We start from the raw sequence: 115,343 nt of genomic DNA on the forward strand, positions 1-115,343 counted from the left end.
AACAGAATGAAGTAGTAGAGAAAGAGAAGAGGGCTTTGTAAATGCTTCCCGTTCATCTAGGACCCGCAGGTAAACCTTTATCTATGAAAAACCAAAAAATAGAAGTTGCTCCACGATTTCTAAAGGAGATAGGCTTAAACGCTATGGAGTATGAAGCTGTAAGAGGAGTAAGAATCACTAGGGAAAAAGCATATAAACTCGGAGAAGAAGCGCGGAAAAATGATATTTTATTGAGCATTCATGCACCCTATTTTATAAATCTTGCTAGCTCTAAGAATAAAGTCATAGAAGCCAGTATATCTAGGCTGATTAAAAGTATTGAAGCAGCTTCATGGATGAATGCATACATTGTTGTTTTTCATCTAGGATATTATGGAGAATATAATAGGAATGAAGCACTAAGAAAAGTTATTAATAGTTTAAAACAAGTCATTGAATACAGGAATACTATGGGTTATAAAAGAATCATTCTAGGCCCTGAAACTGCTGGGAAAAAATCGCAGATAGGCGGTCTCGAGGAAATAATTAATATTTCGTCTCTACTTGATAATGTCCGGCCAGTTATAGATTGGGCTCATTTACATGCAAGAAGTAATGGTAAGTTAATTAATAGTATTGATAATGTTATAGAAGTTATTGAGATAATAGAGAAAAACCTTGGAGGAGAAGCAGTAAATCCTCTACACTCGCATTTCTCTAAGATAGAATATAGTAGTAAAGGAGAGATAAGACATCATTCCCTAAAGGAGAAGGAATATGGTCCCTGCTTCGAGACTGTATGTAAGGGTTTATGTGAGACCGGCATTAATTCTGTAGTAATATCTGAGAGCCCCCTACTTGAAATTGATGCATTAGAAATGAAGAAAATATGTAATAGAATATGTGGTTGAATAGTTATGCTGACAAAGTTAAGGAGCTATGTTAAAGTATACCTGGAAAAGATCGGTTTCAAGATTGCTCGTACCGGTATTAAGCCAAATCATATTACAAGTTTATCTCTAATGTTTGCTTTTCTAGCATTTGTTTCAATAGCTTATTTCTCTAGGGTTTCATGGTTTATATTATTTATTATTTTGTCAGGGCTTATGGATGTATTAGATGGTGCTGTAGCTAGAGCGTCTGGAAATGTAACACGTTTTGGAGGATTTCTCGATTCAACTCTTGATAGGTTTTCAGACGCTCTATTTATTATTTCATTACTATACATGGGTTTCGGCATCTTAGATGTTTTTTCTCTTCTAATATTTTCTTTTATGATAAGCTATTCGAGAGCTAAAGCTGAATCTTTGAATATTAAAATGGAAGGTGTGGGGATTATTGAGAGAGGAGAGAGATTGTTATTTATCTTTTTAATTGCATTTTTTGTTTATCTAGGATTCTTTAATGTAAGTTTGTTTTTATTCTATACATTATTAGCATTATCTATTCTAACAGTATTACAGAGAATAATACATGTATATAAAGAAACAAGACAAACTTAATAGGCTATACCGTGTAGTATTAGATATTAATTGCTGATAAATCATAATGTCCTGCCAGCGGTAATGGTGTTCGAAACGATATATAGCTCATTCTCAATATGTGGCTCTTAACAATTCCTACTCTATCACTAGCTCTAATAACTAGCTCTCTATATTCACTTGGTATATCGAGGCTGGATAATTGGCTTTTATCCATTCTTAAAACTATTTTAGTATTTGCTAATTGGAGAATTATATCATGAACATCTTTTGGTGAATGAGTTGAGAACACTAGTCCTAGTCTACGAGCTCTTCCAAGCCTAGCTATTCTATCAATCATACTCGATACGTGCTCAATATATTCTTCTCGCCCCCCTCCCTTGCTTGGAAAGAATCTATGGGCTTCATCAATTAGTATTATTACTGGTTGAGTATAGATTCTTTGTCTTGTTCGTAATATCTTCCATGAGAATACTCTGTTTAGGATTCTGAATGCAACTATGCTAATTATTTTCTCTGGATCAGCTATGCTGTTTTCCTGGAGATATTCTAGATCAATTATTATCGGGTATCCTTCAAATATTTCATAGTGTTTTTCAAGCATTGTCTCAATTGGTGGTTCATGTAAGTATTTATCCTCGCCTTTTCCTTGTTTAACTTCAATATCAAATAAACCTGTATCAATTAGTGAGCCTATTTGTCTAATCATGTTTTCTAGTGTTGATTTATGAATAGCTAGTTCTTTTATTAATTCGACAATGTATTCACGGTTTGGATCAATTATTATTCCATGTTTAGTTCCAGGTTTCTCATGATATCTTATCCTTGCTTCTCTGAGAGATTCGTAGAAATCATAAATGGTTTCAACAACTGCGTTTTTGGCTTTTAAGTAATTCATTAATCTAAATAAACCATCTTTTGCTTGGCGAGTAAAATAGGGGTTTAGAGATATGAATTCTTTTGATGATATATCTTTAAACCTGAAACCATAGGGTATTATGAACAATGTGAATTCATCTATGTCATCTCCATAATTCACCTTGATTATTAACTTGACAAATCTGAGTGGTGGATTTCCGGGTTCTTCTATAACGCTTAACTTATCAATAGAAAGACTCCACCCCATTCTTAACGCAATAGATTCATATGTTGATCTAACATAGTCTTCTGCAATGAACTTAAGTGTTTTCGCCCAATTATACTCCCCGCCTATACGTTCAATTACGTAACGAGTTATTGGGAGAATAATCACTAATCCTTTAGGTCTTTTTACTTTATCCTTTGTTTTTTCCAGTATTTTCTGTTCTAACTCCTTATCTACGCCTTCGCTGAACTCCCACCTAGGTTTTAGTGGGAGTGTTACATAATCTCTGTTCGGATCCATTATTATCATTGTTGTATCTATTTCATTTCTTATATTGTATCTAGAATATAATGAGGTAACCATGTTTTTGAGTAATGTTGTTTTTCCTGAACCTGTCGTTCCCAGTACAAGTACGTGTTGATAAAATGTTTTTAGGGGAAGATAGAGTGGTGCACCAATATCAAATACTGGTTTATCACCTATTGTTACATATCCAATGAAAACTCCTTCAGTGGGTAATCCCAATATTTTCTGTATCACTACTGGATTTCTCAGCTTTATTACAGGGGATTGTGGCTCAATAACGTAATTGGCTATGCTGACACTGCCTGTTTCCGGATCATATTCTAATAGAGGTTTTGCTTTGACCCGTGTCCTAGTTAGTAGTCCTGAGACTTCTCTTCCAGGCAGGGAAATGTACATATCTGGTAGATCAAGTTCTGCAAGAATATCGCGTCTCTCGACACCTAAGACTTTCATACTTATTATATGCTCTGTCTTAATATCTACTACTGCTAAATAACTACCAGCGGAAGCAATATCTATGAAATTGCTAAAGTAAGTAGCGGGGTCCACGTCGAAAATAACTATTCCTCCTTCCTCGGTTATGCTTGAAGGACTTGTTCGCGATACCCATCCAATTATATCTCCGTACTTCTCAGCTATTTCAACGGCTTTTCTAAACTTTTTCTCGAGCTTAGCTATTATATCATCCATAACCTGCACCACTACATGATTAATTCTATAATGAAATATACCTTAATGTTGTTTCGCCGCTCTGCGAAATTTCACGTATTAAATTATTGGCTATTGCTGAAGTGATCTTTTTAACTCTTTGATCAACGATCAATATACTTAGAGGCAATATACTCCCTGCAACAACACTATCGTAAAGAACAGGATCTAGAGAGGATATATTTTTATTATCCAGGAATCTCTCAGAGCTACTTAGGATCTCAAACCTATAAAAAGCGTATTCTCTGAATCCACTATATCCATAAATTGTTCTTTTAGGTATTCCGAGATAATATATTTTCTTGACAGGAAAAACAGTGTTTAAACGAGTATTGTAGAAAGAATATTCAATTGGTCCAAGAACAAATATTTTAACATTGTTTTTTACAACATTATTAACTGCCAGCGATAGATATGCTTCATCATTTATTCGGGCATTCCCAGCTATTCCTAAAGGATCAATTCTTGATAATAGATTTGTTTTATATAATCTTTTGACAATTCCTATAACCACATTGTTTCTGCTAATTATTTTTTCGACAAGCTTTACTCTTTCCTTCATAAGGATTTTCCAGGCTTGAAGATACTGATACTCCATACTGTTTTTATCGATGTCTTTTATAATTGGTGGAACATAATATATTGGTCCATCAAGAAACAATATCGAGTCTTCTATGTTTCTAGAACATAATTGTTTCAACATATAGTTTTCCAGCCTAATTCTAAGTTCATCTAGTATTGCGAATTTATTATAGCTTGGAGTATAGGGTGCTCCAGCAGGGTTATGTGTATAAGCTATCTCTTCTATATCACTACGTATATCATCTATAATAGATATGATTTCTGGAACAATTGCTAAAAACTTACCAGTACTTGTTGGAGAACTTCTTATTAGTTGAGAAGGTTCTGGGTGATCTATTATGAATCCGTTGAATCTATTAATAACTGATACAGAACCAATTGCTATAAATAAATATGGAGTATCAACAACTCTTGAGCTGCTGTCAACAGCATATATGTTTGTGAATCGTTTACTCGGATAAATTTTACCTAAATCAATAAAGGTCATTTCCGGTTTTCTAGTTGTTTTAACATTTTCAGATACATATTCAATGTAATCGTAGAGTCTATGTATTCTACTATCATCATCTCTTGCGTACGTATCTATATTGTTCTCTGCGATCCTTCTTATCTTATCGATTAAATATGTTAATGATCCCATGATTCTCCTCCAATATTTATTTGGGACATATAATATGATTTAAAAATAGTTGGAACTGGATTCTTCTGTAGGTGAATAACATATTGTATAATAAAGCCTTATATTCGGCGCTAATGATTATCGGAATAATATTTTATGTATTGGGAGCTCTGTATGTGTATCAGCTTGCATCTATTGTTTTAAACAATACAGTTCCATTATTAGAAGCTATATCTTCTACCCGAATGGGGTTTCAAGTGGAATATATCAATGTTACTCAAGAAAATAATGAATCGATAAGGGTCTCCGTAAAAGTTTTAGTCAATATTACATGGAACAAGACAGCACCGATAAAGGGTCCTAATTATGAAGTCGTATGGAAAAATAAGACTGTGGGGAAAATAAATATTGAATCGATGAATAAACCTCTCGTTAACAAAGTTTTGACTATAAAATTCTTAGTGAATAAAAATGATCTCAGCGAAAGACTGTATTTGTCGGTTATGATGGATACAGGTATAGGTAAAATAAAAATAACACAACCAGCAGTTAACGTATCTTCCTTACTAAGCCAAACAAAATTGTTAATTGAAAAAATACAAGTAGAAAAATATCAGGGAAAAGATTATCTAGTATTCAATGTTTCTTCGCCACGTGATGTTGTAAAAGCCCCGGTTAAAATAATATTAATGGATCAAGATGGGAGGGTTTTAATGGATAAGGTTTACGAGGACTTCTATGTATCTCCAAATAATAAATACACTGTATCCTTAGATATTACGGGCATTGATCCGGGAAGTATTAGATATATTGAGTTCTCTGTCTACGGGATAAGAATTGCATTGTTCACGTTGGGTGGTTAAAATATGACGTATATCACAAAACCCTTAACATCGAGGGAGATATCAAAAACTATACTGATAGGTGTAGTTAAAGGGTTATTCTACTATATAGTATATTACGTTATCTTGTTCGGACTAATAGTGTACTATGTTATCCCGTATCTTATGGGAGCTAGTGGATTAAAGGATTTCAATATGAATTCAATTATAAGCTTCAAATTAATTGACATAAATATCTTAGCAATATTCATGACATTATCGATTATAGGTACTTTCCTAGTAAGACATATACCCTACGGTAGAGCTATGAATACATTGCTGGGTTTATTAATGTTATACATTGTGTTATTAATGTTTAACTTCGGAGAATTCAGCGGCTATATTGAACAATATAATATTTACTACAATGTAGACTTATCACCACTATTTAAAGTATTTCTATTAATAATAGCAGTATTTACAATTGGACAGATATCCATAGAAGTCGGTAGAGAGTATAAAAGTAGGAAAACAAATATAGATACAAAAAATATAGAATAACGAAATAATTCAGACCATAAACAATAATAGAAGGCGATCACTATTGACAAAGACGAGTAAGAATATTGCTAGAGTATTTGTCGGCGGAGACTGGGATGCCGACGGAGTAGTTGCTGCAGCACTAATAGTTTATTCACAGGAAAAACTTGGTATGTATCCATTGAAGGCGAAAGCTATTGTTGATAAAAAACCTGTTGATCCGGAAAAACTAAAATTTATAATTGGAAACTTCAGAGGAAACTATGATCTAGTAATTCTCTTAGATCTACCATATACGGATACTGTACCGCGTGTCTTAAAAATAATTAAGCAACATTTTGGAGTAAAGAAAATAATGTATATTGATCACCACTTATCTACTCTGACAAACAAAGAGAAGCTTAAAGAAGTGGTTGATGAATTAATCATAGATCGCAGAATGCCTACTGCAGGAATTGTTGAAAAATTATTAGTGGAAAATGGTATATCAATACATTCTAGACTTAAATCATTTGTCGAAGTAGTCAAGTATATGGATAGTGGTAAAAAAGTTCCACAAAAATATCTGAAGTTATTCCAGATAACCTCAATGTTCTCAAAAGCTTTAACAGCGATAAGAGACGAGGATCTCTGGGTTAAAATTGTTGATTGGCTCGCTTCACCATCTCCATTACCAATGCCTTTAAGCGAAGGAGTCATGAAGAAGGTAAAGAAGATAATTGAGATAAGAGATAAGGAAATAAAGGAGAAAGCACTTGATCTAGCGTTGAGCGCTGTAAAGATCGGTGAGCTAAGATTTATAGATGCACGTAGCGTGTGGAAACACCGTGGAGGCACTGCATTAGCGTCCAAGATATCATCTATTCTAAAAGCACCTGTTGCAGTATTAATTGATACAAATAAAAACTATTCATTACTAATAATTAAGGCTCCAAGAGGTAAAGCATACAGAATCGCGAAGTTCCTTATAGGTGAGGGGCTCGCACTAGATATAGCTGGCCATCCAAATCTTGCTATAGTAAAGATTAAGAAAGATCCTGATAAAAAGGTGTTAATCGATAAATTGAGAGAAGCAGAATTTTATATTTGACAATGAGTTTTCTTAGCTATAATATTTGCTATTTAATATAGTTGCTATAAACCAGAATGTTCTAATACTATTAATATATAATAAATTATTTACAATTCTGTATAGTGGTGATTGTTTTTGACAATGCTTAGAATTGTTATTGAAACTGATTCGTTGAGAAAGCATAGTCCTTGGTTTGAGCATCCAGAAAACCCTGGACGGATCAAGTATGTTATTGATGGAATTAAAAGGAATGGGTTAACCGATTATACGAGGTTTGTTAAACACAGTTATGAGGAAAAAGAAGTTCTACAAGTTCTTAATCGAGTTCATTGTAGAAAATATATAGAGTACATTATGAAATGCAGGAATAATGCTCCATGCCAAATCGATCCTGACACCTATTTTAGCGAGACCAGCTACGAATTAGCTCTGGAAACATTTGATCTATCATATAATACAGGATTATCTATTGGGGAACAAGAAAGAATATTCCTAATAATGAGACCTCCCGGTCATCACGCTGGTAAGTGTGGAAAAGCATTTAATGCACCAACTCAAGGGTTCTGCATATTCAATAATGCTGCAGCTACTGTACTTGGATTTAAAGATAGAGGGTTTAAGAGGGTAGCTATACTGGATATAGATGTACATCATGGTAATGGAACACAGGAAATATTTTATAAAAACAACGATGTTCTACATATTGATATTCATAGAAATCCCCACGACTTTTATCCCTTTACTGGTTTTCCAGAGGATATAGGAATGGGTAGAGGAAGAGGGTACTCTGTTAATTTCATAGTTTTACCACATACTGGTGATGATTCATATATTCACATAGTTGATTATGCATTTAAGCTCATACAATTATATGGTCCTGAAGCACTTATTGTATCCGCTGGATTTGATGGTTACAAGAATGATGGATTAGCTGATCTAGATTTGTCGCAGTATTCATATTACTATATAGGTAGGAAGCTTTCGAGAATAGATGTTCCAGTAGTAATTGTTTTAGAAGGCGGATACGGTTTAGGATTAATAAAAGGTATACCAGCGCTTCTCAACGGACTACTTGGTATTGAAAAACAATATAGTACAACAATAACTAATAATAAAATATCATTATATAACTTAATGATTGCGAGAAAAATTTTTGACACAATAACTAAGGTGTGGAGGCAAAGTCGTGAATGAATATGTAGAAGTTGAAGGAAAATATAGAGTAATATGTGATGATATCAATAAGATCAGTTATTTTCTCAAAGAAAAAGATTTTAGAGAGGAATATAGGGTTGTCGAAAAGGATATATACTATAATCATCCCTGCAGAGATTTTTCTCGAACAGATGAAGCATTGAGAATTAGGATTAGAAAATATATAGGACAAGGAATTAGAAAGACAGTCTTAACATATAAGGGTTCGAGGAAAGTTTTAGGTGAAGGTGTAAAGGCAAGAGAAGAAATAGAGGTAGAATTGAACAATTGGAGGAAAATGAATAACATCCTGCTTTGCCTCGGCTTTCAGAGGGTTATATCATTCGTTAAGGAAAGAATTATTTATAGGAAGAGAGACGTGGAGGTCACACTAGATCATGTTTATGGATTGGGAAGATTCATAGAGGTTGAAACACGCAATCGATCTATCATAGAAAATATATATTCGAGTTTATCTGAGTGTTTAGAACCTGTTAACAAAACATATTTGGAGCTTTGTTTAGAGACACAAAAATGTAGAGATGATTTCGATGATTCGTAGAGCAGTAGTTGGTGTGGGAGCTGTTGTTTTAGTAGATGATAAAATATTGCTTGTAAAGAGAGGAAATGAACCATGTAGAGGATGCTGGTCCATACCGGGTGGACACTTAGAGTATGGAGAATCAATCGGGGAAGCTGCTCGTAGAGAATTACTCGAAGAGACAGGTATTGATGCTAGACCCCTTGGAATAATTTATGTAGATGAGATCCTTCCTAAGAAAAATTGTGAGTATCATTTTGTTCTCATAGATGTCCTAATGAATACCAAGTATATAACTGAGCCTAAGGCTTCGTCGGATGCATTACAAGCTCGATTTTATTCATTAGCTGATCTTCCAAAACCACTTACTCCTTCTACTAAGCGTTTTATAAGTTATTTAAAATTATTGATTAAGAAAAACAAATTATATGATAGTTTAATACCTTTAAGCGAGGTTTAAGTCTTGCTTCAACAATACAGGTCTTCACAGGAAATACTTTCAATAATATATAGCGAGTATATGAAGGAAGTATTTGAGAAACTTGAGGAATCAAAGGATCCAAGCATAATATTTGTAACAGATCTCGTTGCATGCACTCATAAATATCATTTACGCCACTTATTTCCAGAACTAACTATTAGATTCGAGCCAGCAGCTATACTGGGAGACTTGGTGCATTCTGGGTTAGAAAGTATATTGGAGAAAAGAGGTTTTAAAACAGAATATCCTGTTGAACGTAAATATAAGATAAAGGGTAAAGAATATGTTCTTAAGGGACGTGTTGATGCTTATAATGAGGAGAAAGGCGTTGTAGTTGAAATAAAAACTAGTAGGTCAACACAGAATCTACCTAGAGAACACCATGTTTACCAACTACAAGTATATCTCAATATTTTAAATGCTAATAGCGGTATACTAATCTATATTACACCAGATAGATTATTAGAGTTCTATATTAGAAAAGAAAAAATCGATGTAGAATCTCTTATTAAAATGATTATAGAGGATAGAGTTCATCCTAAATGGGATTGGGAATGTAAATATTGTTATTTCCACAAGATATGCCCATATAGAGTTAGCGATTAGAAATATTTGATTAAGCATAAAACATACTAATTAGTTCGTGTATGATGAGCTCGGGAAATATGAGGGTTTACCGATGAATTAGGTCTTGAGTACTGATTACGATATTTAAGCTAGTTTTTGCTTTCCAGCTTCTCTCTAGTTATAGATACTTTAGCTCCTTTCTTAACACCGTATTTTTCAGCGGCGTTTCCATGATTAACTCCTATTTCGAAATAGTCCCATGAATTAATATAGCATGCAGGCTCTCCTAATCCGACATAGCTAAAACTTGGAACAAATGGACATACTAGTTCTTTATCGTCTATTTTGATATAGAGTTTTTCACCGTAGGAGAGTTTTATTTTATTAATGTCATCCATAGATATATTAGTCATTATGTTTCCAAAAACATCTATATAGATAACTGAGCCATGTATAGTGTTCTCAATTATTTCTGGTTTTATTAAATCATATTTTACTATATCATCAAAGCTAATCCTTACACCTAGTTCTTCCGGTTTTATTCCCCTAGATAACCATGCGGCAATTGGTGCAAATACGTCTCTTCCATGAAAAGTATACGAGACTCTTCTTAGCCTATACTTTGACTCTGAAACATCATATACTGATTTAACTCCATCATTTTGTGCTAGAAGAGATAAGCATCCATTATCGGGTCCTACGAGATAATAATGACTTGTTTCTATGAGCAAAGCTTTTCTCGAGCTACCAACACCTGGATCAACTACGCAGACGAAAATAGTTTTCTCAGGGAAATACTTTGCTGAAACAAGCAATACTATTGCAGCTTCATAAGTATCTTGCCTTCTAACCATATGAGTTAAATCAATTATTTCAGCTTTTGGATTAATACTTTTTATAACACCCTTCATAACACCTACATATGGATCTTTATAGCCGAAATCAGTCAATAACACGATCAAACCATTCATCAAATTTTATCACCAATATTTAACACTCCCAAATACAGTATATTATTTATTGGTTGCCGGGGATGTCTACGACGGGCGGACTGATAAGTGATGATCCATTGTAGCGTGAAACCCGGCAACCAATAAAATCTCCTTACAAAATAAATGATAATATCAGGGACCCGATGATTAGCAGCGGATAAACAGATATTACTGTATGAAGAACAACATTTATGAGGGTCCCATTAATTCATAAAGCTTTATAATCCGAGAAAATACTCAATAAAAGTAATGAATAAGAGTAAATGGGCCCGTAGCTCAGCCTGGTGGAGCGCCCGGCTGATAACCGGGAGGTCGGGGGTTCGAATCCCCCCGGGCCCACTCAAATTCTATTTCTAAGCTCGTCCAAACTAATAATGATAGGTGATAATCCAAATACTTCTTCAAGAGGTGTATTGGCTGGGTTAAAAATGTTTATGATGTTTACCAAGCTTCTCTCTAGCGGTTTTTCACTATGTATTAATGATTCTATCACATAAAGTGTAACCAAATAATTAATGTTTAATACGATATCGTATCTTCTACTTATTTTCGCTAGATCGATTCTTGCAGGATCGATGTAGTGGATATCTGTGTTAAATCCATTGATACGTAGCCTCTTAACATCATCCCTCGATACATAGTCCTCATAATGGTCTCTAAATAGAATAATTTCTATATGAACACCTCTATCTAATAATAAGTCAATAATGTTTTTGAGAATCCACCATGTATATATTGAACCCATTATAAAACCCACTCTGTTTGAGGAGCTTACATGATCCAATACGCGTGCAGAATCAGCTTGTGGCGGTACTGGAATCGTTAATATATTGCCTAATTTCTTCACATATTTAATAACTAATTCTCTAGTAGTATCCAAACGATTAACACTGGCAGCTAAGAATAATATTCTCGAAAATAAGCTTTCAGCTCCATGTATTTTTAGCAATTTTATTTCTTCTCTCAATGCTTTTAAGAGAGAATAATTTATATCGAGATACTCAGCTTTTCTTAGATCATAAAATTTTATGCCTTCATGTGTCGAGTAGATATACATATTTGATAAAAGAGCGAATTTATACATTGAATACTCGTTCATATTTACTATAAGAGTTATTAGGTTCTTGTAGTGCCTCCATATATCATTGTTTGATGAATAGCTGAGAAAAGGCTTCATTCTATGTTTCAACATGTAATGGATCATTTCAAGAATAATTTTTGTATTCATTAAAGATCACTTTTCAAGGATGAAATCTATTCGAGTCTTTGCTAATACGAGGGATTCTCCATGATCGAAGAATATGTCTCCACTAATGAAAACTTGGCTGGGAACATATCCTCTGAGCACAGATAATGGTATATAGTTTCTTGGAGTAACTAGGTAGGGTTCACGGAGATCATATATGACTATATCTGGTTTTGCTTGTTTATCAATATAGCCATTATCAATTTTTATTAATTGATAGGGTTTCGTGAAAACATCTAATACGGTGTATATGTTCTTTGATAATTTAAATAGAATATTCATCACATATGATACGTTATATGTATAGTAGTCGCGGAGGTCTAGGAATAAGCAATTATTATTTATTTTCTCAGGTCTACAAATAATATCTCTAATAAGTCCTAGTTTTTCATCATTGTAATATAGATTATCTCCCTGCATGTAAACATAGTATAAACCAGTATATTCCGGAACAGTTCCCTCCTCAGCAATTATTACTGCTTTTAAACTATGTTCTTTAAGAATTTGTATTGTTAAATCAATATATTGATCATATATTACTGGAAAAGTGACACCATTCATTACAAGCTCATATAGTGCAGCATTAATTATCTTCTTGAGTTCATCTCTAGTAAATATTGATAAATCAGTTTTAACACCTAATCCACGATACGGGTATCCCGATAAATTCGTGAGAACAGAGTATCCATGAATTGCTAAAGCTTTGTATTCATAATCTATTACAAGCTCCGACAACTCATATATAGGATCAGCTTCTTTATCAGTGTCAATAATTTTATCGTTATCAAAATAAATAAATCCCTTATCAATCCCCTCTTTCTTTAAAATATATACGTTATTCAATAATGTATGAATACCACCCATACATATAACCTCAACCAGTATCTCACATATTACTTGTATGAGTGACTCATAGTATTAAGGATGATTATCTAGTTACTCGGAAACTATCAGTTAAAGGAATTTTCTTCATATAACCATCTGTCCGGGGAGTAGTCATCATCTATAATGATTTTAATATGTGTTCTACGATAATAATTATTTGCTGGAAAATCTTCTTTGAAGAAACCTGTGGATAAAGGTGCTTGTATATGTATGGTTGGTGGGGTCGGATTCTCAGAATAGATGTGTCTAAGAGGAAATATGTTGTTCAAGAACTCGATCCCAGTATTTATAGTAACTATATAGGTGGCAGGGGTCTTGCAGTTAAGATTCTATGGGATGAGCTGGTGCCTGGAGTAGATCCTTTATCTCCATATAATAAATTAGTAATTGCATCAGGGCCATTATCGGGTTTACCTCTACCTAGTAGTGGTAAACTAGTTGTTGCTTCTAAGAGTCCGTTAACTAATGGTTATGGTGATGGAAACATAGGTACTATGGCTAGTGTTCATCTTAGAAAAGCTGGTTATGACGCAATAGTATTAGAGGGTGCTTCAGATAAGCCTATCTACTTATATATTGAGAATGATAATGTCGAGTTCATGGATGCAGATGATCTATGGGGTAGGGATACTTTTGATGCAGAAGATAAACTTGTCCGAGAACATGGTAGAAACATTGGTGTTCTCCTAATAGGTCCTGCAGGCGAGAATCTTGTAAGATATGCTACAATTGTTTCCATGAAAGGTAGGAGCGGTGGAAGACCGGGTATGGGTGCGGTTATGGGTTCCAAGAAGGTTAAGGCAATAGTAATTAAAGGCACAAAGAACCCCCCAATTGCTGACGAGAAAAAACTTAGAGAGCTCAGCGAGGCCTCATATAAGGAAATATTATCTAAGGAAAACTATGATTTCTGGATTAGACAGGGTACAATGGCAACTATTGTTTGGAGCAATGAAAACAGCGTATTACCAACCATGAATTTCAGAGAGGGTGTTTGGGAATACTATGATACAATCAGCGGTGATCTCATGGAGAAACTAAAAGTTGAGAGAAGAGGATGCCCATACTGTAACATGCAGTGTGGAAACGTTATATTAGATGAAAAAGGTGAGAAGAGCGAGCTAGACTATGAAAATGTTGCAATGCTTGGAAGCAACATCTTATTGCCTGATTTGAGAAAAGTCGCTGAACTCAACAAGTTGGCGGATATGTATGGAATAGACACTATTTCTCTAGGAAATAGTTTAGGCTTCATTATGGAGGCCTCTGAAAAGAAGCTTATTAGAGAGAAAGTTGAGTGGGGAGACTATGGAGAAGTCAAGGAACTAGTTAAAGACATAGCTCATAGGCGGGGATTAGGAGCTTTTCTAGCAGAAGGAGTATGGAGAATGTCGTTATCTCTCGGCAGAGAAGCACAAGATTTTGCAATGCATGCAAAGGGATTAGAAGTATCAGCATATAACTGTCATGCAGCCCCAGGCATGGCATTAGCTTTTGCCACATCACCTATAGGAGCACACCACAAAGATGCATGGCTCATTGGTTTAGAAGTTAAAATGGATAGATTCGCCTATAATAGGGAGAAGGTTGAGAAACTAATATTCCTGCAAAGAGTTAGGGGAGGAATGTTTGAATCACTAACAACTTGTAGGCTTCCATGGGTTGAGCTAGGATTAAACCTGGATTATTATCCTAAAATATTATCAGCTACAACAGGCATTGAGTGGAGCATGGATGACATATACAGAGTTGCCGATAGAATATATACATTGATCAGAGCATTCTGGATAAGAGAATATAATGGATGGAGCCGTATAATGGATTATCCGCCGATGAGATGGTTTAAGCACCCATTAACCAAAGGCCCGTTTGCAGGCGTTAAACTAGATATTAGCAAATACGATAAGATGCTAAGTATTTACTATGAAATACGTGGATGGGATGAAAGAGGGGTCCCGAAGAAAGAAACTTTGGAGAAGCTAGACTTAAAAGATGTTATCCCAGTATTAGACAGCATTGTTGGGCTAAGGTAAAATGGTTATGACAAAATGCCAATTAAGCTCAAAGGGAAAATAGTGAGCGGGTTAGGTGTTGGAGCAAAATATGTCCAACTATATCGTGGAGTCTTCAATAAATATTTAGGAATAGATCCTTATCCTGGAACTCTAAATATAGATATAGGCCAAGACTTTTTTATCTATACCAAGAAACTAAAAGCAAAAATAATTCCTCCCCCTAGAAAAGGACTAGGATGCGTACTAGCATATCCAGGCATACTCATGGGGATAAAGATCTATGTTATAAAACCTTGTATAACGAATCATGGACGGAACATTCTAGAAATAATCTCAGATAAAAACCTACGGAAAACACTTAATCTAAAAGATAATGATATCGTTGAAATAATTATTTATGATGAGGAAGACTATTCTTACATTTAAGATTTACTTATACATACTTATTAATATCTTGAGATATATGGTGGATTCTTAATTCTATTTAGAAATAGATAAAATAGATAAAAATAGTATAGCTTAATAGTATGCTTAAAATATATTTTATAATAAGAATAAATGGGCAACAGAAATGTGTTCTAATGTTAAATTGAGTATAACTAATGATCTTCTAGAAGGAATGAATAAGCCAAGTGTAATTGTAATAAGAGGCCCAATAGGCTCTGGTAAAAGTTTATTCATTTCGACTTTGATCAACGAATACATCGAGAGAGGAATGGGTAAAGCGAATGTTTTATTATTCATGGTTGATAGTATGTCATTTTTCAGAACAGCTGAGTTCTACAGAGTTCCTATTAGAAAACATTTAGAAAATGGAGTTCTCGAAGTAAATGAGATCACCTCTCTACCCATGGAGGAACGTAGAATTGATAGCATCATGGAAATAATTACTGGATCATGCATGCGTAATAAAAATGGATTAGTAATAATATACCCTGCTGGTATCGCATTTATGGGGCTTTCAAAAAGTAAGCTCGCAGGCTTAGTTGGAGTAATTAATGAATGCAAGAAAAAATATGGTGTCAAAATGATTTTATCCTTCAATAAAGAAATTAGCAAGGGGATTAGAGAAATATTTGAGTCGATAGCTGATTATGTGTTTTCACTATCTATTGAAATACCTGAAGCTGGGAAGCCGAGGCGATTTATTACCGTTATTAAGCCTCTCAGAGAATTATTAGGAGTTTCTAGAACAGCAGAAATAGACATAGTTCTTGGAAAAGGTATGGAGATAGTAAATTATGGTATATTAAGACAATATGATGCTATACTCGATATATCCGATAGAGTAAAGACTTCTATTGAATGGTTTGATAAGCTTACAAATGGAATAGTTAAGGGGACATCAATATTAATAGCGGGTCCTTCTGGAGCAGGTAAAACAAATCTTTTATTAACCATAGGATATGGAATAGCTAGAAACAATAATAAAGTCTTATTTATTAGTTTTGAAGAGCCCCCCGGACAACTCATAGCTACAATGAAGTCGCTTGGATATAATTATGAAGAAGTCAGGGATAATATGAAAATTGTCGGAATTAATCCTAGAACCATAACCTTAAATTCATTATTTCGTGTAGTTACAGAGCATATGAATACAAGTTATAATATCATAATGCTTGACGGTCTCCACGCAATATGGAAAGAGTTTGGGGAAAGATATCATAGATTTCTACGTGACCTAGTATACTATGTTAAAAGCATTGGTGGAATAATATTTTTATCAAAAGTCCTTATCGAGCGTGAGAAAGAGAAAACATATACATGGCTTAGCACAATCGTAGATGGAATAATTGAGTTAGGGCTTGAAAGAATAAATAATGAATATAAGAGATATATTTGTATTAAGAAATTAAGGTATCATAAAGTAAAATCTCGTTGTTACAAATACCATATAAGTAATGGTGTATTCATAGAAATCTAATAAATCAATGTTCTGTTTATAATGAATATTAATTCTTCAAAGACAATTAACTAAAAACTAAAACTAGCTTCACAAGCTAGGTATATCTATTGCTTTATTATTCGCGGAGATTTCATGTTTTATTCAGATCTGTTACTTTTTAAGTATTAATACAGCAGATACTATTAACGCTATTACTGCTGATATAATTAATGTTAATGTATTGATTGCTTCTGCTCTTTTAGACGTTGTATTTTCTTCTGTTATAGGCGTTGTTGGAGATAGTAATCCATTAGGATTATTATTAAAATGTTGTGTATTTGTCGTTGAAGCATTTTGGTTTTTGTATTGGTGTAGTTGAGTTATCTATTGGTTTTTGTACTATATGTTCTTCTATTAGTGGCTGTATTGGTTGAGTATAATTCAGTGTTTTGTTCACTAGTATTTTTCCATTAACTATTAGTTTAAAGATCATTTTTCCTGTTTCGCTCATATTTAATGGTGAATATAGTTCATAATTGATTTCCTTTATGATCATTATTGCAGGACCTTTTATCTGTATTATATTCATTAATACATCGATTTCATTCTCTCTTGAAATAATTTCTAATCTGGAGAACGCGTATCCACCACTATTAAATGTGACTGATCCATGTATTTTTAGATATTCTGTCTCCAGTAATGGATCGATTCTTAAATATATTTTTCTCGCGTACCCTTCTGAATAATTATCTGGATTGATCTGATTAAATATGAACAATAAGTCTCTCTTAAAGCTTGAGAACATATTTGAGACTAAAACAATACTTGTTCTTGTAGGCTTATTTATGAGCTTAGCATAAACAAGTGTTTCCGTCTGGTTTGGAGCATTTAGTTTAATATTGAGCAATGTATTATTGAATCCTTTTAGGCTGATATTAATTCTAGCAATGCATTGTTTTGAATAAGTATAATAGTATTTACCGGTGCCGAGAGCATATATTGTTTCACCAACTCCATCTCTAATATTAAACTTATAGTTATAGTATACTTCTACAATATATTTCTCCTCACCACTCATAACACGCCACATTATAAGCGGTAAAGGACCCATAACAGTATAGTATTTATGCTTATGTCCTTGGACAAATATGTCCCATGTAAAACCATAACTCATTTCCTCATCATTAACCAATACCCTAACACTTTTACGATCAGTTTCATTTGGAACAGGAAAATACATAGTAATAACATCATAACCAGCATTTCTCATAGTATATTTACCATAAACACTAACATTAACAACCCCATTACTAAGATATGTGAAGTTAAAAGCAATATCTTCATGATCAAGAATAATTGTTGGTGCAGGAATAGGGTTTGCAAATATTAATGGATGAATCATAACTATTAGAAGGAATACTAGGACAGTAATGAGTAAAATCTGCTTAATCAATATCTTCACCTCTAAAACATTATATATTTAGAATTAAATATTTGAAAATGTCTTACTTATTTCTAGGAGAAGGTATTAGTAATGCCACATCCTCTAGATGATTTCGTAGACAAATTCATTGCTGGAGTTTACGTTTGCCGAACAATAGATTGTGTTCTCGTCAATCTTTCCTCAGCCTTTTTTGTGTAAAAGATTATCTATAAGTACTATATTGTGATAAGTTTAGATCCTTTTAAACCCTATAATCCATTATTTTACAAGCAATTTACGGATCTCCTCGTAAATACTGTGATAGAGTCATTAAGAAGTATTCCATACAGGATACAGAGTATTTGGGCTGTTATTATAGGAGATAAACTAATTGTCTATGTGTATAGTTCGCTCATGTAAATAGTTAAAAATATAGTTCAGCAAATAAATCATCTATATAATCATTGAAATTTCTATGCGAGGTTGATGAGATGGTTGTTTTACGGCCTGAAGATATTAAATCCTTAATTGGTTTATCTGATGAATCATTGGATTGTAGTGGAATAAAGCTTACGTTAAAGACTATATATGTTCCTGAGACTGTTGGTGAGCTTAGGGTTGATGGGAGAGTTCTGCCCGAGTATGAGGAGTTAAGATGTGATCCTATGTGTAGGCTTAGTAGTGGGGCATATATTGTTCGGTACAATGAATATGTGAAGATACCTAATGGATACATGGGTCTAGTATTTCCTCGTTCCTCATTGTTGAGAATGGGTGCTACAATATATACGGCAGTATGGGATCCGGGCTATGAAGGCCAGGGGATAGGGTTGTTGGCTGTATTTAATAAACAAGGAATAGTTCTCGAAAAGAATGTTCAGTTAGCTCAACTTGTACTATTCAAGATGAGTGGTGAAACCATGTTTTCATATAAGGGAACATATCTTGGCGAGAAAGAAGCTTAGTATCTTTTATATCTGATACGAGTTATAGAGTATAGCTTTAATAATCTAAGCTTCTTATACATAGCATCTTTTAATCCCTTAATCTCGATATATGGTGTTCTGGTCTTAGCCAAGACTGTCTTAGTTTTTATTATATGGGTCTTAACAGCTCTATAGTATTCGCTCACCATTGTTTTTAATTCTGAACCTAGTTTTTCTAGATCATAGAATACATGGTATCCATCTAAGCTCGGAGGATTCAGTTCGAGCATTGTAGATACAAGTACTATGCCTAAACCAGTATTCATGGCGTGGGTTGTTGTTGCTAATACTTCGAATTCTATTGGATAATGTGCATAGTCTGTAATTAATAATAGTGTTTCTCTATTTCTAAGATTTTTAACGTAGTTCGAGAGTTTGATTAGGTCAATGCTTCCACTAGGATCTACTTTACATATAGTATTTAGTGAAAAATTAATTGCTTCTAAAGGATTTAGCCCATGTTTTATCAAGGGTTTTTCTCCATGTAAAATTATCAAATCAATTATATCTCCCAGACTATGAGCTATGCTTAGAAACCCTGTAAGCACATATATAGCTGATTCTATCTTGTCACCATATAGCATTGATTTAGAATAATCTAAGACAACAATGTTATTTACTAGTCTCTCCAATAAATGTTCTTTAACCATTAATCTATAATCACCGTCAGGCTTAATCATTCTAGCAGATGCTCTCCAATCTATGAACCTAATATCGTCTCCCGGAGAATACTCTCTTAAATCAACATATTCAAAGCCAGGACCCTTAATCCTAGAAGGTATTACACCATACATTAGATTACTAAAATGAGCTCTAGACAGTTTTGATGCTAAACTTGCTCTTCTACATATCCTTGTAGGCATTTCTTCTCAGCTGTCAAGATTTTAAATCATAACCATTTATTTCAGATATACTATTTACCCACTATATATGTAGTATTTATCACGGTGATATGTTTGCAGAAATATTATTCTTATAGAGAAGTTATTGATGCTAAAATATATGATAGTACGGGTCTATATTTTGGAGATTTATGTGGTTTCTCAATAAATGAGAAACCCTTGTTAAAAGCATGTCTTAAATTCAATGTTGGCGATATGGTACCGGATATTAATAGGCTTAAGGGGTTACTGGAAGAAAGGGGTCTAGAGATCCCGCAGGATCTTACGCTGGAAGAGCTAGTATTGACAGCTAGGAATGAGGGTTTAGAGATTCCTATGAAGAAAGTTGTTTCGAAAGTAGAGTTTGTAAAGGCTTTTATCGACTTGGATAATGTGTTGTTGATTGATGTGGTTTATAGAAGGGTTTATAGAGGTAATTCGAGAATAGCTGTTATCCTCCTTAAATCTCCTCGAGAAGCAAAATATAGGGGTCTCCCCCTCCCAATAAATAATCCCTACATTGAATTAATAGATAAGACGATAGGTAAATTAGTGGTTAGCACTAGTAACGGGATAATAGGATATGTTAGTGAAGTAGTTTTTTCGCCTGGAAAAGTTGGGTTGAGAATTGAATCCGAGAATTATAGGAGTGGAGTAATATTGTGGAATAATTTCTTATCCATTCTTGAAACAAGAGGATTTAGTGAATTAGGAAATTTATTAAGAAACAATATTGGAGAACATGAAAGACTTGATCTCCACTTGTATGGATACATATATCATTTACTAGAAACATATAAGGCTCCAAGTCAAGTATTTGAACTGCTTAATTCTAATCTAGAATTTGAAGAATTACTTGTAGAGAAATACCAGGATATTGAATGGGATAATATATTGAAAATTGGTGATATAATCATAGCTAAATAAGAGGTTTAAACAATGGATATAGATGAGATAAGTGAAAAAATAAATATGGTTATAAAGGAGATTCATAAAGCAATAATCGGCTATGATTATGAATTGAAGCTTCTTCTAGCATCACTCCTATCCGATGGACATGTATTATTAGAAGGTGTTCCAGGCATTGCTAAAACAACTATTGCAAGAGCACTGGTTAGAGTATTAGGTCTTGAGGAGAGAAGGAAATACTTCATAGAGAATATACCATTTACAGGATTTTCACGTATACAATTCACACCTGATCTTATGCCAAGCGATATAACGGGTTCTCTAATATTTAACCCTGTAACCAGAGAATTTGAGCCAAGACTTGGCCCTATATTTTCATATATCGTATTAGCTGACGAGATAAACCGTGCAACACCTAGAACACAATCAGCAATGCTTCAAGCAATGCAGGAGAGAGAAGTAACCATAGGTGATAAAACATATAAGCTTGAATACAAGGATAAAGGTAAGTTCTTCTTTGTAATAGCCACCGAGAACCCGATCGAGCAAGAAGGAACATATCCATTACCAGAGGCACAACTTGACCGCTTCATGATGAGAATAATTATGGGTTATCCAAAAAGTTTAGAGGAAGAAAAGAACATCTATAAATTACATGCATATAGAATTGTTGAGCCAGTAGAGGATCTAGAAAAAATAGTTACACCGGACTGGGTGGTTGAAGCACAAAAAACAATAAGTAAGGAAATCATGGTTTCCGACACCATGCTAGACTATATTGCACGGATAATTAGAGCAACTAGGCCCGAGATACTAAAAAGTATTAAGAAATACTTTGAATTAGGAGCAAGCCCCAGAGCAGGTATAATGCTAGTAAAAGTATCCAAAGCACTAGCAGCTATTAGAGGTAGTGATAAAGTAGAATATGTTGACCTTGAAAAAGCTTTATTCCCAGTTCTTAACCACAGAGTTATACCAAACATCGATCTTGTAATAGAGTATGGTGGAGACTTCGAGGCTAGGATGAGAGTGATAAGGGAAGGACTAAAGCATGCGGTCGAAGCTGTTACGTAGTAATGTTTCAGCGGTGTAATAAATGATAATATTTGATAACATAACTATGCAGGATCTTCTAGGTAGATCATATAAGTTATTCTTCCACATACCAACCCCAAGCATCACACTCATTATTACCCCCGCACTTTTCAATAAAACTCTTCTAGCAAACTATATTTTAGGAAATAAGAAACCTTTTATCGGAAATATTGTTTCAAGAATAAAAATACAGGGAGTGAAAGGATTATTCATTCCAGAGCTAGCGCAAGGAAAGTCATTAATTTTAGACGAGATATTAACTATTGATGAAAAAGATGATACATTATATTCTGAACTACTTAACTTACTTAGACAATACGGGTACAAATTAGACAATAATCCTTTGATCATAAAGAATATTCCTAAGCCCCTATTATACTTAATTAGTACAATCTATGTTCTGAGGAAATCCGGGAACTTAACAGTACTTATAGAGCCTTTTAAAGAGTTGGATGAAATGCTTGGGTCAAGACTAGTCATGGAGATCTATGAGAAGAGAAGTAAGGGAAATACAATAGTGATTATTTCTTCCAACAAGAGTCTCATTGATAATATAAACTATGAGCACTTAGTAATTATAAGGAGAGATGGCAAGATCTTCGAGACTAGTACTGGAGCTATCACCCTAAAAAATATTTTAAAAGAAACCATTCCATTAGAAATAATTGCTGAAAAGAATAGCTTATCTGAACTGTTATCATTAAAGTGTTTAAAGGGAATAATTACTCTTAATAAGAACATATTTTATGTTTTTATAGAAAAGTCTTTATATAGAACATGTTTATATCACCTAGTTAATCTACAACGGAAAAGAATAATTAGGAAAATGAGAGTTGTTAAACAGAGTTTTATTGAGGAATGATCATATTTGAGGATTAATGGTGGTCAACTGATTTTATATATATTAGCGTCCCTTATTGGGGGCATGCTAGCTTTTATTCCTTTCACATATATTGTTCCACAAATGTTCTTTGGAGAATTAATTTTTCTCCACATAGTATTCATTCTAGTAATATATATTGAGTTATCTAGGATAATCGAGTGGTTTGAGGGATTAGATAAGCTTGTCTATATTAATTCTGATGAGTCTAGCAGGATGAAAATGTTCAAGAAAGTCATTTCTATAATTACTGATAACTTATTAGTTTTTTCATTAGTTATACTTATCCCATGGATAATTATTCGTGGACAGTATCTTTCAAACTATATTTTCATAGGCTATTTCCTATCAATTTTTATATTAATAAATACTTTATCAACACTTATCATGTTGATTAATATGGCGTTTATAAAAGATAAGTTAATTTCTATTTTACTGATATTTTCCACAGAGATCGTAATTATTTTGTCTATGCTTAATAGGTTAAATCAGATATTTAATTATGATCTCCTCTATCCAGTATCTTTACTCATATCTTCGCTGACTTTATTATTTATTGTCTACTATGGGTGGAATAAATGGATCTGAAGCATTTATCGTTAATATTTTTTATTATCGCCTTAATTTGGTCGTTACTCTATCTCTTTGGCTCTCATGGATTTGTTTTCTATTCTTCGGAACTAACCGCTGTGGACAGGGGATATAATATTGTTTATTTAAATGATTATTCTCCAATACGTATATACATATATAATATTTATCAACTACACGGTGGAGGCAATATTAGAAACGATATAGTAATTAATTATCATGTTAAAAATCTAACTTATGCCTCATTACCTATAGTTAATATAAGGATCAAGTATTTCCTCAGCAATTATACTCCAATAGAACCCCCCTCTACTATTCTAACATATATGGATTATGTATCTCTATATGAGGGAAAAGTTAATCCTGTTCTAGTAGGGATGGGTTTAGAGGATAAACATATAGTTTTAGAAAATGTTCGGTCAAAATATCTTGTTGTAGTAGTTGTTCTCAGTATTAGACAGGATATAATAGTTGATTTATCAAAATATGTGCCTCCACTAACATATTATCCCAGTCCCCCGCCTCAGCCAGACATATTTGCATACATTGTGAAGAGATCCTTTAATAATTCATACTATGAAACAATGCTTTTGTATCTAGCTAAGAAAATATATGAAAATACTGGATCTCTAAGTGTTTTTCAGGAACACGTATTAACAAATAAAAACATTAGATTATCAAGCATTCTTATTGTATGGATATTATCAATAACTTTTATTGAAGCATATGATTACAAATTCGTATTTAAACTGTTTAGAGAGTTGATTTATAAAGCAGTGATCTCAGGATCATATTTGCGAAGAAAACTAAGAAGGTTGCTAAAATATACGGTTCGACAACATAGTTCTTAACATCGATTTTATAGTTTATATTACTTGTCAAAATATAGTTTCCAGCCTTTGATACTGTTTTCTCAGCGAGTTTTTCGAATATATTGATTAGATTATTTGTTTGTTTTACATTATAGAATTGACCCTTCGTGATATTTGCTATTTCTCGTAGTCTCTGCTTAGCCATTATGTTCTCGTAGATATTCATTCCCGGTGTTTCGATGAAGATAGGGTATATTGTTATATTGTATCTAGCACATTTATATACTACTTCTCTATATAAGGGGGTGTCTTGAGCAAAAGGTAGGCCGTCAGTTACAAATATTATTGTTGGAGATAAGTTGAATTCGGCAAAGGGGACTAACCATTCATATGCTATTTCTAGTGGCTTACTATATATTGTTCCGCCGAAAGCTTTTATTTCTCCAAGCTTCTTATATAGAAGCTCCTGATCACTTGTTGGGGGTATAGCTATTCTTACGTGGTCATTAAACGTTATTAGGCCAATTAATACATAGTCTATTGTTTGATCAATAAATTTTTTTACAGCGTTAACTGCTGTTATGATTTTATCGCCTTTCATGCTGCCAGATGTATCTAAAACAATTACTACAGGGGGTTTTCTCTGCAAGCTAATCTTGGCTTCAAGTGTTTGTGTGGTCTTCACATATTTGGGTATTATAGTGTATGGTAGTGTTAGCGAAAACATTATTAATACAATTACTGTGGTGGCTAATGCTATGTTCAAATACCATTTGATACTATGTTGTTTTCTAATATAGGACGAAATATACTGTGTTAACGGATGATTAAAAGAATAAATTTTGCCTAGAACCCTTCTTCTTCCCCATCTTAATAATACATACATAGCGAACAGGATTAACGGTATGATATAAATTATTATAGGGTATTCAAGCATCAATGTCTAGTACCCCTCAATACGTGATGCTAGAAATAAAACTAAGCTCGCAACTAACAAGTAAATTGTTGGATATGGATAGACTACTTCTTTCGAAACCTTCACTTCTAATAGTTTCTTAGATATAAATGCTTCCAACCTCATCTGTCTAGCAGCATCTTCCGTCAACTTATTCAGTAATTTCTCAGTGAACTGATTAATGTTTATAACATATATATTAGAAGCCGTAAGCTCTTCGACTAATTGGTCGGCTCGTTTATCTAATCCTATTCTAACAAATAATACTGGATATCCAGACTTGTTTATTGAAACTATTTCATCATATGGGTCTCCGCCCTCATTATATGCTCCATCACTAACTATAACTATTATAGCTGGATACTGTGATGCGGTAACATATGAGTATGCATAAGCTAGTGCCGCGCTTAGATCAGAATATCTTTTGTCGGGGGAAAGCTCCAATAATTTGGGGTGACAAAACGTTATGTTTCCTAGACAAATTTTTCTAGGATATTCTGAGAATCCAATGATCAATAATTTATCTTTAGGTGATAAATAATTCATATACCTATAGGTAAAATTCAAAGCTCTAACAAATCTTGTAATGTTGGTTCCATCAGTATACTGCATGCTTTTTGATTCATCTATTAATAAAACGTGTAATGCTGTTATATTATACATTACTCTCTTGATCTCTGTTTCTTCAGGGTTTCCATGTACTGTAAACTGTATTGTTTGAACAGTAACTGGAAGCGTTGATGCTAGGAGTAATAATATTATTGATGCTATTTTGGAGGCTTGAATTATATGCCATAATATGTTATCTCTCTGATTTAATAGTTTTAGAAGGGTTCTTCTCCTAGAATAAACATATATGTATAAGAGTGTCAGTATTGGTATAATAATTAACATAACATTGGTCATTTCTGGATGCAATAGTTTAATCATCTTCCATACTCCCAGAGTATCCTCCACTTATTCCTCCAGGATTCTCGGTATTTGTCATATTGGTTTTCTGTTTCTTAACAATTTCTCCCATTGAAAGCTTTGTTAGGAACATTGATATTTGCCTAGCGAATGGCTTTAACTTCTCCATATCAACTTGTTTCGTAATGGATTCTGCAAGTTTTAATAAGGTTAGATTTGTATTGTTGTTTTCAATGTTTTCTATATTAGATGATAGGATTTCCATTAATTTTATGTATTCTAGGATAGTATTGAGAGTATCATTGATAACCATGATCGAGTAATTTATTGTAGTATTGTGATCGTCGAGCAATATGCCTTTTTCTCTTACATATTTTAAAATTTTCAGTGATTCGTTAAGTTCATGCACAATATTGTAGAGACGTAGTTTCATATCGTAATATATGTTTAGGGATTTCTTTATGTTTAAGTTGCTGAGTTCATCAAGGCTTTTCTCCATACCGGCCCATATAATAGGTAGATCCATTGTAACATTAAATAGTTTCCTAGAAACAATTGTTATATTTTCATATGTAATTACAGTTACTAATTCTCTATACGGTGTTCCCGGAGTATTCAGTACTCTTGTTTTCTCTTCTTTAATGTATTTATGAAGCTTTAATAGATCAGCAGGATCTACATCATAGCTAGGATTCTTATATTGAATATGGGAACTTGTCTTATTCAAGTAAGATATTGATTCTTGATAAGCACGATCTAGGCTATAATTTGAGCTGGAAATACTTGTTTTGATAAGCATGCTGTAAAATATAAAACCAAGTATTATAGCTACTATTATAGTGGCTAAGATGCTTGTTCTATTTATTTTAAACATTCGTCCTAGTCCTCTCAAATAGACCTGTCTAAGATATGGGTTATATTAAGATACTAATAACACTAACTCATTTACGTATCGTAGAATATTGTTAAGTTGTTATATAGTAGTTATAAAGTACAACGTTTTATCACAAATAATGCTACATTATAGAACTTTATTCGGACATACATGTGCCTGTAAGAGGGTAAAAACGGGATAATAGTTATACTTGTGAAAGTGAGGTTAAATATTTTCTAGTATGTTAATTTCTTCTTCTCTGAGTCTCCATCCCATAGCTCCGATTATTTCCTTTATGTGTTCTATATTCTCAGTTTTTGGTATGGCAACGACGTTGGGTCTAGAGATTAGATAGTTTAGTGCTACCTGTACAGGTGTTCTATTTATTTTCTTTGCTATCTCTATTATGGTTGGATGATGAGATACACGGGTTCTTTCTAATGGTGTATATGCTTGAATCGTTATACTGTTTTTAATAACATATGGGAGCAGATCCTTCTCAATATCCTTTGTTAAAACACTATAATGGACTTGGTCAACTACTATCTCTGCTTTTCGAGTAGCATGAATAGCTTTTTCAAGCTCATATACATTGAAGTTGCTCACACCTATATATCTAGCTAGTCCCTCCTCATAAACGATCTCAAAATTCCTTACTTGTTCTTCTATGGTTAGACTCTCATTGGGCCAGTGGATTAAGAATAAATCGACTTCGCTAAGACCAAGCCTCTTAAGACTTGCTTTAGCGGCTTTTAATACTTCATCAGATGATACGAGATGATGTGGAAGCATTTTAGTGGTCACAAATACTTTATCTTTTCCAACCGCTCTAACAACCCTGCCAACGAATTCTTCAGCTTTTCCACCATCATACATTTCAGCAGTATCAATATTATCAATACCATTTTCTATAGCGTATACAAAAGCATTATAAGCTTTTGAATAATCTCTAATAGCCCATGTTCCAAGCCCTATAGCTGTGACTGTTTCACCAGTTTTTCCAATCGGTTTTCTATCACTATAATCTATGGGAAATCTAGACATTATTCATCCCCAATTATAGTTGTTATTTATTATGTTTATTAAATGTACAGTGTAAATTGTAAATTCTATATAAGTAGCTTATGGTAGTTTAGTTCACTAGTTCTAAAGCTACCAAGACCTATAATGTACTATGTTGTTACATTATTAGCTATAAGTTGTTTGCAGGATCAATTCATTTGTAATAAAATTTAAAATTTATTATACTTGTTTATCTGTGTTAGTTAATTATAATTATGACATCATATGTTTGGAAATATTGCTTATGTAGGGATAAATAATGGGTTTAGAAGTTTTGATGTTGATTGCTAACATTATTAGTGGATTGGTGATCGCCATTCTTTCAACAATGGCTGGTATCGGTGGAGGCGCATTCATGATCCCTTATTTCTATTTTATAGGTTTGCCTATAAATGAAGCGGTTGGTACAAGTAAATTCGTTATCGTCTTCATATCATTATTTGGTACAATAAATTATCTTAGACTCCGAAAAGTCATGGTTAAACAAGGAATAATGATATTGATAGGTATGATTCCCGCCTCATACTTGGGTGCATATCTTGTTAGCATAATAGATAATAGAATTCTTAGGTTAATTATATCCGTATTTATTTTGTTCTACTCTATACGGTTAATCTACGGGTTTCTAAAGAAAAAATTTGGAAAGATAAAAACTAGTACTGCACAACAACATGTTGGTGAAAATTATATAGTAGATAAGCCTTCTGTTGCTGTATTAATTGGTTTATTATCTGGGTTCGTAGCTGGTTTAACCGGTACTGGTGGGGGAGTTGTTAATATGCCTCTTTTTCTATCGGTCATGAAGATTCCTGTTCATTTTGCTGTTGCACTGTCTACGTTTGTAATATTTCCTTCATCTGTAGCTGCAGCTATACGTCACGCGTTAAATAACGATATAAACTATTTTATTGGCTTACCATTTGTTTTGGGAGCGGTAATTGGTGCAAATATTGGGCCTAGAATAGCTACTAAAACGCATTCTCAGCATTTGAGGCTTTTTATAGGATTAATTTTATTTTATGCTGGAATTAGAATGCTTTATTCAACAATATTTTAGGATTTATAAAAAATTAGTTATGAGCTAATGCAACGCCGCCTCCTCTAAGATCGGCTGCTAAGTTATAGTAGCCTTCTTTGTAAGCTTTAATGGCTTGCACGTTGCCAACACTACTTGATAATGCATCGATGATCTCGATGTTCTCATTAACAGGGCTTATGCCTAGGCTTTTCTCTATGATTGCTCTTTGGATTCTTCTCCCATGATACTTCGTAACTATGTATCTAGGTGCATGTATTGCTTTTGCTAAACTCATATTATAGTCTACGATATTTGTAAACACTATGCTGTGTATTTGTGGTCTAAGATCCCCTCCTGCACAACCTATTATATATGTTTCTTTATCGTTTTCAGCTAGTAGTATTGATAATGTATGTTTTGGTCTTTTTCTTGGAGCAGGGCCGTTAGGATGATTCTTTTCAGGAGTGAATCCTATGGCTCGATTCTGGAAAGGTATATTTTCAACTACTATTCCTGAGCCGAAAGGATAAAAGATACTCTGAATAAAACCTACAATGTTTCCGTATCGATCACTTGTGACAAAGAAAGTTGTATCCATGGATGTTAGTTTATTGTTCCTGCCAGATGTAAATTCTTTTATCCTATTTACGAGGTAATCCCTAGACAATAGCTTGTATGGGTTAAATACGTAATGAGAAGGATCAGCAACATATTTATCTCTATCATCATAGGCTATTATAGCTAATTTAAAGAATTCCATTATTCTCTCTATATTATCATATGGTTTTGTATTAATTCCTAAATATTCAATTAACTTTAAAAGTTCAAGTGTAGTTATGCCCTGAGTATTGGGTGGGAGTTCGAATAATGTATAGTCTTTATAGTTTGTCTTTAGCGGATTAACCGGCTCGCCTCTATGAGTAGAGAAATCCTCATATGTTATTGGAACGCCTTGATTTCGAAGTTTTTCTATAATTTCCTCAGCTAGTTTCCCTTCGTAGAATTCTCTAAATCCCCTCCTTGATATTATTTTCAATACCCTAGCATATCTTGGAAGTCTAACAATATCTCCGAGGCTATAGGCTCCATATGTGGATTTCCATGTGTTATATTGTTGTAGGTAATTATATGATGAACGTATTGCTTTGTCTAATTGTTCTGATACATAGAAGCCGTTTTCAGCAAGACTTATAGCGTATTTAAGTATTTCAACAGGATCTTTCGAACCATAATTTTCCCAAACCCAATCCCATAAATCAACTAGTCCTGGCACAGTAATGGTTAGAGGTCCTCTTTCTGGTTTTTCTAAAATAAATTTATCTATAGGAAATATACTGGATGAACGACCTGATCCATTATAGGCTATGATTTCATTATTTCCTGTTTTTGCAAGTAGAAAACCATCACCTCCAATACCACCAGTATAAGGTAGTACTATGGATAATACACTACTTACAGCAATAGCAGCATCAAACGCGTTTCCTCCATTCTCTAGAACCCGTAAGCCAGCGAGAGTAGCAGTGTATATTTGAGAACTAACACCTTCTCGACCAATTACTCCAAAAACCATATCCTTACCACCTAGAACAAATCTAGTCTTTTTTCATATAAATAGAATAATGAACGGTTTAAACTTGTTCATTATAATAAAAGAGTTTTGATAAAAGGATAAGTATGGTGCGGCGGCCGGGATTTGAACCCGGGATCTCCGGCTTGGGGGGCCGGCGTCCTAGTCCAGGCTAGACGACCGCCGCATATATACAATATTACTTTTATTGAGCATGGGTTTATAGTTTTTCTTTATATATATTTACCACAAGGTTAAATATTCGAAATACTATTGTAGGATCAAGTTTGATCATTGAATCTTATTATTAGCACTGTTTATATCATGTAGTTTATGAAATAATTAATAATCATTATTAAAAGATAAACTATTTTATTAACTAAGAAAATAACTAGGAAAGTTTTTAAATGATATATAGGCTCAGCTCCCTATTGAGCGGGGGCTTTAATGTATATTGGTGTTCTACCACCACTATAAAGTATTATTAGTCCTCTTTTAGCAGCTTCACGTAGTAGCTTTTTTGCAACGCTTATTCTTATGCTATATGCTTGTGCTAGAGTATATGGAGTTAGTACATTGAATGAACCACGTTTTAGTTCTCGTTCAAATCTCTTCATAAGCTCTGGTGTTAAATCTATTTGTGAAGCAATAGATATCTTAGGTGTTTCACTTCCTTCTTTTACTTCAGATGTTTTTTCTCTTTTACCTCTCGCCATAACTAAGCACCCTTAACATGTTGTCTTTTCTTAAACATCAATTATTATAAACAGATAAATAGTTTATCTCTCAATATATAATGTCTTTTCCGTCTTGTTTTTTCTTTAAATCTTCTATATGCAATCATTTACTCGGCAAGATCCACTCTAATATCTAATATCATAAACATATAGAGATACGAGTATGATTCTAATAAATATTTAATAAACATGTGAATGTAAAAGAGTTAGATTATTAATTCATAGTGCTCCATATTAATATAGTAGGTGGTATTTTTGAGTATTAGAAATAATGATTCAATTGAAAAGTATACACCTCTCATTTTAGTAAAGTCTCAAACGGGGCTAAGGACGCTTAGCGAGGAAGAAGTTATAGGGTATATAATGTTTCAAGCTGAAACAAATAGGAAAAAACCAGGATTCTTTAAAAGAAAGGGTGAACATATAAGGCTTGTATCTTTACTATATTATCCATTCATAGTTAAGAGTTACAGGGAGAGAATGGCCTTAATAATCGATCCAGTTAAGAAATCTAGTATAGAATTTGAATATGATTCAATTAATAAAGAAGTTATAAATAAAGAGTTAGAGTCGTTAAAAGATCTCACAGGCAAGGAATTTCTGGATCAAATGGTTAAGCTTGAAAAAATAGTGGAAAGCATTGTTTCGGGTAAGGAATATATTGATAAAAGAAAATATGTGATCGAATCAATTGTTAACGATGCAATAATGATAAAAGATCTAAGAATATTTATTGAAAACACTGTTAACTATGAAATACCAGGTGGAAAAATAGAATATGAAAAAATCAATATAGATGAGATAATAGAGAAAGTTCAAAAAATTCTTGAAGAAACCCATTCTATACTAACCTATATAAATGATTTCATAAAAAGACTCGACGGCTACGTTGATAAATGGAAAGAAAATATCGAGCTAGTATTTTCTGAGAAAATGAAGGAAATAGATGTAAAGATCGAAGAAACCAAATTAGAGGTGCAGAAAAACATTAATTTATTACGAAAGAAGCTTGAGGAAGAAATAAATGTTATAAAAGAGAGACATAAACCAACAATTGAAACTATAGAGAAAAGGATCGATGAGATCAAGAGTGAAATTAAAACGATCGAGGAAGAAATAGAAAAAGCAAAACAATATGGTAAAGATACAAGTGATTTAAAGAAGAAATTGAATGATCTCAAGAAAACATTAAAGGATCTTGAAGAAGAGTTGAGAGAAGCTAATAAAAGAATGGAGGATGAAATTGAATCTGTTCAAAAACGATACAAGGAAATGATTGAGAGTGAAAACGAGAAAATAAAAAGACTGTATAATGAGAGAGAGAAGTTGCGTCTAGAGCTCGAAGCTCTGGAAAAAGAAGCTAATACAAGATACGATTCTATTAGGAAGAATCTGATGAAGTATAGAGATAAAATTATGGAAATTGAGAAAAAAATCTTAGGTATATCCGTTCTACTACCAACTAGCGGAGAAGGAAAATACTTGGTCCCATTAGCAGTTATAATGTACGGTAAAAACAGCGAGACAAGATACATGACAATAACACCTTTAATGTTTGAACATACAGGAAGAATAGCGTCGAGAATTAGAATTTACAGTGTAGAGTCAATAAACAAACACTTAGCCTGGATAATCAACATTCTTGAACAACCACGCATTAGGGCTCAATTAGATGAAAACAATCTATTCAGGATCGTAGCGCTTGAGCGGATAGAAATAGGCTTATCTAGACTTTCAGATCTCGGTATACTTAGTAGGGGAGAAATTAGAAAAATCATAAAGAATTTGAAGGATCAAATAGAAATGGTTGTTTAAACAAGTATAACTGCTAAAGCTACTGCAAAAATACCAGATAAATATATTCCATCAAATGTTCCCGCTCCGCCTATGCTGAGAAAAGACGAACCATAAATGTTTACAAACTTATATAGCTCCTTTTTAAGCCTCAAAATATCCGCACCTATAAGACTACCTAATACGCCTCCCACATATGCTATAGGAATAACATATATGGGTTCCTGTACTAGTAGTATGGTTATTAATGCTGAGGTTAGGGGTGGAACAAGTCCTGGAACGGCTATGCCTGCACCAGGTATTGCTCGTGAAAACATGTAGGATATAATCGTTGTAATTATAATTGCTACTAGTGAAGCTATGAAGTAATTGATATTTATTATTAATAATCTGTACAATAAGAAAATACTGATCGTTAAAGGTATTAGTGCGCCTCCAACATTGATTGCCAAAATTATTTTACGTGCAATAATTACAGGTGTTATAATGGGTATTGGTATACCATAGAAAAACACATATCTTTGTTGAAAACTCAATGTATACCCTCCAGCCATGTATTCTTTTAATACAATATTTACAGGGCTAAAAAGAAGACTTAATAAGAAAATCATGAAGCCTACGAGAATAGCAGCTCTTAGATTTAGTCCGAAAAAAACTGTTAAGAAACCAAATACGCTAGGAGCTACTAGGCTTAGAGGGATTAAAAGTATTAGGTAAAACATGAAATAAAATGGATGAGTTGGGAAAGATACAATTATTCTCTTATCCAAACCATTCTCCAATGCTGGTTCACGCCATAAAATCTAGTTAGTATAATGGATCTGTGCGCGAAACCGTCGTCATCCCCCTACCCAATACGGGTCGAGGGAGTCATAGTCTTCATCTCCTATTCTGTCCTACAGTGTTTTCTCTAAATAAGTTTTTATTTCGTAAATTTTTGATCATGTTTGTGGTGGTAATGTTTTGATTCGATGGAGACTTATTGCTTATTATTTAAGTAATATGCTTTATTTACTTGGTTTTTCCCAGATAGTTCCCATTATTTTCTCTATAATTGTTGGTGAGAGTATTGGGTTTATATTATTGTTAATATTTGATCTACTAATCATGGTCTCGTTAGCGTATATTCTGCGTAGAATAAGTTTTCTTGGAGAAATAAATATTGTTGAAGCATATACTGTTATGGTTCTAGCATTTATTATACCCAGTTTTACATTTGCATTACCTGTTATGGTGTATAATGTAGACTTTATTAATGCATTGTTTGAAGGAGCATCCGCTATTACAACAACTGGCTTATCAGCTCTTCCCCCTCATACACTCACTACTGGTGTGCATTTTCTACGATCATATTATCAATGGCTAGGCGGTATAGGCATAGCATTATTAACTCTTTCATTTTTTCTCTCGCCGGGAACTGCAGCATACAATATATATGTAGCTCATTTAGGTAAGTATAAGTTGAAACCATTAAGTATTTCAACCATAAAGATTATTGTTAAGATATACATTGCTTTTACGCTTCTCTACATATTCCTATATTTAGTCTCTGGAACCCCGCTCTTAGATGCAGTTTTAAATTCTCTAACAACTATTAGTACTGGAGGTTTTTCACGTATAAGCTCATTTAAGAATGGATCCATGTATATGGCATTATTTTTAATGTTCATGAGTGCTCAGCCAATTGCTATATATTATTTTTTATTTAGAGGAAAACTACGAGAGATATTAAAAGATCCTCAGCTCAGCTGTTTCATATTAATCTCAATTATAGGTTTTATAGCTGTATCCATTAGTGTCGGAAATATAAGTTCAGAGATTCTGTTCCAGGTTATTTCAGCTCTTTCAACTACTGGTTATTCTGCATTTGATAATAAATTGTTGAGTGAACCAGCCAAATTTATTCTATCTATTTTAATGATTATAGGTGCAGGCTTCGGCTCTACTGGTGGAGGCTTAAAACAATTAAGGATTATCATTATTTTTAAATCAATTACTGCAAATATTAAAAGACTCTATATGCCTAAAGATGCGGTTATCCCAGTTAAGATAAGGAACAAAGTGGTATCTAGCTCAGAAATATTGTTTTCTTATACCCTTCTAGGCATGTATTTAATAGTCTTAATAGTTTCCACATATATTATATCACTATATGGTTACAGCATAGCTGATAGTTTTTTCGAGGCATCATCTGCTCTCGCAACTACAGGTCTAAGTGTCGGTATATCTAGTCCATCACTATCTTTTATACCAAAAATTACATTAATCATCGACATGTGGCTGGGAAGAGTCGAGATAATTCCATTTATTATTGTTCTGACTAATTTATACTATAGTACTAAGAAAAGGTGATTAAATGAAGATAGTGATTGCTGGTGGAGGAGAGACTGGAGCTGAGCTAGCAGAGGCTTTGATCAAGGAAGAACACGATGTAGTTTTAATTGAAGCAGATGAGAAACGCGCTGAAGAACTTGCTGAGAAACTTGACTGCCTAGTTATTAAAGGAAATGCCGCTCATCCCTCGGTTCTAGAGGAGGCTGGCATAAAAGATACTGATGTAATAGTGGCTTTAACAGGGAATGATCGAGATAACATAATTATTTCTTTGATAGCAAAATCGATTGGGGTCAAAAAGATCATTGTTAAAATACAGGATCCAATATATAATGATCTATTGATTCATATGGGTATAAATGATATAATAAATCCTGGAAGACTTGTTGTAGTTCAAGCTTTGTCTATGCTTAAAGGATTTAATATACTAAATATATCGACAATTGTACGTAGCAATATTAGGTTAGTGATAGCAAAAATACCTCCTGAATATGATGGTAAAAAGATAAATGAATTACCAATAGATACGGAGAATGCACGAATATTGATCCTTTATCGTGGACGAGAAGCTTATTTCCCAAAGGATGATCTAGTAGTAAAATCTGATGATAGCATATTATTAGCAGTTAAAGCTAATTACTACGATGAAATCTCAAAGGTGTTGAAGATTTGAAACCTATTCTCCTCGTAACATGCAAAGCCGGGAGCGAGAAGTGGTGTGAAGAAGAAATAGGTAATGTACTTTTCATACATGATCCAGATGTGAAGATTGTTCGAACAAAGTATCCGGGCTTACTATTAGTATATTCTAATCTTGATCCTTACAAAGCATACGTATATGCAGTATCCTCCGAGTATGGATATGTAAAGAATATAATACCTGTTCATATCCATGATAAATTCAGCCTTGAAAATATTGATAAAATTCTAGATATAGTAGGTGTTCGGGAAAGAATTAAGGTTAAGCTTAGAATAAGGGGTAAGCGAGGTTTAAGCAAGATTTTATGGAAGCATATAATGGATCTTTTGAAAAGTAAAAACTCCGTCCACGATCCTAGATCTAACATGTGTCTATACATTGAGATTATAAATAATGATCTTTTTATTGGTAGAGCTAAGTGCTAAGGTGGATAGTTCATTTTTTAAAGGAAATAACTATAAGTGAATAGTAGAGTGAAAGTTTGGGTGTTGTACTCAATGATCTACGATGATAAACCTAGTACATGGAAGATTATTGAGGAAGAACTAAACAAGCCGACTATTTTTAAGAGCAGAGAGAGCCTGACACCTGAATATATTCCTGATAATCTACCCCACCGTGAAAAAGAAATTAAAGCATTGGTTTCAGCATTTAAACATTTAATTACTAGTCCAGGTAGCTTCTCGCAGAGAGTGTTAATTGTTGGCAGTGTAGGAACTGGAAAAACCGTGACAGCCAGGGTTTTCGGAAGAGACTTTACAAGAGCCGCTAAGATTAAAGGATACAATATCAGGTATGTACATATAAACTGTCACCGTAACCGTACACTTTATAATGTTGTAACCGAAATAGCTAGGCAACTAGAAATACCTTTACCATCAAGAGGATTATCTGTTAAAGAAATGTATGATGCTATCCTAGGATATCTTGATGAAAGTGATACTTATGCTATAGTTACTCTAGACGAATTCCATTACTTTGCAAGTATTGCGGGCAGTGATGCAGTATACTTTATCGTTAGAACATATGATGATATAAATGCTAGTATAAAAAGACTAAACTTTATCTTTATATCTCTTGATACATCTAAGCTATCATTACTAGATAGCACTACTGAAAGCTACTTATTAAGACACATGATTAAGCTTAAACCATATACTTCAAGTGAATTATTTGATATTTTAAAATATAGAGCCTCTCAAGCATTCTATGAAGGAATAGTTGACGATGAGATTCTAAGATTTATAGCTGATTATGAAGGTAGTGATCGCGGTGGCGGAGGAAACGCTAGACACGCGATCGAAATATTGTTGTTGGCTGGTGATATAGCTGAGAGTGAAGGAGCAGATAAAATACAGTTAGATCATGTACGTAAAGCTATTATGAAGACCTCTAGAGAAATTATAAACATATCAGAATCCATCCTATATAGCCCCGTCCACGAACTAATAATTCTATGGGCGATTATAAGGCTTCTCCGTAGGACTGGGAGACCATTTGTTAAAATGGGCGAGGTGGAGAAGGAGTATGAAGTGCTCTGCGAAGTTCTAGGCGAACAACCACGTAGACATACACAGATCTATGAATACATTATGAATCTTAAGAAAGCCGGGGTTATAGATGCTAGAACTAGTGGTAAGGGTTTACGGGGTAGAACAACGCTGATAAGCATTCATTATGGACCCCTTGATCTATTTGAGAAGCATGTTGAAGACCTAATATATAGGAGGCTTGGTGTTAGTAAGAGATGAACAATAAATCTAGGCAAATTATTTTAGATATACTAAAGAAATATAATGAATTAAATATAAGTAGACTTGTACGATTAACAGGTTTACATTACAGAGTACTCGTAAAAGAGCTAAAAGAGCTTGTTGAAGAAGGATATGTTGAGGAGCGAAGATTTGGTAGGTTAAGATTATTTAGGCTTAGAGAAAAGAAAAGCTAATTTAAATTATCTCTTAAGTCTTCTATAATAAGCTAATACCTCACTACTCTTAGGTCCTGCAAGCCATTTAATCATTTCCTCCGTTAATCCATAACCCAATGCGATTTTAGCCGCATATTTGGGAGCATGTGTAAATATTATTTTCAGGAAAGGTATAACATCTCTTTTAATAGTTGCTCTACTTGTTAATAGTCTAGGAGCCAGTGTCATTGCTATGCCTTCTCTAACTTCTCTACTTCTCTTAGTTTGTGCTAATAATTGTAATCTTTTTGGAGAACGAAATGCTTTCCACTTATACCTATATATTTTCCTAGCAAATGCTACTCCAGGCCCCATCATATCGAAAACATAGCTTAAAAGATCCCATGAACCACTCTTCCGAATCCTACCCATGTATACGTCTGCTCTACTAAGTGCTTCATATGCTCTCCAAATCTCTTCTGGATCATCGTAATAGGTTGGTATGTGCTCGTTTATCCAGATCATCATTGTTTCATAATCTATGTTTGCCTGAGATATTGCAGATTTAGCTTGAAATATATATCTTGCATTAAACATTTTCTGTAATGCTTCGAATGGTGCATATTCTCTAGTCCTATACGCCGATAATTCCCTTACCCAGTTAAGAGTTACTCTGCCAAATCCTTCAGCTATTGCTTGTAGATCATTTATTGCACTCCTAAGATCTCCTTCGCTTCTCCGAGCTATTTCTCTTAAAGCTGCATCTTCGCATTCTAGTTTTTCGAGTTGACATATTCTTTTTAGAACTATTATTACATCTCTCTCACTTAGTCTCTTAAAAGCAATCATTAATGAAGCGTCTCTGAGAGGCTTAAGTTTTTGATCCCAGGGGTTATTAGCCGTCATAACTACAGGGTAACGTGTTATTTCTAGTAAGTGTAGTATAGCATCTATAGCTCCTCTATCAGCTGTTCCGCTTATGCCATCGACCTCGTCCAATAATATGATTTTTCCACGGGCGAAAAGGCTTCTCATAAAAGCAGCTGTTTTAGCTATTCTCTCAATATCTTGTCTTCTCCTAAAATCACTAGCATTCATCTCTACTATTTCTAAGCCATACTCGTTAGCTGCTGCTTCGACTAGACTAGTTTTACCACAACCCGCCGGACCATATAGTAGAGCGGCTTTCTTCGATGGTTTGCCTTTAAGCCATGATTCAAGCCATTGGATAAATTGTTTTTTAGCGGAATCCTGATTAACTACATCTGCGATTTTCTTTGGCCTATACTTTATTATCCATGGAATTCTACGGGGCATTCCGGATACCTTTGTTTAGTTTATGGTTTTAGTTTCTTTCCAAGGAATGCTAGCCTTGCTAGGAAAGCATTTAGCTGTATTTCATCATCAGCTCCTTCAACTAGTCTAAACTGTATTTCTCCTGCTAAGTCTGCTATAATTATTTTGAATTCATCTGGTATCTTGATATCTGTGCTGAATATTTCTCTATGAACCTGTTTAATAACGTCGACCCCGCTTAATCCATAATTGATCATTAGTTCTCTCAGCTTCTCGCGTGCATCGTTAAAGTTGCCTGCTAATGCTAACTGTATCATTTGTCTTATTTCTCTGGGATGAGCTAATCCAACTACTTTATAGACGCTATCAACTGTTACCTTACCAAGTGCTGCAGCTGCTTGTAATATGTTGATTGCTCTCCTCATATCTCCCTCTGATAAATCATGTATTGCTTCCAGAGCTTCTTCATCTATCTCAACTTTCTCCTGTTCAGCTATCCATTTAAGCCTTGATATAACATCTTCTTTTTTCAGCGGTGCAAACCTGAATACTGCGCATCGACTCTGGATTGGCTCAATTATTTTGCTTGGATAGTTAGCTATTAATATGAATCTTGTTGTTGCAGTATACATTTCCATAAGTCTACGAAGAGCTTGTTGTGCGTCTGCAGTCATATTGTCTGCTTCATCCAACAGGACTATTTTGAATGGAATATTAGCTGCAACCCTTGTTCTAGCGAATTCTTTTACCTTGCTACGTATAACATCTATCCCTCTCTCATCGCTAGCGTTCAGCTCCAACATGTATTGCCTATAGTTTTCTCCAAATAAGTCATGGGCTAAACAATGAGCAGCTGTAGTTTTACCAGTACCTGGAGGACCGGCGAATAGTAGGTGAGGCATATTTCTTTCCTTAACAAACTGTTTGAGACGAGATACTATTTCTTCTTGATCAACTATTTCATCCAATGTTTTAGGCCTATACTTTTCAGCCCATAATAACTCAGCTATAACTTCTCGAGAGCTACTCATATGTTGACACACCTAACAAATATCTATGTCTGGGACAAACATATATTTGTACCCCACAACATGTTGTATGGGGGCCCCTTTTTAGGGGGCCTAGTTAAACTATTGGTTTAGAGGGGTGATTTAATTATTGACAGGTATTCATACGGTTTTGGTTGATAAAATAATAGAGTTTATTATGAGAGATTTTATGGAGGAGGAGGTACGAGTAGAAGTTATAGGCGGTAATTTCAGGGTTTTAACACATGAGGGATTTATTGATCTAGTTAGAGGAGCCGAGTATAACTTGCCTAGATGGGTTGCTTACGAGTTATTGAAAAATGGGATCGTTAATATTAAGAGTGATGATATAAGTGTTGAGAAACTATCTAGTATAGCATACAACGAAGAATCAACCATTGGCCGTCCACAATTCGTAAAGGTTCCAAGATACTTCTACTTATTAATCAAAAAAGAAATAGAGGAAATACGTGAGAAGCTTAATAAAAACGCTGACATCAACTTGTTACAAGAGCTTAAAACATATGAGGATCTAATCTATACAATTGGTAAGACACGTTTAAAGAAAATATTATATATTCTCTTATTACCCCAAATCCCCCAGGATATTCTTGATAAACTAAGCGAGGAAGAAAAAACATTATTAAACCTGTTAAAGAGCTCTCTCGACGAGTGGATGAAGAGTCTGAGAATAGAAAAACATTAGTTTAACTATAATATTTGTGTGTAGAGGAGGATATTCAAATTGACATATACATTGGAAAAGGAAAAAACAGAACCAGATCTTGTAACAAGGTTTAAAAGGTTTCTATGGGATTTCAGAGATCGAAGAACAGGCATGTTTAAATACCGTGAAAGAATAAGCCATATGGCTCTAATGGGTCAGAGAAGCCTATTAATTGATTTCAACGACATAACATTGTTCGATAGAGGACTAGCACATATTATTGAAAACAATCCTGACACAGCCATAGAAGCAGCTAGTATAGCGATTAAGGAGCTAATGAGGAGAGAAAACCCAGAATATGCTGAGTCCGTAGATAAGTTTTATCCAAGATTCCGTAACCCAAGCAAAGTGTTAAGGATCAGGGAATTAACAAGCGAGTATATAGGGAAATTTGTCGCTGTAGAAGGTATATTGACTAGGCTGACAAGAGTTGAAGCTAGACTGGTTAAGGCTGTTTTTAAACATGCAGAATGTGGAGCAGAGTTTGAATGGCCTGAAGAAGGAGAGATGGGGGAGAGAATAGAGAAGCCATCATACTGCCCTATATGTGGGAAAACAGGTAAGTTCCAGTTATTATTGAATAAGTCTAGATTTATTGATTGGCAAAAAATAGTTGTACAAGAAAAACCAGAAGAAATCCCTCCTGGCCAGATCCCAAGAAGTATTGAGGTTGTTCTTACCGGTGATCTAGTGGATTCAGCGAGACCTGGTGATAGAGTCTTAGTAACAGGGATACTACGAGTTATGCCCACAAGCTCTGTGCAGAGAGGTATTGGTAAATCCGTTTTTGGATTCTATCTCGAAGCAAACTATGTTGATGTTCAACAGAAAGTATTGGAGGAAATAGAGATAACGCGTGAGGATGAGGACAAAATAAAGGAGTTGGCAAGAGATCCATGGATCAGGGAGAAAATTATAGCAAGCATTGCACCAGCCATTTATGGTCATTGGAACATTAAGGAAGCAATAGCATTGTTGCTTTTCGGAGGAGTACCTAAATTATTACCTGATGGAACAAGAATACGTGGAGACATACATATATTATTAGTAGGAGACCCAGGTACTGCTAAATCCCAAATGCTACAATATACTGCAAAAATCGCCCCCCGCGGAATATATACTAGCGGGAAAGGATCGACAGCTGCTGGTTTAACAGCAAGTGTTCTCAGAGATAAAGCAACAGGAGAATATTATCTCGAAGCTGGAGCATTGGTATTAGCTGATGGAGGAGTTGCATGTATAGATGAGATAGATAAAATGAGAGAAGAAGATCGAAGCGCAATACATGAAGCATTAGAACAGCAAAGTTATCATAAAGATTTCAAAATAATGTTGGCAGATGGTAGGAAGGTTAGGATTGGAGATTTAGTAGATGAGCTGATAGGTAAGAATAGGGAAAAAGTCATTAAGGGTAAGGATACCGAGATACTTTTCGTAGATGACTTATTCCTTCTCTCATACAATATGCGTTCAGGAGAACAAGTGCTTGTAAAAGCAGATAGAGTAAGTAGGCATAAAGCACCTGATCAATTTATAAAGTTAAGATTTAGTAATGGAGCAGAAATAATCGTTACACCAGAACATCCAGTGCTGATAATTAATAATGGAAAAATCAAAACAGTTAGAGCTGATACAGTTCGTAAAGGCACTCTAACCATAGGTGTGCTAGGTCATAAAATTATTAAAGAAGTAAATGAAGATGACATAATCAATAATATTAGGAGAAAGATCGTATTAGATAAAGAACTTCCATATATTCATGCCAAAAACATTTCTGAAGCCGTTGAAATGCGTGATCAATTAATGAGTATAGATATACCAACCTTCATTGTTAAACATAAAAACGAGATAAGACTTTATCCATCTGGTCCATGTTCTCTAAGAAGACTTCTATTAATGCATGGAGTTGAAGAAGTTGTTTTCAGCGATGAATTACTATATGAAATCATGAACTGCCATTTATACCCAGCAACATGGTACGAGCTATTATACTCAATGGGATTAACCAAGATAGCTAAGGAACTAAATGTCTACGACTTTGAAATATTAGCAGGTATTATCAAAAAAGTTGAGAAAGAAGTAATTATGTTATCCCAGGTTCTCGGATTGAGAAATGAAACACAAACAGAACTGTTACATCTTAAATCACGTAGAGAACTTCTCATAAGACTTAAGGATAAACTAGACATGTTAAGGAAAAGATTAAAGGATCTTGAAGAAGCATTAGGTAAAGACGCTGTCATTAGAATGATTACTGATGTAGAAGTAATTAAGAATACGGATTCGGACTGGGTTTATGATATAACTATTGAACCCTACCACTTATTTGTCTCGGACGGTCTCATACTACATAATACTGTTAGTATTGCCAAAGCAGGCATCGTTGCCAGACTAAATGCTAGAGCATCTGTTCTCGCAGCTGGTAATCCGAAACTTGGAAGATACGATCACTCATTACCAGTAAGTAAAAACATTGATCTCCCACCACCTATTCTATCAAGATTTGACCTAATATTTATAGTTGAAGATATACCGGAGAAAACCAAAGATACCCTACTAGCTAAGCATATACTAGATATACATACAGACTATGAGAAAGCAAAACCATTAATCGATACTCAGCTCCTCAAAAAATACATTAGTTATGCAAGAAGATATATTAGGCCAAAACTAACACAAGAAGCTAAAAAATTGCTTCTAGACTTCTATGTAAACATGAGGCTTTCAGGTGTAAAAGCTAGTAAGGAAGGCCCACCAGCCATAGCTATGACACCTAGACAATTAGAAGCATTAATCAGATTATCAGAAGCTCACGCAAAAATGGCTTTAAAAACTAAAGCAACAATTGAGGATGCTGAAGAAGCTATTCGTTTAATGTATTATAGTTTGAGAAAAGTAGGTTACGATGTTAAATCCGGCAGATTAGATATCGACCTAGTAGAACTAGGTGTTTCTAGAAGTAAGCAGGTTAAAATGAAGGAATTCATGAAATTCATTGATAAAGTATTCGAGGAATACGATGAAATAGAATATAAGGAATTATATAATCTAGCTAAAGAGAAAGGATTTGATAAAGAATTCGTTATTGAAATGATAAGACGGCTTAAAAAAGACGGACTAGTATATGAGCCGAGACCAGGTGTTTTATCAAAAGTATATTGATCAGTGGGGCGAAAGAAGTTTTCTTCACAGCCAACAGGCTCAATGCTGGAACGCCTCATCACACGAATAAAATTAATAAGCCAAACAAACTCATAAACCTTTAAGACAGCAACATTTTAGAAATGGTGTAATCTAAATGGCGGAGAAATCACCGAAATACGTGGTAAGAGTTGGAGATAAAGAAATAGAGATAAATGAGGAAACACTTGAGATCATAAAAGAGTACCTGCATAGACCTATGAGCCTAGATGAACTAGCCGATAAACTGAATCTTGAAAGCTGGGAAGAAGCATATGAATTCATCAAGAAAGTACCTGCATGGATAATATGGACCCCGCCAGCACTATGGAAGTATAGATCTGAATGGATAAGTAGGAAGACGCAGTGAGATACTGTAGTAGTGTTTTTCAATATAACATCAGCGGAGCTTGTTTAAAATACTTTCCAACAAGCTATTAGTTTTTAAATAGTAAAATCTATATTTACCAACATTTTTCGTTCCAACAATGTTAGCTCTTCTAAGAACAGCTAAATGATGGGAAACCAAGCTTTGTTCAAGACCTAAAATAGACGAGATAATACAAACTGGAAGCTCTATTTGAGAGAGCAAAATGACTATTTTTAGCCTACGGGATTAGATAAGATGCTAAGATGTTCTGCTATTTTGTTAAGCTTTTATCATTTGGAATTATAACTTCTTTTGAACTTTATCTCCCAGGTTCTTGTATACTTCAGTACTACATCCTAAAGGTTTTTTCTTAAACAGTTCACTAAAAGACACTGTCATCTTATATGTTTTCTCGGACATGTTAATCTCCATTATTTATTTATATTTTGTACCCTCTTCCTTAATTATATCTACCATAGTATAATCGCCAATATAACCCATTGGATGATCTGAGATGTTAATGTGATGTAAAGGTAGTTAGGTATATGATGTTATATAAAATTCTGTTGTATGACTGAAATGAATGCATATGAGTGGCAAAGAGGAAATAAAAAAGGATGCTCTTGGCAATAATAAGGGATTTTTCTAATGAAAACTGGTGGGGTATTCCTCGGAAGAAAAAACCAATAGTGGGGCCGCCGGGATTTGAACCCGGGATCACCGGCGCTCTGTGACACCAGGCCTGGCTAGCGGGGTGTCCCCCCAGGCCGGCATCCTAGCCAGGCTAGACTACGGCCCCCTTCTTTTTCATTAAAGTTATTTAGAGATTTTATATTTTATTAAACAATAACCGAATAGTTAGAATACTTTCGCCCACCACTCTCCCACTTTTAAATAAAATCTTGGGTATTACCGTATTCCTTGTTGAAATAAAATGGTATTACTATAGAAGAAATTAATAGATATTATTTAATCATTCATTGAAAGTATTACTAGCCAGTATTACTAAATATAAATTTTACAAATTTAAATAAGTGGTGAAATACATGCCGGTGAAATATGTTTGCAAACACTGTGGAAACGTATTATGGGAGTTTAAAGAGGTTGGCCAAGACTACTATGGTATACCTACACCTGAAGAAGTCATCCGTGTTTATGGAGGTATTTGTCCAAGATGCAAACACGATCTATCAATACCTTCGATAAACGATATTTCCATTAAAATAATGAGACGTTATTCGTTGATAAGCGCGTTAGAGAGAAAACTTATGAATGAGAAATCCAGCAGTCTGTTGAATATGAATATAAGGGCAGGTAACTTTATGGCTGCTCAAGAGATTTAATTAATGGTGATATATCCTTAATAGAAAGAGTTTTCTTGTACTTCTTTAGTAGTTTGATAATTTGATTTCTATTTAGTCCTAGAAGATTCACTAGTTCTTCTCTATGATTATATCTGTATAGAAGAAAAGACATAAACATTGTTAAATTATGAGGTTTCCTATAACCACTGCTTTCCCAATCTATTATTTTAACGTGTTCGCCTTTGCAGATGTATAGGTGATCATAAGGTCTGTTCAGTTCTCCGTGATCAATATTCAGTTTATCAATGAAATACAGTGCTAGAATTACTTTCTTAAGCAATTTCATAGTTCTTTTCCTATCTTTTCTAATCAAGCTTTGTGTAATTACTTTGTCTATACTAATACATTTTTGGGGATCAAGGTATTCCATAAATATGAATTCGTTGCTCCATAGATATAATTGTGGAACCAATAATGTTTTATCAAGATAATCAAGTATCATGCCTTCATAGCCTAAACTTGATCTCCTACTATCGAGTCTACGGAGCTTTAAAGCTCCATATCCATAAAATTTGTTATGAGCCAATACAATTATTGATGAATATCCCTTGCCAATAATTTTGTATCCAAGAATATTTTTGCCTGTTTCAACAATATAGTCGAAACCGGATTTTTTAAGAAGGAGAAGTCTTTTTTCATAAAGGGAACAACTAGTTTTCGGAAAGCAAAGAATATAGGAGAGGAACTCATCTGTTGATTCATTTGCTATTCTATGCACTTCTCCATCCATTTCGGTCTTCTTAAAATAGATTTCATTAACCATTTACTAATTCCTCCTTGGCCCCATATTTTTTCTAAAAAGTCTCTTGTTACAACGTGTATTTTCGGAGTTAGCCCTTTGAAATGAGGAGTGACAATATATTCCCAGCTCCTTTCGATAAGGAGATTTTGAGCACTCTCATATTTTCTTTTTTTGAGAGATACTAGTTGTCCATGCATATTGATCCATGGGCCTATAGCGTTGTGTTCAATGTGTTTAGCTATAAACCTTAGAACTCTATCTTTGGCCCAATATTCAGGTCCTTTATATAGTCTAGGATTTTTCTTTTCACAGTAATCGAGCTCATATAGTATATATGATTTTTCTTTTTCATCCGTCCAAACATCCCAGTATATCACATTGAAATCATTGTTAATAAGAACCTTAGCTCCTCGATCCCCTACTCTCTGAATCTCTCCCCAAATAATATCTGGAGGTAACTTCTCCTTTAATGGCAATTCAACAAGTAATAAACATCTATTATCCAAGGATTCAACTACTATTTCTTGATTAAGAGTTTGTTCATCAAAGAAAAACACTAGATCAGGTTTTCTAAGATAACATCTTGAAGCCACCACGAATATAGCTAAACTTCTCAGAGAAACAGATGCAGCAGCATTCCTATATGGATCAACCGGATCTGGGATGTATAGAACTGATTCGGGATATTTTTGCTTTAAAAGCCTTTTTATTTTTTTGAATTCTTCCTCGTTATCCAGTGTGTTAATATATACTGGATGCTTCCAATTAGTTGCTTCTCTAAGTAGGTTTCTAAAACTACCATATTTTATTATTAAAAGCTCAGCGACATATCCGGAAAATCCCTTAGTTTTTATTTCTGCTCCATAAATACCGAGATTCTTTAGGAATTTTTTAAGTATGCGAACCTGATCCCTCATTTTATCGTCTAGTTTTGAGTTAACATATTGTGTATGAAATGGAGTGCGGTCAACTGCTGTTCTAATATCTTTATTGCTGACAACCTCGTATCCAGGAACAAGATCCGCTCTTATATCTCCTATATAAACTCTAACATATGGATGTTGAGAATATCGTATTTCATATTTTCCAATTCTTTTCGCTGCTTCTAATAATATATTAAAACCTTTATCCCTTAGATCCTCTATACTCCAATCAGGTGGAAACAATACAAATACATCGAGATCATTGTCTCCCGACAGCCAAGTATCATGCGCAAAACTTCCTTGAAGAGTTACTTTTGCTTTTACATTATTTTCTTTTAAGACATTTTCAACATGTTTTTTAATAAAATTGAATGCTTTCCTTAACTTACTATATTCTTCTTCTTTAGGCTTTATTCTAGCAAGAACGAGTTTTTCTATATAATCATATTTATCGTTTGAAACCATTATTCCCTAGCCTTTGCTACACATATGTCTCTGTAGATTGGCCCACTAGGGGTTAAAATACTTCTTTTTAATACTATTCTGTCAACCAAGACTTCGCCGAAATCAGTATCAGCTATACTCTCTATGATCTTTACTAGCCTTGAAATATTTCTGCCGCTTTTCACTCTAGCTAATGTAATATGGGGTATGAATTTTTCTCTCTGTGGAGGAACTCCATGTTTTCTAAGGATTTTTTCCACAATATCATGTAGTTTAGAAAGATTCTCTACTCCTTGACTAACTCCAGCCCATATAACTCTTGGTCTTGCAATATTTGGGAAGACACCAACACCTTTTATTCTTATCTTAAACGGTTCAAACTCTATTTTTCCTAGATCATTACATATACTGTTTACTAAATGTAATGGTGTCTCACCAATGAATCTCAATGTGATATGCATGTTTTCAGTAGCGACTGGTTTTAAATCAGCTTTGCTTTCCAGCAGTAAATCTCTGATTTTGCTGAGCTGGTCTAGTACATTAGGTTCTAATATATCGATTGCTACAAATACTCTAAGATTCTCCCCGGACATTATTCGCATCCTCTCCCTACTAGCTCTATGATTAGAAAATAATAAATTCAAAGCTAATAAACAGTATTGGTTAAAACAAGTTATTAACATCAATTATGTGAAAACAACTAGCTTAGACGCCTAGGTGTTCATAATGAAACTATTTATAGTATTAGTAGCAGGCATGCCTGGTGCCGGCAAAAGCATAGTTTCTAAGGCAGCTCGAGACCTAGGTCTCCCAGTATATAATATGGGGGATGTTATTAGGATGGAAACATCAAGGCTTTACGGGATAATAACTCCTGAAACTATGCGCGAAACATCTAGAAGAGTCAGAAAATTATATGGTGAAGACTATGTTGCTAGAAAAACTATTGAGCAAATAAAGGAAAAAAGAGGAGTAATCGTTGTGGATGGAGTTAGGAGCTTAGTAGAAGTGGAAGTTTTCAAAAAGTATGCTGAAACAGTTATATTAGCTGTTCATGCATCCCCCAAAACCAGGTTTGAGCGAATAAGAAAAAGAAATAGACCTGGAGATCCAGATAATTGGGAAGATTTTGTAAAACGTGATCTAACCGAGCTCCAGTTCGGTTTAGGAAATGTTATAGCATTAGCTGACTACATGATCGTTAATGAGGGAAGTATTGAAGAAGCTTATAGGGGGGCATATAATATACTAAAGAAATTGGTCGAGAAAAATGCTAAAGATAACAGTGACAGCTAGGATCAACCCCACAGAAGATGATAGGAAAGTTATTAAAGCAATTGAAAATGTCTTCAATGGAGAAATCACTCTAATCAATGAAGACGACGAATATAAGAGAGTAGAAGGATTCTCAACTAGGTTAGAATCGCTAGGTAAACTATATAATTTGATAAGAATCGAACAGATTGTCCCAGCCGTAAGATCTCTATTATATAAAAGACTCCGAGGAAACATTATAACGTTCATGCTTCATAAACAAGCAGCATATGTAGGCAAGATATCATTTGTAGACGGCGATAACGAGTCACCACTTGGAGCGATAAGATTTAGCATAGAATCAAATGATCCAAAGAGAATTATTGATTGGTTAGCTCCAGGCAAACATACACCAAGTGATAGAAGAAACAGACCTCTACCCGATGAGTTATAAATATATAACCATATAGTCTTCAGCAACAACCACGTTTCTAAAATATCTATATGCATCCACAAATAATGGTTCAACATCCTTGTATCTAGAACTAATATGAGTTAATACAAGCTCCTTCACACCCGCTTTGTACGCAGTAATAGCTGCATCAGCCGCTGTTGAATGACCCTGCTCCCATGCTTCCTTCCTTAAATCACTTGTAAAAGTAGCTTCATGAATCAATATATCAGCATTCTTTGCAATAGATTCTAGTTCCTCAAAAGGTTTTGTATCGCCGGTATATACAATTCTCTTACCATTCTTAAGCATTAATATATACCCGTATGCTTCAATTCCGTGAACAACTTTGAAGGCCTCAACACTGATTTTACTATCCCTATATAATTCTCCCTCTCTTGCTTCAACAAAATAAAGTGGATACTCAATTTTAGCCAAGCCTAGTTCTATGAATTCTTTTAAGAGATCCTTTAGTTTAGCAGGAGCGATCAAATATAGTTCGTTTTTTCTATTAGATAAATGCATTGATTGAAACATCCCGAATAATCCGAGATAATGGTCTCCATGGAGATGAGTAATCATTACAGCATTGATTTTTACTAATCCAAGCCCAGCTTTAAACAATCTTTGTTGGCAACCTTCTCCAACATCTAGTAAATATATATTGGAATCTATTCTTAAAGCAATACATGGTAGCCCCCTAGATATAGGCATGGCCGCTCCTGTGCCTAACATGTAAATTTTAGTATTCATATTAATAACGCCTCATAAATTACCCGGGTAAGACCTCCATGTACGAACATATAGTGTTTTCCTCTTATAATGAAACCGTTAGAACATAGTATCTCATCAATATATTTAGATAAATTATATGGAGCCATAAACACTAGGTACCTTTTATTTTTCAATGATTCAGCAGAGTTTTCTATGAATTTTAAATATATATATTCAGCTCCTAATCCATGCGTACTCGCAGCTCTACCATATGGCGGATCAGTTGCTATTCCATCAATACCAGATAATTTAATAGTAGTGCTATCTCCTAATATTAGTACCCAATTGTTAAACCCATAATGTAATAAGTTCTCTCTAGCACCCCGTACAAGCTCCCAATCAATCTCGATACCGATTGGTCTAATTTTCATCATTAAAGCCTCAATTAATATACTCCCAGTTCCGGCAAAAGGATCAAGTAATACCTCGCCTTCCTTAACTCTTGCAAGGTTTATTAATAAACGAGATAACCTTATCGGTAAAGCTATGCTTCTGAAAAACGGTCTTGTAGAAGGTCTTCTACGATAAAAATTCCTTGTTTCAAGGAAGAAGAGAGGATATCCGATAAAAGCTCTCCCGCTTGAAAAAACTAAGTGTACATACTTGCTTCTGGTATGGTAGTTGTTTAGATTGGTTTTAGAAATTAATAAGATTCTATACTTATCAGCTATTTCTTTCTCAATTGTTGATTTAATAATACTCACTTTTACATATTTAGCATCTAGCTCGGAAACTCTATCTAGATAGTTTAGTTCTGGATTATATGGATTATCTATTCCCAACAATTTACCAGCTTCTTTAATATATCCAGCTCTACGAATAATTTTTTCTGCAATGACTTCATCAACGTTTTTTACGAGACAGATCATTGGATAGCATTCCATTATTTCTGCGGAAGGATTTATTATTTCCAATAATGCTTTAAGCTCTGCTAAAGATAATTCTTCGTGATCTCCTGAAAGAATGAAATAATATATTTTTTCTTCCAAAAACTTTCTTGCCTCTATCCAGCTATACTATTCATATAATATTGTTATTTCTCATTTCTGTAACTACTTTCTCACTCACATCTACTGTTTCTATCAATGGTTCTTTATGAGTTATTCCAAGAGTATTCGCTACATATATTTTTTCGACACCTGCTGATCGAATCTTTTCAAATGCGTTTCCAATAAATAATCCATGAGTAGCTGCCACTACAATTTTACGGGCTCCATGAGAACGAAGAATTCTTGTTGCATTAGCTATTGTTCCCCCAGTACTTATAATATCATCAATGATTACAATATCCCTTCCATCAATTCTAAGTTCTTTAGGCATCATCGAGATCTCTCCTGTTATTCTGTCCCTCTTCTTTATTAAGTAATCATATTCTAAGCCATGTCTTTCAGCAGCATACCTAGCTCTATGCAGTGCGCCTTTATCAGGAGCGATAACTATTGGATCATTAAGGATACTCAAAGCTTTCTCGACAAGTTCATCTGATACTAGTATATTCAATGTTTTACCGTTAAAATCTTCAAGTGTCTTAACACTATGAATATCTACCACAACTAATGCATTAGCACCAATAGTCCTTATCATTTTAACAACAATACTTGCTGTTACTGGTTCGCCTTCCAAAAATACTTTGTCTTGTCTAGCATATGCTAAATAAGGAATTATGACAACAATGTCCTTCGCCCCCGATCTTCGGGCAGCATCTATTAGCATTAATGTTTCTAGTAAGGAATCATTTTGTCTAGGATACATTGTATTAATTATGACGACTTTATTGCCACTTATTAATTCGGGTTTTTTAATTCTAACATAGTATTCGCCATCTGGGAAAATTTTGGTTTGAATATCCACTAATTCGTATCCTAGCAGGGAAGCGTATTTTTCAGCAAATGTTTCATAGTTTTTACCTGCAATAACTACGCCCACGAATCCCACCTAATTATTTCTCCACATAAATAACTATTTATTATATATAGATAAAAGTATACATTAGCACGTAGAAAGTACGTATAGATTAACTTTTAATGAAAGAATCTATACTAGGCTATTTACATTTATATTATAATGGTGGATGAGTCGTGGTTAGTAGAAGGCATCAGTTTGATCCTTGGAGACCCGGTGTTAGGGAGGCAATGTTTTGGAGACCACTGGGAGATGGAAGAGTAGTCTGTAATCTATGCCATAAGAGATGCATTATTGTGCCGGGAGCTTTTGGTGCTTGTGGTGTTAGATACAATCATAATGGAAAACTTTATACATTGGTATACGGCTTATTAACAGCTGCAAATCCAGATCCCATTGAGAAGAAGCCATTAATGCATTTTAACCCTGGTGCATGCGTATTCTCAATATCAACGGCGGGATGTAATTTCTATTGTAGGTTTTGCCAGAACTGGGTTCTGAGCCAGTCGAGAATGGATAAAATATTTGGAGAACCATATGATCCAGAAGAAGTAGTAAAGTTAGCGATCGAGAATGGTTGCCAAGGCATAAGTTACACGTATAATGAACCAACAGTATTCTATGAGTTCATGTATGACACTGCTAAGCTAGCTAAGAAAGAAGGATTATTCAATACCATGGTTACGAATGGATACATGACGCCAGAAGCGATTAAGAAGTTAGGCCCATATATGGATGCTGCTACAGTTGATTTCAAGGGTGGGGGGAACAAGGAGTTTTATAGGAAATTCATGGGAGTACTAGATCCAGAGCCTATATTCGACTCTATACTTGCAATGAAGAAGGAGGGATGGTGGATTGAAATAACAAATCTCGTCGTCCCCCAATACGGTGATAAAGAAGAGGATATACGCAAACTTGCGAGATGGATTGTTGAGAATTTAGGAGATGAAACACCTTTTCACCTACTACGATTCCACCCAGACTATAAACTTCAAAATCTCCCACCAACACCTGTAGAAATCCTTGAGAAACTAGCTAAGATAGCTATGGAGGAGGGCCTTAAACATGTTTATATTGGTAACGTGTGGAATCACCCATTGGAGAACACATATTGTCCTAGATGCGGCGAACTAGTAGTTAAGCGGTTAGGCTTCTACATAGTTGATTGGAGGCTTAGCAAGGATTTCAAATGTCAACGTTGCGGATACAAATTAAACTTCAAAGGAAAATTCTGGGGTAGTAGGTCCCGGTTATTCCTTATATAGTGTAGGTGGTTGAAGAATTGCCATACTATATTGTTGTACTTGGAACAGCCGGTAGCGGCAAAACTACTTTGGCCTCAGCTCTCCAAGACTATCTCATTAATAACGGTATGGATACAGCTATAGTTAATCTCGATCCTGCTGTTGAAGTTCTACCTTACAAACCCGATGTTGACGCTAGAGAATATGTTAGCGCAAGAGAACTAATGAGAACACAGGGTCTAGGCCCGAATGGTGCATTAATAGCTGCTGTAGACATGTTAGCTCTTAGAATAGAAGAGTTAAAAGAGGAGGTATGGTCTCTTAAATCAAACTATATAATACTTGATACACCTGGTCAAATGGAGGTTTTTGCTTTCCGAGAAACAGGCCCAATAATAATTGATACTTTAATCGGTGAACATAAAGCTGCATCGTTGTTCCTCATAGATGTAGTATATGCTTCTAGGCCAAGTAACTATTTCTCAGCACTACTCTTATCCGCTAGTACCCAAGTTAGAATAGGTTTGCCACAAATCAATGTATTGACCAAAATAGATATGGTTCCAGAAAATATTATTTACGAGATCCTTTCATATCATGATGACCCAACTATCCTGGCAACAAAAGTAGCAAATGATAAAAAAGCCTCAATAATGTGGAGCGAGTCAGAAATTTTAGAGATATTAGAAAAACTTGTTTCCTCAGAAATTATACCCGTATCCTCTACTAAGCTTCTAGGATATAACAACCTTTATGCAGCCATACAAAGAGTTGTTGCCGGCGGAGAAGATTTCTATACTGAAGAGCCTTCAGAGAAACTATGACCAAATCCCTTATTTATTTATAAATAAATTATGCGTTTATAGAGAAAAACATTCTCGCAGGGTGCATGCTTATTGCTCGATAAATTCTTCAACCCTAAAAGCGTAGCTATAGTAGGCGCAACAATTAAGGAAGGCAAAGTTGGACGCGTAATAGTTGAAAACTTCAAGAAAAGATTTAAAGGCAAAATATACCCAGTAAATCCTAAATACGAAGAAGTTCTCGGATTAAAATGCTATCCTTCAGTGAAAGACATACCTGAACCTATTGATCTAGTTATAATAGTTGTTCCAGCCCCAGTAGTTCCACAGGTTCTTAGAGATGCCGGCGAGAAAGGTGTTAAAGCAGCAATTATCATAAGTGGTGGTTTCCGAGAAACAGGAACTGAAGAGGGTAAACGGTTAGAGGAGGAAGTTAAGAAAATCTCTATGGAATACGGTATTAGAATAATAGGGCCAAACTGTCTAGGAATATATGATAATTGGAGCGGCGTAGACACTTTCTTCTTGCCGGACGAGAAAATGATGAGGCCTAAGAAAGGATATATAAGCTTTATCAGTCAAAGCGGTGCATTCGCATCAGCACTACTTGATTGGATGGCTTATAGAAACATAGGCGTTTCTCGAGCAATAAGTTATGGAAACAAGATCGATGTAGATGATATAGATCTAATAGAGTATCTCGGAGAAGATGAAAAAACAAAGCTCATAATAATGTATCTAGAAGGATTAAAACCCGGGCGTGGAAGACTCTTCATTGATAAAGCGAGAAAAGTAGTAGAGAAGAAGCCGATAGTAATATATAAGGCTGGAAAAACAGCTAGAGGAAGTATGGCAGCTGCAAGCCATACTGCAGCATTAGCAGGAAATTACCAACTATATAAAGCAGCTATAAAACAGGCAGGCCTAATAGAGGCTTCAAGCTTTGATGAAATAATGGATTTATCAAAAACACTGTTAACTCAGCCTTTAATGAAGGGGAAAAGAGTATATATTGTAACAGATGCTGGCGGCGTAGGCGTAATGTTAACAGATGCATTGGCAAGCGAAGGCTTCGAGTTGCCGAGAACACCAGAAGATCTAAGAGGCGAGCTGAAAAAAATTCTACCACCTCACTGTATTGTCGAGAACCCAATAGATTTAACTGGTGATGCCGACGATGAACGCTATATTACCGTTCTCGAAAAACTTCTGCCTAGAAACGATGTTGACGCGGTTATAGTAGTTGCTCTTCCCCAAATTCCTGGGATAAGAGGAAAACTATTCGAATACCTCGTTGAGGCAAAGAGAAAATACAACAAACCAATGCTAATCATAATTATTGGGAGCAAAGAAGCAGAGAAGTTTAAAGCTTATCTTGAAGATAAGGGAATACCAGTATTTGAATCCCCTGAAAGAGCTGCAAGGGCATTGAAAGCCTTATACACGTACTCCATAATTAGAGGTGTTGCTCAAAAATAAAAAATGGGTTGATAAGAATGAATCCTAGAGAAATAATACAAAAAGCATATGAGGAAAAAAGAAGAAAACTATTAGAACACGAAGCATTCGAAATAATAAAAGCATATAATATTCCTGCACCCGAAACAGCAATCGCAAGATCTCTAGAAGAAGCAATTAAAATAGCTGAAAAAATAGGATATCCTCTTGTATTAAAAATAGTCTCACCAGATATTAGCCATAAAAGCGATGTTGGAGGAGTAATTCTCAATATTAAATCCAAAGAAGAACTTATCAAAGCATTCAATAAGATATACGAAAACGTATCTAAAAATGCTCCAGGAGCTAGAATCGTTGGAGTACTGATCCAGAAAATGGCTCCAAAAGGATTAGAAGTAATTATTGGTGGGTTACGAGACAACATATTCGGGCCCGTAGTAATGTTTGGTCTCGGAGGAATATTTGTTGAAGTATTAAAAGATGTATCATTTAGAATAGCACCATTAACCGAAGAAGATGCTTTTGAGATGATGAGTGAAATAAAGGCATCAAAACTATTGGAAGGCTATCGTGGACAGCCACCCGTGGATAAAAAATCATTAGCTAAAATAATATTATCTGTATCAAAACTATTAGAAGAAAACCCAGAGATTGAATCTATAGATTTAAACCCTGTAATGGCATATCCGGATAACGCAGTCGTCGTTGATGCTAGAATAATACTTAAAACTTAGAATTATCTAGGAATAGAATAATACAAATTCAACCTTAAGCTGTAGAAGGGTAATAATATGGATGCTAGCATAAATAGTTCAGTTGAGGATCCACAGAAAAAATTAGATATGATCAGTAATGAAATCAGCTTAGTCAGAAACCAGATAAGAGAGTTAAAGAAAGAAAGAATAATATTAATTTCTGAGCTAAAAGATCTAAGAACTCATAGAAGAAAATTAATAGATAGACTAAAAGAGCTTAGAGCTACTCTCAGAGAATACAATGATAAAAAGAAAAAGCTTATCGACGAAATACGCAAATACAGATCCGAGAAGCGAGAAAAGATCCAACAATTTAAGGAATTAATAAACCTTCTAAGAGAAAAAAGAGAACAACTACAGATCCTTGGCAAAGAAGTAAGACTGCCAATATCAGTTATTAGAAAGGAGATAGAAAGACTTGAGTGGATTCAGCAAACTAGGATTCTAAGCGTAGAAGAGGAAAATCAAATAATTAAAAAGATTCAGAGACTCGAAGAACTACTGGATAAAGCTCTTCAAATTAAAAAAGAAAAAAACGAATATTTAGAAATTCGTGCAATGATAACTAGTTTAAAACTTCAAATAAACGAGCTCAAAGATAAAATCAATAATATCAGTGAAAATATAAGTACTTTAGATGAGAAAATACGTTCTTTAAGGCAACAAATAGAAGAGCTTAATAAACAAGTAGAAGATATTAATGAGGAGATCGCCAAGAGACAGGAAAGAGTAAATAGTTTATCTAAACAAATAAATGAACTAATAGAGAAATTAAACAATCTAAGAGAAGAATATCAAAAAACAGTAAAGGAAATCGAGCATAGAAAGATCAAAGCGTTATTGATGGAAAAGCGTAAAAAAGTTATGGAAAAACTTAAGAAAGGAGAGAAAAGATTAACGCTGGAGGAGCTTAAGGTATTATATAGTGATACAGATGAGTTCTTCGAAGAATAAGAAAATACTAGTACTCGTCATTGATATAGATAATGATATAGGAGACGCTGGTTTATCATCTCCAATAGTCGGATACGAGAAAGTATTAGATAGTGTAATTCGTTTTGCTACCATAAAGCCTCAAGACTCCGACGTTAACGCGATTTTTTCTGGTTTATCAATATATAGAAAACTAGTAAGAGAAGGTTATGACGCTGAAATAGCTGTTGTTTCAGGCGATAAACGTGATACTGTTAAAGCATTTATGTTGATTAGTAACCAGCTATCTGCACTTAAAAAACAAATAGGTTTTACCCATATATACTTTGTTAGTGATGGAGCAAGTGATGAAAAAATTCTTCCGATAATATCAACTATTGCTCCAATAATAGGTGTTGAAAGAGTTATTGTTGAACAATCTAGAGGAATTGAAGAAACATATATTTTAATAGGACGATACATTAAAAAAGCCCTAAGCGAACAACCTTATGCAAGAATATTTTTGGGTATTCCAGGATTATTGATGATCTCAATTGTTGTATTATCAATTATTGGATTATCAAAATATATACTTGACGCTATACTTCTCCTCACCGGATCATATTTCTTTATCAGAGGCTTCGGAATAATAGATTCTATAATAAGTTCCTGGAGAAAATCACCAATTATAGGATTACTATATATGATCTCCGCAGGCTTTTTCTTATATGTATTCATTGTTCCCATCATTATAGTAATGACAACAGGATTTGTAATAGATGCACTAGTTGTTGTTCTCGACGCTATACTACTTCCATTAATGATAGGTGTTCTCTTATTATTTGGTGGAAGAATATTTCATAAATTAACCGAAAAAGAAGCACAAACCATGTGGAAAGAATCTGCGTTGCTAATACCCATTATATTATTCATTGTATTTTTAAACAGTTTTCTCAACCAACTGAGATCTCTTGGAAAAAATATGTCGATGTCACAGGTTATTATGTTATTGAATAATAGTTTTCTTAAAATGCAATTGATTTTAATAGTTCTAGTATCTATTGGTGTAGCTATTTTCTTCATAATATTTGATCTGTTATCAAAACATGAATTAGAACAACAATATTAGCGGCCGTACCTTCTTTCTCTACGCTGATAGCTTCTAATAGCTCTCCAAAAATCAATTTTTCTAAATTCCGGCCAGTATGCCTCACAGAAATATAATTCACTATAAGCAGATTGCCATAATAGGAAGTTGCTTATTCTGACTTCTCCGCTTGTCCTAATTATGAGGTCGGGATCGGGGCACCCGTTCGTATATAAATATCTCGAAAAGGTTTCCTCATTGATACTTTCAGGGTTTATTTTTCCGGATTGTGCATCTTTTACTATTTTTCTCACAGCATCAAGGATTTCTTGTCTCCCACCATAACATAGTGCAATATTTAATCTATATTCTCTATAATCCTTAGTTTGTTCCTCTATTTTCTTGGCAAGTTCAACTATATCCTTAGGAACTAGTTCGAGTCTACCGAAAACCTTGACCTGAATTTTTTTCTCGTGTATATCAGGCATATTCATTAGTTCTTGTAGTCCTTTCTTAACTATGTTAAACAAGTGTTCTCTTTCATCTAATGGTCTATATAGGCAGTTCTCACTTGACATAGCATAAACTGTCACGTATCGTATGTTTAATTCCCATATCCATTTTAAAACTTCTTTTATTCTCTGATATCCATATTCATGTCCTTGTTTAGGATCAAAACCTGATCTTTTAGCCCATCTCCTATTTCCATCAGGTATTATGCCTATATGGACAGGGAAAGGTCCGTTTTTTATTTGGAGCCAAAGCATTTTCTCATATATTTTGTAAATAGGTCTCATTAAAAATTTGCTAACACTAAATAAGCCTTTATTTATTCTCATTCTATCCATAAGAACCACTTTGCTAATGTAATTTTATCTTTTTCAATACTTACATATCTTAATAGATTTATAAATGTTGTAAAGATGGGTGTTTATTATGATGAAAGCAGTGATTGGATCTAGGAATAAAGCAAAAATAAACGGAGCACGTAAGGCTCTAGCTCTTCTAGGAATAGATTATGACAATATAGTCTCGATAGATGTTAACACACCTTTTCCTCAACCTATAGGTTTTAATGAAATCTTACTAGGAGCCATGATTAGGGCTTGGAGAGCTTATCAGTATATTAATGATGGATACGGAGTAGGTATTGAAGCAGGAGTAATAAGACTTGGAGATTACATGTTATCGGGCCAAGTAGCTGTCGTAGTTGATGGTAAGCACTATAGTCTTGGAACTAGTGGATTCTTTTCCTTACCCGAGAACATCTCGGATCAAATTCTAAAACGTATGGAGTTAAAAAACGTAATGCGAAGGATTACAGGTGTTAAGGAAATAAGTGAAACAATAGGTGCAATAGGGTATCTTTCCAACGGATTCATAACTAGAGGGGACTTATCATTTGAAGCAGTATTGAATGCAATACTTCCCTGGATCAACAAAGACCTTAATTATGGGCTAAAACCAATTGAGTACTTATGGGAAACTTTAAAAAAAGCAAATATTAATCCATAAATATCCATAGCTAATAGAGAAGCCCATATGTGGTGACAAGTTGTGGCTTGGTATCAAGGTAATGATTTAAGAAAACCTACCGGCGGAAAGAAAACAAGGCATAGAAAGAAAAGAAAACATGAACTTGGAAGACCGCCTACCATGACGAGATTCTCAGTTAAGGAAGCACAAAAAATAATAAGGGTTCGTGGAGGAAATCTTAAGATCAGATTAAAGAGAGCTGTATATGTAAATGTTGCTGTTCCGAATGAAGGAAAAGTAACGAAAACAAGAATATTAGAAGTTGTAGAAACTCCATCTAATCCACAATATGCTAGAGGAAACTATATTACTAAAGGAACAATTGTAAGGACAGAGTTAGGACTAGTAAAGATAACGTCTAGACCGGGACAAGATGGAGTATTAAATGGTATACTATTAGAGAAATAATGATAATTTATGGTAATATTGAGAAAAACCCTGGCCTATAGGCGATTATTAATAAGACTGGTGATCTTTTGAGCCGAGATTATAAAGGGAAAAAAATAGTGATATATCCTCAATACATAGATTCAAGCATACCTCGTAGTCGAGGGCGTAGAATTCCTAGAAATATAGCAATACCTAAACCTAGAATAGAGGAAATAATTGAAGCAGCAGAGGAACTCGGCTTAAACCCTAAATACGAAGAATCAGCGTATCCAAAACATTGGTGGATAAAGGGACGTATAGTTGTTGATAAGGTTGGTTCTAAACTGAATACTCTAAAACTTATTGCACAAAAGATCAAAGATCTAAGAAAGTAATAATTATAGTAATACCATTTTATTTAAATAATCAATGAAATTTTACAATAATACTATTAAAACTATACCAGCTTATACCATGAGCCCTTAAGTTTAACTATACTTTTAAAGAAAGTAGATAAAAATGGTAATACCCCTCCCCCATACTTTTAAATGGTGAAATTATGAAAAAGCTTGGAGAAATAGTTACTAAGACAAAGGATAATTTGTTAATAGTGAAAAGCTATGTGAAAGACCCACGTAGATTAGTTGGTGCACTAGTTTATGATAGCTCTCTTAGAAGAATAGGACGTATTGTTGATGTTATTGGAAGAGTTGATCAACCACATGTTGTTGTAAAACCCGAAAGTAAGGAAATACTCGATTTCATAGATTTAGGTATTACGTACTATTATGTTAAAGAAAGGAAGAGATCTTCTAGACAAACAAGGGGTAAGGGTAAGAAAAAACGGGGCGGAAAATCTAGTAGGAGGGGGAGGGGTAGAGGAGCTCGTAGAGGGGTTTAATATTGAAGTATGAACATAATCAACTAGTTTGCCCATATTGTGGAAGCCACTCGGTTATTTTTGATTATGAAACAAATGAATATGTTTGTACACGATGCGGTGCTGTAATAGAAGATCATCTAATAGATCATGGTTTCGAGCATAGATACATTGATAATTTTGAAAATGCTAGAACAAGTGGTTCATATACTTTTAGAGTTCATGACTCTGGAATAGGTAGTACAGAATTCAAAGCTAGATACGCAGGTAAATGGTTAAATATGAGCAGGCTCCAGAAGAAAATCAGAGTAGAGAAAAGGAATAAGATAGTTGAAAAAGCTCTCCGTCACCTAAACAATTATATTAGAATACTTAATCCACCTAAATATGTTTCAGAAACTGCAGGCTTGATCCTACAGAAATCTGTTGAGGGTAAAAACTATAAAGATAAGACATTGAAGCTATTAGCAATAGCCTCTCTTTATATAGCTTATAAAGTTCATGGAATACCTAAATCAGCTAAGATGTTTGCTAAAGAGCTAGGGATCACTCTAAAAGATTTATGGCGTGCTGAAAAAAAGATACATGATAATGTTAAAGACATTAACAAAATGATAAAGAAAGATGAACCAGAAAACTATGTCCCCTATATAGTTAATAGATTATCATTATCGGAACGAGTCCAGTATCTTGCTAATTACATTATACAATTATCCAAAAAAGCTGGATTAAACAATGGAAAAAGCTCGGTCGGGCTAGCGACTGCTGCAGTATATATTGCATCAATTCTCCTTAACGAAAAAAGAACACAAATAGATGTTGCCAAAACAGTAAATGTAACAGATGTTACTATTAGGAATAGATATAGTGATATAGTTAGATCCTTTGATATAACTATAAGTATATAGATTTTTTCCCATATACTTCCCATTTCTACTAAACAATGTAAAGACAAAAAATATAATGTATACTGCTTAAATCATTAATGGTAAAAAATAATGCTATATCCAGATCGAACTATCATCGCTGGTAAGAGCTGATCAAGGAGGATAAATCAATATGCCGCGAAGACTAAGCGAGCTAGATAAGAAGATATACAAGTATGCATTAAAGTTTGGTAAAAAAGGCATACCACAAAATGTTTTATGGAAAGAACTAGGTATAACTAGTAGAGACGCTTCTCGTTCATTGAAAAAGCTCGAAGAACTAGGATTTGTTGAGAGAATACCAATAGTTCATAATGGTAGAAAGACTTTCCGAATTATAGCTATACCTAAACCTATTGAGGAATTTGAAGAGAAAAAGGAGAAGATTATTGAGAAACCGCTTCTCGATATTAGAAAGTTTCTAGATATACCATGTCTTTCATGTCCTTACATAGATAAGTGTTATGAAGGAGGATACTATGATCCAGTAATATGTGACTGGTTAACTGAATGGTTAGAGAAGGAGATAGCTAAACGTAGGGCTAGGAAGAAATAAGTCTGTGTAGGTCTCTTATATCTGCATTCGTCCTTATCCCTCTTGGATCGAAATGTGTTCTATAAGCTAGGTATCCTAATTCACGGATCTTTTCTATAAAATCATTAATTGGAGGCTGATTTTTCTTATGCAAGCCGAATAGTTTATCATATCGTATATATGGTTTATTTATTGTAATGTCTGGTTCTATTTTGTTTAATAACTCTATAGTTTCTTTACTTAGAAATGACATGTTATTTATATTAGAGATCATTTTTTGAAGAAATATTTTGTTGCCTAATTCACATATCCATAAAGGACCGATAATTTCTGGTTTCTCATTGTTAGAGCATATTATATTGTCAATAGGTTCTTTTGTGAAGCCTCTCTCTAACGTTGATCTACAATACCATAGATAGCCTCTACACTTATCTATTATTTCATATGATTTTCTACCTGTTCTCTCTGCTTGAAAAATCGCTCTATAATAGTGTTTATGACTATAGCTTATCAACGGATATAATGCTACATCGAGGCTTGCCGCTCTAAATACTATATTATATAATAATATTCTAAGCCCTAATTCACGTGAGAAATCTGTTTTTATGCATCTAATACCATATCTTCTTAAAGCTTTGTTTTTATGACTACAATTAAGCGGACCTGTATCAGTAGCGGTAATGCCTAAAAGAGATTTCTTTCCCAAAGGTTTAACTGCGGAATCAATAAATGGTATGGGAGATCCGTAAGGATCTATATCTATATAATCTATGGATAACCCTGAAAAAGTTAAACTGTTAAGTAAGGCATTAGCTTCATGTAAACAAGGAAAGACTTTATCCATAACTTTATTCAAGATTATATTTCGCCTAATATAGTAGTAGGATATAGGATCTACATCATTGATTATACCTGTACCATTAGTTTCTAAAGCTAATCTTAATCCTCTTACACCGGTTCCACCGAGAGGTTCTACAAAATAATATTCTTTTCCTTTAAAATAGGAGAAAGTTACAAGAGAAGCTATGTCTCTATTAACACGCATTATTGGATTATAGAAAACAGGTGACCAAGCAGGCTCATATGTGCCATCAGGCCTTTTAAACAGTTCTCTATTTGGAATAACTATTTTTACGGCTCCTTCAAATATTATTTCTTCCCAAGAAAAGATATCTAAGCTCAATATTTACACCGCACAGAATTATTTATTTTTTAATAATTTGTTTGATTTCCATGACAATTTTCTGAGGAAGCACTTTATTTAATAAATCCCTGTTATGTTCTGTTAAAACATATTTTTCATTTTCTACCCTATAGATCTTGTCAAGAATTGAAGGGTCACGTAGTCTATAATGTATAACTAATATTTTTGGCTTATCAGAGTTGAGAACTTGTTCAAGCATAGTTCTGAAAACATGTATTTTAAGCTCCATTGGTCCTATTTCATCTATTCCAATAACGTCTGCTTTTTCCAATGCTTTTCTAAGTGCTTCTCTTATGATTCGACTGGATTCATCCAATACTATTCCATATTTACCTACTTTAATTGTCGAGTAATAATTTCTTTTAGCTAACCATCCTTCCTCATTGCTCATTAAATCAATTATTTTAAAACCTATTCTAAAACCCTTAGAGTCCCTGACTTCGGGACTTTTTATTCCTCCAACAATTATACCTGACTTTCTAAGAGTATTAATTATATTGTTAAAAAGCGTGGATTTGCCTATGCCAGGCCTACCTGTTATAATATAATTTTTCATAATAATCTATCCCGTTAAAATAGGGTTTCTTCTAGATATTTCTTTATTTCCTTTACATCGTCTATGTTGCGAATAATTATTTCTTTCGATCCAGTTATCCTAGCTATTCTTGTGGCTTCTTCAACTTTTACTCTTATTTTTTCAGGGTCTTTCCTATAGTTAATTATGGATATTGGGTTTCTGGCTCCTTTTAATACATAATCGATGGGTGTTCTCAATAGCTTGTACAGTTTTAATCCTCTAAGACTACATGCTCTATATAGTAGTTCTTCTATTTTATTTCTAGGAGAAAATTCTTCTTTAACCTCTATCTTCTCGGGTTTGAACAGGTCAACGGGCTTGAAAACATCTATTCCCATAATTTCAGCTATTTTTATAGCGGTATTTATTGTTACACCTATTTTACCATGTTCGTAATTATAGATGGCTTTACGTGTTACACCTATTTTATCGGCTAGCTCGCCTAAGCTTAGGCCTAGTTCTATTCGTTTTTCCCGGAATTTCTCCGGGTTTATTCTTACCAAATAGTTTCCTTGAGCCTCATATACTAGTGGTTTTTCGTTTTTGATAACGTATTTTTCCAGTAATTCCTCGTTGACAACATTTATACCTTTTCTCTTATATACTACTTCTGGATCCATTTCCTTCTTTCTATATTTTCTAGAAACTACTATTGAGGATGCATTGTATGCTTGTGATGCTTTTTTTAAATCACTCACTTCTATATCGGATATGTGTGTTGCATCAACGGTTACTTTGATCATGATGCGGGAGTTATTGTATAAACCTATAACATCTATTGATCGCTTATTTTCCGGATAATTTATATTTTCAACTACGAAACCGGCTTTCTTCAAATTCCTCAAAATATTATCAAGAATTTCTTCAAGCACTTTCTTCTGCATATTTACAGATCCCCTTTTAAATACAAGGCAGGATTCTCTATTTAAAAAAGTATTTAAAACCATTTAATAGTTTTATTTCCGCTTATATCTTGCATATACCATTGCATGGTCTTTATCATATGGTTCCAGGTGAACTACGTCTATTATTTCGAATCCGCGTTCTTTTAAGGTGTTTATTTCTCTCCTATATATCTCGCTAGGTTCTTTCGTTACATCTATGCTTCTAGCTTTTATAGCCAACAATAAGTACCCGTTATCTTTAAGGAAGTAGTCGGCATTATCAGCTACTATAGCGGCTTGTTCTGGTTGTGCAATATCTGCATATATTCCATCAACCATTTCTACTAGGTGTCTGTATTCCTTTGGTTTTCTAGCGTCGCCTAGTATGGGATATAAGTTTTTACGAATATCTGCAACTAGGACAAATTCTCTCATAACACGAGGTGCAAACTCTACACTAAATATTCTACCGGTTGGACCTACAATATCTGAGATATGGCTTGCAGTTGTTCCTGTCGCCACACCTAGGTAGAGAATTGAATGTCCTTCACGGATTGGTTGTTCAGCTAATCCGTTGGCAAGTGCCCCTGCTAATTTGCTTCTGTAAAGATTCCATTCACGATATTCTTCTCCACCCCATCTATAGAGTCTTTCCCCATAAACTCTATGTCCTGGGACCAAGTTTTTGGTTGCAAGCTTAACGCTTCCATCCTCTAATTCAACAATGTATACTCCATAGTATTTCTCGTGAGGCTTAATATTTACTACTTGAGACATACATTTTCACCTCCTAAAACTTATCTTCTCCTACCTTTCCTTCTACGTCCTTTACCTCTTCTTCTAGGACGAGGCTTCTCCTCTTTCTTCCTTGCCGGAGGCTTTGCATATAGTTTCTTAATCTCCTCTATTCTCTTATCAAGTTCTTCTTTTAGTTTATCCCCGATAAATCTTCCTGTGAAATAGTCTACTTTAGCAGCTATTGCTAGTTTTGCCGCTAGTGCACGAGCAATTTTTCCTCTCTGCCATCTCGGGCTACGATGTATTGCTGGGAACTGGAAGATTACTCCATGTTTTGGCGGTTTACCGCCGGTTCTTAGTGCTCTGAACAATGCTTTCTCTGCTCCTAATACCTGTATCGTGCTTGCCGGTAGTTTAGCTAGGTTCTCTAATCCTCCAGCTAGGCTTAGTAGTCTAGCTCCTAGTTTTGGCCCTACTAGCGCCGTTATGTTTGGTGCTACCTCCTTCATGATCGCTTCAATGTATCCTTCAAGGGTTTCTCTTAGTTTATAGAGGTCTAAAATTATTCCTGCAAGTGTCTTTATATATTCTATATCGAAATCGCTTAGATCAGCACCCATACTTTTCTTTGCTACTTCAGCTATCTTCTTAGCTTTTTCCTCACTAAATCCAAGCTTCTTTAGGTTTTCTACTGTTATGTTGTCTCTATGGCCTAGTTCATAAACTATTCTAGCATAGTCAGAATGTTCTCTAACTAGTTCATCTAGTTCTGGGAAGTGTAAACTATACCATTCTCTTAAACGTGCGACATATAGGTTGATTGTTTTATCAATATCGTCTATTGCTCTAATAGCTTGTACAGCTAACAAGTCTCTTTTCTGTGCAGCTCTCCTTAGCTTTCTACGTGTAAGTTCAAGCATTATATCATGTAGTTTAGTATAGAATTCTTCTTTATCCTTTGCAAAACCAGTTTCTATAGCATAATCAACTATTTTTTCTCTCAGTACTTGTGCACCTAAATGCCCTATCTCAACCAGTGGTTCCAGCCCTAATGATGCGACATGTTTTCCTGTCTCAGTTGTTTCAACAACAACTGTGTCGAAACCATCTTCTTTAAGTTTTAATAAAACCTCTTTTAGCTGAGGCGTTTCTTCTCCTCTCTCAATTTTTAACAAATACTCAACATTATCATCTAAACTTGTTGGTGCAAGAGATTTAGCAACTACTTCTCCTTTATCATTGAATGCATATACGCCTATAACCGATTCAGCCAGGTATGCTTTCTTCATCACCTATCACCATACCTAATAGATCACATACATAAACACCAATATTTAAATATCCCTAAAATATAAAGCATTATTTAAGTATATTAGTTTTTGAGACAAAAATATTATATGGTGACTATATAAAATGCCAAGCCACGGATCGCTTACAAAGGCCGGAAAAGTCAGGAGTCAAACACCAAAAATACCTCCAAAGCCCAAGAAGAACAAGCCTCCCAGAATGAGGAATAGATGGGAGTATATTAGAAGAATAGTTCTAGCCGCTCAACAACAATCCTTCTATAGGAGAAGAAGGTAAATGTTTTTGGAACTTTATAAGTTTCAACACAGAATTATTTATTGATCTTCAACATTATGGTTTAGAAACAAAACTATTCTTTTACTAGATTAGCATATTTCTGTTAACTAAATATTTAATTGCAATATTTCTATCCCCTTAATATAGGTGGAGGGGTTTTATTGTGGATATGGATGAGTATCTTGGTTATAAAGGATACATTGCTAGAATTCTTAGAGAAATAGGTGCAGAAGTCGGTGACAGAATAAGGATCTCTACTGAGAAAAGGATCTTTGAAGGAATACTCATGCCTAGAGAGGCATTATATGGTGAGAAACCATTCATTATCATAAAACTTGATAACGGCTATAATATAGGTATACGAATTTCTGGTAAGGAAAAAATTGAGGTATTGGAGAAAAGAAAGAAGAGAATAGTGAAGACTCATATTTTCAGGAAGCAGAAAAAAGATCTTCCCAGGATAGTTTTACTGAGTACTGGTGGAACTATTGTTTCAAAAGTAGATTATGAAACAGGCGCTGTCAAGCCCGCTCTTAGTGTTGATGAATTATTAGAGTGGATTCCTGAGATTAGTAACATTGCGTTTATCGATGCAAAAGAAATTCTAAGCGTGTTCTCAGAAGACATCACTCCTAGCCACTGGGAAAAAATCGCTTCTGAAATATATAATGAAATGATAAACGGTGTCGATGGAGTAGTTATCGCACACGGCACAGATATGATGGCTTATACAGCGGCAGCAATGGCATTTGCTATAAAGAATAAACCTGTACCAATAGTTTTTGTAGGTGCTCAGAGAAGCAGTGATAGGCCAAGTACAGATTCTGCTTTTAACTTAAAAGCAGCGTTTCTAGTAGCAGCTAAAGCACCCTTTGCTGAATCAGTCATTGTAATGCATGGTGAAACCAGTGATACATATGCTTTAGCTCATAGAGGTGTGAAAGTGAGGAAAATGCATACTAGCAGACGTGATGCTTTCCAATCCATAAATGATTATCCATTAGCCATAATATATCCCGATAAGAACGAAGTAAAAATTATTAATAAAATAATTGAGTTCAGAGATAAAGATAAGGATCCCATTCTTGAGAATAAGTTTGATGATAAAGTTGTAATGATAAAAGCGTATCCAGGATTTCAGCCGGAGATAATTGATTTATTGGTTGATAAAGGTTTTCATGGAATAATCATTGAGGGTTCGGGTCTGGGACACATATCTAATAGAGTAATTGATTCAATTAAGCGAGCAATAGAGGAAGAAATACCTGTTGTAATGACTAGTCAATGCTTGTTTGGAAGAGTTAATATGCATGTATATAGTACTGGGCGTAAACTACTTAGTGTAGGCGTTATACCTGGTTCGGATATGTTACCCGAAACAGCTTATGTTAAGTTGTCATGGATACTTGGCTCTAAGACTAGGGATTTAAAAGAAATACGTAGATTAATGACCACGAATATAGTGGGAGAGATCAATTCTAGGCTAACAATAAATCTTTATCCGAGGTGGCCTATATGAGTAGTGAAAAACTTAACTATAGCGAGCTCGGCTTAAAAGTAGGATTGGAAATCCATATACAGCTTGATACAGCACATAAATTATTCTGTAACTGTCCAACTAAGCTTGTCGAAGAAGAAGCTGAGGATGTGTTCATTAGAGAACTAAGACCTGCTAGAAGTGAATTGGGAGAAGTAGATATTGCAGCATTACTTGAATGGGAGAAGGGTAGAAAATACGAGTATCACGCTCCTCGTTCATCTTCATGTCTTGTAGAAGCAGATGAGGAGCCTCCCCATGAGATAAATAGGGAAGCATTAATCACGGCTGTAGCTGTTGCAAAAGCTCTCAACATGTATGTAGTTGATGAAGTACATGTAATGAGGAAAGTAGTTATTGATGGAAGTAACACTTCGGGTTTTCAGAGAACTGCTATAATCGCATTAGACGGTTATATTATGGATAGAGATAAGAAAATAGGTATACAAACACTGTGCTTAGAGGAAGATGCAGCCAGAAAAATTGGTGAGAAGAAAGATAAGGTTCAATACAAACTTGACAGGCTTGGAATACCACTAATAGAAATAGCTACAGCACCCGATATAAACGATCCAGAAGAAGCTGAAAGAATAGCTTTCAAGATAGGACAACTTGTACGTTTAACTGGTAAAGCTAAGAGAGGTCTTGGAACAATAAGACAGGACTTAAATGTTTCAATTAAAGAAGGTGCTAAGATAGAAATAAAAGGTGTACAACACCTCTACCTAATATCTAGAGTTGTTGAATACGAGGCTCTTAGACAGAAGAAACTATTAGAAATACGTGATGAGTTAAGAAAAAGAAATATTTCTCCAAGCGATATAAGTGGTAAAATATTTGATGTAACCGATGTTTTTAAGAATACTAAATCCAAGATCATAAGGAGAGTTATAAATAGGAAGGATCATGGAGTATTCGCAGTTATACTGCCGGGGTTTAAGGGATTACTTGGTAAAGAATTACAACCAGGACGCAGATTTGGAACAGAACTAGCAGATTATGCTAGAGTATGGGGTGGTGTAGGCGGGTTATTTCACACAGATGAATTACCAGCCTATGGCATATCGTCTAGTGAGGTTGAAGAGCTTTATAAAAAACTAAATGCTGTTCCATCGAGAGATGCAATTGTTTTGGTTGCTGATGAAAAATCGAAAGCGTATAAAGCATTGAACGCTGTAATTAACCGAGCTAAACAAGCCTTTATAGGAGTGCCTGAGGAAACAAGAGCGGCTAATCCAGATGGAACAACAAAATATATGAGGCCTAGGCCAGGATCAGCTAGAATGTATCCGGAAACAGATATACCACCTGTTGAAATAACGGAGGAAATACTTAGAGAAGCAGATAAGATTGTGCCTGAGCCCCTAGATGTTAAGCTGAAAAGATTCATTGAAGAATATGGTTTAAGCAGAGAATTAGCATATGCTATAATAAATGATCTCAGGTTAGATCTGTTTGAGAAATTAGTAGTAAAATATAAGGATAAAATACCTGCATCCCTAATTGCTTCAACCTTAACTAATACATTAAAAATGCTTAAAGGCGAAGGAACACCTATTGAGAACATATCTGATGAAGATATTGAAGGAGTTCTAGACAAAGTGGCTAATCGAGAAATAGCTAAAGAAGCAATTCCTCAAATTCTAGATTATATTGCCAGAAACCCTGGTACAACAATAGATGAAGCGATAGAAAAGCTAGGATTTAAAAAACTAAGCATGGAAGAGCTTAATGAAATCATTGATAAGGTAATAAAGGAGAATATTGATAAGATCATGCAGAAGCCAGATAAAGCATTCAAGATCGTTATGGGAAGTGTTATGAAAATAGTTAGAGGAAAAATTGATGGTAAAACTGTGGCTGAAAAAGTTAAGGAGAAACTATCAGAGCTTAGCAGATAAACTACAATAGTCCAATTAATGATTATTAAATACTAGTAATAGCGGCGATGACGAGTACTCCCGACAATGATTCTAGGTGATTAGAAGGCATTTGTCTGAGCCGTTAACAATGTATTACCATATAATTAGATGATGATTATCCCCAAGATGAGCCTTATTATTAGGCGATGAATAATGCACGAGCGTGCTGAACATTATTATCCCTTAAAAACATATTTTCTATAATGATGCTGAGCCTTGGCCGCTGCAGAGCCCGAAAATATAAGTCATTAGGGTGGTGAAGAAATTGGTAGCCTCTGAGAAAAAAGAGAAAAAGTACAAGGATGTAGAGCAAATACTGATCAATAGAGGATACTATGTAACTCGAAAAAACATCTCTGAAAAGGATCTTATGGGTGAAGAGAAAAACTATGAAATAATCCATGCAGTATCAAGGGATGAAAAAACTGTAATAACTATTAGACTAGAATATTTGAAGGATTCTCATAGACTACATGTAAGTACTAAGACTGGACAAGCTCGAGTATCCGAGATCATAGCCGATAAGCTAGAGTCTCTGGGTTTACGTGTACACGAAGATGGTAAACAAGTTGATGCTAGTGGAATAATTAAATCAAATAATCTTGCTCGTAAGGTAAAAGATGTATTGGATAATATTGGGTAGTAGTATAGGTGCTAAACTAATATGTTTAACATAGATGACGATAGCTATGCTAAGCAATACGCATATCTCTATAATAAAGGATTAAAACATGCCGAGATAGCATCGATTCTTCAATTACCTTCTTCAACTCTTTCTAGAAAAATAAAAAACTATTTCAGAAACGGAGTATTACTTGAATATTACAATGTATTTATAGATAAACTAATCCTAGATTCATGGATATACATAGTTGTTCTTAATCAAAGAACAAAGTTATCTAGATGTTTTAAGAAAAACATACCTAAACCAACCATAATGTATTATTCGCCAATACCGCGCCCAACATATATATTGTATTATTTATCCTACAAGGGCAGCCGCTCAGAAAAGCCGGAACCAATATCTATGCTCGATATAGATCTGAGTTTATGCAAGGTAAAGGTTTATGGATCCATTGAGGAAACAATTATTCCTCGAGAGAATTATATAAATAAAAAAATCAATTTGACACATGCAATTAGATCAAATAATCGAGAGGTTTCAGAAATCGATGATATAGACGATTATATTAGCAGATTATTTTACTTAGTATCCAATCCCCCCATGAAGAACTATAAGCTAAGAAATCTAGTCGAGGAGATATTCTCCAAAAACTTTACATTACATATCTTCAGGAACCACTACTATAAACATCTCTACAAAACCATTATATACAAGAGAATAATTTATAGAAGGTATCCCAGAGCATATACAATAATACAAGCAACATCACCTGGTTCCCTTTTAAATTTGGAATCGATGCTGAACGATATGCTCAATAAAGGTCTATTAATAGGTGTTGATCAAGTTAATGTGATAAGTTATGAACCCCTCATCCTTATTCTACATGCATGGATCGATCCAGACATTATTTGGAACAATGAAATGGTTCTCGATTATGTACCGAACATTTTTTATGATATATACGTTGTAAAACAAATACTATAGTACTCTATTCGGGGATCCTAATGGATTTAAATACATTTATATCAAACGTATATGAGGTTGTTAAAAGTCCGAGTAAATTATTAGACTTGATCCATGATGTCAGCAAGTATTTACTCTATAGCAGTGACACTATAAAGACTAGGCCTCCAGGATTTGTAGAAATAATTAGTTATGAAAAAATTTATGCAATAGGAGATCTCCACGGTGATTTCGAGACATTAATAGAGTTTCTAGCTAAAGAGGATATATTAGAAAATATTGAAGATGGCACAGTAACTGTTGTTTTTCTCGGAGACTATGTAGATAGAGGGCCTCAACAAGTTGAGGTATTAACTAGTATATTATTGCTTAAGAAATTATTCCCGGATAACATTGTTTTACTAAGAGGAAACCATGAAGCAGCACCACTCATTATTCCTTACCCACATGATTTTCCTGATAAATTAATAGAAATTTATGGTGTACAAGGAAAGGAAGTATATAGAGAAGTTTTCAGGTTGTTCCAGAAAATACCTTATGGAGCCAGAATTCCCGGCAAAATACTTTTCCTACATGGCGGCCCTCCAATATCTTTTGCTAAAGCTAAATCTTTTGAGGAAGCTTTAAGTATTGGGTTGCCATCAGTTGATGATCATGTCCTCGAAGAAGTCTTATGGAATGATCCATTTGATGATCCATATCACCTTGCAGCACCATCTTATAGAGGAGCAGGTATGTTGTTTAATGAGAAAGTAACTAGTGCAACAATAGAATTAGCAGGTGTAAAATATATAGTGCGAGGACACGAACCCGCGGAAGGTTATAAAATAGATCATGATGGAAAACTTATAACATTATTTGACTCTAGAATTCCAAACTATGGCATATCATCTGCAGGATACTTGGCTTTCTCAAAAGAAGACGAATTAACAGATATAACACAGTATATAAAAATAATATCTTAACAACTAGAAGATCCAGAAACGTTTTCCTTTAACATTAAGTGTTAATATCCCGTTTTTAAGGACTTTTTCCACTTTCTTAATTTTAAACCATAATTTGATCTTGAGATAGTATGTTTCATTAGATAATTCATCGTATCCATAGATCAATAAATCTTTTTCTCTCGCAACAACCTTGTAATTATTTTCATCTAATGCTTCAGCAAATACAACTATTCTTGCTTTATTGAATCCTCTATAAACCATATCGTAACTTAAAGGCTTAGTCCACTTATAAATTGGTGAGAGACCCTCCACCGAAACTAACCTCCTCAAAATAAACAATTACCTATTAACTCATAATATTTCTTTCTATAGATAAAAAGTTATATAGCCGTAAATGAACCTGTCGTTTTATAAGAGGGAGTAAAAGTATTTGGTTTGTGGTAGAAAAGGTGGTGAGATAAAGTATTGGATTATGAATCCCCACTAATCGAATATTTTGTTGACCTAACAGAACAGTATCTTGGTGATCTAATAGAGGAAGTAGTTGAGCAATACTATGAAGACAAAATAGACATAGCAACAGAATACGAAGCTATTCTGGAATACATTATTGAAAAATTTGTTAAGGAAAGCCTACGGGGAGAATATGATCCCGAAAAATTTGAGAAACTACTGCGTAGGTTATCTAGGAACAAAGGCATAGGCAAATTAGTCGTAAGCTATCTAGTCTCTCGCTATATCGAAGAAAATATGAACTTTAAAAATGAAGATGAATTGTAAAATATTGTTTTCTTTTATTTTCTCATTTCTAAGGGGTGGTCTTAATTAAAAGAAAAAGTAGGAAGAAAAACAATAAAGCTGGAGAGGAAACAGTCGTAAAGGAGAAACCACGTAAGAAAAAACGTAGAAAGAAAAAAATCTTAGACCTCGATAGTTTAGCTAAAAAACTTGTTCAAGACATTAGCGAGTATACAGGAATGAATACTTTACAATTACCAGATAAGTTAAAACAGAAAATTACTAGGGAAATACTCGATATCGTTATAACGTCAACATCATATAAGCCCAGCACGGATACTATACTAAAGAGGATATCGAGAAATAGAGAATTAATCAATATGATAATAGCTGCTCGAATGCTCGAAGAACTAAATGAATTCACCGATGAACAACTTGAATTCATAGTTTATTATGGAAAAAGAATGATCATACCCGAAATCTCTAGGCTATACAGAATACTTATTAAGAAGAATAGAAAAGACCTAATTAGTTATTTACAGTATGTATGGGAAAAATATGGGCGCCCATCTCCTGTAAAGTGTCCTAAATGCGGTTTTAACGCGATAATGCCTGATTATACTTGTTATATTTGTGGATATACTGTTACAGAATCATATATCCGTGAACAAATCAGTTTCGAGGAGAAACTACGAGAATTTATTAAGGAAGCTAGTGTTGCTGAGCTACTAGAAGTTCTTGAATATGGGTTTGTTTTTGTAAGTAGAGAAGGAATAAAAACGCCTAAATCAAAAATTGATCCGTCAAAAATTTATTACCAGATATATCTAAAACCCAAAGATAAAGCATTGATTAAAGAAGAGATTTCAAATAGGAAAATACCAGTTTAATCTTATTGGTGAATCTTATGGAGACTAACGATCTTGGTAGAATAGCTAAACATCTCAGAAGAATAATGTTTCTAGCTGGAAACGGATTCTATCAAACTATTAACAGTGAAAACAAAGTTGTAAACTTGTTTTTCCTAACAATATTGAAGGAAGCATATAAGGCTCTTAACATAGTTTATCAAATAAAAGACTCTGGTGAGGTTCGAGATGTCACTAATAGAGATCAATTCTAGGGAGGAACTGTTCAGAGCTATTAAGTCTAATGATGTTGTTATAATCGAGTATTATAATCTGGATTCTCATGAGAGTAAAAAGTTTAGTAGGGTTGTGAAACTATTATCTAGATATGCTGATCCCAGGATATTGTTTCTACGAATTAATGTTGGTAAAAACCCTGATCTTAGTGAAGGTGTTAATGAAATACCCTGTATTAGAGTCTATTATAAGGGTAAAATAATTTTCGAGCAGAAAGGTAGTTTTGGCAAGGAAGATTTAGACTTATTCGTTCTTAGAAGAAGCATTAGATCGGTATTTCATGGCTTCAATATAGCATTTAAAATATGATACAGTTATATTTATACTTCTAACTTATCAAATCTATCCTCTTTAAGTAACCGCTTAGCAAGATTGAGAGCTTCTTTCAGATTCTCATCATTTGTTGACTCTTCCAATATACCTAGCAACTCCATGACGTACGGGTTTAAGCTTCCAGGCCCCTCCAATATAGTATCGCGTAGCTTCATAGCTATTTCTTGTAGTTTTTTTCTGTCTAGCTCTCCCTTTAACGTCTCATGTATTAGTGCTTCAATAACTACTGTTAAATACCTATTTCCACTATATATGTCCAAATCGTCATCGATATATTTCGAGTATACCCTAACAATTTTATTTATCATTTCATCTATGGTTTCACAAGGCATATTATTTAACACCTCTGCTTATTTCTCTCAATATGTATTTTGTTTTCAGATTTATTATTTTGCTTCGAATTTTTGGAGAAACATTTATATAGAAGTGGTTTAATGAATCCAGAAAGGAAGAGAATTCTAGATAAACATGTGGATTCTCACGGGGTGTATGGTTATGGCACTATATAGTGTACCTGTACTTATACTCAAAGAGGGAACACAGAGAACAATTGGACGTGATGCTTTAAGAGCAAACATAATGGCTGCTCGAGCACTAGCAGAAGTATTAAAAACAAGTCTTGGACCACGCGGTCTAGATAAAATGCTTGTAGACAGCTTCGGCGATATAACTGTTACAAATGATGGCGCAACCATTGTAAAAGAAATGGAGGTTCAACATCCTGCCGCAAAACTATTAGTGGAGGTTGCAAAGGCTCAAGATGCAGAAGTAGGTGACGGCACAACCTCAGCAGTAGTCTTTGCTGGAGCACTATTAGAGAAAGCAGAAGAATTACTAGAGCAAAATATTCATCCAACAATAATTATCGAAGGATACACCAAAGCTATGAAGGAAGCAATTAGAATACTTGAAGAAATAGCTATAAAAGTAGACCCAATGGATAGGGGATTGCTGAGAAAAATCGTTGACACAGCAATAGCAAGCAAATACATCGGCAAAGGCGCTATAGGCGAGAAACTAGCCAATATGGCTATTGATGCAGCATTAACCGTTGCAGAGAGGAGACCAGATGGAACATATGATTTTAGAATCGACGATGTAAAAATCGAGAAAAAGAAAGGTGGAAGCATAGCTGATACACAGCTAGTTTATGGTATTGTTCTTGATAAGGAAGTTGTTCATCCTGGAATGCCTAGGAGAGTTGAAAACGCCAAAATAGCATTAATAGACGCACCATTAGAGGTTGAAAAACCAGAAATAACAGCAAAGATCAACATTACCAGCCCAGATTTAATCAAGGCATTCCTAGACGAAGAAGCAAAACTCCTCAAAGAAATGGTTGATAAGATTGCTGATACTGGTGCTAATGTTGTTATTTGTCAGAAGGGTATTGATGAAGTAGCACAACACTTCCTAGCAAAGAAAGGAATACTAGCAGTAAGAAGAGTAAAAAGATCAGACATGGAAAAACTAGAAAAAGCAACAGGAGGCAAAATAGTAAGCAGTATTAGAGATCTAAAACCCGAGGATCTAGGATATGCTGAACTAGTAGAAGAACGCCGTGTAGGAAACGATAAAATGGTATTCGTTGAGGGATGCAAGAACCCCAAAGCAGTCACAATCCTAGTACGTGGAGCAAACGATATGGTTCTCGATGAAGTTGAAAGAAGCCTTAAAGATGCATTAAATGTTCTAAGAAACGTTATGAGAGTACCTAAGATACTCCCAGGTGGAGGAGCCCCCGAAGTAGAATTAGCTCTTAGATTAAGGGAATTTGCAGCTAAGATCGGGGGTAAAGAACAATTAGCCATAGAAGCATTCGCAGCCGCACTTGAAGAGATACCAATGATCTTAGCTGAAACAGCTGGTCAAGACCCATTAGAGGTATTAATGAAGCTTAGACAACTACATAGTGAAGGAAAGATCAATGCTGGCATCGACGTTATCAATGGCAAAGTAGTCGAGGACATTACTAAGATAAATGTCGTTGAACCATTAATTGTTAAAACAAACGTTATTAAGAGCGCAACAGAAGCAGCAACAACGATTCTAAAGATAGACGATATCATAAGTGCAAGTCCATTAAAGAAGGAAGAAAAAGAGAAGGAGAAAGAAAGAGGAGCAGGAGGAAAATTCGGCGGGTTCTAAAATAAAACGAGTTTTTAATAAATAATTCAAACAAATAATGTTTTTAAATCCTTATATACATGTTTTTCTCCAGATATTCATCTAATAAAAACAGTCTAGGGTATATGGAAATGATTTTTGATCAGAAAATAAATGCTTGGAAGAACAGGCTTACCCGTTTTGAGATTGCACGTGTTATAGGTGCGAGAGCTCTTCAATTATCTCTTGGGGCTCCTCCCCTAATTAACCCTGATGAAGCACCTGTAAAAGATCCTGTAGCTATAGCTATTTTAGAGTTATTGAAGGGATTATTGCCTATGACTATTAAAAGGATGATGCCTAATGGAGAATACGAACTTGTTCCCGTTTCAAAAGCCTTATCCCCCGATAATAGAAGATATCTTGAAACAACTCTCAAGAGCTGGACGCTTAGCCTTACAAGTTAAGGACTATACAGTTGAGAAAACAGGAAAAGTTTTTGACATAGTGATAAATGATCGATTGAGTGAGGAAGTATTTAATGAAATATATAGTTATATAGTCAATAGATATAATTATATGATCTTACAGCTAAGAACAGATCCACCAATCTTGAGGCTAATACCTATTCGAAAAGGAAATCCAAAGATTAAACAAGTAATTCTTCTATTAACAACCATAGCAACAATTTTCTTGACAGGATACGGTATCTCTGAATCATTTTATGAATTGCTTGGACTCAATAATCAATCAGTGATTATCGGGTGGAGCATCGCCTATACAGCTTTGTTTCTCTTTGCTTTAGGATTCCATGAATTTGGACATATGTTTTCATCTAAGAAATCAGGAGTAATCATTGAAGGACCATACTTTATACCGGCTCCGCCTATACAGTTAGGTTTCATAGGTACTTTGGGCGCAGTTATTAGTATGAAATCACTGCCTCCAACCCGGCGTGATCTAGCAAAGCTTGGGATCTCTGGCCCGTTGTTCGGCTATATTGTTGCATTAATTATTGGATTCATAGGTGTAATGTTTTCTCCAACAATACCAATAAGCAAGTCAATAGAACTTGTAGAGTCTGGGCAGGCATCGGAGATAGGTTTTATGCCTTTAACAATGATATTGTTGTTGCTAATAAAGAACATACCTCCTGGATACACTATTTTACTTCATCCACTAGCTTTCATATCATTCATTATATTTGTTGTTACATTTCTAAACTTATTACCCATAGGCCAACTTGACGGAGGCCATGTAGTACGCTCCTTTACTACAGATTATACTCATGAACTAATAGGATATTTCATAATAATCTTAACGGCAGTGACAGGAGTCTTACTACTTGGTACAATGGCTGGGCAATACTATATTGCGTTATCAATCATACTTGTCATTTTCAAATTATTATTTGGAAGACACCCTCATCCAGGACCAGCTAATCAATTCTCAAACAATAAAGACTATTCAATCCTGCTAGCATATATTATCTTAGTAGTTTTAACACTACCCTTACCAACATAGAGCCATATTTGAAACTAGATTAACATGGGGATCTTAGTGGGAGATAAGGCGAAGAAATCAATAATCGATTATATATTATCATATAGTGAAAAACAAAAGAAAAAACCTGTTAAAACCAAAGAAAAAACTTCATCCAAAAAAGCTATAGAAAAAACAGAGATACAAATTACTCATAACATATGGGATCTTATAGGCAAAATAGTTGTTATAGCTGAAAAACCAAAAGCAGCCAACAAGATAGCATTGGCTCTTTCGAGAAATCCCATACGAAAATCAATGTATGGTATACCATATTATTTGATTAAAAACAGACATAGCTCGATCATTGTAGCTAGTGCTGCTGGGCATCTTTATGGATTACATACGGATCAATATGGTTATCCTGTGTTTAAATATGAATGGAAACCATTATATCAAATCGATCCTAAAGCAAAACACACCGAGAAATTCATAATGGTTCTTTCAAAGCTATGCAGTAATGCTGATTACTATGTTAATGCATGCGACTATGATATTGAGGGTTCTGTGATCGGCTATCTTATAATATATTTTCATGGTGATTTAGAAAAAAGTTTGAGAGCAAAATTTTCTAGTTTAACAATCGAAGAACTTAGAGAATCCTTCAGGAAACTTACTAGTCTAGATTGGGAAATGATCGAGGCAGGACTTTGTAGACACGAATTAGACTGGATTTGGGGCATAAATATTAGTAGAGCATTAATGAGCTCAGTAAAAATAGCTTCTGGTAAAAGAGTAATTTTAAGTGCAGGCCGTGTCCAGACTCCAACACTTAGATATGTTGTAGAAAAAGATATTGAGAGAAGATTATTTATTCCATTGCCTCAGTACTCGTTATCAATAAATATATTCAAGAACAATTATGAGATACATGTAGAGTATAAAGGTAAATCTGTTGAGACGAAGAAGAATGCTAAAGAAATAATAGATGAAATAAAAAGAACTGGTTATCTTATAGTTAAAAAATACGAGGAAAAAATATACACGTTAAATCCTCCACCAGCATTCAATCTGGGTGACTTACAAGAAGAAGCAGCTAGAATCTATGGATTCAGCCCATATAAGACGCAGAGTATAGCTGAAAAATTATATCTAGACGCATTAATTAGTTATCCCCGAACAAATAGTCAGAAACTACCGCCGACACTAAACTATAAGGCAATAATGAATAAGCTTAGTAGAATAAATAACTATAAAGAACTAGTATCTAATCTACTAGTTGAAACGAAAGGGGTTTTAAAACCTGTTCAAGGATCCAAAGACGACCCTGCTCATCCAGCAATTTATCCGACAGGTGTAAAACCCAAGGATCTCGGGAAGGATGAGTGGAAAATATATGATTTAATTGTTAGAAGATTTCTTGCAGCATTTGCTTCAAAAGCGAGGATTTCTCATAGAATTGTTTATTTAGAATATCCAAAAGATCCCAGTATGGTTTTCCAAGCAAGTGGACAAAAAATTCTTGATCTGGGTTGGCTACGTTATTATCCATTTAGCAAGCCCGAAGAAAGATTTCTACCTAAGTTCCAATATGGAGAAAAAGTTAAGATAGTAAAAGCATCAATTAGAAAAACCTATACAAAACCCCCAGAAAAAATAAATAAGATAAAGATTCTTAGATGGATGGAGAACGTAGGCATAGGAACAGAAGCAACTAGGGCTAGGATCATAGAGATACTGTTTAGTAGATATTATCTAAGAAGCGTTGGCGGCAGAGTTGAAGCAACCGATCTAGGTTTAGGCATAATAGAGGTGCTAATGGAGTATTTTCCTGAAATCACAAGTGTTAGTTTAACACGGCATTTTGAGGAGGAAATGGAAAAGATTAGATTAGGTGTTAAGAGAAGAGAGGAAGTAGTAAAAGATGCAAAGAATACATTGATAAAACTAATTGTGTCATTTGATAAGAAAAAGTACCAGATCGGAAAAACATTATCTTATCGCTTAGGCTATATAACACCCATAAATAAATGTATACTGTGTAATCGTGAAGCATATAAGAATAATCTCTGCAAATACCATTACCGCGCATTAAATACCGTAATTAAAACATATGACGAATGGAAAAGAAGAGAAGGTGTTGATTGGAATAAATACTTATCAAGTATTAAGAAATTAAAGTCGACGGGGAAATGGATCGTTGAGGTTATTCAGAACTTTGAGAAAATAAAATATTCTCCTAGCGAATAATTATGGGTTATCCACCATGAAACCATATTGACAAGTATCCGAGATATTGTATCTTAAATACGGAGCCATCAACTTCTAAAACAACACCTTCAACTCGTTCATAAGGTATTCCGGGGCCTTGGAATTCTGGGTAATCAGGAAATTGATTATTATCTCCCTTAGTAACATAATAATACTTGTTCTCGTTAATGATTACTCTAATAACTCTGTGTATTATTAGTTCTCCACTTAGACCTCTATAGATGATAATGTCTCCTACATGGATCTCGTTTGGGCCAGGCTTATATGCAAATACAATATCTCCTTCCCTGAGGATGGGAAACATGCTATACCCTTTAACAACAGCTATAGGTGTAGTTGAACCGGTTACGTTGTAAAGTATTGTTCTAATATTTAATGCTAGAATAATAACTAGAATCAATAAAACATACTTGATAATATCTATCCTTTTTTTCTTTATTAGAGAATGTTCATTACCGGTTTCTTCATTCTTCTTCAAGATCCAGATCCTCTAGATCCAATATTATCTCCTTAACTCTTCTCGGCTCTTCTTTTTCTCCAACAATCTTCTTTCCTTTTTTCCCCTCAATTTCTACTCCGGAACCACCAACTTTAATCTTACTAATTACGCCTCTCCACCTATATCCGCATTGTCGACACTGCATTACACCCATTATTGTTATCGTTATTCTCCCGTATTTGTCTGGTAATGGTGATACGAGTTGCCATTGCTTAACAATTTCTACATCTTCGGAACCACATCTAGGACATACAAGTTTATTTTGCTTTGAAGATTTACGCGGCAACTATACATATCCCCCTATACATATTTGTTAAGTACAATAGCTCAATCATTTGAATAACAGGTATTATTTCTATATCTATGATATTAATTTTATTTCTCCACATTTTCCACATATAATAAACGATAATAATAGTATTTAGAATAATAATTGATTTATCAAGAACACTTAGTGAAATATAGTATATGGGTATGCTTAGTATTGTTAATGGAAACAATAGGAATAACCATTTCTTCTTTATATTCTTATGTATTAGCAAAATTGTTAAGCTCCACACAATTATTGATATAGGTAATGCAGTTTGCACTAGGCCAAGATATATTTTGAACATGTTATATACACCATATAGTAGGTGTATAAGCCATGACATACACTACTTATACGACTGTATTAGATGATATGTTTAAGATAAAAGCTGTTCGCGGCAGATACATATTAGATTCCCGAGGAAACCCGACGGTTCAGGTAAAAGTAGTTACTGAAGGATTAGGTGTGGGAGTAGCTGCAGCTCCTAGTGGTGCATCTACAGGTATTCATGAAGCAGTTGAGGTTAGAGATGGGGGAAAGGAATTTCATGGAAAAGGTGTTAGAAAAGCAGTTGACAATGTAAATACAATTATTGCACCAGCTATTACTGGTATGGATTCGAGGCGCCAGGTAGAAATAGACTATAAAATGATCGAGATAGATGGGACAGAGAATAAGAGCAGACTAGGTGGGAACGCTATTATAGCAACTAGTCTAGCAGTTGCAAAAGCTGCTGCTTCAACAATGAAGATACCATTATACTACTATATCGGCGGAAAACAAGCAAATATATTGCCTGTTCCAATGTTAAACATTATTAATGGAGGAGTTCATGCCGGCAACAAACTGGATTTTCAAGAATTCATGATTGTACCAGCAGGATTTAATAGTTTTCACGAAGCATTAAGGGCTGCGGTTGAAACATATCATGAGCTCAAAAGAATACTCAAGGAAAAATATGGTTCCTCCGCCATCAATGTAGGTGATGAAGGAGGATATGCTCCTCCACTAGAAAAAATCCGTGACGCACTAGACTTATTAATGGAGGCAATAAAATCTGCAGGTTATTCTCCCGGAAAAGAAATTGCTTTAGCTCTAGATGCTGCTAGTTCACAGTTCTACAATAAAGAAAAGAAAGTATATGTTGTTGAAGGCCGTGAGTTAACGAGGGATCAAATGATCGAGTTATATGAGGAACTAGTCAATGATTATCCGATAGTGAGTATAGAGGATCCACTGTATGAAGAAGACTATGACGGATTCGCCGAGATAACTAAGAGATTGGGTGATAAGGTGTTAATTGTTGGAGATGATTTATTTACAACTAATCCTAAGAGGCTTAGCAAGGGAATAGAAGTCGGAGCTGCAAATGCTATTCTAGTAAAGGTTAACCAGATAGGAACACTTACCGAAACAATGGAAGTTGTTAGGTTAGCCCATATTCATAATTACAGGACAATAATAAGTCATCGTAGCGGCGAAACAGAAGATACTACAATAGCTGATCTAGCTGTTGGATTAAATGCTGGATTAATAAAGACAGGTGCACCTGCTAGAGGGGAGAGAACAGCTAAGTATAATAGACTACTTGAAATTGAAGAAGAACTTGAAAAGCCTATGTATTTGGGATTTCAATTATTCCCTCGAAAACCGTAATTATCAAAAATATTTTTAATAAATCTTTTAATTCCCTGGTTAAGGCAGTATGATACCTATCACTATTAATACTACTGCACTGATCACTACGAATTTCAAGAACTCCCATGGAGTCATTCTAGGTATTTGCTTAACCAGCTGTACTAACATATATAATCCTATTCCTGCACCTATAGCTAACAGTATTCCTAATCCAATAACTACCAATACTGCACCAACACCGTTGAGTCCAGCAAAGAAACTTGTTATCGCATTACCTGCCTGCAATAATGTATCTAGCCCCATATTTTATCACCCACTATATAATTTCTAACAAGATAAGTTGATAAAACCAAAGACTCATTACTAGTTCATAGATAATGATGAGGGTTAAAAGCGTGGTTAGCCTCCACGGCCTAATTAGGCCGTGGAGGGATGCCATATGCCAGGCTGCTGATCTTTTCTTATTCTTTTAAAGCATATCTATGTTTTTAAGGAGCCTATATGAATGCTCAAAAATAAACGAACAGTCTTTTTCTTTTTAACTAAATCCTAGACAATATAGACTACGACAAATACTCTATGTCTCGGAGGGGGTTTGATTGTCAAGCCTTAAAGTTGAGGAGATCGAGAATTACTTGGGTAAACCCGTAAATGACCCCTATGGTCGTAGAATAGGCCACGTAGTAAGCTTCTACAGTGATTCAGACGGAAATGTGACAGCTTTAGAGATAAGCTATGGAGACTTTGAGTTTGAAGAAAAAAGTATTGATAGATTTAGTTTTGAAAATGGAGAAATAGTTCTAGTACCTGAGTGGGAATACGAAGCTAAGAAGATTGAGAATAGACTTGAGAGATTAAGGAAGAGAGCAGCTGCACTGGAGGATCTATATGCTAAGAAAGAAGTACCCCGCCATGCATACGAGGCGTTCAAGAAAAAACTTGAAGAAGCATTAATGGAAGCTAAGGAAGAGTCTAAGAAGGTTAAGGACTTATTAAAGAAGAGACAATACGAGCTTGAAGACATAATTGTAGAGCTTGAAAAAGCATTAACAAGCCTTAAAATAAGCTATATGGCGGGGGAGGTCCCAGATAAAGCATATAAGGTAGCTGCTGATCAGATAAGGAAGCACCTAGAACACGCACAGCTTGAAAAGGAGAATGTTAAGAGGCATCTAGAGAAAATAGAGTCTTTAGAAAACCAACCTGTAGATATAGGTGTTACAACGAGTTCAGCAAACGAGAAAGTACCTGAACAGAATCAAGCATTACCAGTAGTTGTTTTAGAGAGCTAAAAGGGAATACCGGGGTATTTCTCCAATACTACCAATTCCTGAATTTAAAAAGAATTTTTCACGGCAATAATATGTTGGATATAACTCTCATCAAGGAAGATATGGGGCGATGAATAAGTGTCAACATTAGGAATTGGCTCAAGAGGTATCGGCTGGTTTGGGCGCTTATTTGGCTTCTTTAAGAGATCCAAAGATCCTGTTACTAGGAGCATATATGAAGCAATAGCTGTTCTAGATAAAATGATAAACTCTATAGAATCAACTAAGAAGAGCCTCGAATCAGTTCATGAAGATCATAGCCGTAGAGCTAAGTTGTTTGCAAGCGAGGGGAGAAAACAATACGAGGATATATTTATTGAGGAACTTAAGCACATAGCAGGATTAATATCTATGTTCGACAAGGTTCAATATGATCTAATGAGAGTTAGATACAGGTTGGAAACGCTAACACTAGTAGAGGAACCAATTAGATTACTCCCTGAAGTTATACAAGAACTACAATCATTAAAGCCTGAAGTAGAGAAGATCGCTCCAGAATTATCGACAATGCTGATGGAGGTAGAAAGAAAAGTTACAAGTATCATTGCTTCATCAAATATCTCCAGTATCGCAGGTGTTGTAGGATATAAAGATAACATACAAGTAGATGATAAAAATGCGCCTGAAAAACTACCTATTCCACCTCTACCACCGGAAAACCAACCAGAACCTAGCGCTGTCCAGGAATATAACTTAGTACCATTGGCAATTGTGAAGAAATGGATACTTGACGAAATAAGGACTAGTGGAGGGGTATTCGTTATAAAAGATTTCATTAAGAAATACAAAGTTCCAAAGCATCTAGTCTATGACGCTCTAAGAAAGCTAGAGGAAGAAGGCCGTATTAGGTTAAGACATTAAACATAAAAATTTTCTTTTATCTCCCGGGCCTATATGGAGGAGGTTTAGTCATGAGTCTACAATACTTAATAGAAAAAGGCACAGAATATGCTCATAAAGCTGTTGCTGCTGATAAGAAAGGCGATTATGAAACCGCTATTAAATATTATAAAGCCGCCATAGATCTGTTCTTGAAATATTTAAGACTATACCCGGATAGCTCAATGTCAGATTTCTATCGTGGATTAATAATTAAGTATAAGTCTCGCGTAAAAGTATTGGAGAAACATATAGAAAAGATAGGTATAGGAGGAGACGGAAAAAGATCTGGGGCAGAGGATATCGAAGTATTATCGCCGAATATGAGAGTTAATAAGAAGACTTTTAAAGATATAGTTGACTTGGAGAAAGTAAAGAGAGCATTAAAAAGAGCCGTTATATATCCTGTTAAGAACCCAAAACTATATCCATTGGGATGGCCCAAAGGAATACTTCTCTTCGGCCCCCCTGGATGTGGTAAAACTCTTATAGCATACGCACTAGCCAATGAGATCAATGCCACACTTATAAATGTTAGCCCGGCAACGATAATGTCTAAATGGCTCGGCGAAGCAGAGAAGAATGTTGCAAAAGTCTTTCATAAGGCCCGGGAGATAGCAAGTAAGGGCAGTCCAGTAATAATATTTATCGATGAAGTCGACGGATTATTACAGGAATATGGTGAAGAAGTTGGCGGCGAAAAGAGAGTTAGAAACCAATTTCTAATGGAGATGGATGGTTTAAAGGAAAAGGAAAACAATAAACTCCTAGTATTCGTTGTGGGGACAACAAATAAGCCATGGAAACTAGATATAGGGTTCATACGAAGATTTGAAAAAAGAATATATGTTCCACCACCCGATAAACGTGTACGTAAACAACTTTTCAAGTTCTATGTAGAACAATTGAAAGAAGCATATGAAATAGGAGAGATCGACTATGATAAACTAGCAGAACTAACAGAAGGATATAGTTCAGCAGATATATACTCTATAGTCAAAGAAACACAATCAAATCTTGCTGAAGAGTTCCTAGAAAAGCATAATGGCGAAAAAATTAGACCTATTACAACAGAAGACTTCATAGAAGTGATAAAATCTAGAAAGCCAAGCATAGACAAAAACTTGCTACAAGCATACAAGGTCTGGGAAGAAAAACATGGAACATACTGATCAAACCCCCTGTGAAGATAATAATGCTCTAAGACATTAATTGAATAATGGGGCGATGAGGATAGTCATGCCCATGAAATAGCTTAAATGATTATTGCTCCGGGGTAGCCGAGCCCCCTACCCCTTCATCTATACAAATAAATAATTTCTTCCCATGTTCTTACAAACAAAATAAAACCCGGAAAATACATATACTATTTTCAGGTTTCAAGGTGGTATAAGTGTGTCCTGAACTAGTAATTAAGCGACCAAAAAGAACACTTACATATGAAAGACTAATTATACATGAATATTTCGATCCATACGAGGAACCAACACCTGAGTACCTGGTTCTAGGCTTACCTGATGCAGGACTCGTAGGTGCTATCGCTTCACGCTACTTGGTTATAAACAAGAATTTGAAGCTTGTCGGAGAAATTGATTCACCAGCATATTTTCCGCCTGTTACAGTAATTCATAAATCTACGCCTATGAGCCCTATACAAATGTATATGCCCAGTGATCGTAAATATCTAGTACTATTATCAGAAGCACCTATTCCAGCATCGGCAGTATATCCTTTATCATTAGCTATACTGGAGTATTCGGGAGAAATAGGAATTAAACACATAATATCCATATCCGGAATAGCCGCTCCTAACAGGCTCCAAATAGAAAAACCACGTTCCTACTGGCTTGCCAGCACAGCTAGCTCGGCGGAACTACTTAAAGATAAGGGACTAGAAGAACTTAGAGAAGGATTCATTGTGGGTCCTTACGCTATTATATTGAAAGAAGCTAGAAGAAGAGGAATAAACAATCTTGTAATATTTGTAGAATCCTTCTTTGACTTACCTGACCCTGAATCTGCTGCTGAAGCATTAAAGATTCTGTCACAGATCATCAATGTAGATATAGATGTAAGTAAACTGTTAGAAGAAGCAGAGCTAATAAAGCTCCAGACAAGAGAGTTGATGAGACAAACTAGGAAATCTATGTCTGAAATGCAAAAGAAGTTCGAGATGCAAATGCCTCTCATGTATCAATAGGGGGTGATAAATATGGGGTTTGAAGACTTATTTGAAAGGTTTCGTAAAAAGATGAGAGAATTATTTGAGGAGTTCGAAAAAGAGTTTGAAACAGCTGAGTCGATGTGGTCTGCTAATGGTATGCTTGAGCCTCTTATAACTATGGAGAAATATCCTGATAGATATGAAATATTAGTAGATCTACCATATGCTGACTTAAGCGCTTTATCTATCAAAGTAAAGAACCATGTATTAGTAATTGACTGTGAATTGAAAAGGGAGATAAGATTCGATAGATGGTCAACATATAGAGAGGTAAGATTTAGAAGATATCATACATCCATCAAACTACCCTATGATAGTGATCCCTCAAATCTAAAAGTAGAAAAGGATTCTGCTAAAGGCATTATAAGAATAATAATTCCAAGAATAACTAGCTACTAATAAGGTGCCTTAATAAGAATTATCTATGTTTATTATCCTTTCACATGAATTTCAACAATATCTCCATCCATAACTATATGATCTAGCCCTGCCCTCTCACCAGGATACTTTGCAGAAGGACCCCATATTTTAGCATATTTAAATTTTTTAACAAAATCCTTATGGATTGAACGTGCCACATCATATATTGTTGCTCCTTCTCTAAGTATTAAGGGTTTATCAGCTATAGGTCCATTTGGTTGTTTCGTATACACTCGTATTATTCCTAGTAGTTTAAATAATATTTCGCCGAGTTGTTCGAAACCTTTATTCAGCTTAGCTGATCCAATTATTATTGGAGCACTTGGATCTAGTTTATGTATTTCATATGCTTTTACTTTTGCTTTTTCAATATTGAGATCAGCTTTGTTAATCACTATAACACTTGGCTTATAAACTTTGCTTTCAAACAATGCTTGCTCAACATCGTCAAGAGTCACTATACCATAGATTTTTATGTGGGCATTATAGACTCTATAGCTTTCCATTATTTTTCGAACATCGTCTATTGTTCCGTCAATTATCTTTCCCATAAGTGTTACTCTAATACCTGTCTTGCCCGCTCTTTCTTTCTCGATAACAACTCTACCTTGTGGTTTATATAGAAGAATTCCTGATTTTTCAAGTTCCGATTTTATCAATAAATAATCTTTTAATGGATCATTCTCATTGTTCAAAACTATAATTACTGCGTCACTATTTCTCACTAATCCTATAACTCTATTATTCCAAGGCCCGCCTCCCGGTCGGAGCGGAGGAGTATCAACGAGTTGAAAATAAATATCCTGATACCTAAGCATTCCTGGGACAGGTCTATTTGTTGAAAAGGGATAATCAGCTATTCTAGTTCTTGTACCAGTTAATTGCTTAACTAGTGTGCTCTTACCAGAGTTAGGAAGTCCGATAACAACTATTTGAGCAGCTCCTTCCTTCTCGACAAAGAAAGATACTCCTCTTCCTCCCCTCTTTCTCTTTCTCTCTTCTAATTCCTCTCTTAGTTCAGCTAATCTTCTAGTAGCCCATAGGCGTAGATTAGCTGTTCCCTTATGTTTAGGGACAGCAGATAAGAATTCTTCTAGAGCTCTTATTTTCTCCTCAATAGTTCTAGCTTCCATAACCTTTATCCATTTAGCTCTAGCTTCAGCCGGAAGATTCGTCACCATCTCTTCCAACACCTAGATAGTTTAGAATGCTTTGCGTCTTCTTATTTTTTAAATTGCTATACCATTTGGGTGCATATTTTCTTAGAGTGGACCATGTTCTTCTAATAATTAATGGGGGTTCATTTTCTTCATTGTATGTTTTTGTGAGCCACTTAATTGTAATTTTATCCGAGGGGTATCCTGAGCCAAAGTTTCCATAGATTTTTTTAAGGAAATCTATATTTTTGTCTCTAATGGTTTTTGCTAGAATACTGGCGGCTGAAACCACAGGGTATTTTTGATCAGCATTTGGCTCCATAACATATTCTTCTATGTTATTAATATATTTGGATAAATTAGTTAAAATATAGTTTTTATAACCTTTGATCTCATCAATGTAAATACTAACCGTTCTATAATGGTTTATTATCTGTGAAAGCATCCTCAATGCTATTATTATTTTTTCAGCAATAATCTTGTTGATATTATATGAGTCGATCATTTCCGGCGATATATAAATGATTGAAACATTATCCGCTAATTTGAGTATTTTCTTTGCCATGATTAGTCTAGTGTGTCTTGTTAATTGTTTACTATCCCTTACACCAATACTAATTAAATTCTTTATCTTATCTCTGTTTATCATTAGTACGGCTATAACTAAATCTCCAATAAGAGGGCCTCGGCCTGCTTCATCAATACCTATACTTAGTGCATGTATATTCTTACCCATGTTCTCTGACCATCAATAATTTTTAGTATTTCCTCTAAGGTAGCCTTGGTTTTTCTTGAGCGAAACATTTCATAGACAATATATTTAGGCTTTAACTTGTTAAGTATTTTGAGAATTTTCTTAAAATCTAGTTTTCCCTCACCAATTAAGAGATGTTCATGTGTTTTCCCATCTGTATCATGTAAATGAACGGTTGGTATCTGTGTATCGTTCAATATAGTAATTACCTCCTTTAAATACTCATAGAAATCGGTATATACGCCACTTAGTTCTCTGAAATATCTCATAGCTAAATGACCAACATCTAGACATAATCCTATATTATACTTGTCTAGTCCTAGAACTATTTCTCTCAAATAACTAGGCTCAGAACCGAATCCTCTACTTAGATTCTCTAACAGTATAGTTGTATTTTTATTAATCAATTCTCTGAGGAAATTCATTCTCTTTTGCGTTTTAGATACTATATCTTTTCTATTACTAAGAATATCTATTTTCTGCATGGTTAATGGGTGAAATACTATATATGTTTCGTATGGTAACCTATTAAGTATTGGATTCAATATTTGCGACAATAATTTTACTATGTGCTCTCCTAAATAATCATATGGTGTTGCTAATGGTATGTCTCTCCATGGTGCATGTAGACTGATCTTTATATCATAATTAATAACTTCACTTATAAGATTATTTAATAAATCCATCTCTTTATATGGCCACGGATAATCTATGGATACTTCGATTAGATCTATTTTATAGGTTGAGATAAGATTTATTACTTCTTCAATACTATGGTCTATGAAACTACCTATCCATATAGGTATACCTATTCTAATACTCATGTATAATCACTCTATCACACATTTCCTAACAATTGCATGACTAAACTTAATTATTCTCTTAAGTTCTTTGAAGTAATCAATTGGATCACAATCTATGACTATGTCCGGCGATATTTGCGAAAATAGTCTAAGAGCATTTTCTTCTGTTCGAAACTTTAATACAATAATATTTATTTTATCAATGATATTTTTGTCTAGAACTTTTGTTAAATTCTTAATTAATTCTTTACTAGTAATTATAAACAACTCATTATTGTCTAGGCATTTTTTAACAATACTGCCAACAGCATCTATGAGTCGACGACTGCTAATAAGAAAAGCTATTCTCATCCATATAATCATCTCCTGCTTCTCCCATAATAACTTATTAAAACGTAACGTTTTAAAATTGGATGAACTACCGCTAATTATGGAGAAAAATAATTAAGGGAGGGTTCAATGCCTGTCCCCCAAGAATTAATAGATTTATTGAAAGAGCACGAGCTGGAGGTTAAGAAGAGGAAGGGAAGAATTATTGCCACGCACTCCGAACTACCTGTTTCACTTGTTATTAGATTAAGTGGGTCAACAGCTATAGTAGAATTAGAAGCGGAAGAAGAGCTAAGAGACGTTATGAGCGATCTTATCGAGTCAGGCGAAGACCTAGAATCCATTGTAGAAGATGTATTGAGCGAGATGAGAGATATCGCAGTTGATGTATCAAGACTCCTTAGCGATAAGGGATTCAAAGTTGAGCTGAGATTAAGAGAGGGAGAAAACGACGTAAGAGATGCAATGGAAGAAATACTCGAGGAATATGCTGAATTCGAAGAAGAATAATCCCTTATAAAAAATATTTTATTTAGTTAATCATATCGTTATCTGTAGGTATTCGTTATTTTCGTTTCTATAGAGTTATTTTTACAAAAATACATTAACTATTAGAGATATAAATCTTAGATTGGATATGAATATCGAGTATTTAATTAACTAGGGTGATTATTATGGGTAGATTATTTGGTACGGATGGTGTTAGAGGAATTATAAACGAAGAGTTAACTCCTGAGCTCGCATTAAAGCTTGGAATGGCTATAGGCACATTTTTTGGTGAGGGATCAAAGATTCTTGTGGGTAGAGACGTCCGTGCAGGTGGATACATGATAAAATCAGCTGTTATAGCCGGCTTATTATCTGCTGGCGTAAAAGTTTATGATGGAGAACTAGCTCCAACACCTGCTTTACAGTATGCTGTTAAAACACAAGATTTTGATGGTGGAGTTATAATAACTGCTAGCCATAACCCTTCTAAATATAATGGAATCAAAGTCGTAGCTGCTGACGGAATAGAGGTTCCACGTGAGAAAGAGCTTGAGATCGAGGAGATATATTTTAGTCAGAGATTCAGGAGAGTTCCATGGAGACAACTAATATATGATGCTAAACCTTATCCCTATGTAAACGATATATATGTTAAAGGAGTTATTGAAAAAGTAGATAAGGATCTAATACGTAGTAAGGGATTCAAAATAGTTATAGATCCAGCTAATAGTGTTGGAGCATTAACATCGCCTAGGATTGCAAGAGAGCTTGGAGTTAAAGTTTATACGGTTAACGGACATTTAGATCCTACTTTTCCGGGAAGAGAGCCTGAACCTATACCTGAGCATCTAGGCGAAACAGCTAGAACTGTTGTTAGTATTGGTGCGGTTTTAGGCGTTGCACATGATGGAGATGCTGATCGAGCTATATTTATTGATGACAAGGGTAGGGTGCAATGGGGTGATCGTACAGCAACGATCCTTGCCAGGTATCTTGTTGAAAAACACCCTGAACTACCCAGAAAGGTGTATACGGCGGTTTCATCCAGCACTATCATCGAAGAAATACTAAAACCGCTCGGCATAGAAGTAGTGTGGTTAAAGGTTGGAAGCGTTGATATTTCGAGAACAATGCAGAGAAACAATGATGCTCTCTGCGGATTCGAAGAAAATGGTGGATTCATGTATCCACCACATCAACTAGTTAGAGATGGAGGCATGACTCTAGCCCTCATGCTGGAAATGATTGCGAAAGAGAACAGAAAGCTTTCAGAAATATATGATGATCTCCCACAATACCACTTGATAAAAACCAAGATACCAATGACAAGAGATAAAGCATTACTCGTTGTTGAACAAGTTAAAGAATACTTTAAGAACTATAGACAAATAACTATTGACGGTGTAAAAGTTATATCAGATGACTTCTGGTTACTTGTGAGGCCTAGCGGCACAGAGCCTTTGCTAAGAATAATGTTAGAAGCAAAAACTAAGGAAAAAGCAGAAGAACTATTATCAATAGTTAAGAAAATCGCTGAAGAGGTGACAGGTAAGAAATGATGCGCTATTGGGGATTAGATTTTATCAGATGCCTACACTGTAAAAATTATCCATTAAAACTAATACCTCTAGAGACAATCGAAGAAGACGTTGATACATCCGGCTTAGAATTTCCGCTATGTAGAAACTATTGTGCATACCTAGATAAACCTATTAAACAAGGCGAAACTTATCCATGCGAAAAATGTTTGAGAATAGGGATTAAAGAAGGTGTGCTCTATTGTCCTAAATGTAAGAGATGGTATCCTATTAAAAACGGGATCGTATACTTACTCCGAGATAATAAAAGGAGGAAAGAATCAGATATAGAATTCCTTAAGAAATGGAAGGATAGATTACCGAAAGAAATAGTTTACGAAGGCTTACCATATAATCTGTCTAGCACAGGTAACGATTAAACTATGCAAAAAATATTTAGCAGTATTTAAACTTAGTGAAAAACCAAGGCCTAGCAAAAAGGTGGTTGACTAGTTATGGATGGATATTTTCCAAACTTAGAAGCATGGGTTAAGAGACAACAGGAGATTAAGGAAAGCTTTATGAAAGCGGAAGAACACTATGAGAAACTAGATCGTTTGGAGCTTATACTATTATCGAGACAAGCATTCCAGCATATGCTTAGAACCATAGAAGCCTTTGATCAATGGTTAAAAGAACCCATGGTTATAAGTCATATGCCAAGAGAAATGCTAGTAGATCTCTGGACTAAGTTGAGAACAATATTCTATCAATTATTAGATCTCGATATAGAGCACACTTCTAAATTTAATGAATATATAAAGAAACTTGCAAAAGAAGGCAAATTAAACCCCATATTAACAATTGGCAGGCGAGAAAAAGAAACAAGGAGATTCCAAGTCACCCCCTCTATGTAGAAAATCATGTAATACAATAAACTCGAAGAAAACTTATAGGGAATATGTAAAGATTTTGTGGCCGTGCAACTCGTCCACGGGCTCATCCATGGGCCACACGGCCCCGTTACCCGGGGCCCTGACCCCCTATTTGAATCTTTAAATAATAAGGCTTTTTAAATCTTAGAATAGTCGTCTTCTTCTCCTAGGTCTTGTCCTCATTTCTACTTCGGCATCTATTGGTGCTATTTTTATTCTTAATTCTTCGATCAGTTTTTGTATCTCTTCCTTTTCTTCATCACTAATAACATTACTGTGTTTTTCTAGAAATTCTTTTCCAAGACTTGTTACTTCTAGCTTTTTTCGTGGATTTGTCTCTAATAATCCTACATATCTTAATGCAAGCGTGTCATTGAGTATTTCCTTACTTGATGGGAATTGTCCAAGCATTACATAGTTATAGCCTAGATCATATCCTTTCTCCTTCATATAGTACAATAGGTACTGTAGGGCTTTTTCACTAATACTTCCAAGCTGTGAAATTATATATAATAACTTAATTTTCCTATGATCTTTCTCTATATCATTAATAGTTATAACATGCCTTGTTACTATTTTGAGCTCTTTTGATCTACCAGTACTAGGTTTTGACATTTATCTCACCTCAATATATAAACATTTTTTGTTCTAGGTAGATTAGACTTGTGGTTGCCCGTGCTTTATTATTTTGCACGGTACAATTTCCAAAACAACCAAGTATCCAAACAAGCGGATAGCCTATTTAATATTTTGTTCATGGAATCTATTTATTGTTTTATTTATGATTATTTTTCTTCTAGTTCTTTATATAGTCTCTTAATAGCTTCTTCCTTACTGTATCCATGCATGATCAGAACGTTTAGTTTATATTTTAGGAGAGTCTCTCCTTCTACTCCATAAATTTCTCTGTATTTTCCTAGTAGCTTATTCATGAGCTCGCTTGTCTTTTCGGTTATTTTTTCACTTCTGTTTTCAGAGAGTTTCTTTGTTAAATCCATAATATTTGAAATTATTGTTTGTATTTTATCCTGATAGGTTTTTGATCTTGTGGTTTTTAATAATTGGAAATATGTTGTTGCTGAAATTATTATTAGAATATAGATCATTGCAATATATAGGTTTTGAGACGTTAACTTGTTTATAAAGTATGATAGCGAGAACAAGCCTGTTATTGCAGAAGCTAGTATTGCTATATATGCATAGTCTAGTCTGATCATTGAAAGCACTAATGCCACGCCTCCAATGAGTGTAATGATCGTGTTAATGATGAGTTGGCTTTGCGTGTTACTTGCAATTATAAGATTTATCAAATAGATTATGAATGCTAGATATATTGGCGAATAAAACATTATTTTTGAGCGGAGTATGTCTTTTTTCATTACATAAATGTAATCCTTAATTGATCTATCAAGGTCTCTGATAACAGCGTGGATTTCCTCAGCAGATATTTCTTCAATATTAACAAGCTTGACAAGCTCTTCTAAATACTTAATTATATGCATGAATAAATCAACTTGATACTTTGAAATTATAGGTGTAGGGCTTACCTTACTTAGTTCTTCATATTCATTTTTAAGTTTTTTAACTAACTGGTTGAACATTGGTTGTTCACGTGACTTGTCTTGCAGTATCTTTAATACCTCAAGCAATCTTTTCTTAAGCATTTGGTGAAGCCTATTACTCGTTTCCAAAACAATTACACCCTAACAAGATACTAATTAGTATAAATCACTTTATATAGCATTTATAAGTCAAGCTATATATCTACCTCTACACACTTTAAATCATAGAGTAAGTGATGACTAGGTTGTACCACCGAGGCCTTAGGGGCTGGGGCCCATGATGACTTCAGCGGCGACTGATTAAAAGCTCCTACTTAATATAATAGTTATATAGAGATTCGAAGAAGAACTTGTATCCTTATATTAGGATAAATATAAACGAGGGCGGCCCCGGGTTTTAATCAATGATAAAGAGGTGGTGTAAATGGGTGTTGAGATAAAAATTGAGAAACCAAGACCTAAGAGAATAGGTGCTCATAGCCATATACGTGGTTTGGGTCTGGATGAGAAAGGTAAAGCATTACCCGTTGCAGATGGTCTTGTTGGACAGTTAGAGGCTAGAGAAGCAGCTGGCATAGTTGTTAATATGATTAAAGAAGGAAGAATAGCGGGTAGAGGAATCTTATTGGTTGGACCACCAGGAACAGGGAAGACAGCTATAGCTATAGCTATTGCAAGAGAGCTTGGAGAAGATACACCCTTTGTAGCAATGAGCGGATCAGAAATATATAGTAGTGAGAAAAAGAAAACAGAAATATTAATGGAAGCTATGAGAAGAGCGCTCGGCGTTAGACTAAGAGAAAAAAGACTAGTCTATGAAGGTGTTGTACAAGAACTAAAGATACGTAGAGCAAGACATCCTATGGTTCCATACATGACTGTTCCAAAAGAGGCAAGAATAACTCTCGCCACCAAAGACGAAGAATTAACATTAACCGTGGGAGAGGAGATAACGCATCAATTACTCGAACTAGGAGTTCGACGCGGAGACTTAATATGGATTGATGCTGAAACGGGCCGAGTTTACCGAGTAGGTAAAGTAAAAGGTGTTGAGAAGGCTAGGTATTATGATATTGAAACACATAAAGTTGTAGAAATGCCTAGGGGGCCTGTTAAGAAAGAGAAGGAAATAGTTAGAACATTTACGCTACACGATTTAGATGTATATGTTGCTAGTCAACGAGCATTAATAAGCTTCTTCACCATTGGCGTGGAAAGAGAAATACCTCCGGAGGTCAGGAAAGAAGTTGATGATATGGTTAAGAAATGGATTGATGAAAAGAAAGCAGAAATTATTCCCGGCGTATTATTCATAGATGACGCTCACATGCTTGATATAGAAGCATATAGTTTCTTATCCAGAGCTATGGAGAGCGATTTATCACCAATAATAATATTGGCAACCAATAGAGGAATTGCTAAGATAAGAGGTACTGATATCGAATCACCTCATGGTATCCCCCTTGATCTCCTTGATAGATTATTGATTATTCCTACAAGACCGTATAAGCCCGAAGAAATAAGGGAAATCATAAAGATCAGGGCTGAAGAAGAAAATATAAAGCTGTCAGATGAAGCACTCGAAGAACTTGTAAGGATCGGGGCTGAAACCAGCCTAAGATATGCTGTTCAACTAATGGAGCCAGCTCGGATAATAGCATCTGTTAATGGAAGAGAACAAGTATCTGTTGAAGATATTCGTAGAGTTGCAAAAATATTCATAGATACAAGCAGAAGTGTCAAGTACCTTAAAGAATTCGAAGAGAAATTCATGAAATAAATTAGTTATAAAACTTTTTATAATAAATTCTTCCCTTACAACACTCTATGAAAAACATGTTTTGTCATGGTGAAGTATTATTGGATAGAAAATTCTGGGAAGCTGTTCTAGAATTATTGAAGAAATACAGTAACACTCCTCATCATAAAGATGGAAAAATATTAGGATCAATGACAACTACGCCGCATCCTCTAGCAGTTTATGCATATTTAATGTTTATACATACAAATGCATCTGATCCAGTTATTTTTAAAGAGATCGAGAACATGATGAATGATATAATATATGAACTTATAAAACTATATCACGGAGGAGAGTCAGGAATTCTAACCAGCGGTGGAACAGAATCTAATATAGCAGCTATTCTAGTGGCCAAGAAAATCTTTCCTAACCGATCAAACACTGTTATAGCCCCAGATACTGTGCATGTATCTGTTGATAAAGCATGTGATATCATGAATTGTAAACTTGTTAAAATACCTACTAACGGGAACCCAGTAAATGCTTCTATATTGGAGGAATATGTTCGAAAATATAATCCATTTGCAGTAGTGATTACTGCAGGAACGACTGAGAGAGGATTAATTGATCCAGTAAAAGGCATTAGTGAATTAGCTGAAGAATACAATGTTTACCTACATGTTGATGCAGCATATGGAGGATTGCTTATACCTTTTCTATATAGGCATGGAATCATAGGAGAGAATCTTAAATTCTATAATGGTGTGTCAAGTATATCTGTTGATTTCCATAAAAACGGCTTAGCACCTATTCCTTCAGGAATTTTATTGTTTAATAGTAAAAGATACTCGGAGAAAATATGTTACAAAGCAGAATATACATTATATGGTAAATACTGTGGATTACTTGGAACAAGACCGGGAGGATCTGTTGCCTCTATATGGATTCTCTTAAAAATATATGGTTTAGATCTATATGAGAAAATCGCGTTAAAAACATACAATATAGCAATGTATACTTATCGTAGACTATCTGCGTTAAAAGAACTAAAAGTGTTTAAGCCTATTCTGCCGATTGTCGTATTCAAACACAAGTATATCGATTATATTGAACTATTACAAAGAATTCTAAGTAAGGGATACTTTCTATATAAGTCGCCAAGTCTAGAAGCACTAAGAATAGTTATAATGCCTCATGTAGAAAAATCTCATATAGACGATTTTGTGAATATTGTCAGAGAAATAATACAATAATTTCATCTATTATTGCTTTAAACGAAATAATTAGAGAAATAACTGCGATAATCGATAAGACCAGCGTATTTAGTTTATATAGATTATCCCCCGACGATCTATATAGATAGTAAAACACAAATGATAATATGAGAATACTTAAAGAGAAAAGTAAACCCACAATATCTGAGGCATAAATAGTTATATCAACGAGTATTCTCTCTATTTCTGGAATAGTTCCGAGAAAAGGAGCCAATAATATTATAGATGCAATAAATACAAGTGTAAACGATAAGCTAAATTTATACCTTGATACAAGGACTCTACTACTATTCATAGTTATAGCTGAGCTAGTTAATAATATACTAATCGAAGCTAAAATAACAGTTGCTGTAATACCTATCAATAATATTTTTGAAGATAATATTGGATTAAGTGGTAAATAAATAAGCATTCTTATATCAGATGGATTTATTCCAGATAAGTAGGAATAATAAGCTATCGAAGTACCTATAAGTACTCCAAAAATATATGCCGGAAGTAAATCATTTGTTGACTTAGCATCTTCTTGAATTATTAACGAGTAGGGAGACGCTATTGAGCCCCAGAGAGCAGCTATTAAAGCATAATGAGAATATTTCGCTCCTATAATGCTTGCATCAATAATGTTTGTTGACTCTTTATTTATGACTAAATAAATTAATGCTACTAAATATGTTAGAAGCAGTATTGATAAAATACTTAGAATTTTTTCTATTGATTTAAACTTATATGTATTTGCTAGAGAGAATATTATTGTTATAAAAACTATAATATACGGAACCCATAATCCGCCTAACATTAAATAATAGATATATGTTAGTATAAGAATGTTTACTAGAAGGATCAGGTTAGAGGAAATATAGATTAATATCCTATACAAGTTGAAGAGGGCTTTTGATAAGGATCTTATTAGGGAACTTAGCCTTTTTCCTAAACTTACATATAGAAGAGTTATTGTTTGCTGTATATAGATTGTGGCTAAGAACATTACTGAAATAAATATAACACTATAGAACCCGTATAGTGTTCCGAAAAACATGTATAAAACAATATTTGTTAATTCAATACCTGATATAGCGGCTATTAATCCTGGCCCCCATATATTCTTAGACAAGAAGTTTCACCCTGTAAAAATAATTGGTTGCCACTAGATTGCATTCTCATCACTTATTTTCCTTGAGGTCGATTTCGTGATTTTCAATATTGTGTCAAGTTGTTTTTCATTCAGATTATTTAATAGAATTATTACACTTTTGCTAAGCGGTTTTAATTCATGAACATGGATAGGATTATTATTTTTGTTTCTCGGCATTCTATTGTTTTCTTTGATGTATTTGTCATTATAGATCAATGGTATTATGATCAAGGTAAGATATATGGCAATAATCAATAATGATATTTGATCGATCAATTCTTAACCACCATATTATCAATTATTGAAGTCTTAAATATACTCTCCTGTATAGAAGATAGTCGCTTCAGATTATTTATAAAGGAAGGACAAGTAAATACTATGGAATGATTTTTGTTAATAATTAATTATTAACAGAGTATTACAGATTCACTATTATCTTCGAGACCCGCTTTATCACGATCTTTCGTAGCCCTCTATTACCGTTTTTTAAACCTGATATAACTAATCCTGCATCTTCAAGTTTTTTTACATGTTTGCTTATAACAGATACAGGTAATCGTGTGATTTCGGATAGTTCCTTTATACTTAAACCGTTATTTCTAGATAGATGATACAGGATAAGTCGCCTGGTTTTTGACGACAATATATCCCCTAATTTTATTAATCCATATAGATCATTAATTATGAGAATATTATTTTTAATCATGTATTTAAGCGATCTAATCTCATCTAAACTCTTACTTGTAAATACTTGTTCAACCAATATTTCCACCTAATAATTTTGATAAAATTAAATTATTTATTGAAATGTATTTCATCATACAAGTTCTAGCCATGATAGAAAAGTTTATATATTGAGAATTTTAACTCCCCTAGTTTTATAGGATAGTATTTCACTTTATAAGTATTGGTGAATACTTAGATTGGTAAAGATCGGTATTATATATAAACAGTTAACTGACAGAGACTTTAAAGTATTAGAAGCTATTGAGAGAGGGCATTCTAAATACGAGTATGTTCCGTTGGAAATCATTGAGAAATATACTAGACTTCCCGAACAACATGTTGTTCTTTCTTTATCTAAGCTTCATAGGCTAAGTCTAGTTAAGAGAAAGTCTATTTCAGGATACAAAGCATTTCGTCTAACCTATTTAGGGCTTGATATGATTGCATTAAATTATTTAGTTAGGAAAAACATTATAGAAGCAATAGGGGATCGTATAGGCGTAGGGAAGGAGAGCGAGATCTTTAAAGCTATTGCTCCCGGCAATATTCTTGTAGCCGTTAAATTCATGCGTATAGGTAGAACTAGTTTTAGGAGAACAAGAATTGTTAGATCATGGGGGTTTAATCCTAGGCTAGACTGGTTCAAACAAGCTAAAACTGCCGCTGAAAGAGAATTTAAAGCAACCCATGAACTATTTCTTGTTGGTGCAGATGTTCCTAGACCTTTAGCATTTAATAGACACGTTGTAGTAACAGAGTACATTAGCGGTATCGAACTATATAGGAGGCCTCAATTAAACAATCCAGAAGTTGTTCTTGACAGAATATTAAGTACTCTTAGAAAAGCATATTTGGAGGTTGGCATTATTCACGGGGACTTGAGTGAATATAATGTTATAGTTGATATTGAAAAGAATAAACCCTATATCATTGATTGGCCACAATATGTTTACAGAGATGATCCCATGGCTGATCACCTTTTGAGAAGAGATGTAGAATATATAGTCAGGTTTTTCAATAAACATTATAAGGTCGGAGTTGATTTAGAAAAAGCCTATTTATATGTTAGGGGGGAATATGAGCACTACTAGAAAAAATATTGTAGCAGGAATTGATATACTTCCAGGATATTCTGCTCAATCAAGTAATAAACAGCCTCATTATGCCCTTGTACTCGTAGATTTAAATGGAAACATAATTGACAGTTATGAAGACGTATCATTTGCCCGCCTTTTAAGACTTGTTTGGGAACATAAGCCATCGATAATAGCAATAGATAATGTTTTTGAGTTGGCAGAGAATGTTGATGGTCTAAGAAGAATTATTGACATGTTACCGCCTCAAACAAAGCTAGTACAGGTAACAGGGTGGGGACCTGAAGCAGTTAATGTGAAAACAATAGCTAGGAAAATGGGATTAGAAGTTCATGGAAAACTATCACCATTAAAAACAGCATATCTAGCCGCTCTAATAGCTTCTAAAGGAGAAGGTGTTGTAGTTAAGCTGCTCGAAGAAAAAACAAAAATAATAGTTACACGTGGGCGTAGCGTAGGGCATGGAGGAATGAGCTATGATAGATATAGAAGAAGCATAAGAGCAGGAATACTTAATGTTACGAAGACCGTTAAGAAGATTCTTGATCAAAATGGTTTCGATTATGATCTAGTATTTCGAAAAAGTAATGGGGGACTAGAAAAAAGCATCTTTACAGTATATGCTCCCCGAGATAAACTTTATGGTTTGATAAAGCCTTTTAAAAATAAAAGCGTACGACTTATTGTAAAACCAATATATACAAATAAGGTATCATTCGAAAATACTGGAACAGAGAAGCCAAGAAAAGGATTAATAATAGGGATTGATCCAGGAATAAGTACTGGTATAGCAGTTATTGATCTTGAAGGAACTCCTTTGTTTCTATATAGTTCCAAAAACTTTGATCGAGGAGAAATACTCAATATAGTATCATCTATGGGAGAAGCTGTCATCGTCGCAACAGATGTATCTCATCCCCCAGAGCTAGTTAAGAAAACAGCCTCCATATTAAATGCACAATTATATCTACCTCCAAGAGATATAACAAACGATGAAAAACATAATCTGATAAATAAATTATTGAAAAAATATCCATGGCTAGATGTTCAGGATACACATGAAAGAGACGCATTAGTAGCAGCATATAAAGCATATCTCTCCATATCTGAAAAAATCAGGCAAGCACTCTTGAAAATAGAAGATATCGATTTATCCATCGATAAAGAGAGAATAAAAATAAGTATAGCCAGAGGAAAAAGCATAGCAGAAGCTATCGAAGAGGAGATTAGAAAGCTTCTCAACAAAGAGAATACGACGATTACGACCATAAAAGATAAGACTGTGGAGAACCATAACATTATGGATGATCAGAATAGAAAATTTGAGAAATTTATTAATGAAATAAAGCGATTAAGAGCTTACATTGCTAGGTTGGAAAACAAACTCAAAGAAAAAGATCAATTAATCGAAGACTTAATATTAGAACTAAAGTATGTTAAGAAGTCAACTATTAACAATGATAAATACAGTAGAAAAATCAATTTACTAATTAATGAAAACTTAAGTCTCAGAAAGAGACTAAAAGAAATGGAAGAAAAACTTGTTGAAACCCATAAAAAATATATGGAGCTTGGCAAACTACTAGAAGAAATAGTGAAGGGTGAAGAAATAGCTGTTCCGCATATTGCTAACTTATCTTATAATTCGGTTAAAAAAATTGTTAATACATCTAAAATAGAGAAAAATGATTATAATATAGTATATGTTGACGAAATTATGCCTTTAGATAACAATACGATTCAAACTCTAAGGAAATATAAAGTTGCAATACTTACGAAAAAAGATTATGGTCAATTATATATTGATTTAAAGGTTCCAGTTGTTCAAGTTAAAGATGCGAAGTTTTATGATAAATACGCTTTTATCAAAAAAGATATACTATCAGTAGTTGAAAAGCAATGGAGAAAAATAGAAGAGATCATTGCTGAGGAAAAATATGAACGTGTCATTAAGCTGGTTGAGGAATACCAGGAGAAGAGAAAAAAGAAGCTCGGAATAGAAAAACTCACACCTTATTAGACTAGTAAAGTATTTCTTTTCCTTCAAGTATATCCATAGTTACTTTGGTTATATTAGCTAGTTCTTCATCAGCTATTGCCCTTATTTCTTCAACAACATGACCAGGTAGTTCAAGATGCTTATTATCTGGTATTATTTTAATACTAGCTACAAGTGGTTGATCAATTGGTTTCCCTATCTGGCTCAATAATTCTACATATACGTCTTTGAACCCATCTATACTTTCATATACTTTCTCTGCTATTCTCTTTGCAATTACATTATATATTTTACCTACATGATTCACCGGGTTCTTGCCGGCAGTAGCTTCAAGACTAATAGGTCTCATTGGAGGTATTAATCCATTAGCTCTATTCCCTCTCCCAGTAGCTCCATCATCTCCGTGCTCAGCAGAGGTACCTGTTACTGTTAAGTAAACAACTCCTTTATCCGGCATATCAGCTGTATTAACGAATACCTTTACATCATAGTCTCCAGCTATTTTAGATGCAAGATCAAGAACATCTTCTTTGATTTGCTCTTTTATGTTAAGGTATTCATCTAAGTCTCTAACTAAACTATCAATTATTGCTGCAGCAATTGTTAAGAAAATCTTTTTATCTTGTCTAAGACCCATAACCTTAACATCTTCGCCAACAGCTGGATTACGGGATTTATAGTCTCTAGAGTTCAACATTTTTTCTGTCTCTAGAACTAATTCCTCAAGAGTTGATAAAGGAGCATACCCAACTCCTATACTTGTATCGTTAGCCAACGGAATAGTTTTCTTTCCAGCTTCGAAAACAGAGACAAGATCAGTACTTCCTTTTCTAACTTTGTAATCAATGATCACATGTCTATCTGGGTCAAGATATCTCATGTTCTTTTTTATCCATTCACGAACAGCTTCAACAATTAATGAGCCAAAAGGAACCTTAATTACTCCATCTTCGGTTTTTACTTCGGTAGTAGCTCTACCAGCTACAACAATATATATTGGTTCAATAATATAACCTCCACCAAAACTAGGATTCGATTGTCCACCGACTAAAAGGGTTTTATCAAGGTTGTGATGTAGGATCGTTCCAAACTCTTTGAGATAATATTTGCTAAGAGCTCTTGAAGCCCACTCACTAGCAGAGTCAGCAATGTAGTCTGGATGCCCGACTCCTTTTCTCTCTACAAGTTCTACTTTCATATCTTTTACGCTTTGATACTTGAGTGTCTCTACAACAATGTTTCTCTTCGTCATCTTCGCAACAACCTCGTAAGTATTAATTGATAAAATCAAATAAGCTTATCTATATAGATATTTTGGTGACAATATAAATCTTATATCCCACTCTAATAACCCTGAAGCTATATTAACATTCAGTAATCAAAGGAGCTTTGCCTCGTTTTATCCCTATTATCCGCGATTTACCAGGTAATCTATACATTAATTCATTCTTAGTAATTCCTATAACATGATCTTCGAGCTTTTTATGGAAGGATCTAATTAATTTATCTGATACTTCGCCTATACCCATGTCTCCCGGAACAATAACAGCATACACTATGCTTTTATTCGCTACTAGTTCTTCAGGTCCAACAATGATTCTCTGATATAATCCGTAGACAGGGTCGCAGTTCTCCTCTATACCAATAGCTAGCTCAAGTTTTGTCTTGACATAGTTTTTCTTCCCATATATCATAAATGCTCCTTTCGACAAGTATTCTCCGCTTGGAGGAGTCTTAGAGACCTGGCTTGCATGTACCCAGAAAACATCTATTGCTCCAAACCCTTCGTTCCAAGCCTTAGAATAACAAGCTGCTATAACTGCTGCTTCTTCAATACTTTTCTGACTCGGCATCCTATTATGTGTTTTTATAACTGTAGCTGGTGCTCCATGTATATCTGCATGAAGAAATATATCATGGGGCTCCATATATTTCTTAACAATTAGCTCATTCTGATCAGCATCTCTCCCAGCTATAACTAAGAACCCCTCACTTGTAATCATCCAATGGAATCGCTCATACCATAGACGAGGCTTTATTCCTATCTCGGTTTTCTTCTCAATTAATTGTTTTTTATTCACAGCTTCCTCCAACGATTTCTCGAGTTCTCTAAGTGCTTCCTCAGCTCTTTTAGCTTTTTTTAATAGTTCTCCAGATAATTTTTTGTATCTGAGAATATTGTTCCACGTATCTAAACGTATATCGATCGGTATTTCATAGTCATCGAGCTTAACAATTACTATTCCCTTATCCTTATAAAATTCTACAATATTTGGACAATTCTCAACGATCTTTTCCCAACCACTAGTTCTCCTAGTTTCATGCACGCATTTAAGGATTTTTTCCAGCACATTATAGTTTGTAACTAATGTTTCTGAGAATTTTCTATACTTCTCCGATTCTTCAATATATTTCTTAATAATTTTTTGTTGTTCTTCTATATTCTTCTTTATCTTCTCTATGAGCATTTGTTGCTTAGTTGTTTTTTGTTCATAATATATTCTCTTCTCGTATTCACCATAGTAAATATCTAAAACATGGTTTAATTCATCATATTTTTCCACATTTAACTCGTATAGTTCCTTATATAGTTTGGGTTCGTAAGACGTATAAATGTGTGGCTCGTTATTTAGCTTAACTAGGTAGCCTTTTCCCTCGAGAACTTCATTAATAATTTTTTCGAATATATAAATTAGTGAATATAGATCTGTCTTTTCGATCATATTGATCTTGTAGTTCTTTTTCTCATAGAGTCCGGCACGATATATTAGTTCTTCAGCAATATATCCTGGTAATCCCCATCCTTTAACAATACCTCTAACTAAGTCTTTTCCTTCACCTAGTAGTTCTAATAGTTTCGCATCATCTAGTTTTAAAAGATCTATTCTACCGGGTGGCGGTGTATATTTGCTTCCACGCTTGATGATGCGGTCTCTAAGTTCTTGGAACCTATTGGCATATAATATATTATATGTTTCATTTGTTAATACTAAGAAACCTCGAGGCATGATCTCATTAATAAGTATATATTTTTTGTTTCTACTCTTAACATGTAACTCTATTATTCTCTCCCATCCAAGTTGTTTTACATCTACTATTCTTGCTCCTCGAATATATTTTCTCATAAATGAGGAGAATTTATCGATCTTCTTCTCTAAAGGATCGATGTTTGATACGTGGAGACGAATGCTTGGCTCAATTTTTAAGTAGCTTTTTCCTTTTCCAGGGCATCTAATTTTTAATAACCAATAAAAACCTGTAAAATATATGTTTTCAATGAAACATCCAATGACTTGTTTTCCAAAATTGTTTGTCCAACTATAAATATCTAGTATATCCATTGCTTTTTTAATCATGTTAAACTATCACCTAACCGTTTTATTGATAAATCCATTTAATGTATATATCGGAAAATAGGGTTTTCAATAAATTGGGTTTGGAGAATAGATATGTTTAAACCAAGTAAGCTAGATGATAGAGTCGTTATTATAAGAGCAGTGTTAGGGATTATTTATGGTCTTATTTCCTATTTCCTAGTATATAAACTAAGCATAACTCTTCTAACACTCGATTTATCAAGTACTATATGGGTTCTAGCCGGAATAGTATATGTTGGATCCGCGTTTTATATTCAATATTGGAGTCGTAGTAGAAGCTTATTCTTAGTATTTGTTAGGGGATTACTTACTTTTTATGCTACTTGGCTAGCAATATTTCTTGTCCTATACGATCTCCTAGGTTAATCCTAATTCCTTCTTAATATTTTCAGGAATCCTACCAGTTTTCAAATATTCAACTAATTCGCTTGATAACAATGGTTTGCCATCTATTATAGGGTATCTAAATGGTAATCTAATATAACCATATTCTGTTTCCAAAGTAACTCCATCAATATACTGTATTTTCTCACTTGATTTATTATACCATAATGAATTAACAAAATATACTGCTCCATCAATACTGTATTGTCCATCACCAATATTTCTTCTTTTAACATTTCTTAATCTCTTAGAGAGAAGAGCTTCAGTCCGCTTGCGAGGCGGGTGATCACCCAATATACCTCCTATTATAACATAATCATTTTCGACTAGATCCTTAAAAGATAATTTTTCCTCAGCTGCTGGATCAAGAATTATTATTTTGTTCTCGTCGACATATCCCTGCTTAACTAAATCTATAATACTTTCCTCATAGGTTTTTCCATATTTCTTCATTATCTTATGATATCTTAACGGTAAACTAGTATACCATATATAATCGGATCCATATATAAGTGATGAATGACGGTATTCTAGAAACAACCATATACTAAACTCAGGTTCTAAATGTTCTATTATAATTATTGGTTTTCTCATTTCCTTCACGTTTATTATTTTTGTTTTCTAGTGTATTCATGAATATTTATCATCCATTTGTGCCTTATCTTGTTTCCTTACTAATGTGTTGCATTGTTTTTAGTAGTTTACAAATTATATTTTCTAAATCCCGTTATAAATAATTTAAATGAAATAATGCAATAATGAATTAATGATGGTAAAGTTGATAAAGACTTATATCAATCCAACCCTTAGCGAAGCATTGGAGATCATTAGTAAGGCTGTATCTAGTAAAGAATTAACAATAATTGTTGGCGAGTGTAGTGTTGATTATCAAGGTAGAAGCGAGTCCAGGCTTACACTTGGTGAAAGAGTTATAATTATAAAACAAGATGGAGCCTTTCTAGTGCATAGACCAACAGGTTATTCTCCAGTTAATTGGCAACCCGCAACATCTATTATTGAAACCCGTCTTGATAAAGATAAACTAATTATAATGGCTGTCAGAAGAAAACCGAGAGAAACTATTTGGGTATATCTAACGAGAATATACACTATTATAACTGGTAAACTAGTAGATAACGGCGAATTCATAATGTATATGGATGAACATGAAATAAGAGATATTCTCTATGAACATCCAGAGCTCATTGAGGAAGGTTTAAAGATCATAGAAAAGGAGAAGAAAATAGGTGAAGGCTATGCCGACTTATTCGGTATTGATGCTAGAAACACCCCTGTCATTATTGAGATCAAAAGAGTTACTGCGACGAGAGAAGCTATGCTACAATTATATAACTATGTCCAAACATACCAGAAGCAAACCGGCGTCAAACCCAGAGGAATCCTAGTTGCGCCAACCATTACCTCCTCAGCAATAGAATCAGCTTACAAGCTAGGACTTGAATGGAAAGAAATAAATCTACAGAAAATATGGAAATATAGAAAAAATAAAAACATAAAGCATGGGACGCTATTTGACTTCCTCAAAAACAAAAGATAAACACGTAGATCCAGTTAAGCTATATAATATCACTGCTAGAACATATGATTCACTATATAAAGAAGAACAATATACCAAATATAACTATGTCTTTGAAGAACTTAGACTAGTGCCAGGCAAAAACATCCTCGATATAGGATGTGGAACAGGGCTATTAATTGAATACTTGTTATCTAAAAAACTAGATTTATTTCATAGATACTTATGTATTGACCCAAGTATTGAGATGTTGAAAAAGGCTATTGATAAGTATAGGGATCCAAGAATAATATACATTTTATCATATGCCGAAGATCTAGATTTAATAGATCAATCAATAGATTCGATCTTCATGTTCACAGTATGGGATAATATACATGAAACAAATAAAAAGAGTATACTTAAGAAAATAAAAAATTCACTTACTAAAGAAGGATACGCTATAATTACAACTATACCTAGAAATAAGATATATGATGGGCAGAGATCACCATCCGATCTCGACAATGAATTTAAATATGTTGGTTTTAAAATAGATAACTTCTACATGTATAAAAAATATAGCTAGGACTAGAATGCATCAAAATATTTATTCAGTAAAGCCTTTATATTAGGCATTTGGTTATTGATTTACGAAAGAAAATAACACAGTATTAGGTGTGGGAATAACCATGTCAGTGCCGAAACCCAAAACAGCTACCCCGCTCAAATACTTAAAGAGTGCTGTAAACCAAATAGTTCTAGTTAAGATCAAGGATGGACATGAGTATATAGGAACACTAAATATGGTTGATCATACGATGAACGTTGTACTTAGCAATTGTCAAGAATACGGAGACGATGGAAAACCTATTGCTAGATATGGAAAAGTGCTTATTCGAGGAAGCCACATAGTATTTATAAGCATAAACTATGGACAAGTAGCTCCAGAAATAGCTGTTGGATAGGTGTAGTGTTTTGTCAGAGGAATACCTGCTTAAAGCATACGATATAATGACTCCTGAAATAAGATTCATAGATAAAAATTCTCCTATCAAAGAAGCTGCACTAAGAATGATAAATGAGGGTATTGGGGCATTAATAGTAGTTGATCAAGAAGGACCCATAGGAATCGTAACTAAGAGAGACATTATATGGGGAGTATTATTTGAGAAAAGAGATCCTGAAAAAGAACCTGTCGAGAAAATAATGAGCACTCCATTGATAATGATTGATTCTAGTAGTGACATAGTTCAAATACTAGATTTAATGATTAGAAACAATATATCGCATCTGCCTGTTAGAGAAGGTGATAAAGTAATCGGTATGATAAGTGATATGGATCTATTAGAGGTTTTCAGAGACGTCATAGAGATCGTAAATGCTAGAAGGATCAAAAAATAATGTTATCATCTATTATTGCCCATAATATTCATGAATCAAATTTATATATAGTTTACTTATTCAAGCACACCATTAATCAATAGATATGGAATAGTATAAGCTATTATTATCATTCATAAGTATTAACACATACTTATATTATAAGTTAATCGAGTTATTGTTGAATCAATATGTATTTTAAACAGAACAGGCGAATTTTTTAGTAGTTGAGATACAAGGTGAACTATATGCCTGGGAAAAGTCCTGTAAGACGCTCTATTGGTGCACCTAGAAGAGTGGAAAAACATCGTTGGCTTAGAAGCGATGGTACGCCGAATTTTGAGGATAGAATCTATAAGAGTACCGAAGAATTGGAGATAATAGCTAAAAAACCAGTTAAACAAGCAAGTCCATCGACGCCGTTGCTTGAAGCAGTTGAAGAAATGGCTAAAGGATATAGAAGCTTAGTCATTACTGTTTCCAATAAGATTGCGGGGCTATTATTGTCGACTCATGTCATAAATTATTTGGGCGGGGGAGAATACTTTAAAATAGTTGAGGAAAGACACGGCTACAATATATATTCTGCTCTTCAAGAACCAGTTCAGTCAATTATGGAAAAGAACCCTATTGTAGCATATATTGATGAAAAACTATCAAATATACTTGAAAAAATGGTTATGAATGAGATAGGTATTGTACCAATAGTTCTACGTGATGGAAGAGTTTATGGGATCATAACAGAGCATGATCTAATAAAGTATTTATCGTACAGTATATCTATAGGTGTTAAAGTAGCAGATGTTATGAGCAGCCCCGTAGTAACAATAGAGTCTGGAAGACCTATTAAGGAAGCAATGGAAAAAATAATCAAGTATGGATTCAGAAGAATCCCAGTTGTCGGTGAAAATGTTGTTCTAGGGATAATAACCGCAATGGATATTATAAAATACTTCGGCACACATGAAGCATTCAAAAACACGGTCAGCGGAGATATAAGGGAAGCATTAAAGATCCCGGTAGACGATATCATGGTTAGAGAGCTTGTTATTATAAAACCTGATGACGATCTAGGGTTAGCAGCTCATAAGATGGCTGAGAAAAACGTTGGTTCAGCTCTTGTAGTTAATGATAAAATGGAGCTTTTAGGTATAGTAACAGAACGTGACATACTCTATGCATTATCAATAAAGAAGTAAATATTTATAGGTGATATAAGCATTGAGGCTTGAATCTCTAATAAGAGAAGATATACCCATTGTCGATAAAAATGATTCATTATATCACGCATTTAAACTAATAGAGAAGACCGGCATAGATAAGGTAATAGTGACTGAGAACAGAGTATTGAAGCCGGGAAAAGAAGTAAAAGAACTAGCAGGAATACTAACTAGCAGAGATATAGTTCAAAAAATTGCTACACAAAGAATGAGGCAAACAACTCCTGGCAAACTACACGTTTCAAGCTTTATAAGTATAAATCCAGCATTCATAACCATCGACTCAAGTCTTCTCGATGTTTTCAAGCTAATGGTTGACAAAGGCTATGGTATACTTCCCGTACTAGATAAGGAAGGAAATATTATGGGGGGAATTCTCAGAGATACACTTCTTAGAGTAGCTGAAAAAGATGATACCGAGATTAGACATATAATGGATACAAACCCACTTATCGCTAGAACTACTGATAGAATTCTGAAAATAAGACAAGATATGCTTAGTAATGATATAAGCTTTATGCCAGTAGTTGATGAAAACGATGAATTAGTAGGATATATAACAATATATGAAGTGGCATATTCACTAATGAGATTCCAAGATATTGTACCTGCTAAATACAGGAAGGAGAGGATATCACATTTAATAGTAGAAGATGTAATGAGGTTTAGGCCACCAAAACTGAGAATTATAAATACTGTTTCAGAAGCTGTTATAAGTATTATGAAAAAGAATAGTAGGGGAGCTGTTGTAGTAGATGAGATAGGTAGAATAGCAGGTGTTGTAACTCCTCACATTATATTGAAACATATATATACTAATAAAAAGGAATTAATAGAGGAGCTAAGTTAAACATATTTTGTATGCCCTATATCTTATTAATTTCTTCAAAGGTCTTCAAATTATGTACCGCGATAAAAACGAGAGTGATGAACCAAAATTTATTGTTGACACAATGTTGGGTAATGTAGCTAGATGGCTTCGAATGCTAGGATACGATACTTTATATGATCGAAAATATGAGGATTGGAAAATACTGGATATTGCAAGAAAAGAAGGAAGGATAATTATTACAAGAGATAGAGGACTTCATCATCGAGCGTTAAATAATGGAATTAAAAGTATTTATTTAGACATGGATGAAGTGTCAGAAAGGCTAGCATATATAGCCTATGTTGCGGGTATTAGACTACATATTGATATGGATAAGTCGCGTTGTCCATTATGTAATGGTGAATTAAGAAAGGCTAAGAAAAAAGAAGTGGAAGGCAAAGTTCCTAGGAAAGTATATCTGTTACATGACGATTTCTGGATATGTACACGATGCGGAAAAATATATTGGATAGGATCACATTGGAGGAAAATTGAAGAAATATTGTCTGAGGCAAGAAAAAAATATGAAGCTATAAAAAGAAGTATGGGGAGAAAAATTGTCAGATAAGAAACCAGTTCATCCATCTGAATTAAGCATTAATGATGGTATCTTTCTTGTTAAGCTTGCTCGAAAAGCTGTTGAGGAAAAGCTTCTCCGTGGAGTAAGCATTGAACCACCCAGAGATCTTCCTGAAATATTCTTAAGACCTGGCATGACTTTCACAACAATCGAGACATTGCATCCCGATGGAAAAACAACTCTTAGAGGATGCATAGGATTTCTTGCACCAATATATAGCTTAGTGGAGTCAACTATTAAGTCTGCATTAGAAGCAGCATTTAATGATCCTAGATTTCCCCCTCTAAGACCTGAAGAACTAGATAATATTATATTTGAAGTAACAGTATTATCGGAACCTGAGGAAATAATTGTACGTAATAGATGGGATCTTCCGAATATGATAAAAATAGGTAAGCATGGACTCGTAGTAGAGAAAGGCTGGTTTAAAGGCACATTATTACCTGTTGTCCCCATCGAGTATTGTTGGGATGAAGAAACTTTTCTATCAGAAACATGTATTAAAGCTGGATTACAGCCAGATTGCTGGCTAGATCCATCAGTCCATATATATTCATATGAAGGTAGAGCCTTCCGCGAAAAGCTTCCACGCGGAGAAATATTTGAGAGAGATATGATCAGGGAATACCGTGAAATATGTAGAAGAATGATCAGGTAAAGAGAAGAGCCTAGAATAAAATAAGCAATCGATCATTAATCAATGTTATTAACTAATAATTGGATCATTGTGTAAACGGTATTA

127 protein-coding genes and 3 tRNA genes are annotated in these 115,343 nt (G+C 34.4%); 81 read left to right on the plus strand and 49 right to left on the minus strand.

Annotation, left to right across the window (positions count from 1 at the left end; genetic code table 11):
* Positions 1-41 precede the first annotated feature (41 nt).
* The gene (locus SMAR_RS06180; protein WP_011839471.1) at positions 42-890 is read left to right on the plus strand and encodes a TIM barrel protein; all 849 of its coding nucleotides are present in this window, start codon (positions 42-44) and stop codon (positions 888-890) included.
* 6 nt (positions 891-896) lie between these two features.
* The gene (gene pgsA / locus SMAR_RS06185) at positions 897-1,481 is read left to right on the plus strand and encodes an archaetidylinositol phosphate synthase (protein WP_011839472.1); all 585 of its coding nucleotides are present in this window, start codon (positions 897-899) and stop codon (positions 1,479-1,481) included.
* Between the two features lie 19 nt (positions 1,482-1,500).
* Here the strand turns inward: pgsA and SMAR_RS06190 are convergent, their stop codons facing one another.
* Complete coding sequence (locus tag SMAR_RS06190; RefSeq protein ID WP_011839473.1) at positions 1,501-3,540, minus strand: ATP-binding protein; 2,040 nt, start codon at positions 3,538-3,540, stop codon at positions 1,501-1,503.
* A 25-nt stretch (positions 3,541-3,565) separates the two neighbouring features.
* Complete coding sequence (locus SMAR_RS06195) at positions 3,566-4,780, minus strand: DNA double-strand break repair nuclease NurA (RefSeq protein WP_011839474.1); 1,215 nt, start codon at positions 4,778-4,780, stop codon at positions 3,566-3,568.
* Between the two features lie 236 nt (positions 4,781-5,016).
* On the opposite strand from SMAR_RS06195, the gene SMAR_RS06200 reads away from it, so the two are divergent.
* From SMAR_RS06200 to cas4, 7 genes are all read left to right on the plus strand, one after another.
* Positions 5,017-5,622: a hypothetical protein gene (locus SMAR_RS06200; RefSeq protein WP_244372351.1), complete on the plus strand. Its 606-nt coding sequence runs from the start codon at positions 5,017-5,019 to the stop codon at positions 5,620-5,622.
* A gap of 3 nt (positions 5,623-5,625) precedes the next feature.
* On the plus strand, positions 5,626-6,141 hold the full coding sequence (locus tag SMAR_RS06205) for a hypothetical protein (protein ID WP_011839476.1): 516 nt from the start codon (positions 5,626-5,628) through the stop codon (positions 6,139-6,141).
* 43 nt (positions 6,142-6,184) lie between these two features.
* Positions 6,185-7,210, plus strand: a complete 1,026-nt coding sequence (locus SMAR_RS06210) for a phosphoesterase (protein WP_011839477.1) — start codon at positions 6,185-6,187, stop codon at positions 7,208-7,210.
* 123 nt (positions 7,211-7,333) lie between these two features.
* Positions 7,334-8,386: a histone deacetylase family protein gene (locus tag SMAR_RS06215; protein WP_244372514.1), complete on the plus strand. Its 1,053-nt coding sequence runs from the start codon at positions 7,334-7,336 to the stop codon at positions 8,384-8,386.
* Positions 8,379-8,948 carry a class IV adenylate cyclase gene (gene cyaB / locus SMAR_RS06220; protein WP_011839479.1) on the plus strand — a complete coding sequence of 190 codons (570 nt, stop codon included), beginning with the start codon at positions 8,379-8,381 and terminating at the stop codon, positions 8,946-8,948. The genes SMAR_RS06215 and cyaB overlap by 8 nt, the downstream gene beginning before the upstream one ends.
* Positions 8,938-9,387 (plus strand): NUDIX hydrolase, encoded by a 450-nt coding sequence (locus SMAR_RS06225; protein WP_148676764.1) that lies wholly within the window; start codon positions 8,938-8,940, stop codon positions 9,385-9,387. Before cyaB ends, SMAR_RS06225 begins: the two co-directional genes overlap by 11 nt.
* 3 nt (positions 9,388-9,390) lie before the next feature.
* Positions 9,391-10,014 (plus strand): CRISPR-associated protein Cas4, encoded by a 624-nt coding sequence (gene cas4, locus SMAR_RS06230; protein WP_011839481.1) that lies wholly within the window; start codon positions 9,391-9,393, stop codon positions 10,012-10,014.
* 110 nt (positions 10,015-10,124) lie between these two features.
* Here cas4 and SMAR_RS06235 read toward each other — a convergent pair whose 3' ends face one another.
* Positions 10,125-10,946 carry an SAM hydrolase/SAM-dependent halogenase family protein gene (locus tag SMAR_RS06235; RefSeq protein ID WP_011839482.1) on the minus strand — a complete coding sequence of 274 codons (822 nt, stop codon included), beginning with the start codon at positions 10,944-10,946 and terminating at the stop codon, positions 10,125-10,127.
* Between the two features lie 286 nt (positions 10,947-11,232).
* On the opposite strand from SMAR_RS06235, the gene SMAR_RS06240 reads away from it, so the two are divergent.
* Positions 11,233-11,306 (plus strand) — tRNA-Ile (locus tag SMAR_RS06240).
* Position 11,307: 1 nt separating this feature from the next.
* Here the strand turns inward: SMAR_RS06240 and SMAR_RS06245 are convergent.
* Positions 11,308-12,195, minus strand: coding sequence for a hypothetical protein (locus SMAR_RS06245; RefSeq protein ID WP_011839483.1), 888 nt, complete (start codon positions 12,193-12,195; stop codon positions 11,308-11,310).
* A 6-nt stretch (positions 12,196-12,201) separates the two neighbouring features.
* A complete protein-coding gene (locus tag SMAR_RS06250; protein WP_011839484.1) occupies positions 12,202-13,077 on the minus strand; it encodes a hypothetical protein in 876 nt (291 codons plus the stop codon).
* Positions 13,078-13,304: 227 nt separating this feature from the next.
* Between SMAR_RS06250 and SMAR_RS06255 the strand changes: the two genes are divergently transcribed.
* The 3 genes from SMAR_RS06255 (at position 13,305) to SMAR_RS06265 (ending at position 17,037) form a co-directional block, all read left to right on the plus strand.
* A complete protein-coding gene (locus tag SMAR_RS06255) occupies positions 13,305-15,131 on the plus strand; it encodes an aldehyde ferredoxin oxidoreductase family protein (RefSeq protein ID WP_011839485.1) in 1,827 nt (608 codons plus the stop codon).
* Positions 15,132-15,146: 15 nt separating this feature from the next.
* Positions 15,147-15,539 (plus strand): DUF120 domain-containing protein, encoded by a 393-nt coding sequence (locus tag SMAR_RS06260; RefSeq protein ID WP_011839486.1) that lies wholly within the window; start codon positions 15,147-15,149, stop codon positions 15,537-15,539.
* A 145-nt stretch (positions 15,540-15,684) separates the two neighbouring features.
* Positions 15,685-17,037 (plus strand): ATPase domain-containing protein, encoded by a 1,353-nt coding sequence (locus SMAR_RS06265; protein WP_011839487.1) that lies wholly within the window; start codon positions 15,685-15,687, stop codon positions 17,035-17,037.
* Positions 17,038-17,320: 283 nt separating this feature from the next.
* Here SMAR_RS06265 and SMAR_RS06270 read toward each other — a convergent pair whose 3' ends face one another.
* Positions 17,321-18,451, minus strand: a complete 1,131-nt coding sequence (locus tag SMAR_RS06270; RefSeq protein WP_011839488.1) for a hypothetical protein — start codon at positions 18,449-18,451, stop codon at positions 17,321-17,323.
* Between the two features lie 461 nt (positions 18,452-18,912).
* On the opposite strand from SMAR_RS06270, the gene SMAR_RS06275 reads away from it, so the two are divergent.
* Positions 18,913-19,386, plus strand: a complete 474-nt coding sequence (locus tag SMAR_RS06275) for a deoxyuridine 5'-triphosphate nucleotidohydrolase (RefSeq protein WP_011839489.1) — start codon at positions 18,913-18,915, stop codon at positions 19,384-19,386.
* Here the strand turns inward: SMAR_RS06275 and SMAR_RS06280 are convergent.
* Positions 19,383-20,270 carry a DUF58 domain-containing protein gene (locus SMAR_RS06280; protein ID WP_011839490.1) on the minus strand — a complete coding sequence of 296 codons (888 nt, stop codon included), beginning with the start codon at positions 20,268-20,270 and terminating at the stop codon, positions 19,383-19,385. The two genes, SMAR_RS06275 and SMAR_RS06280, sit on opposite strands and share 4 nt — an antisense overlap.
* Positions 20,271-20,354: 84 nt before the next feature.
* Here SMAR_RS06280 and SMAR_RS06285 point away from each other — a divergent pair, with 84 nt between their 5' ends.
* The 5 genes from SMAR_RS06285 to SMAR_RS08435 all read left to right on the plus strand — a co-directional run bounded on the left by SMAR_RS06285 (position 20,355) and on the right by SMAR_RS08435 (position 24,614).
* The gene (locus SMAR_RS06285) at positions 20,355-21,215 is read left to right on the plus strand and encodes a hypothetical protein (RefSeq protein WP_244372354.1); all 861 of its coding nucleotides are present in this window, start codon (positions 20,355-20,357) and stop codon (positions 21,213-21,215) included.
* A gap of 12 nt (positions 21,216-21,227) precedes the next feature.
* Complete coding sequence (locus tag SMAR_RS06290; RefSeq protein ID WP_011839492.1) at positions 21,228-22,271, plus strand: AAA family ATPase; 1,044 nt, start codon at positions 21,228-21,230, stop codon at positions 22,269-22,271.
* 22 nt (positions 22,272-22,293) lie between these two features.
* Positions 22,294-23,154: a hypothetical protein gene (locus SMAR_RS06295; RefSeq protein WP_011839493.1), complete on the plus strand. Its 861-nt coding sequence runs from the start codon at positions 22,294-22,296 to the stop codon at positions 23,152-23,154.
* 63 nt (positions 23,155-23,217) lie between these two features.
* Entirely contained in the window at positions 23,218-23,760 is a 543-nt protein-coding gene (locus tag SMAR_RS06300) for a hypothetical protein (protein ID WP_244372357.1), read from the plus strand.
* A complete protein-coding gene (locus SMAR_RS08435; protein ID WP_011839495.1) occupies positions 23,751-24,614 on the plus strand; it encodes a hypothetical protein in 864 nt (287 codons plus the stop codon). The genes SMAR_RS06300 and SMAR_RS08435 overlap by 10 nt, the downstream gene beginning before the upstream one ends.
* Here SMAR_RS08435 and SMAR_RS06305 read toward each other — a convergent pair.
* The 4 genes from SMAR_RS06305 to SMAR_RS06320 form a co-directional block, all read right to left on the minus strand.
* Positions 24,517-25,512, minus strand: coding sequence for a vWA domain-containing protein (locus SMAR_RS06305; protein WP_244372516.1), 996 nt, complete (start codon positions 25,510-25,512; stop codon positions 24,517-24,519). The genes SMAR_RS08435 and SMAR_RS06305 overlap by 98 nt on opposite strands.
* A gap of 6 nt (positions 25,513-25,518) precedes the next feature.
* Positions 25,519-26,460 carry a vWA domain-containing protein gene (locus SMAR_RS06310; RefSeq protein ID WP_052833852.1) on the minus strand — a complete coding sequence of 314 codons (942 nt, stop codon included), beginning with the start codon at positions 26,458-26,460 and terminating at the stop codon, positions 25,519-25,521.
* Positions 26,453-27,313, minus strand: a complete 861-nt coding sequence (locus tag SMAR_RS06315) for a hypothetical protein (RefSeq protein ID WP_011839497.1) — start codon at positions 27,311-27,313, stop codon at positions 26,453-26,455. Before SMAR_RS06315 ends, SMAR_RS06310 begins: the two co-directional genes overlap by 8 nt.
* Before the next feature lie 225 nt (positions 27,314-27,538).
* A complete protein-coding gene (locus SMAR_RS06320; RefSeq protein WP_011839498.1) occupies positions 27,539-28,357 on the minus strand; it encodes an aldo/keto reductase in 819 nt (272 codons plus the stop codon).
* A gap of 277 nt (positions 28,358-28,634) precedes the next feature.
* Between SMAR_RS06320 and SMAR_RS06325 the strand changes: the two genes are divergently transcribed.
* Positions 28,635-29,432 (plus strand): sulfite exporter TauE/SafE family protein, encoded by a 798-nt coding sequence (locus SMAR_RS06325; RefSeq protein WP_011839499.1) that lies wholly within the window; start codon positions 28,635-28,637, stop codon positions 29,430-29,432.
* Positions 29,433-29,445: 13 nt separating this feature from the next.
* Here SMAR_RS06325 and SMAR_RS06330 read toward each other — a convergent pair whose 3' ends face one another.
* The 3 genes from SMAR_RS06330 to SMAR_RS06340 all read right to left on the minus strand — a co-directional run bounded on the left by SMAR_RS06330 (position 29,446) and on the right by SMAR_RS06340 (position 31,676).
* Positions 29,446-30,963, minus strand: coding sequence for a gamma-glutamyltransferase family protein (locus tag SMAR_RS06330; RefSeq protein WP_011839500.1), 1,518 nt, complete (start codon positions 30,961-30,963; stop codon positions 29,446-29,448).
* 105 nt (positions 30,964-31,068) lie between these two features.
* Positions 31,069-31,147, minus strand: a tRNA-Gly gene (locus SMAR_RS06335).
* Positions 31,148-31,388: 241 nt separating this feature from the next.
* Positions 31,389-31,676 (minus strand): 30S ribosomal protein S25e, encoded by a 288-nt coding sequence (locus tag SMAR_RS06340; RefSeq protein WP_011839501.1) that lies wholly within the window; start codon positions 31,674-31,676, stop codon positions 31,389-31,391.
* A gap of 276 nt (positions 31,677-31,952) precedes the next feature.
* Here SMAR_RS06340 and SMAR_RS06345 point away from each other — a divergent pair, with 276 nt between their 5' ends.
* A complete protein-coding gene (locus SMAR_RS06345) occupies positions 31,953-33,512 on the plus strand; it encodes a hypothetical protein (RefSeq protein WP_011839502.1) in 1,560 nt (519 codons plus the stop codon).
* Here the strand turns inward: SMAR_RS06345 and SMAR_RS06350 are convergent.
* Positions 33,509-34,273, minus strand: coding sequence for a DUF1614 domain-containing protein (locus tag SMAR_RS06350; RefSeq protein ID WP_244372360.1), 765 nt, complete (start codon positions 34,271-34,273; stop codon positions 33,509-33,511). The genes SMAR_RS06345 and SMAR_RS06350 overlap by 4 nt on opposite strands.
* Before the next feature lie 181 nt (positions 34,274-34,454).
* On the opposite strand from SMAR_RS06350, the gene SMAR_RS06355 reads away from it, so the two are divergent.
* From SMAR_RS06355 to SMAR_RS06375, 5 genes are all read left to right on the plus strand, one after another.
* On the plus strand, positions 34,455-35,843 hold the full coding sequence (locus tag SMAR_RS06355; protein WP_011839504.1) for a TrkH family potassium uptake protein: 1,389 nt from the start codon (positions 34,455-34,457) through the stop codon (positions 35,841-35,843).
* 4 nt (positions 35,844-35,847) lie between these two features.
* Positions 35,848-36,498 carry a potassium channel family protein gene (locus SMAR_RS06360; RefSeq protein ID WP_011839505.1) on the plus strand — a complete coding sequence of 217 codons (651 nt, stop codon included), beginning with the start codon at positions 35,848-35,850 and terminating at the stop codon, positions 36,496-36,498.
* A complete protein-coding gene (locus tag SMAR_RS06365; protein WP_011839506.1) occupies positions 36,495-36,950 on the plus strand; it encodes a hypothetical protein in 456 nt (151 codons plus the stop codon). Before SMAR_RS06360 ends, SMAR_RS06365 begins: the two co-directional genes overlap by 4 nt.
* Before the next feature lie 72 nt (positions 36,951-37,022).
* Positions 37,023-38,276 carry an ORC1-type DNA replication protein gene (locus SMAR_RS06370; RefSeq protein WP_011839507.1) on the plus strand — a complete coding sequence of 418 codons (1,254 nt, stop codon included), beginning with the start codon at positions 37,023-37,025 and terminating at the stop codon, positions 38,274-38,276.
* Positions 38,273-38,473 carry a hypothetical protein gene (locus tag SMAR_RS06375; protein WP_011839508.1) on the plus strand — a complete coding sequence of 67 codons (201 nt, stop codon included), beginning with the start codon at positions 38,273-38,275 and terminating at the stop codon, positions 38,471-38,473. The genes SMAR_RS06370 and SMAR_RS06375 overlap by 4 nt, the downstream gene beginning before the upstream one ends.
* 6 nt (positions 38,474-38,479) lie before the next feature.
* On the opposite strand, the gene SMAR_RS06380 is transcribed toward SMAR_RS06375, so the two are convergent.
* On the minus strand, positions 38,480-39,751 hold the full coding sequence (locus SMAR_RS06380; RefSeq protein ID WP_011839509.1) for a replication factor C large subunit: 1,272 nt from the start codon (positions 39,749-39,751) through the stop codon (positions 38,480-38,482).
* 20 nt (positions 39,752-39,771) lie between these two features.
* Positions 39,772-40,761, minus strand: coding sequence for a replication factor C small subunit (locus SMAR_RS06385; protein WP_011839510.1), 990 nt, complete (start codon positions 40,759-40,761; stop codon positions 39,772-39,774).
* A 127-nt stretch (positions 40,762-40,888) separates the two neighbouring features.
* On the opposite strand from SMAR_RS06385, the gene gins23 reads away from it, so the two are divergent.
* From gins23 to SMAR_RS06400, 3 genes are all read left to right on the plus strand, one after another.
* Entirely contained in the window at positions 40,889-41,464 is a 576-nt protein-coding gene (gins23, locus tag SMAR_RS06390; RefSeq protein WP_011839511.1) for a DNA replication protein Gins23, read from the plus strand.
* 39 nt (positions 41,465-41,503) lie between these two features.
* Positions 41,504-44,647, plus strand: a complete 3,144-nt coding sequence (locus tag SMAR_RS08705; protein WP_011839512.1) for an AAA family ATPase — start codon at positions 41,504-41,506, stop codon at positions 44,645-44,647.
* Between the two features lie 136 nt (positions 44,648-44,783).
* Positions 44,784-45,035, plus strand: a complete 252-nt coding sequence (locus SMAR_RS06400) for a hypothetical protein (RefSeq protein ID WP_011839513.1) — start codon at positions 44,784-44,786, stop codon at positions 45,033-45,035.
* A gap of 30 nt (positions 45,036-45,065) precedes the next feature.
* On the opposite strand, the gene SMAR_RS08745 is transcribed toward SMAR_RS06400, so the two are convergent.
* Entirely contained in the window at positions 45,066-45,257 is a 192-nt protein-coding gene (locus SMAR_RS08745; protein WP_169696944.1) for an ArsR/SmtB family transcription factor, read from the minus strand.
* 468 nt (positions 45,258-45,725) lie between these two features.
* Positions 45,726-45,834: transfer RNA gene (locus SMAR_RS06405), tRNA-Pro, on the minus strand.
* A 247-nt stretch (positions 45,835-46,081) separates the two neighbouring features.
* Between SMAR_RS06405 and SMAR_RS06410 the strand changes: the two genes are divergently transcribed.
* Positions 46,082-46,378 (plus strand): hypothetical protein, encoded by a 297-nt coding sequence (locus tag SMAR_RS06410; RefSeq protein WP_011839514.1) that lies wholly within the window; start codon positions 46,082-46,084, stop codon positions 46,376-46,378.
* On the opposite strand, the gene SMAR_RS06415 is transcribed toward SMAR_RS06410, so the two are convergent.
* The 3 genes from SMAR_RS06415 to thpR are packed head-to-tail and all read right to left on the minus strand — an operon-like array spanning position 46,356 to position 49,101.
* Complete coding sequence (locus tag SMAR_RS06415) at positions 46,356-47,162, minus strand: hypothetical protein (protein ID WP_052833853.1); 807 nt, start codon at positions 47,160-47,162, stop codon at positions 46,356-46,358. The genes SMAR_RS06410 and SMAR_RS06415 overlap by 23 nt on opposite strands.
* Positions 47,105-48,529, minus strand: coding sequence for a CCA tRNA nucleotidyltransferase (cca, locus tag SMAR_RS06420; protein WP_011839515.1), 1,425 nt, complete (start codon positions 48,527-48,529; stop codon positions 47,105-47,107). Before cca ends, SMAR_RS06415 begins: the two co-directional genes overlap by 58 nt.
* Positions 48,529-49,101, minus strand: a complete 573-nt coding sequence (gene thpR / locus SMAR_RS06425) for an RNA 2',3'-cyclic phosphodiesterase (protein WP_052833854.1) — start codon at positions 49,099-49,101, stop codon at positions 48,529-48,531. The genes cca and thpR overlap by 1 nt, the downstream gene beginning before the upstream one ends.
* Before the next feature lie 133 nt (positions 49,102-49,234).
* Here thpR and SMAR_RS06430 point away from each other — a divergent pair, with 133 nt between their 5' ends.
* Together SMAR_RS06430 and SMAR_RS06435 are read left to right on the plus strand one after the other, a co-directional pair.
* Positions 49,235-49,804 (plus strand): AAA family ATPase, encoded by a 570-nt coding sequence (locus SMAR_RS06430; protein WP_011839517.1) that lies wholly within the window; start codon positions 49,235-49,237, stop codon positions 49,802-49,804.
* Positions 49,779-50,216 (plus strand): RNA-binding domain-containing protein, encoded by a 438-nt coding sequence (locus tag SMAR_RS06435; RefSeq protein WP_011839518.1) that lies wholly within the window; start codon positions 49,779-49,781, stop codon positions 50,214-50,216. Before SMAR_RS06430 ends, SMAR_RS06435 begins: the two co-directional genes overlap by 26 nt.
* Here SMAR_RS06435 and SMAR_RS06440 read toward each other — a convergent pair.
* From SMAR_RS06440 to prs, 3 genes are read right to left on the minus strand one after another with little or no spacing between them, the layout of a single operon-like run.
* Positions 50,211-50,966 carry a ribonuclease Z gene (locus SMAR_RS06440; protein WP_011839519.1) on the minus strand — a complete coding sequence of 252 codons (756 nt, stop codon included), beginning with the start codon at positions 50,964-50,966 and terminating at the stop codon, positions 50,211-50,213. The genes SMAR_RS06435 and SMAR_RS06440 overlap by 6 nt on opposite strands.
* The gene (locus SMAR_RS06445; RefSeq protein ID WP_011839520.1) at positions 50,963-51,976 is read right to left on the minus strand and encodes a DNA methyltransferase; all 1,014 of its coding nucleotides are present in this window, start codon (positions 51,974-51,976) and stop codon (positions 50,963-50,965) included. Before SMAR_RS06445 ends, SMAR_RS06440 begins: the two co-directional genes overlap by 4 nt.
* Before the next feature lie 31 nt (positions 51,977-52,007).
* Entirely contained in the window at positions 52,008-52,913 is a 906-nt protein-coding gene (prs, locus tag SMAR_RS06450) for a ribose-phosphate diphosphokinase (RefSeq protein ID WP_244372362.1), read from the minus strand.
* 206 nt (positions 52,914-53,119) lie between these two features.
* Here prs and amrS point away from each other — a divergent pair, with 206 nt between their 5' ends.
* The 6 genes from amrS to SMAR_RS06480 all read left to right on the plus strand — a co-directional run bounded on the left by amrS (position 53,120) and on the right by SMAR_RS06480 (position 59,193).
* Positions 53,120-54,157, plus strand: coding sequence for an AmmeMemoRadiSam system radical SAM enzyme (amrS, locus tag SMAR_RS06455; RefSeq protein ID WP_052833943.1), 1,038 nt, complete (start codon positions 53,120-53,122; stop codon positions 54,155-54,157).
* Between the two features lie 17 nt (positions 54,158-54,174).
* Complete coding sequence (locus tag SMAR_RS06460; RefSeq protein ID WP_011839523.1) at positions 54,175-54,960, plus strand: ATP/GTP-binding protein; 786 nt, start codon at positions 54,175-54,177, stop codon at positions 54,958-54,960.
* Between the two features lie 72 nt (positions 54,961-55,032).
* Positions 55,033-56,418 (plus strand): acetate--CoA ligase family protein, encoded by a 1,386-nt coding sequence (locus SMAR_RS06465; RefSeq protein WP_011839524.1) that lies wholly within the window; start codon positions 55,033-55,035, stop codon positions 56,416-56,418.
* 17 nt (positions 56,419-56,435) lie between these two features.
* Positions 56,436-57,131: an acetate--CoA ligase family protein gene (locus SMAR_RS06470; RefSeq protein WP_011839525.1), complete on the plus strand. Its 696-nt coding sequence runs from the start codon at positions 56,436-56,438 to the stop codon at positions 57,129-57,131.
* Between the two features lie 57 nt (positions 57,132-57,188).
* Positions 57,189-58,106, plus strand: coding sequence for a coiled-coil protein (locus SMAR_RS06475; RefSeq protein WP_011839526.1), 918 nt, complete (start codon positions 57,189-57,191; stop codon positions 58,104-58,106).
* Positions 58,087-59,193 (plus strand): DUF373 family protein, encoded by a 1,107-nt coding sequence (locus tag SMAR_RS06480; protein ID WP_011839527.1) that lies wholly within the window; start codon positions 58,087-58,089, stop codon positions 59,191-59,193. Before SMAR_RS06475 ends, SMAR_RS06480 begins: the two co-directional genes overlap by 20 nt.
* Here the strand turns inward: SMAR_RS06480 and uppS are convergent.
* Positions 59,190-59,999 carry a polyprenyl diphosphate synthase gene (gene uppS / locus SMAR_RS06485; protein ID WP_011839528.1) on the minus strand — a complete coding sequence of 270 codons (810 nt, stop codon included), beginning with the start codon at positions 59,997-59,999 and terminating at the stop codon, positions 59,190-59,192. The genes SMAR_RS06480 and uppS overlap by 4 nt on opposite strands.
* Before the next feature lie 88 nt (positions 60,000-60,087).
* Between uppS and yjjX the strand changes: the two genes are divergently transcribed.
* The 6 genes from yjjX to SMAR_RS06515 all read left to right on the plus strand — a co-directional run bounded on the left by yjjX (position 60,088) and on the right by SMAR_RS06515 (position 63,418).
* Positions 60,088-60,666 carry an inosine/xanthosine triphosphatase gene (gene yjjX / locus SMAR_RS06490; protein WP_011839529.1) on the plus strand — a complete coding sequence of 193 codons (579 nt, stop codon included), beginning with the start codon at positions 60,088-60,090 and terminating at the stop codon, positions 60,664-60,666.
* A 42-nt stretch (positions 60,667-60,708) separates the two neighbouring features.
* A complete protein-coding gene (locus tag SMAR_RS06495) occupies positions 60,709-61,095 on the plus strand; it encodes a 30S ribosomal protein S8e (protein ID WP_011839530.1) in 387 nt (128 codons plus the stop codon).
* 68 nt (positions 61,096-61,163) lie between these two features.
* The gene (locus tag SMAR_RS06500) at positions 61,164-61,451 is read left to right on the plus strand and encodes a signal recognition particle protein Srp19 (RefSeq protein WP_011839531.1); all 288 of its coding nucleotides are present in this window, start codon (positions 61,164-61,166) and stop codon (positions 61,449-61,451) included.
* Between the two features lie 164 nt (positions 61,452-61,615).
* Positions 61,616-61,957 (plus strand): H/ACA ribonucleoprotein complex subunit GAR1, encoded by a 342-nt coding sequence (locus SMAR_RS06505; protein WP_011839532.1) that lies wholly within the window; start codon positions 61,616-61,618, stop codon positions 61,955-61,957.
* A gap of 2 nt (positions 61,958-61,959) precedes the next feature.
* Positions 61,960-62,844: a transcription initiation factor IIB gene (locus tag SMAR_RS06510; protein WP_011839533.1), complete on the plus strand. Its 885-nt coding sequence runs from the start codon at positions 61,960-61,962 to the stop codon at positions 62,842-62,844.
* A 151-nt stretch (positions 62,845-62,995) separates the two neighbouring features.
* On the plus strand, positions 62,996-63,418 hold the full coding sequence (locus SMAR_RS06515) for a helix-turn-helix transcriptional regulator (protein ID WP_011839534.1): 423 nt from the start codon (positions 62,996-62,998) through the stop codon (positions 63,416-63,418).
* Here SMAR_RS06515 and SMAR_RS06520 read toward each other — a convergent pair.
* From SMAR_RS06520 to SMAR_RS06540, 5 genes are all read right to left on the minus strand, one after another.
* Complete coding sequence (locus SMAR_RS06520; protein WP_011839535.1) at positions 63,405-64,580, minus strand: tRNA (guanine(26)-N(2))-dimethyltransferase; 1,176 nt, start codon at positions 64,578-64,580, stop codon at positions 63,405-63,407. The two genes, SMAR_RS06515 and SMAR_RS06520, sit on opposite strands and share 14 nt — an antisense overlap.
* A gap of 22 nt (positions 64,581-64,602) precedes the next feature.
* Positions 64,603-65,157 carry an NTPase gene (locus SMAR_RS06525; RefSeq protein ID WP_011839536.1) on the minus strand — a complete coding sequence of 185 codons (555 nt, stop codon included), beginning with the start codon at positions 65,155-65,157 and terminating at the stop codon, positions 64,603-64,605.
* A gap of 14 nt (positions 65,158-65,171) precedes the next feature.
* The gene (locus SMAR_RS06530) at positions 65,172-66,062 is read right to left on the minus strand and encodes a transcriptional regulator (RefSeq protein ID WP_011839537.1); all 891 of its coding nucleotides are present in this window, start codon (positions 66,060-66,062) and stop codon (positions 65,172-65,174) included.
* A gap of 72 nt (positions 66,063-66,134) precedes the next feature.
* A complete protein-coding gene (locus SMAR_RS06535; protein ID WP_011839538.1) occupies positions 66,135-66,839 on the minus strand; it encodes a fibrillarin-like rRNA/tRNA 2'-O-methyltransferase in 705 nt (234 codons plus the stop codon).
* A gap of 20 nt (positions 66,840-66,859) precedes the next feature.
* Entirely contained in the window at positions 66,860-68,089 is a 1,230-nt protein-coding gene (locus SMAR_RS06540; RefSeq protein ID WP_011839539.1) for a hypothetical protein, read from the minus strand.
* Between the two features lie 124 nt (positions 68,090-68,213).
* Here SMAR_RS06540 and SMAR_RS06545 point away from each other — a divergent pair, with 124 nt between their 5' ends.
* The 6 genes from SMAR_RS06545 to SMAR_RS06570 all read left to right on the plus strand — a co-directional run bounded on the left by SMAR_RS06545 (position 68,214) and on the right by SMAR_RS06570 (position 74,396).
* On the plus strand, positions 68,214-68,384 hold the full coding sequence (locus SMAR_RS06545) for a 30S ribosomal protein S30e (protein ID WP_011839540.1): 171 nt from the start codon (positions 68,214-68,216) through the stop codon (positions 68,382-68,384).
* A 169-nt stretch (positions 68,385-68,553) separates the two neighbouring features.
* Positions 68,554-69,903 carry a Glu-tRNA(Gln) amidotransferase subunit GatD gene (gene gatD / locus SMAR_RS06550; RefSeq protein ID WP_011839541.1) on the plus strand — a complete coding sequence of 450 codons (1,350 nt, stop codon included), beginning with the start codon at positions 68,554-68,556 and terminating at the stop codon, positions 69,901-69,903.
* Positions 69,900-71,822, plus strand: coding sequence for a Glu-tRNA(Gln) amidotransferase subunit GatE (gatE, locus tag SMAR_RS06555; RefSeq protein ID WP_011839542.1), 1,923 nt, complete (start codon positions 69,900-69,902; stop codon positions 71,820-71,822). The genes gatD and gatE overlap by 4 nt, the downstream gene beginning before the upstream one ends.
* Before the next feature lie 277 nt (positions 71,823-72,099).
* Entirely contained in the window at positions 72,100-72,486 is a 387-nt protein-coding gene (locus SMAR_RS06560) for a hypothetical protein (RefSeq protein ID WP_425277378.1), read from the plus strand.
* A 21-nt stretch (positions 72,487-72,507) separates the two neighbouring features.
* Positions 72,508-73,452 (plus strand): hypothetical protein, encoded by a 945-nt coding sequence (locus tag SMAR_RS06565; RefSeq protein WP_011839544.1) that lies wholly within the window; start codon positions 72,508-72,510, stop codon positions 73,450-73,452.
* Between the two features lie 20 nt (positions 73,453-73,472).
* Positions 73,473-74,396 (plus strand): metallophosphoesterase family protein, encoded by a 924-nt coding sequence (locus SMAR_RS06570; protein WP_011839545.1) that lies wholly within the window; start codon positions 73,473-73,475, stop codon positions 74,394-74,396.
* A 3-nt stretch (positions 74,397-74,399) separates the two neighbouring features.
* On the opposite strand, the gene SMAR_RS06575 is transcribed toward SMAR_RS06570, so the two are convergent.
* The gene (locus SMAR_RS06575; RefSeq protein WP_244372365.1) at positions 74,400-74,708 is read right to left on the minus strand and encodes a hypothetical protein; all 309 of its coding nucleotides are present in this window, start codon (positions 74,706-74,708) and stop codon (positions 74,400-74,402) included.
* A 135-nt stretch (positions 74,709-74,843) separates the two neighbouring features.
* Here SMAR_RS06575 and SMAR_RS06580 point away from each other — a divergent pair, with 135 nt between their 5' ends.
* Genes SMAR_RS06580 through SMAR_RS06595 form a run of 4 tightly spaced genes read left to right on the plus strand, consistent with a single transcriptional unit; the run spans position 74,844 to position 76,570 of the window.
* On the plus strand, positions 74,844-75,158 hold the full coding sequence (locus tag SMAR_RS06580; protein WP_011839547.1) for a hypothetical protein: 315 nt from the start codon (positions 74,844-74,846) through the stop codon (positions 75,156-75,158).
* Positions 75,159-75,193: 35 nt separating this feature from the next.
* Positions 75,194-76,006 (plus strand): hypothetical protein, encoded by an 813-nt coding sequence (locus SMAR_RS06585; RefSeq protein WP_011839548.1) that lies wholly within the window; start codon positions 75,194-75,196, stop codon positions 76,004-76,006.
* 17 nt (positions 76,007-76,023) lie between these two features.
* Positions 76,024-76,239, plus strand: a complete 216-nt coding sequence (locus SMAR_RS06590) for a hypothetical protein (protein WP_052833855.1) — start codon at positions 76,024-76,026, stop codon at positions 76,237-76,239.
* Complete coding sequence (locus tag SMAR_RS06595; RefSeq protein WP_011839549.1) at positions 76,214-76,570, plus strand: thioredoxin family protein; 357 nt, start codon at positions 76,214-76,216, stop codon at positions 76,568-76,570. Before SMAR_RS06590 ends, SMAR_RS06595 begins: the two co-directional genes overlap by 26 nt.
* 11 nt (positions 76,571-76,581) lie before the next feature.
* Here the strand turns inward: SMAR_RS06595 and SMAR_RS06600 are convergent, their stop codons facing one another.
* Positions 76,582-76,926: a hypothetical protein gene (locus SMAR_RS06600; RefSeq protein WP_011839550.1), complete on the minus strand. Its 345-nt coding sequence runs from the start codon at positions 76,924-76,926 to the stop codon at positions 76,582-76,584.
* A gap of 163 nt (positions 76,927-77,089) precedes the next feature.
* On the opposite strand from SMAR_RS06600, the gene thsA reads away from it, so the two are divergent.
* The 4 genes from thsA (at position 77,090) to SMAR_RS06620 (ending at position 82,432) form a co-directional block, all read left to right on the plus strand.
* Positions 77,090-78,742 (plus strand): thermosome subunit alpha, encoded by a 1,653-nt coding sequence (thsA, locus tag SMAR_RS06605; protein ID WP_011839551.1) that lies wholly within the window; start codon positions 77,090-77,092, stop codon positions 78,740-78,742.
* Positions 78,743-78,846: 104 nt separating this feature from the next.
* Positions 78,847-79,167, plus strand: a complete 321-nt coding sequence (locus SMAR_RS06610) for a DNA-directed RNA polymerase subunit K (protein ID WP_011839587.1) — start codon at positions 78,847-78,849, stop codon at positions 79,165-79,167.
* Positions 79,124-80,224, plus strand: coding sequence for a site-2 protease family protein (locus SMAR_RS06615; protein WP_148676769.1), 1,101 nt, complete (start codon positions 79,124-79,126; stop codon positions 80,222-80,224). Before SMAR_RS06610 ends, SMAR_RS06615 begins: the two co-directional genes overlap by 44 nt.
* A gap of 36 nt (positions 80,225-80,260) precedes the next feature.
* Complete coding sequence (locus SMAR_RS06620; protein WP_011839553.1) at positions 80,261-82,432, plus strand: DNA topoisomerase I; 2,172 nt, start codon at positions 80,261-80,263, stop codon at positions 82,430-82,432.
* A 7-nt stretch (positions 82,433-82,439) separates the two neighbouring features.
* Here SMAR_RS06620 and SMAR_RS06625 read toward each other — a convergent pair whose 3' ends face one another.
* From SMAR_RS06625 to SMAR_RS06635, 3 genes are read right to left on the minus strand one after another with little or no spacing between them, the layout of a single operon-like run.
* Positions 82,440-82,931, minus strand: a complete 492-nt coding sequence (locus tag SMAR_RS06625) for a signal peptidase I (protein WP_011839554.1) — start codon at positions 82,929-82,931, stop codon at positions 82,440-82,442.
* A complete protein-coding gene (locus tag SMAR_RS06630; protein ID WP_011839555.1) occupies positions 82,918-83,238 on the minus strand; it encodes a hypothetical protein in 321 nt (106 codons plus the stop codon). Before SMAR_RS06630 ends, SMAR_RS06625 begins: the two co-directional genes overlap by 14 nt.
* Positions 83,228-83,566 (minus strand): hypothetical protein, encoded by a 339-nt coding sequence (locus SMAR_RS06635; RefSeq protein WP_052833857.1) that lies wholly within the window; start codon positions 83,564-83,566, stop codon positions 83,228-83,230. Before SMAR_RS06635 ends, SMAR_RS06630 begins: the two co-directional genes overlap by 11 nt.
* A gap of 32 nt (positions 83,567-83,598) precedes the next feature.
* Here SMAR_RS06635 and eno point away from each other — a divergent pair, with 32 nt between their 5' ends.
* Positions 83,599-84,918 carry a phosphopyruvate hydratase gene (eno, locus tag SMAR_RS06640; RefSeq protein ID WP_011839556.1) on the plus strand — a complete coding sequence of 440 codons (1,320 nt, stop codon included), beginning with the start codon at positions 83,599-83,601 and terminating at the stop codon, positions 84,916-84,918.
* A gap of 39 nt (positions 84,919-84,957) precedes the next feature.
* Here the strand turns inward: eno and SMAR_RS06645 are convergent, their stop codons facing one another.
* On the minus strand, positions 84,958-85,203 hold the full coding sequence (locus tag SMAR_RS06645; RefSeq protein ID WP_011839557.1) for a hypothetical protein: 246 nt from the start codon (positions 85,201-85,203) through the stop codon (positions 84,958-84,960).
* A 296-nt stretch (positions 85,204-85,499) separates the two neighbouring features.
* Here SMAR_RS06645 and SMAR_RS06650 point away from each other — a divergent pair, with 296 nt between their 5' ends.
* The 5 genes from SMAR_RS06650 (at position 85,500) to SMAR_RS06670 (ending at position 89,733) form a co-directional block, all read left to right on the plus strand.
* Positions 85,500-86,192: a CdvA-like protein gene (locus SMAR_RS06650; protein ID WP_011839558.1), complete on the plus strand. Its 693-nt coding sequence runs from the start codon at positions 85,500-85,502 to the stop codon at positions 86,190-86,192.
* A gap of 117 nt (positions 86,193-86,309) precedes the next feature.
* Positions 86,310-87,092 carry a hypothetical protein gene (locus SMAR_RS06655; RefSeq protein ID WP_011839559.1) on the plus strand — a complete coding sequence of 261 codons (783 nt, stop codon included), beginning with the start codon at positions 86,310-86,312 and terminating at the stop codon, positions 87,090-87,092.
* A gap of 50 nt (positions 87,093-87,142) precedes the next feature.
* The gene (locus SMAR_RS06660; protein ID WP_011839560.1) at positions 87,143-88,282 is read left to right on the plus strand and encodes an AAA family ATPase; all 1,140 of its coding nucleotides are present in this window, start codon (positions 87,143-87,145) and stop codon (positions 88,280-88,282) included.
* Positions 88,283-88,503: 221 nt separating this feature from the next.
* Complete coding sequence (locus tag SMAR_RS06665; protein WP_011839561.1) at positions 88,504-89,310, plus strand: proteasome assembly chaperone family protein; 807 nt, start codon at positions 88,504-88,506, stop codon at positions 89,308-89,310.
* 12 nt (positions 89,311-89,322) lie between these two features.
* The gene (locus SMAR_RS06670; RefSeq protein WP_011839562.1) at positions 89,323-89,733 is read left to right on the plus strand and encodes an Hsp20/alpha crystallin family protein; all 411 of its coding nucleotides are present in this window, start codon (positions 89,323-89,325) and stop codon (positions 89,731-89,733) included.
* A 32-nt stretch (positions 89,734-89,765) separates the two neighbouring features.
* Here SMAR_RS06670 and SMAR_RS06675 read toward each other — a convergent pair whose 3' ends face one another.
* Genes SMAR_RS06675 through SMAR_RS06690 form a run of 4 tightly spaced genes read right to left on the minus strand, consistent with a single transcriptional unit; the run spans position 89,766 to position 92,831 of the window.
* Positions 89,766-90,935 carry an OBG GTPase family GTP-binding protein gene (locus tag SMAR_RS06675; RefSeq protein ID WP_011839563.1) on the minus strand — a complete coding sequence of 390 codons (1,170 nt, stop codon included), beginning with the start codon at positions 90,933-90,935 and terminating at the stop codon, positions 89,766-89,768.
* The gene (gene rnhB, locus SMAR_RS06680; RefSeq protein ID WP_011839564.1) at positions 90,913-91,647 is read right to left on the minus strand and encodes a ribonuclease HII; all 735 of its coding nucleotides are present in this window, start codon (positions 91,645-91,647) and stop codon (positions 90,913-90,915) included. The genes SMAR_RS06675 and rnhB overlap by 23 nt, the downstream gene beginning before the upstream one ends.
* Positions 91,623-92,489 (minus strand): sugar phosphate isomerase/epimerase family protein, encoded by an 867-nt coding sequence (locus SMAR_RS06685; protein ID WP_011839565.1) that lies wholly within the window; start codon positions 92,487-92,489, stop codon positions 91,623-91,625. Before SMAR_RS06685 ends, rnhB begins: the two co-directional genes overlap by 25 nt.
* 6 nt (positions 92,490-92,495) lie before the next feature.
* Positions 92,496-92,831, minus strand: coding sequence for a hypothetical protein (locus tag SMAR_RS06690; RefSeq protein WP_244372368.1), 336 nt, complete (start codon positions 92,829-92,831; stop codon positions 92,496-92,498).
* Between the two features lie 96 nt (positions 92,832-92,927).
* On the opposite strand from SMAR_RS06690, the gene SMAR_RS06695 reads away from it, so the two are divergent.
* The 4 genes from SMAR_RS06695 to SMAR_RS06710 all read left to right on the plus strand — a co-directional run bounded on the left by SMAR_RS06695 (position 92,928) and on the right by SMAR_RS06710 (position 95,721).
* Positions 92,928-93,308, plus strand: a complete 381-nt coding sequence (locus SMAR_RS06695; protein WP_011839567.1) for a hypothetical protein — start codon at positions 92,928-92,930, stop codon at positions 93,306-93,308.
* A gap of 164 nt (positions 93,309-93,472) precedes the next feature.
* Entirely contained in the window at positions 93,473-94,846 is a 1,374-nt protein-coding gene (glmM, locus tag SMAR_RS06700; protein ID WP_011839568.1) for a phosphoglucosamine mutase, read from the plus strand.
* Positions 94,843-95,244 (plus strand): Trm112 family protein, encoded by a 402-nt coding sequence (locus tag SMAR_RS06705; protein WP_011839569.1) that lies wholly within the window; start codon positions 94,843-94,845, stop codon positions 95,242-95,244. Before glmM ends, SMAR_RS06705 begins: the two co-directional genes overlap by 4 nt.
* Before the next feature lie 75 nt (positions 95,245-95,319).
* Complete coding sequence (locus SMAR_RS06710; protein WP_011839570.1) at positions 95,320-95,721, plus strand: DUF2153 domain-containing protein; 402 nt, start codon at positions 95,320-95,322, stop codon at positions 95,719-95,721.
* A gap of 162 nt (positions 95,722-95,883) precedes the next feature.
* Here SMAR_RS06710 and SMAR_RS06715 read toward each other — a convergent pair whose 3' ends face one another.
* Together SMAR_RS06715 and SMAR_RS06720 are read right to left on the minus strand one after the other, a co-directional pair.
* Entirely contained in the window at positions 95,884-96,354 is a 471-nt protein-coding gene (locus SMAR_RS06715; protein WP_011839571.1) for a hypothetical protein, read from the minus strand.
* A gap of 170 nt (positions 96,355-96,524) precedes the next feature.
* Positions 96,525-97,430 carry a hypothetical protein gene (locus SMAR_RS06720; protein WP_011839572.1) on the minus strand — a complete coding sequence of 302 codons (906 nt, stop codon included), beginning with the start codon at positions 97,428-97,430 and terminating at the stop codon, positions 96,525-96,527.
* A 295-nt stretch (positions 97,431-97,725) separates the two neighbouring features.
* On the opposite strand from SMAR_RS06720, the gene SMAR_RS06725 reads away from it, so the two are divergent.
* Together SMAR_RS06725 and mfnA are read left to right on the plus strand one after the other, a co-directional pair.
* Positions 97,726-99,081 carry a RuvB-like helicase gene (locus SMAR_RS06725; protein ID WP_011839573.1) on the plus strand — a complete coding sequence of 452 codons (1,356 nt, stop codon included), beginning with the start codon at positions 97,726-97,728 and terminating at the stop codon, positions 99,079-99,081.
* 80 nt (positions 99,082-99,161) lie between these two features.
* Positions 99,162-100,295 (plus strand): tyrosine decarboxylase MfnA, encoded by a 1,134-nt coding sequence (mfnA, locus tag SMAR_RS06730; RefSeq protein WP_244372371.1) that lies wholly within the window; start codon positions 99,162-99,164, stop codon positions 100,293-100,295.
* Here the strand turns inward: mfnA and SMAR_RS06735 are convergent.
* The 3 genes from SMAR_RS06735 to SMAR_RS06745 all read right to left on the minus strand — a co-directional run bounded on the left by SMAR_RS06735 (position 100,276) and on the right by SMAR_RS06745 (position 102,214).
* Positions 100,276-101,430: a hypothetical protein gene (locus tag SMAR_RS06735; protein WP_011839575.1), complete on the minus strand. Its 1,155-nt coding sequence runs from the start codon at positions 101,428-101,430 to the stop codon at positions 100,276-100,278. The genes mfnA and SMAR_RS06735 overlap by 20 nt on opposite strands.
* Positions 101,431-101,463: 33 nt before the next feature.
* Positions 101,464-101,727: a hypothetical protein gene (locus tag SMAR_RS06740; RefSeq protein WP_011839576.1), complete on the minus strand. Its 264-nt coding sequence runs from the start codon at positions 101,725-101,727 to the stop codon at positions 101,464-101,466.
* 142 nt (positions 101,728-101,869) lie between these two features.
* A complete protein-coding gene (locus tag SMAR_RS06745) occupies positions 101,870-102,214 on the minus strand; it encodes an ArsR/SmtB family transcription factor (protein ID WP_011839577.1) in 345 nt (114 codons plus the stop codon).
* A gap of 160 nt (positions 102,215-102,374) precedes the next feature.
* On the opposite strand from SMAR_RS06745, the gene SMAR_RS06750 reads away from it, so the two are divergent.
* Both SMAR_RS06750 and SMAR_RS06755 read left to right on the plus strand, forming a co-directional pair.
* Entirely contained in the window at positions 102,375-103,268 is an 894-nt protein-coding gene (locus SMAR_RS06750) for an RIO1 family regulatory kinase/ATPase domain-containing protein (protein WP_011839578.1), read from the plus strand.
* A complete protein-coding gene (locus tag SMAR_RS06755) occupies positions 103,255-105,291 on the plus strand; it encodes a DUF460 domain-containing protein (protein WP_011839579.1) in 2,037 nt (678 codons plus the stop codon). The genes SMAR_RS06750 and SMAR_RS06755 overlap by 14 nt, the downstream gene beginning before the upstream one ends.
* 1 nt (position 105,292) lies before the next feature.
* Here the strand turns inward: SMAR_RS06755 and SMAR_RS06760 are convergent, their stop codons facing one another.
* Both SMAR_RS06760 and rqcH read right to left on the minus strand, forming a co-directional pair.
* The gene (locus SMAR_RS06760; protein WP_011839580.1) at positions 105,293-106,522 is read right to left on the minus strand and encodes a methionine adenosyltransferase; all 1,230 of its coding nucleotides are present in this window, start codon (positions 106,520-106,522) and stop codon (positions 105,293-105,295) included.
* A gap of 112 nt (positions 106,523-106,634) precedes the next feature.
* Positions 106,635-108,626, minus strand: a complete 1,992-nt coding sequence (rqcH, locus tag SMAR_RS06765) for a ribosome rescue protein RqcH (RefSeq protein WP_011839581.1) — start codon at positions 108,624-108,626, stop codon at positions 106,635-106,637.
* Between the two features lie 93 nt (positions 108,627-108,719).
* On the opposite strand from rqcH, the gene SMAR_RS06770 reads away from it, so the two are divergent.
* On the plus strand, positions 108,720-109,013 hold the full coding sequence (locus tag SMAR_RS06770) for a hypothetical protein (RefSeq protein ID WP_011839582.1): 294 nt from the start codon (positions 108,720-108,722) through the stop codon (positions 109,011-109,013).
* Here SMAR_RS06770 and SMAR_RS06775 read toward each other — a convergent pair.
* Positions 109,005-109,625, minus strand: coding sequence for an SAM-dependent methyltransferase (locus tag SMAR_RS06775; RefSeq protein WP_011839583.1), 621 nt, complete (start codon positions 109,623-109,625; stop codon positions 109,005-109,007). The two genes, SMAR_RS06770 and SMAR_RS06775, sit on opposite strands and share 9 nt — an antisense overlap.
* Before the next feature lie 175 nt (positions 109,626-109,800).
* On the opposite strand from SMAR_RS06775, the gene nucS reads away from it, so the two are divergent.
* The 8 genes from nucS to SMAR_RS06815 all read left to right on the plus strand — a co-directional run bounded on the left by nucS (position 109,801) and on the right by SMAR_RS06815 (position 115,259).
* Positions 109,801-110,589 (plus strand): endonuclease NucS, encoded by a 789-nt coding sequence (gene nucS / locus SMAR_RS06780; protein ID WP_148676771.1) that lies wholly within the window; start codon positions 109,801-109,803, stop codon positions 110,587-110,589.
* A complete protein-coding gene (locus tag SMAR_RS06785; RefSeq protein WP_011839585.1) occupies positions 110,564-111,136 on the plus strand; it encodes a class I SAM-dependent methyltransferase in 573 nt (190 codons plus the stop codon). Before nucS ends, SMAR_RS06785 begins: the two co-directional genes overlap by 26 nt.
* A 103-nt stretch (positions 111,137-111,239) precedes the next feature.
* A complete protein-coding gene (locus SMAR_RS06790; protein ID WP_011839589.1) occupies positions 111,240-111,515 on the plus strand; it encodes a U6 snRNA-associated Sm-like protein LSm6 in 276 nt (91 codons plus the stop codon).
* Between the two features lie 10 nt (positions 111,516-111,525).
* Positions 111,526-111,951, plus strand: coding sequence for a CBS domain-containing protein (locus SMAR_RS06795; protein ID WP_011839590.1), 426 nt, complete (start codon positions 111,526-111,528; stop codon positions 111,949-111,951).
* A gap of 227 nt (positions 111,952-112,178) precedes the next feature.
* Positions 112,179-113,129, plus strand: a complete 951-nt coding sequence (locus tag SMAR_RS06800) for a CBS domain-containing protein (RefSeq protein ID WP_011839591.1) — start codon at positions 112,179-112,181, stop codon at positions 113,127-113,129.
* A 22-nt stretch (positions 113,130-113,151) separates the two neighbouring features.
* Positions 113,152-114,000, plus strand: a complete 849-nt coding sequence (locus SMAR_RS06805; protein ID WP_011839592.1) for a CBS domain-containing protein — start codon at positions 113,152-113,154, stop codon at positions 113,998-114,000.
* Between the two features lie 52 nt (positions 114,001-114,052).
* Entirely contained in the window at positions 114,053-114,589 is a 537-nt protein-coding gene (locus SMAR_RS06810) for a DUF5615 family PIN-like protein (RefSeq protein WP_011839593.1), read from the plus strand.
* Complete coding sequence (locus SMAR_RS06815) at positions 114,579-115,259, plus strand: TIGR00296 family protein (protein WP_011839594.1); 681 nt, start codon at positions 114,579-114,581, stop codon at positions 115,257-115,259. Before SMAR_RS06810 ends, SMAR_RS06815 begins: the two co-directional genes overlap by 11 nt.
* Positions 115,260-115,343 lie beyond the last annotated feature (84 nt).

It is taken from the genome of Staphylothermus marinus F1 (genome assembly GCF_000015945.1).
Lineage (GTDB): Archaea > Thermoproteota > Thermoprotei_A > Sulfolobales > Desulfurococcaceae > Staphylothermus > Staphylothermus marinus.

Coding starts and splice junctions, on each gene's coding strand:
- SMAR_RS06180 (WP_011839471.1), top strand. CDS start 42: ATGCTTCCCGTTCATCTAGGACCCGCAGGTAAACCTTTATCTATGAAA.
- pgsA (WP_011839472.1), top strand. CDS start 897: ATGCTGACAAAGTTAAGGAGCTATGTTAAAGTATACCTGGAAAAGATC.
- SMAR_RS06190 (WP_011839473.1), bottom strand. CDS start 3,540: ATGGATGATATAATAGCTAAGCTCGAGAAAAAGTTTAGAAAAGCCGTT.
- SMAR_RS06195 (WP_011839474.1), bottom strand. CDS start 4,780: ATGGGATCATTAACATATTTAATCGATAAGATAAGAAGGATCGCAGAG.
- SMAR_RS06205 (WP_011839476.1), top strand. CDS start 5,626: ATGACGTATATCACAAAACCCTTAACATCGAGGGAGATATCAAAAACT.
- SMAR_RS06215 (WP_244372514.1), top strand. CDS start 7,334: ATGCTTAGAATTGTTATTGAAACTGATTCGTTGAGAAAGCATAGTCCT.
- SMAR_RS06225 (WP_148676764.1), top strand. CDS start 8,938: ATGATTCGTAGAGCAGTAGTTGGTGTGGGAGCTGTTGTTTTAGTAGAT.
- SMAR_RS06235 (WP_011839482.1), bottom strand. CDS start 10,946: ATGAATGGTTTGATCGTGTTATTGACTGATTTCGGCTATAAAGATCCA.
- SMAR_RS06245 (WP_011839483.1), bottom strand. CDS start 12,195: ATGAATACAAAAATTATTCTTGAAATGATCCATTACATGTTGAAACAT.
- SMAR_RS06250 (WP_011839484.1), bottom strand. CDS start 13,077: ATGGGTGGTATTCATACATTATTGAATAACGTATATATTTTAAAGAAA.
- SMAR_RS06255 (WP_011839485.1), top strand. CDS start 13,305: ATGTATGGTTGGTGGGGTCGGATTCTCAGAATAGATGTGTCTAAGAGG.
- SMAR_RS06260 (WP_011839486.1), top strand. CDS start 15,147: ATGCCAATTAAGCTCAAAGGGAAAATAGTGAGCGGGTTAGGTGTTGGA.
- SMAR_RS06265 (WP_011839487.1), top strand. CDS start 15,685: ATGTGTTCTAATGTTAAATTGAGTATAACTAATGATCTTCTAGAAGGA.
- SMAR_RS06275 (WP_011839489.1), top strand. CDS start 18,913: ATGGTTGTTTTACGGCCTGAAGATATTAAATCCTTAATTGGTTTATCT.
- SMAR_RS06280 (WP_011839490.1), bottom strand. CDS start 20,270: ATGCCTACAAGGATATGTAGAAGAGCAAGTTTAGCATCAAAACTGTCT.
- SMAR_RS06290 (WP_011839492.1), top strand. CDS start 21,228: ATGGATATAGATGAGATAAGTGAAAAAATAAATATGGTTATAAAGGAG.
- SMAR_RS06295 (WP_011839493.1), top strand. CDS start 22,294: ATGATAATATTTGATAACATAACTATGCAGGATCTTCTAGGTAGATCA.
- SMAR_RS06300 (WP_244372357.1), top strand. CDS start 23,218: ATGCTAGCTTTTATTCCTTTCACATATATTGTTCCACAAATGTTCTTT.
- SMAR_RS08435 (WP_011839495.1), top strand. CDS start 23,751: ATGGATCTGAAGCATTTATCGTTAATATTTTTTATTATCGCCTTAATT.
- SMAR_RS06305 (WP_244372516.1), bottom strand. CDS start 25,512: ATGCTTGAATACCCTATAATAATTTATATCATACCGTTAATCCTGTTC.
- SMAR_RS06310 (WP_052833852.1), bottom strand. CDS start 26,460: ATGATTAAACTATTGCATCCAGAAATGACCAATGTTATGTTAATTATT.
- SMAR_RS06315 (WP_011839497.1), bottom strand. CDS start 27,313: ATGTTTAAAATAAATAGAACAAGCATCTTAGCCACTATAATAGTAGCT.
- SMAR_RS06320 (WP_011839498.1), bottom strand. CDS start 28,357: ATGTCTAGATTTCCCATAGATTATAGTGATAGAAAACCGATTGGAAAA.
- SMAR_RS06325 (WP_011839499.1), top strand. CDS start 28,635: ATGGGTTTAGAAGTTTTGATGTTGATTGCTAACATTATTAGTGGATTG.
- SMAR_RS06330 (WP_011839500.1), bottom strand. CDS start 30,963: ATGGTTTTTGGAGTAATTGGTCGAGAAGGTGTTAGTTCTCAAATATAC.
- SMAR_RS06340 (WP_011839501.1), bottom strand. CDS start 31,676: ATGGCGAGAGGTAAAAGAGAAAAAACATCTGAAGTAAAAGAAGGAAGT.
- SMAR_RS06360 (WP_011839505.1), top strand. CDS start 35,848: ATGAAGATAGTGATTGCTGGTGGAGGAGAGACTGGAGCTGAGCTAGCA.
- SMAR_RS06370 (WP_011839507.1), top strand. CDS start 37,023: ATGATCTACGATGATAAACCTAGTACATGGAAGATTATTGAGGAAGAA.
- SMAR_RS06375 (WP_011839508.1), top strand. CDS start 38,273: ATGAACAATAAATCTAGGCAAATTATTTTAGATATACTAAAGAAATAT.
- SMAR_RS06380 (WP_011839509.1), bottom strand. CDS start 39,751: ATGCCCCGTAGAATTCCATGGATAATAAAGTATAGGCCAAAGAAAATC.
- SMAR_RS06385 (WP_011839510.1), bottom strand. CDS start 40,761: ATGAGTAGCTCTCGAGAAGTTATAGCTGAGTTATTATGGGCTGAAAAG.
- SMAR_RS06400 (WP_011839513.1), top strand. CDS start 44,784: ATGGCGGAGAAATCACCGAAATACGTGGTAAGAGTTGGAGATAAAGAA.
- SMAR_RS06410 (WP_011839514.1), top strand. CDS start 46,082: ATGCCGGTGAAATATGTTTGCAAACACTGTGGAAACGTATTATGGGAG.
- SMAR_RS06415 (WP_052833853.1), bottom strand. CDS start 47,162: ATGGTTAATGAAATCTATTTTAAGAAGACCGAAATGGATGGAGAAGTG.
- cca (WP_011839515.1), bottom strand. CDS start 48,529: ATGGTTTCAAACGATAAATATGATTATATAGAAAAACTCGTTCTTGCT.
- thpR (WP_052833854.1), bottom strand. CDS start 49,101: ATGTCCGGGGAGAATCTTAGAGTATTTGTAGCAATCGATATATTAGAA.
- SMAR_RS06430 (WP_011839517.1), top strand. CDS start 49,235: ATGAAACTATTTATAGTATTAGTAGCAGGCATGCCTGGTGCCGGCAAA.
- SMAR_RS06435 (WP_011839518.1), top strand. CDS start 49,779: ATGCTAAAGATAACAGTGACAGCTAGGATCAACCCCACAGAAGATGAT.
- SMAR_RS06440 (WP_011839519.1), bottom strand. CDS start 50,966: ATGAATACTAAAATTTACATGTTAGGCACAGGAGCGGCCATGCCTATA.
- amrS (WP_052833943.1), top strand. CDS start 53,120: ATGTTTTGGAGACCACTGGGAGATGGAAGAGTAGTCTGTAATCTATGC.
- SMAR_RS06470 (WP_011839525.1), top strand. CDS start 56,436: ATGAATCCTAGAGAAATAATACAAAAAGCATATGAGGAAAAAAGAAGA.
- SMAR_RS06475 (WP_011839526.1), top strand. CDS start 57,189: ATGGATGCTAGCATAAATAGTTCAGTTGAGGATCCACAGAAAAAATTA.
- SMAR_RS06480 (WP_011839527.1), top strand. CDS start 58,087: ATGAGTTCTTCGAAGAATAAGAAAATACTAGTACTCGTCATTGATATA.
- uppS (WP_011839528.1), bottom strand. CDS start 59,999: ATGGATAGAATGAGAATAAATAAAGGCTTATTTAGTGTTAGCAAATTT.
- yjjX (WP_011839529.1), top strand. CDS start 60,088: ATGATGAAAGCAGTGATTGGATCTAGGAATAAAGCAAAAATAAACGGA.
- SMAR_RS06505 (WP_011839532.1), top strand. CDS start 61,616: ATGAAAAAGCTTGGAGAAATAGTTACTAAGACAAAGGATAATTTGTTA.
- SMAR_RS06515 (WP_011839534.1), top strand. CDS start 62,996: ATGCCGCGAAGACTAAGCGAGCTAGATAAGAAGATATACAAGTATGCA.
- SMAR_RS06525 (WP_011839536.1), bottom strand. CDS start 65,157: ATGAAAAATTATATTATAACAGGTAGGCCTGGCATAGGCAAATCCACG.
- SMAR_RS06530 (WP_011839537.1), bottom strand. CDS start 66,062: ATGCAGAAGAAAGTGCTTGAAGAAATTCTTGATAATATTTTGAGGAAT.
- SMAR_RS06535 (WP_011839538.1), bottom strand. CDS start 66,839: ATGTCTCAAGTAGTAAATATTAAGCCTCACGAGAAATACTATGGAGTA.
- SMAR_RS06540 (WP_011839539.1), bottom strand. CDS start 68,089: ATGAAGAAAGCATACCTGGCTGAATCGGTTATAGGCGTATATGCATTC.
- SMAR_RS06545 (WP_011839540.1), top strand. CDS start 68,214: ATGCCAAGCCACGGATCGCTTACAAAGGCCGGAAAAGTCAGGAGTCAA.
- gatD (WP_011839541.1), top strand. CDS start 68,554: ATGGATGAGTATCTTGGTTATAAAGGATACATTGCTAGAATTCTTAGA.
- gatE (WP_011839542.1), top strand. CDS start 69,900: ATGAGTAGTGAAAAACTTAACTATAGCGAGCTCGGCTTAAAAGTAGGA.
- SMAR_RS06565 (WP_011839544.1), top strand. CDS start 72,508: ATGTTTAACATAGATGACGATAGCTATGCTAAGCAATACGCATATCTC.
- SMAR_RS06570 (WP_011839545.1), top strand. CDS start 73,473: ATGGATTTAAATACATTTATATCAAACGTATATGAGGTTGTTAAAAGT.
- SMAR_RS06590 (WP_052833855.1), top strand. CDS start 76,024: ATGGAGACTAACGATCTTGGTAGAATAGCTAAACATCTCAGAAGAATA.
- SMAR_RS06595 (WP_011839549.1), top strand. CDS start 76,214: ATGTCACTAATAGAGATCAATTCTAGGGAGGAACTGTTCAGAGCTATT.
- SMAR_RS06600 (WP_011839550.1), bottom strand. CDS start 76,926: ATGCCTTGTGAAACCATAGATGAAATGATAAATAAAATTGTTAGGGTA.
- thsA (WP_011839551.1), top strand. CDS start 77,090: ATGGCACTATATAGTGTACCTGTACTTATACTCAAAGAGGGAACACAG.
- SMAR_RS06610 (WP_011839587.1), top strand. CDS start 78,847: ATGGAAATGATTTTTGATCAGAAAATAAATGCTTGGAAGAACAGGCTT.
- SMAR_RS06635 (WP_052833857.1), bottom strand. CDS start 83,566: ATGTTCAAAATATATCTTGGCCTAGTGCAAACTGCATTACCTATATCA.
- eno (WP_011839556.1), top strand. CDS start 83,599: ATGACATACACTACTTATACGACTGTATTAGATGATATGTTTAAGATA.
- SMAR_RS06645 (WP_011839557.1), bottom strand. CDS start 85,203: ATGGGGCTAGATACATTATTGCAGGCAGGTAATGCGATAACAAGTTTC.
- SMAR_RS06660 (WP_011839560.1), top strand. CDS start 87,143: ATGAGTCTACAATACTTAATAGAAAAAGGCACAGAATATGCTCATAAA.
- SMAR_RS06670 (WP_011839562.1), top strand. CDS start 89,323: ATGGGGTTTGAAGACTTATTTGAAAGGTTTCGTAAAAAGATGAGAGAA.
- SMAR_RS06675 (WP_011839563.1), bottom strand. CDS start 90,935: ATGGTGACGAATCTTCCGGCTGAAGCTAGAGCTAAATGGATAAAGGTT.
- rnhB (WP_011839564.1), bottom strand. CDS start 91,647: ATGGGTAAGAATATACATGCACTAAGTATAGGTATTGATGAAGCAGGC.
- SMAR_RS06685 (WP_011839565.1), bottom strand. CDS start 92,489: ATGAGTATTAGAATAGGTATACCTATATGGATAGGTAGTTTCATAGAC.
- SMAR_RS06690 (WP_244372368.1), bottom strand. CDS start 92,831: ATGATTATATGGATGAGAATAGCTTTTCTTATTAGCAGTCGTCGACTC.
- SMAR_RS06695 (WP_011839567.1), top strand. CDS start 92,928: ATGCCTGTCCCCCAAGAATTAATAGATTTATTGAAAGAGCACGAGCTG.
- glmM (WP_011839568.1), top strand. CDS start 93,473: ATGGGTAGATTATTTGGTACGGATGGTGTTAGAGGAATTATAAACGAA.
- SMAR_RS06705 (WP_011839569.1), top strand. CDS start 94,843: ATGATGCGCTATTGGGGATTAGATTTTATCAGATGCCTACACTGTAAA.
- SMAR_RS06710 (WP_011839570.1), top strand. CDS start 95,320: ATGGATGGATATTTTCCAAACTTAGAAGCATGGGTTAAGAGACAACAG.
- SMAR_RS06715 (WP_011839571.1), bottom strand. CDS start 96,354: ATGTCAAAACCTAGTACTGGTAGATCAAAAGAGCTCAAAATAGTAACA.
- SMAR_RS06725 (WP_011839573.1), top strand. CDS start 97,726: ATGGGTGTTGAGATAAAAATTGAGAAACCAAGACCTAAGAGAATAGGT.
- SMAR_RS06755 (WP_011839579.1), top strand. CDS start 103,255: ATGAGCACTACTAGAAAAAATATTGTAGCAGGAATTGATATACTTCCA.
- SMAR_RS06760 (WP_011839580.1), bottom strand. CDS start 106,522: ATGACGAAGAGAAACATTGTTGTAGAGACACTCAAGTATCAAAGCGTA.
- rqcH (WP_011839581.1), bottom strand. CDS start 108,626: ATGATTAAAAAAGCAATGGATATACTAGATATTTATAGTTGGACAAAC.
- SMAR_RS06770 (WP_011839582.1), top strand. CDS start 108,720: ATGTTTAAACCAAGTAAGCTAGATGATAGAGTCGTTATTATAAGAGCA.
- SMAR_RS06775 (WP_011839583.1), bottom strand. CDS start 109,625: ATGAGAAAACCAATAATTATAATAGAACATTTAGAACCTGAGTTTAGT.
- nucS (WP_148676771.1), top strand. CDS start 109,801: ATGGTAAAGTTGATAAAGACTTATATCAATCCAACCCTTAGCGAAGCA.
- SMAR_RS06790 (WP_011839589.1), top strand. CDS start 111,240: ATGTCAGTGCCGAAACCCAAAACAGCTACCCCGCTCAAATACTTAAAG.
- SMAR_RS06800 (WP_011839591.1), top strand. CDS start 112,179: ATGCCTGGGAAAAGTCCTGTAAGACGCTCTATTGGTGCACCTAGAAGA.
- SMAR_RS06810 (WP_011839593.1), top strand. CDS start 114,053: ATGTACCGCGATAAAAACGAGAGTGATGAACCAAAATTTATTGTTGAC.